Origin of the sequence: Treponema ruminis (genome assembly GCF_014201975.1) — a bacterium.
In the GTDB taxonomy this organism is placed as follows: Bacteria; Spirochaetota; Spirochaetia; order Treponematales; family Treponemataceae; genus Treponema_D; species Treponema_D ruminis.
Genome location: NZ_JACHFQ010000003.1, coordinates 173,015 through 288,357, shown reverse-complemented (window position 1 = coordinate 288,357; position 115,343 = coordinate 173,015). Strand labels below are relative to the sequence as shown.

General features: G+C 43.2%; 99 protein-coding genes (2 of these 99 running past the window's edge). 73 read left to right on the top strand and 26 right to left on the bottom strand.

All coding sequences use genetic code 11. The features are described from left to right. The 4 genes from HNP76_RS05700 to HNP76_RS05685 all read left to right on the top strand — a co-directional run. A protein-coding gene (locus HNP76_RS05700; protein ID WP_184658378.1) for a YggS family pyridoxal phosphate-dependent enzyme crosses the window boundary here: on the top strand, positions 1–573 show its 3' portion. 132 nt of this gene lie to the left of the window's left edge; only the last 573 of its 705 coding nucleotides appear in the window; its start codon lies beyond the left edge, outside the window; its stop codon occupies positions 571–573. A gap of 74 nt (positions 574–647) precedes the next feature. Continuing rightward, positions 648–3,854, top strand: coding sequence for an isoleucine--tRNA ligase (gene ileS, locus HNP76_RS05695; RefSeq protein WP_184658377.1), 3,207 nt, complete (start codon positions 648–650; stop codon positions 3,852–3,854). After that, entirely contained in the window at positions 3,841–4,710 is an 870-nt protein-coding gene (locus tag HNP76_RS05690) for a TP0453 family lipoprotein (RefSeq protein WP_184658375.1), read from the top strand. Before ileS ends, HNP76_RS05690 begins: the two co-directional genes overlap by 14 nt. A gap of 1 nt (position 4,711) precedes the next feature. Beyond that, the gene (locus HNP76_RS05685) at positions 4,712–5,323 is read left to right on the top strand and encodes a tetratricopeptide repeat protein (protein WP_184658373.1); all 612 of its coding nucleotides are present in this window, start codon (positions 4,712–4,714) and stop codon (positions 5,321–5,323) included. On the opposite strand, the gene HNP76_RS05680 is transcribed toward HNP76_RS05685, so the two are convergent. Genes HNP76_RS05680 through HNP76_RS05660 form a run of 5 tightly spaced genes read right to left on the bottom strand, consistent with a single transcriptional unit; the run spans position 5,320 to position 13,519 of the window. Continuing rightward, positions 5,320–6,759 (bottom strand): hypothetical protein, encoded by a 1,440-nt coding sequence (locus tag HNP76_RS05680; RefSeq protein ID WP_184658371.1) that lies wholly within the window; start codon positions 6,757–6,759, stop codon positions 5,320–5,322. The two genes, HNP76_RS05685 and HNP76_RS05680, sit on opposite strands and share 4 nt — an antisense overlap. A gap of 44 nt (positions 6,760–6,803) precedes the next feature. Beyond that, positions 6,804–8,279, bottom strand: coding sequence for a motility associated factor glycosyltransferase family protein (locus HNP76_RS05675; RefSeq protein ID WP_184658369.1), 1,476 nt, complete (start codon positions 8,277–8,279; stop codon positions 6,804–6,806). 19 nt (positions 8,280–8,298) lie between these two features. Continuing rightward, positions 8,299–9,804 (bottom strand): 6-hydroxymethylpterin diphosphokinase MptE-like protein, encoded by a 1,506-nt coding sequence (locus tag HNP76_RS05670; protein ID WP_184658367.1) that lies wholly within the window; start codon positions 9,802–9,804, stop codon positions 8,299–8,301. A gap of 8 nt (positions 9,805–9,812) precedes the next feature. After that, on the bottom strand, positions 9,813–10,700 hold the full coding sequence (locus HNP76_RS05665) for a hypothetical protein (protein ID WP_184658365.1): 888 nt from the start codon (positions 10,698–10,700) through the stop codon (positions 9,813–9,815). Further along, positions 10,700–13,519 carry a midas domain-containing protein gene (locus HNP76_RS05660; protein ID WP_184658363.1) on the bottom strand — a complete coding sequence of 940 codons (2,820 nt, stop codon included), beginning with the start codon at positions 13,517–13,519 and terminating at the stop codon, positions 10,700–10,702. Before HNP76_RS05660 ends, HNP76_RS05665 begins: the two co-directional genes overlap by 1 nt. 200 nt (positions 13,520–13,719) lie before the next feature. Between HNP76_RS05660 and HNP76_RS05655 the strand changes: the two genes are divergently transcribed. Further along, positions 13,720–14,217, top strand: coding sequence for an FtsB family cell division protein (locus HNP76_RS05655; RefSeq protein ID WP_184658361.1), 498 nt, complete (start codon positions 13,720–13,722; stop codon positions 14,215–14,217). Then, a complete protein-coding gene (locus tag HNP76_RS05650; protein WP_184658359.1) occupies positions 14,198–14,782 on the top strand; it encodes an L-threonylcarbamoyladenylate synthase in 585 nt (194 codons plus the stop codon). The genes HNP76_RS05655 and HNP76_RS05650 overlap by 20 nt, the downstream gene beginning before the upstream one ends. Here HNP76_RS05650 and HNP76_RS05645 read toward each other — a convergent pair. Together HNP76_RS05645 and smpB are read right to left on the bottom strand one after the other, a co-directional pair. Continuing rightward, positions 14,779–15,666, bottom strand: coding sequence for a TP0183 family DNA metabolism protein (locus HNP76_RS05645; RefSeq protein ID WP_184658357.1), 888 nt, complete (start codon positions 15,664–15,666; stop codon positions 14,779–14,781). The genes HNP76_RS05650 and HNP76_RS05645 overlap by 4 nt on opposite strands. A gap of 29 nt (positions 15,667–15,695) precedes the next feature. Continuing rightward, positions 15,696–16,157, bottom strand: a complete 462-nt coding sequence (smpB, locus tag HNP76_RS05640; RefSeq protein ID WP_184658355.1) for an SsrA-binding protein SmpB — start codon at positions 16,155–16,157, stop codon at positions 15,696–15,698. Between the two features lie 67 nt (positions 16,158–16,224). On the opposite strand from smpB, the gene lepB reads away from it, so the two are divergent. From lepB to HNP76_RS05535, 21 genes are all read left to right on the top strand, one after another. Beyond that, positions 16,225–16,923 (top strand): signal peptidase I, encoded by a 699-nt coding sequence (gene lepB, locus HNP76_RS05635; RefSeq protein ID WP_184658353.1) that lies wholly within the window; start codon positions 16,225–16,227, stop codon positions 16,921–16,923. A gap of 30 nt (positions 16,924–16,953) precedes the next feature. Next, complete coding sequence (gene hemW, locus HNP76_RS05630; protein ID WP_184658351.1) at positions 16,954–18,177, top strand: radical SAM family heme chaperone HemW; 1,224 nt, start codon at positions 16,954–16,956, stop codon at positions 18,175–18,177. Positions 18,178–18,312: 135 nt separating this feature from the next. Beyond that, the gene (locus HNP76_RS05625) at positions 18,313–18,510 is read left to right on the top strand and encodes a flagellar FlbD family protein (protein ID WP_184658349.1); all 198 of its coding nucleotides are present in this window, start codon (positions 18,313–18,315) and stop codon (positions 18,508–18,510) included. Positions 18,511–18,545: 35 nt separating this feature from the next. Continuing rightward, the gene (locus HNP76_RS05620; protein WP_184658347.1) at positions 18,546–19,328 is read left to right on the top strand and encodes a motility protein A; all 783 of its coding nucleotides are present in this window, start codon (positions 18,546–18,548) and stop codon (positions 19,326–19,328) included. Between the two features lie 23 nt (positions 19,329–19,351). Further along, entirely contained in the window at positions 19,352–20,092 is a 741-nt protein-coding gene (gene motB / locus HNP76_RS05615) for a flagellar motor protein MotB (protein WP_184658345.1), read from the top strand. 40 nt (positions 20,093–20,132) lie between these two features. Then, positions 20,133–20,684, top strand: coding sequence for a flagellar basal body-associated FliL family protein (locus HNP76_RS05610; RefSeq protein ID WP_184658343.1), 552 nt, complete (start codon positions 20,133–20,135; stop codon positions 20,682–20,684). Between the two features lie 51 nt (positions 20,685–20,735). After that, positions 20,736–21,770 carry a flagellar motor switch protein FliM gene (gene fliM, locus HNP76_RS05605; RefSeq protein WP_184658341.1) on the top strand — a complete coding sequence of 345 codons (1,035 nt, stop codon included), beginning with the start codon at positions 20,736–20,738 and terminating at the stop codon, positions 21,768–21,770. Further along, entirely contained in the window at positions 21,763–22,941 is a 1,179-nt protein-coding gene (gene fliN / locus HNP76_RS05600) for a flagellar motor switch protein FliN (RefSeq protein WP_184658339.1), read from the top strand. Before fliM ends, fliN begins: the two co-directional genes overlap by 8 nt. Positions 22,942–23,073: 132 nt before the next feature. Next, positions 23,074–23,769 (top strand): FliO/MopB family protein, encoded by a 696-nt coding sequence (locus HNP76_RS05595; protein WP_184658337.1) that lies wholly within the window; start codon positions 23,074–23,076, stop codon positions 23,767–23,769. Position 23,770: 1 nt separating this feature from the next. Further along, positions 23,771–24,649, top strand: a complete 879-nt coding sequence (gene fliP, locus HNP76_RS05590) for a flagellar type III secretion system pore protein FliP (RefSeq protein WP_184658335.1) — start codon at positions 23,771–23,773, stop codon at positions 24,647–24,649. Positions 24,650–24,658: 9 nt separating this feature from the next. After that, positions 24,659–24,928: a flagellar biosynthesis protein FliQ gene (gene fliQ, locus HNP76_RS05585; protein ID WP_184658333.1), complete on the top strand. Its 270-nt coding sequence runs from the start codon at positions 24,659–24,661 to the stop codon at positions 24,926–24,928. Positions 24,929–24,948: 20 nt separating this feature from the next. Next, the gene (gene fliR / locus HNP76_RS05580) at positions 24,949–25,752 is read left to right on the top strand and encodes a flagellar biosynthetic protein FliR (RefSeq protein ID WP_184658331.1); all 804 of its coding nucleotides are present in this window, start codon (positions 24,949–24,951) and stop codon (positions 25,750–25,752) included. Further along, a complete protein-coding gene (gene flhB / locus HNP76_RS05575; RefSeq protein ID WP_184658329.1) occupies positions 25,749–26,843 on the top strand; it encodes a flagellar biosynthesis protein FlhB in 1,095 nt (364 codons plus the stop codon). The genes fliR and flhB overlap by 4 nt, the downstream gene beginning before the upstream one ends. Before the next feature lie 22 nt (positions 26,844–26,865). Further along, positions 26,866–29,013, top strand: a complete 2,148-nt coding sequence (locus tag HNP76_RS05570; protein ID WP_184658327.1) for a flagellar biosynthesis protein FlhA — start codon at positions 26,866–26,868, stop codon at positions 29,011–29,013. Then, complete coding sequence (locus HNP76_RS05565) at positions 29,006–30,304, top strand: AAA family ATPase (protein ID WP_184658325.1); 1,299 nt, start codon at positions 29,006–29,008, stop codon at positions 30,302–30,304. The genes HNP76_RS05570 and HNP76_RS05565 overlap by 8 nt, the downstream gene beginning before the upstream one ends. A 1-nt stretch (position 30,305) precedes the next feature. Then, positions 30,306–31,151, top strand: a complete 846-nt coding sequence (locus HNP76_RS05560) for a MinD/ParA family protein (RefSeq protein WP_184658323.1) — start codon at positions 30,306–30,308, stop codon at positions 31,149–31,151. A gap of 116 nt (positions 31,152–31,267) precedes the next feature. Further along, on the top strand, positions 31,268–32,026 hold the full coding sequence (locus HNP76_RS05555) for a hypothetical protein (RefSeq protein WP_184658321.1): 759 nt from the start codon (positions 31,268–31,270) through the stop codon (positions 32,024–32,026). Between the two features lie 11 nt (positions 32,027–32,037). Next, the gene (gene whiG, locus HNP76_RS05550) at positions 32,038–32,835 is read left to right on the top strand and encodes an RNA polymerase sigma factor WhiG (protein ID WP_184658319.1); all 798 of its coding nucleotides are present in this window, start codon (positions 32,038–32,040) and stop codon (positions 32,833–32,835) included. Between the two features lie 3 nt (positions 32,836–32,838). Continuing rightward, positions 32,839–34,803 carry a FapA family protein gene (locus tag HNP76_RS05545; RefSeq protein WP_184658318.1) on the top strand — a complete coding sequence of 655 codons (1,965 nt, stop codon included), beginning with the start codon at positions 32,839–32,841 and terminating at the stop codon, positions 34,801–34,803. After that, on the top strand, positions 34,803–35,135 hold the full coding sequence (locus HNP76_RS05540) for a hypothetical protein (protein ID WP_184658316.1): 333 nt from the start codon (positions 34,803–34,805) through the stop codon (positions 35,133–35,135). The genes HNP76_RS05545 and HNP76_RS05540 overlap by 1 nt, the downstream gene beginning before the upstream one ends. Positions 35,136–35,140: 5 nt before the next feature. Beyond that, complete coding sequence (locus HNP76_RS05535; protein WP_184658314.1) at positions 35,141–35,902, top strand: hypothetical protein; 762 nt, start codon at positions 35,141–35,143, stop codon at positions 35,900–35,902. 1 nt (position 35,903) lies between these two features. Here the strand turns inward: HNP76_RS05535 and HNP76_RS05530 are convergent, their stop codons facing one another. Together HNP76_RS05530 and HNP76_RS05525 are read right to left on the bottom strand one after the other, a co-directional pair. Next, on the bottom strand, positions 35,904–36,323 hold the full coding sequence (locus HNP76_RS05530; RefSeq protein WP_184658312.1) for a J domain-containing protein: 420 nt from the start codon (positions 36,321–36,323) through the stop codon (positions 35,904–35,906). Between the two features lie 9 nt (positions 36,324–36,332). Continuing rightward, on the bottom strand, positions 36,333–37,640 hold the full coding sequence (locus HNP76_RS05525) for a glucose-1-phosphate adenylyltransferase (RefSeq protein WP_184658310.1): 1,308 nt from the start codon (positions 37,638–37,640) through the stop codon (positions 36,333–36,335). Between the two features lie 150 nt (positions 37,641–37,790). On the opposite strand from HNP76_RS05525, the gene HNP76_RS05520 reads away from it, so the two are divergent. The 9 genes from HNP76_RS05520 to HNP76_RS05480 all read left to right on the top strand — a co-directional run bounded on the left by HNP76_RS05520 (position 37,791) and on the right by HNP76_RS05480 (position 47,488). Further along, positions 37,791–38,570, top strand: a complete 780-nt coding sequence (locus HNP76_RS05520) for an ABC transporter permease (protein WP_246462603.1) — start codon at positions 37,791–37,793, stop codon at positions 38,568–38,570. A 10-nt stretch (positions 38,571–38,580) separates the two neighbouring features. Further along, the gene (locus tag HNP76_RS05515) at positions 38,581–39,243 is read left to right on the top strand and encodes an ATP-binding cassette domain-containing protein (protein WP_184658308.1); all 663 of its coding nucleotides are present in this window, start codon (positions 38,581–38,583) and stop codon (positions 39,241–39,243) included. A 24-nt stretch (positions 39,244–39,267) separates the two neighbouring features. Beyond that, positions 39,268–40,203, top strand: coding sequence for an MlaD family protein (locus HNP76_RS05510; protein WP_184658306.1), 936 nt, complete (start codon positions 39,268–39,270; stop codon positions 40,201–40,203). After that, positions 40,203–41,141, top strand: coding sequence for a hypothetical protein (locus HNP76_RS05505; protein WP_184658304.1), 939 nt, complete (start codon positions 40,203–40,205; stop codon positions 41,139–41,141). Before HNP76_RS05510 ends, HNP76_RS05505 begins: the two co-directional genes overlap by 1 nt. 54 nt (positions 41,142–41,195) lie before the next feature. Continuing rightward, positions 41,196–42,182: a PhoH family protein gene (locus HNP76_RS05500; RefSeq protein ID WP_184658302.1), complete on the top strand. Its 987-nt coding sequence runs from the start codon at positions 41,196–41,198 to the stop codon at positions 42,180–42,182. A gap of 47 nt (positions 42,183–42,229) precedes the next feature. After that, on the top strand, positions 42,230–43,987 hold the full coding sequence (locus tag HNP76_RS05495; protein WP_184658300.1) for an HDIG domain-containing metalloprotein: 1,758 nt from the start codon (positions 42,230–42,232) through the stop codon (positions 43,985–43,987). Then, positions 43,987–44,469 carry an rRNA maturation RNase YbeY gene (gene ybeY / locus HNP76_RS05490; protein WP_184658298.1) on the top strand — a complete coding sequence of 161 codons (483 nt, stop codon included), beginning with the start codon at positions 43,987–43,989 and terminating at the stop codon, positions 44,467–44,469. The genes HNP76_RS05495 and ybeY overlap by 1 nt, the downstream gene beginning before the upstream one ends. 73 nt (positions 44,470–44,542) lie before the next feature. Next, the gene (locus tag HNP76_RS05485) at positions 44,543–45,364 is read left to right on the top strand and encodes a hemolysin family protein (RefSeq protein WP_184658296.1); all 822 of its coding nucleotides are present in this window, start codon (positions 44,543–44,545) and stop codon (positions 45,362–45,364) included. Positions 45,365–45,370: 6 nt separating this feature from the next. Continuing rightward, positions 45,371–47,488: a tetratricopeptide repeat protein gene (locus HNP76_RS05480; RefSeq protein WP_184658294.1), complete on the top strand. Its 2,118-nt coding sequence runs from the start codon at positions 45,371–45,373 to the stop codon at positions 47,486–47,488. On the opposite strand, the gene HNP76_RS05475 is transcribed toward HNP76_RS05480, so the two are convergent. Further along, positions 47,466–48,413: a hypothetical protein gene (locus tag HNP76_RS05475; RefSeq protein WP_184658292.1), complete on the bottom strand. Its 948-nt coding sequence runs from the start codon at positions 48,411–48,413 to the stop codon at positions 47,466–47,468. The two genes, HNP76_RS05480 and HNP76_RS05475, sit on opposite strands and share 23 nt — an antisense overlap. A gap of 63 nt (positions 48,414–48,476) precedes the next feature. Between HNP76_RS05475 and HNP76_RS05470 the strand changes: the two genes are divergently transcribed. From HNP76_RS05470 to HNP76_RS05435, 8 genes are all read left to right on the top strand, one after another. Further along, entirely contained in the window at positions 48,477–48,758 is a 282-nt protein-coding gene (locus HNP76_RS05470; RefSeq protein ID WP_184658290.1) for a CRISPR-associated endonuclease Cas2, read from the top strand. Between the two features lie 16 nt (positions 48,759–48,774). After that, a protein-coding gene (prfB, locus tag HNP76_RS05465) for a peptide chain release factor 2 (protein WP_184658288.1) occupies positions 48,775–49,909 on the top strand; the annotation gives its coding sequence in 2 pieces (ribosomal slippage) (positions 48,775–48,843 and positions 48,845–49,909; 1,134 coding nt in all). Further along, positions 49,909–51,678: a DUF8525 domain-containing protein gene (locus HNP76_RS05460; RefSeq protein WP_184658286.1), complete on the top strand. Its 1,770-nt coding sequence runs from the start codon at positions 49,909–49,911 to the stop codon at positions 51,676–51,678. The genes prfB and HNP76_RS05460 overlap by 1 nt, the downstream gene beginning before the upstream one ends. A 15-nt stretch (positions 51,679–51,693) precedes the next feature. Next, positions 51,694–52,557 carry a signal recognition particle-docking protein FtsY gene (gene ftsY, locus HNP76_RS05455; RefSeq protein WP_184658284.1) on the top strand — a complete coding sequence of 288 codons (864 nt, stop codon included), beginning with the start codon at positions 51,694–51,696 and terminating at the stop codon, positions 52,555–52,557. A 24-nt stretch (positions 52,558–52,581) separates the two neighbouring features. Next, positions 52,582–54,102, top strand: coding sequence for a hypothetical protein (locus HNP76_RS05450; RefSeq protein WP_184658282.1), 1,521 nt, complete (start codon positions 52,582–52,584; stop codon positions 54,100–54,102). After that, the gene (locus HNP76_RS05445) at positions 54,092–55,402 is read left to right on the top strand and encodes an ABC transporter permease (protein ID WP_246462601.1); all 1,311 of its coding nucleotides are present in this window, start codon (positions 54,092–54,094) and stop codon (positions 55,400–55,402) included. The genes HNP76_RS05450 and HNP76_RS05445 overlap by 11 nt, the downstream gene beginning before the upstream one ends. Next, positions 55,395–56,075 (top strand): ABC transporter ATP-binding protein, encoded by a 681-nt coding sequence (locus tag HNP76_RS05440; protein ID WP_184658278.1) that lies wholly within the window; start codon positions 55,395–55,397, stop codon positions 56,073–56,075. The genes HNP76_RS05445 and HNP76_RS05440 overlap by 8 nt, the downstream gene beginning before the upstream one ends. Continuing rightward, complete coding sequence (locus HNP76_RS05435; protein ID WP_184658276.1) at positions 56,072–57,358, top strand: FtsX-like permease family protein; 1,287 nt, start codon at positions 56,072–56,074, stop codon at positions 57,356–57,358. Before HNP76_RS05440 ends, HNP76_RS05435 begins: the two co-directional genes overlap by 4 nt. Here the strand turns inward: HNP76_RS05435 and HNP76_RS05430 are convergent. After that, positions 57,355–57,669 (bottom strand): helix-turn-helix domain-containing protein, encoded by a 315-nt coding sequence (locus tag HNP76_RS05430; protein WP_184658274.1) that lies wholly within the window; start codon positions 57,667–57,669, stop codon positions 57,355–57,357. The genes HNP76_RS05435 and HNP76_RS05430 overlap by 4 nt on opposite strands. Before the next feature lie 104 nt (positions 57,670–57,773). On the opposite strand from HNP76_RS05430, the gene HNP76_RS05425 reads away from it, so the two are divergent. The 6 genes from HNP76_RS05425 to HNP76_RS05400 all read left to right on the top strand — a co-directional run bounded on the left by HNP76_RS05425 (position 57,774) and on the right by HNP76_RS05400 (position 64,669). Continuing rightward, positions 57,774–59,504 (top strand): InlB B-repeat-containing protein, encoded by a 1,731-nt coding sequence (locus HNP76_RS05425; RefSeq protein ID WP_184658272.1) that lies wholly within the window; start codon positions 57,774–57,776, stop codon positions 59,502–59,504. A gap of 12 nt (positions 59,505–59,516) precedes the next feature. After that, a complete protein-coding gene (locus HNP76_RS05420; protein ID WP_184658270.1) occupies positions 59,517–61,460 on the top strand; it encodes a leucine-rich repeat protein in 1,944 nt (647 codons plus the stop codon). A 31-nt stretch (positions 61,461–61,491) separates the two neighbouring features. Next, positions 61,492–62,034 carry a hypothetical protein gene (locus tag HNP76_RS05415; RefSeq protein ID WP_184658268.1) on the top strand — a complete coding sequence of 181 codons (543 nt, stop codon included), beginning with the start codon at positions 61,492–61,494 and terminating at the stop codon, positions 62,032–62,034. Between the two features lie 343 nt (positions 62,035–62,377). Further along, a complete protein-coding gene (locus tag HNP76_RS05410; RefSeq protein ID WP_184658266.1) occupies positions 62,378–62,851 on the top strand; it encodes a hypothetical protein in 474 nt (157 codons plus the stop codon). Positions 62,852–63,056: 205 nt separating this feature from the next. Further along, positions 63,057–63,572: a UvrB/UvrC motif-containing protein gene (locus tag HNP76_RS05405; RefSeq protein WP_184658264.1), complete on the top strand. Its 516-nt coding sequence runs from the start codon at positions 63,057–63,059 to the stop codon at positions 63,570–63,572. Then, on the top strand, positions 63,572–64,669 hold the full coding sequence (locus HNP76_RS05400; RefSeq protein WP_184658262.1) for a hypothetical protein: 1,098 nt from the start codon (positions 63,572–63,574) through the stop codon (positions 64,667–64,669). Before HNP76_RS05405 ends, HNP76_RS05400 begins: the two co-directional genes overlap by 1 nt. On the opposite strand, the gene HNP76_RS05395 is transcribed toward HNP76_RS05400, so the two are convergent. Further along, positions 64,666–65,727, bottom strand: coding sequence for a formylglycine-generating enzyme family protein (locus tag HNP76_RS05395; RefSeq protein WP_184658259.1), 1,062 nt, complete (start codon positions 65,725–65,727; stop codon positions 64,666–64,668). The two genes, HNP76_RS05400 and HNP76_RS05395, sit on opposite strands and share 4 nt — an antisense overlap. 109 nt (positions 65,728–65,836) lie before the next feature. Beyond that, positions 65,837–66,595, bottom strand: coding sequence for a DUF4469 domain-containing protein (locus HNP76_RS05390; protein ID WP_184658257.1), 759 nt, complete (start codon positions 66,593–66,595; stop codon positions 65,837–65,839). A gap of 422 nt (positions 66,596–67,017) precedes the next feature. Between HNP76_RS05390 and HNP76_RS05385 the strand changes: the two genes are divergently transcribed. The 10 genes from HNP76_RS05385 (at position 67,018) to tyrS (ending at position 81,065) form a co-directional block, all read left to right on the top strand. Beyond that, a complete protein-coding gene (locus HNP76_RS05385; protein WP_184658255.1) occupies positions 67,018–68,583 on the top strand; it encodes a type I restriction-modification system subunit M in 1,566 nt (521 codons plus the stop codon). Positions 68,584–68,592: 9 nt separating this feature from the next. Further along, entirely contained in the window at positions 68,593–69,708 is a 1,116-nt protein-coding gene (locus HNP76_RS05380) for a Fic family protein (RefSeq protein WP_206173032.1), read from the top strand. Then, a complete protein-coding gene (locus HNP76_RS05375) occupies positions 69,705–70,571 on the top strand; it encodes a BRO-N domain-containing protein (protein WP_184658253.1) in 867 nt (288 codons plus the stop codon). Before HNP76_RS05380 ends, HNP76_RS05375 begins: the two co-directional genes overlap by 4 nt. Beyond that, positions 70,572–71,726: a restriction endonuclease subunit S gene (locus tag HNP76_RS05370; RefSeq protein WP_184658251.1), complete on the top strand. Its 1,155-nt coding sequence runs from the start codon at positions 70,572–70,574 to the stop codon at positions 71,724–71,726. It abuts the gene before it with no gap. Positions 71,727–71,768: 42 nt separating this feature from the next. After that, the gene (locus tag HNP76_RS05365; RefSeq protein ID WP_184658249.1) at positions 71,769–72,494 is read left to right on the top strand and encodes a hypothetical protein; all 726 of its coding nucleotides are present in this window, start codon (positions 71,769–71,771) and stop codon (positions 72,492–72,494) included. Then, entirely contained in the window at positions 72,487–72,981 is a 495-nt protein-coding gene (locus HNP76_RS05360) for a hypothetical protein (RefSeq protein WP_184658247.1), read from the top strand. The genes HNP76_RS05365 and HNP76_RS05360 overlap by 8 nt, the downstream gene beginning before the upstream one ends. Positions 72,982–73,138: 157 nt before the next feature. Beyond that, positions 73,139–74,017, top strand: a complete 879-nt coding sequence (gene fic / locus HNP76_RS05355; protein WP_184658245.1) for a protein adenylyltransferase Fic — start codon at positions 73,139–73,141, stop codon at positions 74,015–74,017. Positions 74,018–74,021: 4 nt separating this feature from the next. Next, positions 74,022–77,135: a type I restriction endonuclease subunit R gene (locus HNP76_RS05350; RefSeq protein WP_206173031.1), complete on the top strand. Its 3,114-nt coding sequence runs from the start codon at positions 74,022–74,024 to the stop codon at positions 77,133–77,135. A 103-nt stretch (positions 77,136–77,238) separates the two neighbouring features. Beyond that, positions 77,239–79,776 (top strand): ATP-dependent Clp protease ATP-binding subunit, encoded by a 2,538-nt coding sequence (locus HNP76_RS05345; RefSeq protein WP_184658243.1) that lies wholly within the window; start codon positions 77,239–77,241, stop codon positions 79,774–79,776. A 44-nt stretch (positions 79,777–79,820) separates the two neighbouring features. After that, positions 79,821–81,065 carry a tyrosine--tRNA ligase gene (gene tyrS / locus HNP76_RS05340; protein ID WP_184658241.1) on the top strand — a complete coding sequence of 415 codons (1,245 nt, stop codon included), beginning with the start codon at positions 79,821–79,823 and terminating at the stop codon, positions 81,063–81,065. Positions 81,066–81,085: 20 nt separating this feature from the next. Here the strand turns inward: tyrS and HNP76_RS05335 are convergent, their stop codons facing one another. Further along, a complete protein-coding gene (locus tag HNP76_RS05335; RefSeq protein WP_184658239.1) occupies positions 81,086–83,233 on the bottom strand; it encodes a transglycosylase domain-containing protein in 2,148 nt (715 codons plus the stop codon). A 161-nt stretch (positions 83,234–83,394) separates the two neighbouring features. Here HNP76_RS05335 and HNP76_RS05330 point away from each other — a divergent pair, with 161 nt between their 5' ends. Beyond that, the gene (locus HNP76_RS05330) at positions 83,395–83,568 is read left to right on the top strand and encodes a DUF1653 domain-containing protein (RefSeq protein ID WP_184658237.1); all 174 of its coding nucleotides are present in this window, start codon (positions 83,395–83,397) and stop codon (positions 83,566–83,568) included. Between the two features lie 78 nt (positions 83,569–83,646). On the opposite strand, the gene HNP76_RS05325 is transcribed toward HNP76_RS05330, so the two are convergent. The 3 genes from HNP76_RS05325 to HNP76_RS05315 are packed head-to-tail and all read right to left on the bottom strand — an operon-like array spanning position 83,647 to position 87,500. Beyond that, on the bottom strand, positions 83,647–84,675 hold the full coding sequence (locus HNP76_RS05325) for a tyrosine-type recombinase/integrase (protein WP_184658235.1): 1,029 nt from the start codon (positions 84,673–84,675) through the stop codon (positions 83,647–83,649). Further along, positions 84,662–85,606, bottom strand: a complete 945-nt coding sequence (locus HNP76_RS05320) for a tyrosine-type recombinase/integrase (RefSeq protein ID WP_184658233.1) — start codon at positions 85,604–85,606, stop codon at positions 84,662–84,664. Before HNP76_RS05320 ends, HNP76_RS05325 begins: the two co-directional genes overlap by 14 nt. Positions 85,607–85,616: 10 nt before the next feature. Further along, a complete protein-coding gene (locus HNP76_RS05315) occupies positions 85,617–87,500 on the bottom strand; it encodes a tyrosine-type recombinase/integrase (protein WP_184658231.1) in 1,884 nt (627 codons plus the stop codon). 633 nt (positions 87,501–88,133) lie between these two features. On the opposite strand from HNP76_RS05315, the gene HNP76_RS05310 reads away from it, so the two are divergent. From HNP76_RS05310 to HNP76_RS05300, 3 genes are read left to right on the top strand one after another with little or no spacing between them, the layout of a single operon-like run. Then, positions 88,134–88,571, top strand: coding sequence for a radical SAM mobile pair system MarR family transcriptional regulator (locus HNP76_RS05310; protein WP_074932484.1), 438 nt, complete (start codon positions 88,134–88,136; stop codon positions 88,569–88,571). Beyond that, complete coding sequence (locus HNP76_RS05305) at positions 88,568–89,266, top strand: radical SAM mobile pair protein A (RefSeq protein WP_184658229.1); 699 nt, start codon at positions 88,568–88,570, stop codon at positions 89,264–89,266. Before HNP76_RS05310 ends, HNP76_RS05305 begins: the two co-directional genes overlap by 4 nt. Beyond that, a complete protein-coding gene (locus tag HNP76_RS05300) occupies positions 89,242–90,165 on the top strand; it encodes a radical SAM mobile pair protein B (protein ID WP_184658226.1) in 924 nt (307 codons plus the stop codon). The genes HNP76_RS05305 and HNP76_RS05300 overlap by 25 nt, the downstream gene beginning before the upstream one ends. Before the next feature lie 134 nt (positions 90,166–90,299). Here the strand turns inward: HNP76_RS05300 and HNP76_RS05295 are convergent, their stop codons facing one another. After that, positions 90,300–90,452 (bottom strand): DUF3737 family protein, encoded by a 153-nt coding sequence (locus HNP76_RS05295; protein WP_083425775.1) that lies wholly within the window; start codon positions 90,450–90,452, stop codon positions 90,300–90,302. Between the two features lie 412 nt (positions 90,453–90,864). Between HNP76_RS05295 and HNP76_RS05290 the strand changes: the two genes are divergently transcribed. Together HNP76_RS05290 and HNP76_RS05285 are read left to right on the top strand one after the other, a co-directional pair. Continuing rightward, on the top strand, positions 90,865–91,581 hold the full coding sequence (locus HNP76_RS05290) for a putative ABC transporter permease (RefSeq protein WP_184658224.1): 717 nt from the start codon (positions 90,865–90,867) through the stop codon (positions 91,579–91,581). Positions 91,582–91,656: 75 nt separating this feature from the next. Continuing rightward, the gene (locus HNP76_RS05285; RefSeq protein WP_184658222.1) at positions 91,657–93,096 is read left to right on the top strand and encodes a GGDEF domain-containing protein; all 1,440 of its coding nucleotides are present in this window, start codon (positions 91,657–91,659) and stop codon (positions 93,094–93,096) included. Between the two features lie 52 nt (positions 93,097–93,148). Here the strand turns inward: HNP76_RS05285 and HNP76_RS05280 are convergent, their stop codons facing one another. From HNP76_RS05280 to HNP76_RS05250, 7 genes are all read right to left on the bottom strand, one after another. Further along, a complete protein-coding gene (locus HNP76_RS05280; protein WP_184658220.1) occupies positions 93,149–98,905 on the bottom strand; it encodes an alpha-2-macroglobulin family protein in 5,757 nt (1,918 codons plus the stop codon). A gap of 78 nt (positions 98,906–98,983) precedes the next feature. Further along, complete coding sequence (locus HNP76_RS05275) at positions 98,984–99,691, bottom strand: queuosine precursor transporter (protein ID WP_206173030.1); 708 nt, start codon at positions 99,689–99,691, stop codon at positions 98,984–98,986. A gap of 24 nt (positions 99,692–99,715) precedes the next feature. Beyond that, on the bottom strand, positions 99,716–100,189 hold the full coding sequence (gene queF, locus HNP76_RS05270; protein ID WP_184658219.1) for a preQ(1) synthase: 474 nt from the start codon (positions 100,187–100,189) through the stop codon (positions 99,716–99,718). An 88-nt stretch (positions 100,190–100,277) separates the two neighbouring features. After that, complete coding sequence (locus tag HNP76_RS05265) at positions 100,278–101,174, bottom strand: 23S rRNA (adenine(2030)-N(6))-methyltransferase RlmJ (RefSeq protein WP_184658218.1); 897 nt, start codon at positions 101,172–101,174, stop codon at positions 100,278–100,280. A 62-nt stretch (positions 101,175–101,236) separates the two neighbouring features. Further along, positions 101,237–103,057 (bottom strand): hypothetical protein, encoded by a 1,821-nt coding sequence (locus HNP76_RS05260; protein WP_184658216.1) that lies wholly within the window; start codon positions 103,055–103,057, stop codon positions 101,237–101,239. A 41-nt stretch (positions 103,058–103,098) separates the two neighbouring features. Beyond that, positions 103,099–103,917: an outer membrane lipoprotein-sorting protein gene (locus tag HNP76_RS05255; protein ID WP_184658214.1), complete on the bottom strand. Its 819-nt coding sequence runs from the start codon at positions 103,915–103,917 to the stop codon at positions 103,099–103,101. Between the two features lie 59 nt (positions 103,918–103,976). Then, the gene (locus tag HNP76_RS05250) at positions 103,977–104,327 is read right to left on the bottom strand and encodes an ArsR/SmtB family transcription factor (RefSeq protein ID WP_184658212.1); all 351 of its coding nucleotides are present in this window, start codon (positions 104,325–104,327) and stop codon (positions 103,977–103,979) included. A 192-nt stretch (positions 104,328–104,519) separates the two neighbouring features. Here HNP76_RS05250 and HNP76_RS05245 point away from each other — a divergent pair, with 192 nt between their 5' ends. The 7 genes from HNP76_RS05245 (at position 104,520) to HNP76_RS05215 (ending at position 115,287) form a co-directional block, all read left to right on the top strand. Beyond that, on the top strand, positions 104,520–107,414 hold the full coding sequence (locus HNP76_RS05245; RefSeq protein ID WP_184658210.1) for an efflux RND transporter permease subunit: 2,895 nt from the start codon (positions 104,520–104,522) through the stop codon (positions 107,412–107,414). After that, positions 107,414–110,398, top strand: coding sequence for an efflux RND transporter permease subunit (locus HNP76_RS05240; RefSeq protein WP_184658208.1), 2,985 nt, complete (start codon positions 107,414–107,416; stop codon positions 110,396–110,398). The genes HNP76_RS05245 and HNP76_RS05240 overlap by 1 nt, the downstream gene beginning before the upstream one ends. A 136-nt stretch (positions 110,399–110,534) precedes the next feature. Beyond that, positions 110,535–111,326, top strand: coding sequence for an outer membrane lipoprotein-sorting protein (locus tag HNP76_RS05235; RefSeq protein WP_184658206.1), 792 nt, complete (start codon positions 110,535–110,537; stop codon positions 111,324–111,326). A gap of 159 nt (positions 111,327–111,485) precedes the next feature. Beyond that, positions 111,486–112,145 (top strand): HAD family hydrolase, encoded by a 660-nt coding sequence (locus tag HNP76_RS05230; protein WP_184658204.1) that lies wholly within the window; start codon positions 111,486–111,488, stop codon positions 112,143–112,145. Position 112,146: 1 nt separating this feature from the next. Further along, positions 112,147–114,471, top strand: a complete 2,325-nt coding sequence (locus HNP76_RS05225) for an N-acetylmuramoyl-L-alanine amidase (protein ID WP_184658202.1) — start codon at positions 112,147–112,149, stop codon at positions 114,469–114,471. A gap of 31 nt (positions 114,472–114,502) precedes the next feature. Continuing rightward, positions 114,503–114,913 (top strand): (deoxy)nucleoside triphosphate pyrophosphohydrolase, encoded by a 411-nt coding sequence (locus tag HNP76_RS05220; protein ID WP_184658200.1) that lies wholly within the window; start codon positions 114,503–114,505, stop codon positions 114,911–114,913. Next, complete coding sequence (locus HNP76_RS05215; protein WP_184658198.1) at positions 114,913–115,287, top strand: hypothetical protein; 375 nt, start codon at positions 114,913–114,915, stop codon at positions 115,285–115,287. The genes HNP76_RS05220 and HNP76_RS05215 overlap by 1 nt, the downstream gene beginning before the upstream one ends. On the opposite strand, the gene hisS is transcribed toward HNP76_RS05215, so the two are convergent. Then, positions 115,279–115,343 carry the final stretch of a histidine--tRNA ligase gene (hisS, locus tag HNP76_RS05210; RefSeq protein WP_184658196.1) on the bottom strand. The gene runs 1,237 nt beyond the window's last position, so the window shows 65 of its 1,302 coding nt (coding positions 1,238–1,302); the start codon falls outside the window, past its right edge — the gene reads right to left on this strand; its stop codon occupies positions 115,279–115,281. The genes HNP76_RS05215 and hisS overlap by 9 nt on opposite strands.

Below are 115,343 nucleotides of genomic sequence, written 5' to 3'. Positions count from 1 at the left end.
GAAGCCGCCAGCGCAGGGCAGAATCTTTTTGGTGAGAACCGTGTCCAGGAAGCCGCTGCAAAATTCGACGAAATCCGTGCCAAGGGCATAAATCTAGACCTTCACATAATCGGCTCTCTCCAGCGTAACAAAGTCAAAGAAGCCGTGCGCATCGCAAGCTGCATCGAAAGCGTTGACCGAATCGAATTGCTCGAAGAGATTGAAAAACAGGCCGCAAAAATCAACAAGAGCATCGAGGTCCTTTTTGAAGTCCACACTGGCGAAGACAGCAAGGCGGGCTTTACGAGCGAAGAAGATTTGACTCTTGCAATTGAACGTTGTGCCAAAGGCGACTTCCCGCACATTACTCCAAAAGGCTTTATGACGATGGCTCCCTTTACCGAGGACAAAGAACTGGTTCGAAAATCCTTCGTGACACTCAGAGAATTGCGTGAAAAGTTCCAGAAAACTTTCCCTGCTCTTGATTTGTGCGAGCTTTCGATGGGAATGAGCGGGGACTACGATATTGCGATTGAGGAAGGTTCTACAATCGTTAGGATCGGAACTGCGATTTTTGGCGAGAGAGTCTATTAATAGGCAACTATAGATTCTTCTATTAAAATTTATTATAATTATTCCCAAATATTTTCACTTTACGAGGAATAATTGTGTACAAGTCAGTTGATGCTAAGGTAGATTTTCCAAAGCAGGAAGAAGAAGTTTTAGAGTTCTGGAAGAAGAACGACACTTTCAAAAAATCGGTTTCACAGCGTGAAGGCTGTGAGGAGTTCATTTTCTTTGACGGACCACCTTTTGCTACAGGTCTGCCACACTTCGGTCACTTCATTCCATCAACAATTAAAGACATAATTCCGCGTTACCAGACAATGAAGGGCAAAAAAGTCGAGCGTCGCTTCGGCTGGGACTGCCACGGTTTGCCTGTAGAAAACCTTATCGAAAAAGAGCTTGGAATCAACTCTAAGCACGAGATTGAAGAATACGGTGTTGCAAATTTCAACGACAAATGCCGTGCTTCTGTTCTTAAATACACCGGCGAATGGCGAAAAACCATTACCCGCATGGGCCGCTGGGTCGATTTTGACAATGACTACAAAACCATGAACCCTGACTTCATGGAGACTATCTGGTGGGTTGCCAAGTCTTTGTGGGACAAGGGCATGATTTACGAGGGCAAGTACATTTTGCCTTACTGCCCTCGCTGTGCTACAGTCCTTTCAACTCACGAGCTTGCTCAGGGCTACAAAGAAAAGCAGGATCCTGCAATCACAATCCGTTTCAAGGTTACAAAGGCTCCGTCTGCATTCAAAGACGACGAAATGACCAACGGAAAGACATATTTCCTTGCATGGACAACAACTCCATGGACTTTGCCTTCAAACCTCGGCCTCTGTATGGGTCCTGAGATTGACTATGTAAAGATTTTGGACAAGTCTTCAGGCGACTACTACATTCTCGCTGAAGCCCGCCTTGCTTCTTACTACAAGAACGCAGAGGACTACGAAATCATTTACCGCCACAAGGGTGCTGAATTCCTTGGCGCAGAGTACGAGCCTCTTTTCCCATATTTTGCAAATCTCAAGGATGCTGCCGAGTGTGAAAAACAGAGCGGACAGAAGTGTGAGAAGGGTGCATTCCGCCTCATGAACGCAGATTATGTCTCAACCGAAGACGGTACTGGTATCGTTCATATCGCACCGGCATTTGGTGAGGACGACAGCAAAGTATTCGCTGGTAGCGGAGTTCCTTTTGTTGAGCCAATCGACGCTGAGTGCCGCTTTACAAAAGAAGTTTCTGACTATGCGGGCGTTTTCGTAAAGGATGCCGACAAGGACATCATGGACCGCCTCAAGAAAGAGGGCAAGCTCGTTAAGCGTGAGACTGTAAATCACCAGTACCCTCACTGCTGGCGCTGTGGTTCTCCTCTCATTTACCGCGGAATCGGCTCATGGTTCGTAAAAGTTGCTGACCAGCACGAACGCCTTCTCAAGGCAAACAGTCAGATTAAATGGCAGCCAGCCCACATCAAGGAAGGCCGCTTCGGAAAATGGCTCGCAGGAAGCCGTGACTGGGCAATCAGCCGAAACCGCTACTGGGGTAACCCGATCCCAATCTGGCGTTGTGACGACTGCGGCGAGAAAATCTGTATCGGAAGCCGTGCCGAGCTCAAGGAAAAGAGCGGAGTCGACCTGGACGACCTTCACAAGCAGTTCGTTGACAAAGTAACAATCAAATGTAAGTGCGGCGGAACAATGCACCGAATCCCGGAAGTCTTTGACTGTTGGTTCGAGTCTGGTTCTATGCCTTACGCTCAGCAGCACTATCCGTTTGAAAACAAAGAATATTTTGAAAAGCATTTCCCTGCTGACTTCATCTCAGAGGGCCTGGATCAGACACGAGGCTGGTTCTACACGCTTACAATTCTTGCCGCAGAGCTTTTCGATGCTCCTGCATTCAAGAACTGTATCGTAAACGGTCTTGTACTTGCAGAAGACGGCCGCAAGATGTCTAAGTCACTCCGAAACTACACTGACCCGGTTGAGGCAATCAATCAGTTTGGTGCCGACGCACTCCGCCTCTTCCTCACACACTCAGCTGTAGTTAAGGCAGACGACCTCCGCTACTCAGACAACGGAGTTCGCGAAGTCCTCAAGAATATCCTCATTCCTCTCTGGAGCGGATATTCATTCTTCGTAACTTACGCAAATATCGACAATTACACTGCAAAAGGAAGCGTTTTTGACGGTCTCAAGCCTTCAAATCCTCTTGATGCATGGATTGTCTCAATCACACAGAAAATGATTAAGGATGTCACCGAGGCTTTGGACGACTATGACCTGAGCTCGGCAATCGATCCTCTCATCAACTTCATCGACCAGCTCAATAACTGGTATATCCGCCGCTCTCGACGCCGCTTCTGGAAGAGCGAGAACGACAGCGACAAATCAGAGGCATACGAGTCACTTTACTATGCACTCAAATCATTCTCAATGGTTGCAGCTCCTTTCATTCCTTTCATCACAGAAAGCATGTGGCAGAACCTGCGCACTGAGAAAGACGCTGAGTCAGTTCACCTGGTTGACTTCCCGCTTTACAACGCTGCCCTCCGCGACGAAAAACTTGAGTTCCGCATGGACACTGTTCAGAAAGCCGTTTCAATGGGACGAAGCTTGCGCAATCAGTTCAACCTCAAAAACCGCCAGCCATTGGCTTCTACTCAGCTTGTTACACGCAACGCCGAGGAGCGCAAGGTTCTTGAGAGCATGATTGACACAATCCGCGAAGAACTTAACGTTAAGGATGTAATCTTCCATGAGCGCGAGGATGAACTTGTTGAATACAAGGCAAAGGCTAACTTCAAGGTTCTCGGAAAGGAACTTGGTGCAAAAATGAAGGCTGCCGCAGCAAAAATCGTCGAGCTTAAAAACGAGGCAATTGCTGACATCCTCAACGGCAAAAAAGTTTCAGTCGATGTTGACGGTCAGAGCGTTGACCTTAACACAGATAAAATCATCGTAGAGCGAATCGAAAAGGAAGACCTCAAGGTTGTAAATGACGGTACGCTCACTGTTGGTCTTGATACAAAAGTTACAGACGAGCTCAAAAAAGAGGGCTATGTCCGTGACCTTATCCGCGGAATCCAGAACCTCCGAAAGGAGAGCGGTTTCGAAGTCACTGACCGAATCAAGCTCTTCGTTTCAGGCGACTCTGATTTGAAGGACGCATTTGCAAAATTCAAGGATTTCGTAACAGGCGAAACTCTGGCTGTCGTCGAAGAATGGAAGGAAAAACTTGACAAGTCTTCTTCTGTTGAAGCTGACGACAAAACCTGGAGCATTTCTATTGAAAAGGCTTAATCTTACAAGGCTTGCGGCTGCTTTTTTGCTGGCCGCAGGCCTTTTTACATCTTGTAAATCTACTCCGGACCTTGCTCCCGTAGACCCTTTCGAACTTCTGGACGGAGACGCGGCCCTTTATCTTTCTCTTCCGGTTCAGGCTCATCAGGATTTTGTTCTTTCAGCGATTCAAAAAGTGGCCGGGGCAAATGAGGCCGACGCCCAGAAAATCGCCGAGCGGCTGAACACTGCCTATATTGCCCTTGGCATAAACGGAAATCTTCAGCTTTCATGCAGCGGAAAAATCCCCCAAAATTTTGTTGGAATGGCCCTCAATGAAAAAAAAGGCTGGAAGCCAGGCGTAATCGCCCAGCAGACCGTTTATACTCATCAGGAAAGCCTTTACCAGCTTTGTCTCCCTTCTTCTTCAAACGCCTTTCTTTCAAATAATATAGAGCCAATGGTCTTGCGCTTTAACAAAATCGCATATTCAGACCAGAGCATTTCCGAAAAACTCCTTTCTGAGTCCATGAATGAGGGCCTTTACCGCCTGCTTCATGACAATAACACTTCTGACATTGTAATGTATTCTCCGCTTCCCCAGGCTTTCATGAAGTCAATGCTGGGCTCTGCAGGCATCAATCTTCCGATTGAGTCATTCTTTGCCGTCCTCTCCCAGTACCGGGGGGTAAAAGAGCAGTTCAATGTCAAACTCATAATCAACATGTCCGATCCTAGAACAGTCAAGGCAACTAGTGCATTGCTCAAAACGGCCTTGTTCGGAGTTCCTGCAAAAATTTCGCAGACCGGACAAAAACAAATTACTATAACCGATTTGCCGGTTTCAAAAGCCCGGCTCCTGGGAATAATCCGCTAATATGAAAAAGTTTTATTGCTTTCAATCACTTTTGATTCTTTTTTCTGTCTTCTTTTTTTCCTGTGCTTCAACTGAGCTTAGGGTTCCTGGAGAGACAGAGCTTATTTTCAAAAATATTTCCACTGAGTATTACAATATCGCCGAAGGCTACATGGATATTAAAAAATACGACAAGGCGGCCGAGTATTATAAGCTTGCCATGCGCAACAAGGAACTGAATCTTCCTGCCTATTATAAGCTTGCCCGCTCTTATGCCCTTGCAAAAAACTGGGAAAAAGCCAGCCAGTGCTATGACGAGCTTTTAAAGCTTGACCCAGAAAACAGCATGCTGAAGGTGAGTATTGCCTACATTACGGCTATGAGCGGTAAAACTGATGAGGGAATCCTTCAATACAAGGAATTGCTCAAGGCAAATCCCTATGACCAGAATCTGCTTGAAAGTTACGTCGCCCTTCTCATAAGCGTGGGGCGGGGGGAAGACGCCGAGGAATCCTTCTTCGTGCTCAAAGAAAAATTCCCGGATAATAAGCAGCTTTCTACTTTTGCCCAGCAGCTTGATGAACTTGTAGATAACTTCAATGCTGATAAAAAAGCCGTGCAGCCGCAGTCTTAATTATTTTCCATGTATTCCTTGTATTTTTCTGGATTTGCCCTGAATGCGACGATTGGCGAATCCGGATCCTGACTAGCGTAATCAAGAGCCTGACCTGCTTCAAGAATGATTCTTTCGGCTTTGATGCTTCTTCCGCTGGCAGACGAAATTCCGATTGAAACTTCATTTACTGCATTGTTGTCTTTCAAGAAGTCTGCAATTTTATTGTAAATCACTTCGAAATTGTCTACACTGGTCTGCAAATCAGTCCTAACGATTGCGGCGTAAGAATCTGCCTTGTACTCAAAAAGCTCCGCATTGTCTGTCGCCTTTTTGATGATGGAGACGATATTTTTTGAAAGGGAATTGCCACGGTCCAGCCCTCTGATTTTGACAAGTGAAAGGGTTGTGTCTGCATCAGCGGCAATCGCCTGATCAAGGCTTTCTTCCAGAGATGACTGGAGTGACAGCTGGGTGACTTGAGAAAGAGGCTTGTCTTCGACCGGCAGAGGCTCACTCTTATTTTCCGGCTCAGACTTATCAGCAAAGAAATCTTCGTCTGAAAGGGCCAGGTTTTCCTGCTCCATCTGGTCGATTATATCGAGACCGCCTTCATCTTCCTCGCTATCTTTTTCATCAGCAAAAAGCTCGTCTGTGTTCCATTCCTGTTCATCTTCGTCCGTAAAAAGAGGATCTTCTTTTGGAAACTCAATTGATGCGATTTCTTCTTCTTTTTCTTCCTGCGGCTCTTCAAAAAGATCGTCTTCGGCTCTTTCTTCGATATTCTGCTCTGGATTAAAGAGGGGCTCTTCTTCTGCCTTTGCTTCTTCCTTGCTTTCTGCAGGCTCCTGGGCAGTCTGTTCATTTGATGGAGCCTGAACTTCTTCAGTTCTTTCGGCTATATTTTCCCCGGAAGTTTCTGCTTCTTCGCTTTCCTCATTTGAATTTGAAAGAGATTCCGGCTTTTTGAAGGTATTTTTGTTTTTTGGACGGATTTCGTAATAATCGTTTGTTGATGGTTCGCTTCCGCTTGTGAATACGATGAAAATTCCAACGACAAGGGTGCCGATTAAAATCAGGAGAAAGGCGAATCTTGAATGCTTGTAGATTGAGCCCGGCGTCATCAGGTAAATTGATGCCTTGAGGGTAAAATTTTTGCCTGCGACGTTTTCCGTGTCAGAGTAGGATTTTACAAGTTCTGGCGACGGGAGGGAGAAGCTTGTCGGCGGATATGAATAGACCAGAGAGCCGTTGACTTCAAGTTTGAGGGATGAAAAATCATTGATGTTGCCAATTGCCTGAATGAAGTTGATTGAAAAGGCTGAGCTTCCGTAAGGATTGTTTGCGAAAGTTTCTTTTGTCTGACTTAAAAGTTTTTCATAGCGGGCGTCAGCTCTGACAGTTCCATTCTTTTTGTCGATGTAAACACCTGATGCGAAAAAAACTATGGCTGTCAAAAATATAATGGAACATAATATAGAAATAAATGTAATCGGTCTTTTCATATTCTTTCAGTATATCTCAATATTTTAAGGTATGCAAGGAAAGCAGAGTCTTTTCCTAGTTTTGCCATGAGAGGAAGCAGGGTAGTGAAGGTGAATGAGTCTTCATCGATATCATCCTCTGACCTGAATGTATTGCGTAAGTCTTTACAATACTGTGATTTAAAATTTTTTAAGCTGAATCGTCCGTAAGGTATTTTTTCATTGCTGTCGTCCTCTTTTTTTGTCATGAAATCTGCGAGAGAATTTTTATAGGCCTCAAGAATTTCACTTGTGATTTTATTTTCTGAGATTTTTACGACCGGAGTGCGGTACATGAGGGAAGAATAGGCTTGCTCGGCAGGGCTCATCCTTGTCGCCTTTGAGTAAAACTGACTTTCCAGATAAGTTCCGCCTGCATAGGGTTTGCCGTCAATATAAGCAAAGTCAGCCCCGAAGAATTCAATTTGACTGAAGCCTAGTGATTTTGCAAGGCTGGCTGCCGCTATTGTGACGGTTCCGCTTCCTGAGTTGATATGGACAAAATTTCGTCTGCCCTCGAACATGGATGCGTACTGGGCAAGTGGATGTCCTGTTTCTGCAAAAAGAACCTTTCCTGATTTTTCGATGACTTTTCTTGCTGCAGAAGAATTTGCGCACAAATCAAAGACAAAAAGGGCTTTTTTGCTGATTTTTTCCATATAGTGCTGATGGGAAACCATCTGTCCGTCAATCGATACAACGGCATCGCTTTCGATTTTGTGCTTTGATAGGCTAGAAAAGGCTGTGTCTGTGGCGATTATGAAATACTTTTCGCGATTTTCCCTGAGGAAGCTTATTTTTTCGTTGAGGCTGGGCCCCGCTGCGATTATTGCCGCTGTTTTTTGCTCTGTGAGGGGTAGAATGGATTTTTTTACATCATTGAAGCTGCTTGTTTTTTCTGCCAGCGAGAGGTTTGAAAGTATGTTCTTCTGCCAGATTTTACCGAAGTGGCTCTGAACCGAAAAATCCGATGCAAGAAGTTTTATTGCCTTTGTGATTTTATTTCTGGCATCTTCCGCTTCATTTTGGAAAATATTTTCCCACTGACGGAGTGAAAGAATCGTTAGGTTTCCGTGAAGGGCCGGCTTGTATTTTGCCAGAAGCTTTTCCTCCAGATTTTCAAGGGAAGTAAGGGTAACGCGGGAATCGCCCTGCAAATTTTTGACGCAGGGGATTGCTGAAAGAAAATCGATTGCATTTTGAGAGATTTCAAGGACAAGAATTTTTGCCCTGGGGCATTTTGCGAGGACTTCCTGAATGTGATAGCCGCCTGCCAGTCCAAGAATTACGAAAAAAAGGCAGTCGCTTCCTACATTTGCCGCAAATCCCTGGGCTTCACGAGTCGGATTGTATTTTGAGTGCAAGGAAACTTCCTGACCCGACTGATTTTTGCAAAGCGGAATCAGGCTCTTGTCCTTAGCCTCGATTATCTGCGAATATGAATAATCCCCCATTTCCCCACCTGTCTATATTTTACAGCAATTTTTCACATTCTTTAAGTAGTTTTTCGATTTTTTCTTTGAGTTTTGACTTTAATTCTTCGCACTTTTCTCCGGGAAATTTCCTCTTGATAAGGATTGAATCCATGGGAAAAACTTCGTCTGCAAATTTCTGGCTCTGGGAAAGTTCCCTGAGTTTTGCTAGTATTTTTACCTTTCTTTCGCTTCCACTGACTTTGATTTTTGCGGCTTTGAAAAGAATCGGCTTTTTATTGGGTGCGCTCTTAGACAGAAGAGACTCTTGTGCCATGAATTCTTCCCAGTTGATTTCACTGATTTTTCCCAGGGAAAAGTCGTATTTAAAATTATCAGACAGCCTGAAAACTCTTTTTGAAAAATATTCCGAATTTGAAATGAACCAGTTGCGGTAAATCTCAAGAGAAGTCTGTGAATTGAATCTTGATGCCGTCATTCTTGTCTCAGCACTTTTGAGCCTGAAATCTTTTCTGGCATTGTCATTTTCAAGTGCATTGGGCTGAGTGTGCTGAAAAGAGGGGGCAGGGGCCTGGTCAAGTCCGCAAAGATAAATCCTTCCATCTGTGAGTGAGTGGGCAAAGCAAAGTGCCGTACCAGCCACGGTACCGTTCCGCTCGGAAAGCATGTAGGGGCTGCCTATTGAATCCAAAAATTCCCTTTCAAGACCGTCTTCGTAGCACAGGGGAAGAATCTCACCTTGGGTTAGCAGCTTTTTGGGAGCGGCGCTTTCTGCTTCAAGGGCAAAGACTGTTTCGACATTTTCTGAGCCCGAAAAATTCAGGTGCTTTTTTGCCCAGTAGCCGCCGTCACTTGAAATCACAAGGTCGGGCCGGATTCCCTTTTTTGCCAGAGGCATGAAGGCAGATGAAACTGCAATCAAAAAGAAGGAATTCCGGTATTTTTTGAGGAAGGGCAGGGATGTTTTTAAGCTTGGCCCTGAGGCTGCAATTATTACCGGGAGTGAGCCTTTTTCGAGCAGCAGAGTCTTTTGGATTTTAGATGCAAAAATCAGGGAATTTTTGAGCCATCTTTTTGAAAAATAAGCCCTTGTCGCAAGCACATCCCTTGCTTTTAAAATCGCCTTTTTGATTTCCTGCCATGCAAGCATTGATTCTTCGGGGAAGATGTTTTTTGATGCCGTCCAGTCAAAGGCCAGGCTTGAAATCAGCTTTTCTTCGCCCAAAGAATTGAAAAGGTCTTCACTAAGGGCAATTGGAGAGTCCTTAAGGTAAAAGACCTTGTCCCATTTGTCGTCGGCCTGTGAAAAATCTTTTGAAAAGCGTATTGCGCAAAGGAGCGCCCCCGGAAACTTTTTTTTGAGCGGAGAAGCGCAATAGGATAGGGCAGGTTCGAGTATAAAAACGCAAAGAGGGGAAAAATCTGCCTGAATGTTCTCGGCGAATCTTTCTCCCTCTGTCTGCGGGTTATATTTTGAATGTAAGTATTTTCCTTGAACCGAACAGGTAAGCTCTCCTGTCCGGCTAGGCTCGAAATTTACCGGCATCTGTCAAACTAACATTTGCAAAGGAACTCAATCGTTCCAGTTTTGTTTGCACAAAGACCAGCTGAAAGCAAGAGAATCTGCTTGGTTGCCTTTGTTCCCAAAAGCCCGATTAAGGTGCGGGCGATATGGTATGCAAGCAGCTGCTCGTCCTCTTCATCTTTTGCAAAAAGAACGACTTTAATTTCGCCCTTTGAGCCTGTCTGAGAGCAGTTTGGCGCACGGAAAAGCGGAGAGACGATTGTCTGCGCTGCATCCGTAATTGAGCGGGTTACCAGCTCCCTAAGTTCGTCACCCGGAAGTTCTACTGTTGAAAGTTCTTCTTCGATGCAAACTTTGAGGGAAAGAAGATAAAGCCTGCTCTGTGAAATGCCAAGGCCTGTATCGATGTTTTTGTCGAATTTTGCAAGAATCTTTTTGGTCTGATTCTTGAATTCAACGATATTTTTTAAGGTTACGGCGATTTCCGATGACTGAGGAAGATAAAGGTCGTCATCATCTTCCAGTTCAAGAAGAAGAAAAATCATCGGCCGCTCTTTGTTGCGGAATGGAAGGAAGAAAATCTTGCTGACTTGAGCCAAAACATCGTCGTCAAAGAGCCCGTCAAATTTGTCAAGCTCGTTGAAGTCCCTGGAGAAGCACTGCCATTCAAAAGCCTTTGAAAGAGTGCGCATCCAGAATTCCTGAGTTTCGGTGAGCAAAGCCATTTCTCTTGCCGAAAAACCTACTGCGTCCGTCGTGTAATAGAATTTACCCTCGGAAGTAGAGCAGGGGGAGAGAATTGCGGCTCTTGTGAAGCCAGAACGTTTTGCCCAATTTGCGAATGTCGGCGTAACATCTGCAAGAACAGTCTGTGCCCTTTGCAGAAGTCCGCTTTTTGATTTTTTTCCTATTTCCATTAGTCGAGACCAAGTTCCTTGAACAATTTTTTGTATGTTTCAAACTGTTCTGACTGTGCGAATTCAGCAATTTTCTCTTCTGGGAGATTTTCCAAAAGCTGATCCATATATGAAAGAACTGACTTGATTTCTTTTTGCAAGTCGCCAGGAATTGAAGACTGAACAGGTTCTGCCTTTTCTTCCTCTTCTGCAAGTTTGCGGTTCTGCTCGGCAAGGGCTGCCTCTGATGAAAGAAGGTTATCAAGCTCGCCTTCGGAAATTGAAATTCCGCTGCTTTCTTCCTCTTCTTCTGCCGGGCTGTCACCGAGAATGTCGCTTACAGAAGGAATAGAAGATTCTGCTTCTGCTTCGACTTCGTTTTCTTCTTCAAGAGGGCTTTCCTCGAACTCTTCTCCTGCTGCTTCCTCAACTTCGCTTGAATCGGCTGCAATGTTTGCAAGTTCGTCTGCAGAAAGGGTAGCGTCATTTTCGTCTTCATCAAGCTGGTTACTTGTGGCCTCTGCTTCGTCAAATACGAAAGGTTCGTCTACCAATGTTGAATCGCTTGCTTCGCTTGAAGCTGTATCTTCAATTTCAAATGGAGTGTCTTCCGTGCTCTCTTCGTCTACCAGTGAAATATTATCATCATCAGAGCTGATGTCTACAGAATCTTCTTCCTCTTCTTCGATAAGGTTGTCTGTGCTAGACTCAACGAGAATGTCATCTTCTGATTTTGGAAGGAGGATTTCTTCTGGGAGCTCTTCTTCGTCATCAGCAATGTTTGTGTCGATGTCGTCAAGAACAGGCTCTTCGATGCTTTCGTTAGAGAAATCAAGTGATTCTTCTGTGCCTTCACTGACTGTTTCTTCGGCGAAGTTTTCTGTTGGCTCTTCGCTTGCAAAGTCTTCGGCAGGCTCTTCAATTGATGCTGATGCTGACTCAGGAAGAGTTGGAGCTGCTTCCTCAACGATTTCAACAGTGTTGAGGATGTTGTCCATTTCATCGAGAGAGAGGGCGATTGTGTCGTCTTCATCATCTGCGCCAAAGAATCCGCCTGAAGACTCAGGCTCTGCCGGCTTCTCAGCAACTTCTTCTTCAGCGGCTGGAGCTGGGGCAGGTTCTTTATTTTTGAGCTCTTCAAATTCGCTCTTGAGGTTTGAAATTTCATCGCGGAGTGAAGAAAGCTCTGCTGCAATCTGATTAAGGATATTGTTTGCGGCAGAAGAGATTTCCTCGTCCTGTTTTACAGGTTCTGCAGGGCTTTCATCAAGGCTTTCGCTGACTGCCGGCTCTTCTTCTGCAATTGATTCTTCAAAAACAGGAGCTTCTTCTGTAACTGCTGGCTCTGCTGAGGCTGGCTGACCAAGGGCTTCGTCCAGAGTTTCTGCAATAACAGGTTCTTCTGCAGAAGCTGAGAATGCGTCATCTGGTGGAAGTGTGAATGGATTTTCTGCCTCAGTGATTTCGTCTGCAACATTTTCCGGAAGGTCAACTGCTGTTTCTTCAAATACAGGCTCGTCCATATCAACTACGTCATTTACGACAGGCTCTGTTTCATCGAGAGTTTCGCTGATTGCAGGCTCATCTTCGGTAGCTGCGTCTGAAATGACCGGCTCCTCTGTAAATGAATCTGCTGGTTCCTCGATTGCCGGCTCTTCTGCAAATGGTTCTGATGCAAGAGGCTCGTCAATGAGGGAAGATTTATTGCCGTTTTCGTCCTCAATTGAATCCATGATTGAGTCAAGGTCGAAATCATCGCTGTCCTGAGTTGTGAATTCCTGAGAAACTGCTTCCTCTTTTTCTTCCGGCTCTGTTGAAGCTGAAGTTGAATCAAGGGAAATTTCTCCGATATCATCCTCGTCGTCTGAACCGACTGGAACGTTGTCATTGATTGTAAGTGTGCGCTCGTCAGAATCAAGTGAAGGATTTTCTTCGGCAATGATTGTGCTTGTTGATTCTGATGAAACTTCTTCTGATTTTGGCTCGTCTGAATTGATGTCAAATCCGAATGAATCAAGGGAAACTTCTTCTGTTCCGTCGTCATTTACGACCGGCTGAGAAGGTGCTGCTTCTTCGGCTGGAGCTGATTCTGCTGATGAAGAATCTCCCTCTCCGAAATCAACTCCAAAGTCGCTCAAATCAACTTCTTCAGTGCCGTCGCTTGAAGGGGCAGGGCTTGCTGATGAAGAAGAATCATCGCTGCCAAAATCAACTCCAAAGTCACTTAAGTCAACTTCTTCTGAGCCTGCGACTTCTTTTACAGGTGCTGAAGAGCCGGCCGGGCTTCCCATTGAAGGAGTTGTGTCTGAGTCATCAAATGAAAGGTCGATGTCGATTGGTCCGTCATCAGATAAAGCTGCTACCTCTGAAACGCTTGGTGCGTCTGAAACAGTAATATCGCTTGATTCCAGGAATTCGTCGGCAGAAACTGATTCTTCTGCCTGAGGTGCCTGGCTTGGGGAAGACTCGGAAGCTGCAGGGGCTGAGTTATCGTCGCCCTCAAAAACACCGCCCTCGATAAATTCGTCAAGGGAGATTTCTTCGGTTTCGCCTGATCCTGATGATGAAGCTTCTCCGCCTTCCTGAACAGGTGCTCCTTCTTCCAGTGAGCCTGTGATGTTGGCAAGTTCGTCAGCAGAAAGGGTAGCGTCCTCCGAATCAGGATCTGTTCCGTCGAGAGGGCTGTCTACTACGTCAATGCTGTCAAAACTTGGCAAGTCGTTATCTATAGAGAGTGTGTCTGTGTTTTCTTCTCCAAGTTCAGATGAAACGGTGCGAGGCGGCTTTTTTACCCAAACGCCGTAGTTATCAAGTTCGTTTGTTTTATCTGAATCACTCATATTGTTCCCCTTCAAAAGTGAATTTTGGAATGCTTTAAGGCTTCCTTAAGAAAATCTTTGATATAGTATCGGTAGTTTTTCTTCAAAAAATTACACTTTATCCATTTATTGTATCATATATATTAAGTAAAAGTCCAATTTTTTTTTCAGACTTAAAAATATTTTAGAATTTCAGAACTTCAGCCGATATTCAAAAGGCTATGATAAAAATGTTTAGGATTCTTGTGGCTGCTTTGGCTGGTACTGCAATCTATGTCCTCGTCTCGTTTACATGCGGAAGGGACGGAATTTGGGCAGATGGCCAGCTCCGTGAGCAAAAGAGAATCCTCAGTGCCCGTGCGGACGAAATTCAGAAAATTAATGATTCTCTTTCGCTGGAGTATACTGCTCTTGAAAAAGACCCGGACGTAATTGCGGGTTTTGCGCGAAAAATGGGATATGTCCGTGATGGTGAGAAAGTCGTTAAAATCAACGGTCTCATCAACATCGATGAATATCACTTTGAAACCGGTACTCCAATAAAGTCAATTGAACCTTATTCCCTGCCGGAATGGTTCTGTAAGGTTTCAGGACTTTTGATGTTCTTCGTGACCTATCTTTATTTGATGCTTAAGGATTTCAGGGTCAAAGATGCCGCTGTCAAAAAAAATAAAGTAAAAATAAAGGGGATTCCAGTCTATGATTTGCCGCAAGTGTGATACTGAATCAGCACAAATTGCAATTAATTATCTCAGAAGGGGTAAAGTCGTCGTCCTCCCGACAGATACCGTATACGGATTTTCAGGAATTGTTGACGGAAGACATTATTCTTTCCATACATTTGAAAAAATTTGTTCTATTAAAAACCGCGCTGAAGGAAAAAACTTCATTCAGCTGATTGCAAAACCTGAAGATGTAAAAAAATACACCCGTGATGTAATTCCTGACTACCTTCTTGAAAAATGGCCTGGCCCTCTCTCGATTATCGTGCATACTTTTGCCGAGGACGGAAATTTTGAGACTACGGCTTTCCGCTGCCCTGGTGACGAATGGCTTAGAAAGGTGATCGAAGGCTGCGGCGCGCCGATTTATTCAACAAGCGTAAACCGAAGCGGAAACGCCGTCCTGGACAATATTCAGCAGATAAAAGATGAATTCGGAAAAGAAGTAGAGCTGATTATTGATGACGGAGACAAAAAAGGCGGTCTTCCATCGACAATCGTAGCTATTGAAGAAAATGGTGAAGTAAAAGTAATAAGACAGGGAGCCGTAGAAATCAACTAACGTCTGGTCCAGCTTGAGTTTACTGTGCCTTGTTCCGTACCGTCATTCGTTGGGATGACGGTATTTTTTATGCCCTCGAGGGTATCTGCTGAGGTGAGGGCGAAATTCCATGTGATTGGGGCTGCTTTTGCCGCACATGCAAGGGCCTGCTCGCGTGAAAGCTCAGGGAAGAATGAAGCGTTTGACTTTCCGACCTGGGCAATCTCAAGATTTGTACTCCTGCCGTCGATTACAGCTTTTTTGACTGAAATCTTGATGTTCATTGTTGCTCCGTTCTTAAAGATGACGAAGCCTCTTCCGCCGCGCAGGATGATTATTTTGTCTGCGAAAGGCTCTCCGCTCCATGTTCCTGCCAGGGATTCTATGTCAACGCCGGTTTTGAAATCAGCCGCAATATTGTCTTTGTCGGCGGATGCAAATTGAGGATCCGGCTCTTTTAAATCTGAAAGAACTTTTTCGATTGCGTTTTTGGCGCCAACCAGAATTTTGTAGTAGGACTCGTAATTTTCGGTGGCTGTGTGAGTTATTCCGTCTGAAGAAGTGACGGCGTTAAAGCGGCAGTTCCAGAGAGTCTGACCTGCATCTGTTTTTTCATCGGAAATTTCGGCGTAGAAGTAGATTTTGGCGTTTGTCTTGATAAAAAGGGGAACTTCTGAAGCGGCCTTGCTGATGTCGGGGCGCTTGTCGTCTACGATAATGCCGTCGATTGACTTGAGCTGGGTGTAGAAAACGTCTTGGGCCATTTTGAGCATGTTTGTGTCGGAAGACGCTGAGACCACGCCGTAATAGTCAACCAGAAGGTCTTCGGCGTGCAAAGCTGAAAGAGGAGAAAGAATCAAAATGCTGAGGGCTAAAAGCCAACTTTTAAAATGCAGATTCTTCAAATTTTGTTCCCGACTGAAATCCGAGCTGATTAAGACAAATCTTTTCGGAAATCCCTGGCCATGTCCCTGTCCAGGTCACGCTGCTTGATTGTTTCCCGCTTGTCATAAAGTTTTTTACCCTTACAGACTCCGAGGGTGAGCTTGACCCGGCCGTTTTTTAAATAGAAATCCAGCGGAACGAGGGTGAATCCCTTTTCATCGACCTTCCGCTGAAGCCGCTTGATTTCTTCCTTGTGGAGAAGAAGCCGTTTTTTTCTGTCCGGATCGTGATTGAAGACGGAAGAAAATTTATACTCTGAGATGTGGAAGTTTCGCATCCACACTTCGCCATTTATAATTTCGGCAAAAGAATCGGCAAAGGACACATTGCCTGCCTTTACGGATTTGACCTCTGTGCCTTCCAGCTCAAGGCCGCATTCGTAAGATTCTTCGATAAAATAATTGAAGCGAGCTTTTTTATTCTGTGCAATAATTTTTACATTTTCGCCCATATCTTTACTATTATAATCATAAAAACTTTGATTTGCAACGGTTTCATAAATCTGCTATTCTATCTATATGGAAAAAAATATTTACGCAATTTCATACAAGATGAGGCGGGAGCTTTATCACAAGATTTTTTCTGTTGCCGGAATCGTTCTTCTTTTCTTTGTTCTGGTTTCTCTTTTCATGACTTTTATTATTTTCCCGGTTGCGAATAAATCTGATTCCATGTCGCCTGATATTCCGGCCGGCAGCTATGAATTTGTCAGTCCGCTTTTAAAAAATCCTGAGAGGGGAGACGTAATCCTCCTTCAGAATTACAAAGACGGCAAAATGTCTCCCGTAAAGCGTATTTTGCGTACTATTTCACTTTTCGTCACCGTCCACAAGTGGCAGCCCTTTGAGGAAAATCCTGTTTCAGGCACACGTCCTGTCCTACGCCGTGTCGTCGGTCTTCCGGGTGACACTATTTATATTGACCGCTACGTCGTTTTCATTAAGCCTGCCGGTCAGAATCATTTCCTTACAGAGTTTGAGCTTACAAATTCCCGCTACAATGCGAAAATCCTGGTTCCGCCAGCCCTTTGGGATTCTGATTTGGGCGCTAGGGCTTCAATTTCTCAGATTAAGCTTGCTGATGACGAATATTTCGTTCTTGGCGATGACCGTCTTTCTTCTGCGGACTCACGCATCTGGGGGCCGGTTAAGCACAGTTCAATCCTGGGAAAGGCTCTAGTGCTTTATTTTCCTTTCAATAAATTCTCTTTTCTGTAGAAGTTCTGCTTTCTCCGGAGAGATTATCTTATGAATTCTTCCCTTTACATTCATATTCCCTTTTGCAAAAAAAAGTGCGACTACTGTGATTTTTTCAGCATAGGCGAGAGGGACCGCGTGGGGAAGAGCAACAACCTTTCTGATTCCTACATTTCTGCCCTCATAAAAGAATCAAAAATTTACGCTGATTTCTACGGGATAAAAAAATGGCGTACGGTCTATGTCGGAGGCGGAACTCCAAGCCTTTTGTCTCCACTTCAGATTTCAAAGCTCTTTTCCGGAATAAAGGATTCTGCCGGCCTTGAAAATGATGCCGAAGTCACCCTTGAAATGAATCCTGATGATGTTAGCAGGGAATTTCTTGAGGCCTGCCGGAAATCCGGGGTCAACAGGCTTTCAATGGGAGTCCAGGCCCTTGACGACAGGGCTTTGCAGGCAGTTAACCGTGGATCCAGCCTTGAAATCATTGAAAGGGCCCTTGAAAATTTAAAAAATTACTGGGATGGCAGGCTTTCCGTGGATTTTATCGCAGGACTTCCCCGTCATACTTATAAATCCTTTGAAAAGCAGTTTGAAATCCTCACAAAATATCCAAAAATCGACCATGTTTCCCTTTACACTCTTACCATCGAAGAAAATACGCCATTATGGAAGAAGATCGAAGATGGAAAAATAAAATTCTCATACGAAAAAGCTGACCGGATGTGGCTTAAGGGGCGGAATATCCTTGAAAAACTTGGCTTTTGCCAGTATGAAGTCTCAAATTTTGCCAGAAAGGGCTTTGAGGCAAGACACAATTCCGCCTACTGGAAGCAGGAAAATTACGTTGGCATAGGTTCCGGGGCCAGCGGTACGATTTATGATTTTGATGAAAAATCTGCCATAAGGTGGACTAACAGCCTTTCGATTCCCGCCTATATTAAGGGTGTGGAGGAAGAAACCGCTTCATCAGCAAAAAATCTTTCTTTTTTAAAGCGCAATATCGAAAATCTTGACCAGGAGACCCTTGAATTTGAATTCATGATGCTGGGTTTCCGTCAGCTTGGCGGGCTTTTGTCTTCGGACTATAAAAAACGGTTCGGAAAGTCCCTTGCTGAGCGGCTGGGTGCCGATGATGGGACCGGCATTTTTGCACGCTGGAAGAAGAATCGCCTTGCTGCTGAAAAGTCCCTTCCGGGCGGCGATAAATGCTATTTCCTGAACCGCCGGGGAATTCTTTTGTTAAACCGTTTTCTTGAAGAACTTTTAGACTAATAAAAAAAAATAGTTTTCCGATAATTATAACGATAGAGAATAGGTGCGAAGTGCACTGAAAAAAATACTTTAAATATTCTGCTGTTTGTTGTAAAATAAATAATATTTAAAGTGTTTTTCTTACGGGGTGGGGGAATGATTCCTGTAACAAAACTAGATGGAACAACTTACTGGATTAATCCGCACATGATTGAGAGCATGGAGCAGAATCCTGACCTTACGGTTACATTCTTTTCTGGCAAAAAAATCGTGATAAAGGACAAACCTCAGGAAGTTATTGACCGGATTGTCTCATACCGCAGGCAAATCGGCGTCAATGCCCTTGAAATATAAAAAGCATATAAATAGAAAATTGTAGGAGCAAGAATATGGATATAGCTACAATAATTGGTCTTATCGGTGGTACGGTTGCTATCGGCCTCGGTGTCGTTACATCAGGTGGTTCAATCGGTGGTATCATTGATATTCCGTCAGTCTTCGTAACGGTCGGTGGTTCGTACATGGCTTTGTTCATCGTCGCCCCGCTCAAACAGGCTCTTGGTTTGTTCAAAATCATGGGACGAGCGCTTAAAACCCATGATTATGGTGAAAAAACGCTGATTCAGAACATGGTCGCGCTTTCCGAGAAGGCCCGCCGCGAAGGTATTCTTGCTCTTGAAGAAGGTCTTGATGATTTGGACAGTGCCTTTATGAAGGAAGGCCTGCGAATGGTAGTCGATGGTACGGACGGCAACGTTATCCGTACGATTATGGAAAACGAAATGAGTGCCGCCGAAGCCCGGCACATGAGCTGGATCGGAGTCATCAACGCATGGGCTGGTTACGGTCCGGGTTTTGGTATGTTGGGTACGGTTATTGGTTTGATTGGTATGTTGAACAACTTGGAAGATAAAAGCTCCCTCGGTCCTAACATGGCTGTCGCTTTGATTACAACACTTTACGGTTCTATGCTTGCAAACTGGCTCGTTGCTCCTTTTGCCAACAAGCTTGCCGCACAGAACTCAGACGAAATGTCAACAATGGAAATGATTATTGAGGGCGTCCTTTCAATTCAGGCTGGTGACAACCCTCGAATCCTTGCTTTGAAGCTCCTCACATATCTTGATCCGAAAACTCGTAAGATTATTGAGCCGGATGTTCTCAAGGATTAGTATTTGCAATTAAGGACTGAATAATGGCAAAGAAAGAAAAAAAGGAACCTGCCAAACCGTCAACCGCCTGGCAAGGTACTTATGGTGATATGATTACTCTCATGCTCTGCTTCTTCGTCATGTTGTATGACCCTTCAGAGGTCGATACGGCTGCTCTGGCGCAGATTCAGGAGTCATTGCAAATCACTACCGAGTCTATCGAGGCACCGGTCACTTCTGGTGGTCAGTCCCTCGCTGCCGGTAAGCTGGCTGACCTGGGCAACAATATTTCAGCCCTTCCTTCAGCAGAAAAAGGCAAGTCACTTTCAATCGCAAAGAAAAAGGCAGTCAGCCTCTTTGCTCCGGAAGTAAAATCAGCAAAAATCACGATTTCAAGTGATGAGCGCGGTGTCGTCATCTCGCTGGCTTCTGATGTTTTCTTTGAGCAGGGCAGTGCGGTCTTAAATATCGATGAAACCCGCGATATTCTTCTAAAATTATCGAAATTTTTTCAAGATTCGGAGCTAAAAAACCGAAGATTTAGAATAGAGGGACATACGGATTCAACGCCTGTCGATAATGAGCTTTATCCTTCAAACTGGGAGCTTTCTTCGGCACGTTCCGCAAATGTTCTTCATTATCTGTCAGATTTCGGAGTTGATGAACAGAAGTTTTCAATTGCCGGATATGCAGATACAAGGCCTATGTTCTCCAACGAGACAAAAGAGGGCCAGGCGTACAACCGCCGCGTGGACATCATCATTCTTGATGAAGGCCATTTTTAATGCTACCATTTTTTGATGGGAATAGGATAAGGAGTTTTTTATGGCAGACGAAGATGAAGGATTAGGATTAGACGAAGGCGGAGACGGCGGAGCTGCTCCTGCAAAAGGCGGAAAGGGCCTCCTTATTCCAGGTCTTTTAAAATGGGTTGCTATCGGTCTTGCTGCAATTATTCTTATCGTTACAGTCGTTGTCATCACAATGAAGATTGTCGGCGGCAACAACACTGGAACAACTGCCGCTATTCCAATGACAGAAGAATATACTGCATCTAAGGAAATCCTTGACTGGTACACATCTCTTGGATTGATTCAGACACGCACAATGGAAGCAAATCCTGCTTCTGTACGCGTTGATGTAGTTCTTGGCTACAAAAAGGAAGACAAGGCAACTTCTACTGAAATTACTCAGAGAACTGTTGAACTTAAAGACTTTTTACGCCGATACTTTACACAGAAGACAGCAGAGGAACTCCGGCCTCAAAATGAGGAAAACCTCAAGATTGAAATCCGCAATGCTATCAATGACAGCATTTTGAGTTCTTCAAAGATTAAGGATGTTCGCTTCATGCAGATGGACGTAATTCAGCAATAGTTGAATCCAAAAGCATAGGTGATTTAATAATAAAAAGGTGGAAGGATAGACATGAACGAGGTTCTGTCACAGGATGAAATTGACCAATTGCTTCAAGCCATCAGCTCTGGTGATTCCGGGGCAGATGATTTCAAGCCGGTCAGTGACACGCGCAAAATCAAGATTTACGACTTCAAGCGTCCGGATAAATTCTCAAAGGAACAAATCCGTACAGTGCAGATTATGCACGAAACTTTTGCGCGACTTACAACAACAAGTCTCTCAGCGCAGCTGCGTTCATTGGTTCATGTCCATGTAGCTTCGGTCGATCAGCTTACTTACGAAGAGTTCGTCCGATCTATACCTACGCCAACAACGCTTGCTGTAATCAACATGGATCCTCTCAAAGGAAACGCTGTCCTTGAGATTGATCCGGCAATTACATTCAGCGTAATCGACCGTCTGTTCGGTGGTACAGGTCAGGGTGCAAAAGTAAGCCGTGATTTGACTGATATCGAGCAGTCTGTAATGGAAGGAATCATTGTTCGAATCCTTGCAAACATGCGCGAGGCCTGGACACAGGTAATCGACTTGCGTCCTCGACTTGGTCAGATTGAAACCAACCCACAGTTCGCTTCAATCGTTCCTCCTTCAGAAATGGTCGTCCTTGTAACTTTGGAAACAAAAATCGGTGAGGAAGAGGGTATGATGAACTTCTGTATTCCTTACCTCACGATTGAGCCTATTGTTTCAAAACTTTCTTCACAGTTCTGGTTCAGTTCTGTACGAAGAAGTTCTACAACGCAGTATCTCGGCACCCTCAAGGAAAAACTTTCCGATGTCAACATGGATGTCGTTGCAGAAATCGGTACAATCAATCTTCCAATCCGCGAAGTTCTTGCTTTGCGTGCGGGCGATGTTGTGCGGCTTTCTACAGTAAGGGTAGGCGATCCGCTCACTCTCAGCGTTGGAAACGAAAAGAAATTTTACTGTCAGCCAGGTGTCGTCGGCAAAAAGATGGCTGTTCAGGTTATTGGAAAAATAGATCAGAGTGAATCTGATGAATTCGAAGAATTGTCAGTAGAAGGAGATGAATCTTATGAGTGATGGAACAATATCACAGAGCGAAATTGACGCATTGTTGTCTGGCGTTGATGTTGGAGGTCTCTCATCAGGTCCATCTTCCAATGTTAATGTAGATACCGCAACGCTCGGAAAATTTGCAGACGGCCTCAAAGACAAGGTTGCCTCAAATTTAAACGGCATGACGGGAGGCACTTTTGAAATCGGAGAGCCGACTGTCGAGGCAATGGACCGGGATCAGCTTCTTGCTAAGCTTCCTGAAATGGTCGTTGCCGTTATGGCTGACTTCAATGCAGGACTTAAAGGCGATCACCTCGTTTTGCTCGCTCCTGAGTTCGCACAGAAGGTAACAAGCCTTGTAAACAAAGAAGAAAATGCAGAGCTTGACGATATGGCTCTTTCTGTAATCGGTGAGTTCATTTCAACACACACAGGTTCAGAAATTACTGATTTGAGTTCAATCGCAGGACTTGCTTCAAATCCTCCAGAGGCAGTACATGTGCCAAAAGCAATGGTTCGAATCCCACAGGGAACATTCGCCTTGTTCAGCTATCCGTTGACACTTGAAGGTCAAACATATACATTGTGGGAAGCTGTATCAAGTGATGTTGCCGAGGGAATTGCTAAAGCTCTTGGCGGCGGTACTCCTGATCCAGCTCCAGCTACTGGTGGTGCCCTCAACGCAGCCGATATGGCTTCAATGGCAAACCTTGCCGGTGGTGCTCCTCAGATGGGTGGTATGGGAGCTGCCATGGGTGGAATGCAGATGGGTGGATTCCAGCAGCAGCCTATGATGGGAGGTATGCCGATGGGTGGTATGCAAATGCCTATGGGCGGTGGAATGCAGATGGGCGGAATGCCAATGGGTATGTCAATGCCAAATGTTCAGGCCGTTCAGTATCCGAATCTTGCAGGCGGCCCGACTTCACAGGAGCAGGGCAATATCGGTCTTATCATGGACGTAAACATGGAAATGACCGTAGAGCTCGGACGTACTAAAAAACAGATCAAGGACATCCTTGGTATGGGTGAAGGTACAATCATCGAGCTTGATAAACTCGCCGGTGAGCCTGTTGACATCCTTGTAAACCACAAGCCAATCGCAAAGGGTGAGGTTGTAGTCATCGATGAAAACTTCGGTGTCCGTGTTACCGAAATCCTCTCACCAATGGAACGCGTAAGCGATTTGAGATAGTATTTTTTTGCTAAAATACAAAAAAATCTTAAAAATAATGGCATCTGTTGAAAAAAAATGTTCGACAGATGCCTTTTTTTATGGTATAATTAAAGGAAAATAAAATAGTTTTGTCAAAAAGTGGGTGGGGTTATGACAAAAAATTCTCATGGAAGCATTGCGCCAAAGGCGTTTAAAGCAATTTGCTGTGCTTTAATGCTTTCTATTTCTCAAATTCCTGTTTTCGCAGATGAATCTTCAAATAAATCAGCACAGGCTCCTTCTTCAGAAAAACAGTCTGAACAGCAGCAGGTTTTGCAATCTTTGCCACAGTCAAAGACTGAGCCACAGGCTGCTCAAAACTGGAACTGGAACAGCGGTGATTACGAGCAATCCCAGCAATCTTCCTCTACATTCGGTCTTTTTGTAAAAATGGTGCTTTCTCTTGGAGTTGTGCTTGGCCTCGCTTATCTTGCTATGCGAGTCTTAAGGCGTGGAACAAAAATCCGAACATCCGACGATCCGTTTTTGCGTCATGTTTCGCACCTTCCTCTGAGCTCAAACCGTTCTGTTGATGTGGTTACCATTTTAAATCATGCCTACATCCTCGGAGTTTCTGACAATGCGGTCAATTTAATCGGTCAGATTGAGGACGAGGAACTGGTCAATTCCATGAATCTTTATGCTGACAAAAACGACAATACCAAGCGCCCGCGTTCTTTTGATGACATCCTTTCTATTTTCATGCCGGGTGGTGCTGGCAAAAATCAGAATATTTACGGTTCAAGCGCACAGAATGCCGCAGAAAGCCTGCAGCGCCAGAGAAGCCGTTTGAATGAGGAAGAGTAAAATGAAGAACATGATTTCAGCATCTTTCCATAAATGGCTTCCGCGTATCGTTATCGCGACTTTTATTTCAATTTTCTGCCTTTTTCCGGTCGCTTCTCAGTCACGCCAGAACCGCAACTTTCCTCAGGGCTCAACTCAGGGGCGTACTGAAATGGGCGGCAATGTCCGTGGAATCGATTTTCCTAACATTGACGTAAATATTTCCCGTCCACAGGGCGGCGAGCAGGTTGCTTTTTCTGTTCAGCTTCTGCTTTTGCTCACAGTCCTTACGATTGCTCCGAGTCTTTTGATTCTTACGACATGCTTTCTCCGCTTTTCAATCGTTCTTGACTTCATTAAGCGAGCCCTTTCCCTGCAGCAGGTTCCGCCGACCTCTGTTCTTAACGGAATCGCGCTTTTTATGACGATTTTCATCATGTTCCCAACTTTGCAGAACGTTTACAATAATGCGCTAAAGCCCCTTTCCAACGGAGAGCTTACTATTGAGCAGGCTTACCGCGAGGCTGAGGCTCCGCTCCGCACCTTTATGCTCAACCAGACTGTTACGGTTCAGAGCGACGGCTCACTTGGTTCAAGATACATTTCTTCATTCCTGGGAATGGCAAACCTTCCGTCTCCAAAAGGGCCTGAGGATATTCCGACTTACGTTATTATCCCGGCCTACATCCTTCATGAACTTACGGTGGCTTTTAAAATCGGTGTCTTCCTTTATATTCCTTTCATCGTAATCGACATGGTTGTAGCCTCAATCCTCATGAGTATGGGTATGATGATGCTTCCTCCGGTTCAGATTTCTATGCCATTTAAGCTCATGCTTTTCGTCATGGTAGACGGATGGGGGCTTTTGACCCAGCAGCTTTTCCAGAGCATCATTAAATAGGAGTGAATTATGTCAGTAGGAATGATTGTTAATTTAATGCGTGGCGCTGTTTTTCAGGTTTTTATCCTCTGCGCTCCGGTTCTTGGCGCGGCTTTGATTGTCGGCCTTATTGTTGCGATTTTTCAGGCGACTACTTCGATTCAGGAGCAGACACTTACTTTTCTGCCTAAGATGCTTGTAATCCTCGTGGTTCTGGCTCTTTTAGGCGGCTGGATGTTCAGCATGATGGGTAATTACACCGTCAACCTGTTCTCGCAGATTAAAAATCTCGCAAGGTAAATTGCAGGCGGGGCAGGGCGATGCTAGACCGGATTCTTTTTAATGCACCAGTTTTTCTCTTGATTGCGGTCCGATGCTTCGCCCTTATCATGACCCTTCCTCTTTTTTCAATCCGTAACGTTTCAAGGATTGCAAAAGTTGCCTTTACCGGCTATCTTGCCTATCTCGTTTTCCCTCATGTAAATTTTTCTTTCTATACGCCCTATATCGGTTCTGACGGAAACTTTTCCATTGAATACATAATGCTTTTGATTGGTGAGGGTGTAATTGGAATCATCACTGGATTTTACGTTACTCTGATTTTTGCAGCCTTCAGTTCGGCAGGTCAGTTTTTCGCATTCCAGATGGGCTTTTCTGCTTCCGAAGTTTACGATGCTCTGAGTCAGGTTGAAAACCCCCTCATGGGTCAGTTCTTTAACCTTGTTGCGATGCTTATTTTCCTGCAGAGTGACTGGGCTTTGTACCTCTTTACCAAGGCCCTTCTTTCAAGCTTTGATTCCCTCAACGCCCTTTCCCTTGTCTTACAGCGGGAGAATATGATTCATTTCCTTTTGGGCGGGCTTACCAAGCTTTTTGCCGATGCCTTCGTGATTTCTCTTCCGATTATGGGAACCCTGCTTTTGATTTCCGTTACCATGGGCATTCTTTCAAAGGCAGCTCCGCAGATGAACCTTATGAGCGAAGGTTTCCCGATTATGATTCTGGTTTCCTTCTTTATTATTACTCTGATTTTTCCGCAAATCTGTGAATTCTTCACTCATTCCTTCGTCCGGGGATTTTCTTCTCTTGAACGGCTTTTTACTATCGTAGGAGGCGGCTCATGAGCTTTGAAGAAATAGACTTGCAGTGGTTTTCTGCTGAGGAAGAAGGGCGGACCGAGGATCCTTCCGAGTACAAACTCCGTAAGGCCCGTGAAGAAGGCCGTGTTGCCAAAAGTCAGGAATTGAACAGTGCAATCGTAATGCTTGTGACTGTGATTGTCCTGATTATTGCGGCTCCCTATTTCTGGTCTTTGTGCGAGGAAACTCTTGTCTTCTATTTTACGCATGTGACTGAAACGGAAATGCTTCAGAAGAGGTTTTTCTTCCATTTCGTGATTTCACTTGCGAAGACCGTGCTTCCTCTGGCTCTTTTTGGTGCGGCGGCAGGAGTTCTTGCCAACCTTATCCAGAACCGGGGCTTTATTTTTTCGCTCAAGCCGATTGAGCCCCAGTTTTCGAAAATTACTCCGCGAATCGGTCAGTACCTTAAAAAGACTCTTTTTTCTTTTGAGGGCGGATTCAATGTCGCGAAGTCTTTTATAAAAGTTGGTGTCGTCGGATTTGTTTCCTTTTTGCTGATCCGTTTGAATCTTCCTGTGATTCTGGAATTTATCAATGCTTCAAGACTGAATGCGGCGATCGGCAAAATTGCATGGACGGCGGCCCAGATTCTTGCGACTTGTGCGGTTGTTTTTCTTGCGATTGCGATTCCTGACTATCTGGTTCAGAAAAAGCAGTTCATTGAAAGCATGAAGATGACCAAGCAGGAAGTTAAGCAGGAATACAAGGAAATGGAAGGTGATCCTGAGGTTAAGGCTCATCTTCAGGCGGCCCAGCGCGAGCTTTTGCAGAGGAATATGCCTCAGCAGGTCGCTAAATCAGACGTCGTAATCACGAACCCGACCCATTTTGCGGTCGCGCTCATGTACGATCAGGCTGTATCGGACGCACCACAGGTCATGGCTAAGGGCAGTGACAATCTGGCGCTTAGAATCCGTACAATTGCTAAAGAGCATGACGTTCCAATCGTAGAAAACAGACCTTTGGCACGTTCTCTCTATGCAGAAACGGAAATTGGTGATATAATTCCAAGTGACTATTTTGCCGCAATAGCGACTATTTATAGTCATCTTGAAAAATTTAATAAAAAGTGAGCTATTTCGGGTGGGGATTTGAATGGCGAACCGGTTTAATTTAAAAAATGTTTTGGGGAACATTGAGAATCATGCTGTAGCGGCAGCGGCAATTGCTGTCATTCTCATGCTTTTGATTCCTGTGCCTGGAGTCCTTTTGGACTTCCTCATGATTGTAAACATCTCAATTTCAGTAATTGTTCTTCTCGTTGTACTTTACACTCCAAAATCTTCTGATTTTACCTCATTCCCCCGCGTTCTGCTTTTTTCCACACTTTACGGGCTTGCACTGAACGTTTGTTCCACCCGCTTGATTCTTACAAAGGCCAGCGTTACAGGTTACCGGAACTTCCCGGGCAACATGCTCAAGGCTTTTTCTTCTATTGTAACAGGTGATAATCCGCTGAATCCATCGACCACAGGTCTGGTCATCGGTATGGTTATCTTTATCATCCTCATCATCATTCAGGTTATCGTAATCACAAAAGGTGCCACCCGAGTTTCTGAGGTTGCAGCCCGATTCAGCTTGGACGCAATGAACCAGAAATTCTTCGCGGTTGATTCTGAGCTCAATTCCGGCTATATCACGGACGAGCAGGCCCGCGACAAAAAGGCCGCCATCCAGCGCGACATCGACTTCTACTCAAGCATGGACGGTGCCTCAAAGTTCGTCAGCGGTAACGTAAAGGCCGGTATCTTCATCACGGCCATCGACTTGATTGCAGGTATCATTGCCGGTGTCGCAATCGGCAAAATGCAGTTCGGTGACGCTGCAAGCACATATTCACGACTCACTATTGGTGACGGTCTTTTGGGACAGCTTCCTTCTCTTTTGCTTTCATTTGCTACAGGTCTTATTGTAACCGGCAATTCAAGCGAGGAAGTTCTTGGCGACCAGCTCAAAAAACAGTTTACGACAAGCGGCTATGTCTATATCATCACAGGAATTACCCTGGCTCTCATGAGCCTTATCCCCAATTTCCCCTGGTATCTTCTGCTTCCTGTCGGAGCCCTGTTCGTATTTACAGGCTACAACCTTCTTCGAAAGCAAAAGGCTTCATTTGCCAAAAAACTTGAGGAAGAGCAGAACGCCCAGAATAAAAAGGCTGCCGGCGAGAACGGTGAAGTCAGTCCTGTCGTTCCTCTTGATCCCCTCTGTCTCGAACTCGGCTATGCCCTTATTCCACTCGTTGACAAGGAAAAGGGTGCGGAACTGCTTGAGCGCGTAACGAGAATCCGCCGTGAGGCTGGCCTTGACCTTGGCCTTGTGGTTCCAAAAATCCGCATCATCGACAACATGACCCTTGCTCCTGATGAATACTGCTTCAAAATCAAGGGAATCGAAGCCGGACGCAGCAAAATCAAGCTGGGCTACTACATGTGCATGAACACAGGCGCTGCCACTGAGGAAATCAAGGGCGAAAAGACAGTTGACCCTGCTTTCGGCGTGCCTGCCGTCTGGGTAAGCGAAGACATGCGTGAGGATGCGGAGAGAGCCGGCTATGCCGTAGTTGATCCGCCAACAATTATCGCAACCCACATTACTGAGATTATCCGTTCTCATGCGGCTGAAATCCTCGGCCGTCTTGAGACCAAGGCCATCATCGACAAAATCAAGGAAACTAACTCCGTTGTCGTCGATGAAGTCCTCAATACATACAAATACACTTACGGTGAGATTGAGCGGGTTCTTCAGGGCTTGCTTCGTGAGCAGGTTTCAATCCGCAATATCGTCGCCATCCTTGAGACCCTTGCAAACTACGGCAACATGCCTCACAACAACTGGCTGCTTGTCGAAAAAGTCCGCGAGGCTTTGGGCCTGCAGATTTGTCTGCAATATGTAGACCCTCACGATCCGAGCCGAAAACTGAGCGTCCTGCAGGTTTCGCAGTCCGTCTCAGAAAAAATAATTCAGCATTGCGTGATTCCGAACGACGGCGGACAGCCTTTCCTCGCCTTCGATCCTGTGGATAACCGCAAGTGGATTAGTGAAGTCAGTTCATCAATTGCTGCAACCCGAGAGCGAAATTACTTCCCGATTTTGCTTTGTTCGACCCCGGAAGTAAGACAGCTGGTTCATAATTCAATCAGCAATGAATTGCCGGAGAAAATCCCTGTGCTTTCTGTAAACGAAGTTGTTGCAGCTGGGAAAAATGTTAACTTGGAGATTATTGGAGAAATAAATGTATAACGAAGGTTTTGGTCTGTCTGCTGATAAAAATCCGCGTTCTTCTACTGCTTATCCTGTCGCAAATCCAGTTGCTTCAGGTTACGGAAGGGCAGAGGATGAAATCCAGACTATCATTGGAAAAGATTTTGAGGACTGCAAGCAGAAACTCTTCAAGACTTACGGACATAACTACGATATCCGTGGTCAGCGTCCTGTTCTCAAACCGGGTTTTTTTGGCTTTGGTCAAAAGGAACTTTACGAAGTTCGATTTACCATCGGTCAGAAAAAAGCAGTCACTCCTCAGGAAGCATTTCAGAAGAGCCGTGATGAAATTCTGAACAAAAACTCTGCTACTGTCACTCAGACTATTCAGATTGCGAGCCTCGACAAAAAACTTGAGGAATACCAGAAAACTCTGGCAAAAAAACTTGAGGAAATTGCCACTGCTACAAACGCAGGTGACAAGCCCCTCTCAATTCAAAAAATCGAAGACCTTCTCCAGGAAAACGAATTTACTTTCTCCTATATCAATAAAATTACCACACGCCTCCGTTCTGAGCTTTCAGTTGAGGAACTTGAAGATTTTGACCTCGTTCAGAGCAAGGTAGTGGACTGGATTGGCGAGTCAATTAAGATTGCTCCAAAGGTAATGCACAAATATCCCCATGTAATCATTCTCGTAGGTCCGACAGGAGTTGGAAAAACTACGACAATCGCAAAAATTGCCGGAACAATGATTCTTGAGGCAAGAAATGCCGAGGAAATTGAGCCGAAAATCCGCATGATTACGATTGACCACACCCGAGTCGGTGCGGAAGAGCAGCTTCGCCGTTACGGAGACCTACTTGGCACAAACGTTGACAAGGCTGAGTCTGCCGAGGACGTAAAAAAGATTTTGGATTCATACAAGGATTCAATCGACGTGCTCTTTATCGACACTCCTGGCTACAGCCCGAATGATTCTGAAAATATCGGAAAAATGCGTAAAATTCTCGAAGTCAAGGGCATGCATCCTGATGTTTACCTCACCTTTACGGCATCTGCAAAGGCCCGTGACATGATTTCGATTATTCAGAACTATGAGCCCTTTAATTTCTCTTCTGTCATCATCACAAAATGGGACGAGACTTCTGCAATCGGCAACGTAATCAGCGTCTTGTCAGAAAAGGGAAAGGCTGTCTCATACATTACGGACGGTCAGCAGGTACCGAGACGAATTGAGCGGGCTTCAACTTTAAAATTCTTGCTGAATTTAAATGACTTTTCAATAAATCGCGAACATATCGACGAAAAATTTGCGGAGGAAAACTAATATGGAAGATCAGGCACAGGAACTCAAAAAAATGATGTCAAATAATAAAAAGACCCGGATTATCGCAATCACAAGCGGTAAGGGCGGTGTCGGAAAGTCGAATCTTTCAGTCAATATGGCAATCGCTTATGCACAGCAGGGCAAAAAAGTCACTTTGATTGACGGTGACTTGGGCATGGCAAACGTAAACGTTCTTATGAATGTCGTTCCTCAGTACAACCTCATGCATGTAATCAACAAACAGAAGACCATGCAGGAAATCATCAATGAGACGGAATTCGGAATCAAATTTATCGCTGGTGCAAACGGATTTTCAAAAATCGCCAATCTGACCGTTGATGAGCTTGATTACTTCGCAAAACAGTTCGCCATGCTGGGAAATTCTGACATCATCATCATTGATACAGGTGCGGGAATTGCAAATAACGTCCTTCAGTTCGTTGCTGCGGCTGATGAAGTTTATGTCGTTACAACTCCTGAGCCAACCGCAATCACTGATGCATACGGCATCATCAAAATCATTACGACTGAGCTCGTTGACCGCGAAATGAACATAAAACTGCTTGTAAACCGTGTTCACTCAGCGGACGAGGGCAAGAGAATTTCTGACCGCATCATCAACATTGCCGGCCAGTTCCTCAACAAGAAAGTTGACTACATCGGCTTCGTCTATGATGACCCTGTAGTTCAGGCTTCGGTTATCCGCCAGAAGCCATTCATCATCGTAAATCCTACTTCAAAGCCAGCCCAGTGCATCAAGCACATCGTAGGCCGGATTGAAAAGAGTGATATTGGTTCTTCGGAAGGAGTTTCTAGCTTCCTCAAAAAATTCTTGCGCAAAAATTAAACTTGACCGAATGAATTTTCTGATTTAAACTTATATTTAGGGAGGAGATTATGATAAACCCGAAAAATATATGCATCTCGGCTTGTATCGGGTTTTTTATATCCTTTTTAATAGGATTGTTTTCTGACGTTCATTTCTCTGTTGTTATATTGCGGGCCTTCCTTTGCGCTTTAGGCTTCGCTCTTCTTTGCGTCGGAATTACTTTCCTCTATCAGAAATTCCTTTCTATAGATACCGGTGGTTTTGCCGCAGAGTCTGACCCTGTGGCCGCAAAAGCTCAATCCGGCGGAGTCGTTAACATCGTTGTCGGCGATTCCAGTCTCCCTGATGAAGAGCTTGCCCCAAAATTTACCGTGCTGAACAATCATTCAGATTTAAATAAAAATAGTGAAAGTCTGTCTGCCGCTTCAAATACTTTTTCCGAGGAAGAGCCTTCTTCTGCTTCTCCTGGTCAGCCTGAACCTCTTGCTGCTGGTCCGGCCCCTCATGCGGAAAGAGCTCAAGATAATCCGGCCCCTCATGCGGAAAGAGCTCAAGATAATCCGGCCCCTTCTGTGGCTGCTGATAATTCCTTCAAGCCTGTCAGTCTGGGTCAGGTCAGCCATAATCCCGAGCCTGATGCGCCTTCGGCAAGGGCTGCTGCAGCTTCTTCTGACGGAAATTCCACGGAGCAGCTCGATGAACTTCCTGATATTTCAGATATGCAGACTGATTCCTCGGATGTTGCTTCTGAATTGGATTCACCGGGCACTGATGAAATCGTTAGTGATACGGAATTTGCAACGGGCGGGTCAAAAATGAAGGAACAGCCGATCAGCGGTGACACGACAGTCATGGCCAAGGCTATCCAGACTTTATTGGCAAAAGATAATTAAAAGGTGTGAATATGGATAATACAAAAACGCAATTTATTAATGATGAAGAAGAAGACGCACTCTGGGAAGAATTCAAAAAGACTAAATCCGACTCCTTGCGCGACAAGATTATTCGTAAATACATGCCTTTGGTAAAATATGTTGCGGGCAAAGTTTCTGTCGGACTTCCTGCCAGCATGGAATTCGACGATCTGGTCGGTTTCGGTCAGTTCGGTCTTCTTGACGCAATCAGTAAATATGATTTGGACAAAAAAGTAAAATTCAAAACATACGCTGTAACCCGAATCCGCGGTGCTATTTTTGACGAAATGCGCCAGCTTGACTGGGTTCCGCGCTCTGTACGCCAGAAATCCCGTGAAATCGAAGACGTAATCTCAGGCCTTGAATCAAAGCTTTCACGTCCTGCCACAGACGAAGAAATCGCAAAGGAAATGAACCTCTCTGTCGAAGAATACCAGCACACTGTCATGAAAATCAGCGGCACTTCGGTTCTTTCCCTCAATGACGTCTGGTATTCCGGAGACGACAGCGATCATCTTTCAATCGGTGACTCAATCGAATCTCCGCAGAGCCTCAATCCTGACGTTCAGGTTGAGCGTGAGGAAATCCGAAAGGTTATCATTCAGGCAATCAATGAGCTTCCCGAAAAAGAAAAGATGGTAATCGTTTTGTACTATCATGAAGATTTGACTTTCAAGGAAATCGGTCAGGTTCTTGACGTATCTGAATCCCGAATTTCCCAGCTTCATTCAAACGCTAACTTGCACTTGCGGGCAAAACTCACCAACTTCAGAAAAGGAATTTTCTAAAACATGGTAACACTTGAAACAATTCGTAAGGACATGGCCGGACTTCTCAGCAAAGACAAGGACATTCACTTTATAGAAGTGCGTGCCGACACTCTTGATGAGGCTCTTGCTGATGCGGCCGTTCAGTTTGACACGCGGGTCGTGAATCTTGAATATGAGGTTGTTGAGCGTGGTTTTGACGGTTTTATGGGAATCGCCAAAAAGCCCTGGTTTTTAAAAGTTTATCAAAATCCCGATACAATCAAAAAGACAGTCATTGGAAAGAATGGCGAAACTGTCGATGCCGAAGACGAAGAATTCGAAGAAAAGATTGTTTCCAAAAACGGCGAATACTTCCTGCATCATTTTGGCCTCGACATCATGCTCAAGGTTACAATGCCGATCGGCGACGGTCTGCCAGTTGATCCTGATGTAGTTCTCGAAGATTTGAACCGCCCTGATACTAAAACTTTTGATGCTGATTTGGTCCGCTCAATCGTAAAGAATGGTTCTGACGGCGAATACAAGACAATCGGTGAATACAATCACGAGCCTTCCGCTGATGCAATTTTCGTTATTGATATTTCCAGTGATGAAATGAAGGCCACCGCAACAATAAATCCTCCTTCAATCGGTGGTGCTGACGTAACTGTCGAGCAGATTAAAAAAGCCCTTACCCAGCAGGGAGTTGTTGCAGGCATTTCCGATGAAAAAATTCAGGCCCTTGTTGATAAGCCAAATTATAATGAGCCGGTAGTTGTAGCCGAAGCTGTCCTTCCAGTTGACGGAAAAGACGCCTATATCACCTACAACTTTGAAACTGACCGCTCTAAAATCCGGGCAAAACAAGCCGCTAACGGTCAGGTTGACTTTAAGGAGCTCAACCTCATTCAGAACGTCGTTGAAGGCCAGCCGCTTGCTCAGAAAATCCTTGCGGAGCAGGGCAAGGCCGGCAAAACCCTTTACGGACGATATCTTGAAGCTAAAAATGGCCGTGACATCCAGCTTCCTCTGGGCAAAAACGTTCGTGTTGATAAGGACGGACGCACCATTCTTGCAGATGCAAACGGTCAGGTTCTCCTTATTAATGACAAAATCTGTGTTGAGCCTATCATGGAAGTCGAGGGAGTCAACATTAAAACCGGAAACATTACCTTCCTTGGAACGGTCATCGTCAAGGGAGCTGTCGAGGACGGATTCAACGTCAAGGCTTCTGGCAATATCGAAGTTTCCGGCACTGTCGGCAAATGTTCTCTTGAATCAGACGGCGACATCATCGTTTCTTCCGGAATCATCGGCCGTGACGAAGGAAAAATCGTCTGCGGCGGCTCACTTTGGGCAAAATTCATTCAGAATACAACGGTTCAGGTCGAAGAAAATATCATCGTAACCGACTCAATCATGAACAGCGAAGTTTCCGCTCAAAAGAAAATCATCCTCAACGGCAAGCGTGCCCAGATTACAGGTGGAAATGTATTCGCAACCGAGTGCGTTCTTGCCAAGAATATCGGTTCAGAGGGCGGCGGTACCGAAACAGTTATTTCCGTCGGCTTCGATCCACGCGCCAAAAAGCGACTGGAAGAGCTTCTTGACATGCAGAACAGCAACATCAAGACTCTCGATGAACTTGAACTCAACATTTCAACCCTTGAGAACATGAAAAAGGTTCGAAAAAGCCTTCCGAAAGAAAAGGAAGAAAACCTTGTCAGTCTCCTGGAACAGAAAAACGAAATCATCGAAGAAAACATCCAGTACAACGAAGAAATCGAAAAGATTCAGGGCCGCCTGCGTGAGCTCAAGAATATCGGAAAAGTCTATGTTTCCGGCACGGTTTATTCCGGCGTCAAAATCTTCGTTCGTGACGAAAAGGATGAGGTTAGGGCAGACGCAAAATCCGTCACATTCTACTACGAGGGTGGCTTCGTAAGGCGCGGCAAGTTTGAGCAGCCAAACATGGATGACATTAAGGGACCGGAGGGCTATAGTTAATGGGTGTTTCTCCTCTTGATTTGCAGACAATGTATGCGAACATGAATAACGTTGCTCGTACTGTTTCTCACCAGCAGCAGGGAGCTGTTCTCGCACAGCAGCTTCAGGAGTCCAAGATTATTCAGCAGAACGCCGAAAAGGCTTCGCAGGTTCGTAAGGCAGCAGACAATGAGGCGAAATCAACCGGAATTAACGACGAAGGTCATCAGAATTCTTCGGCTTACGGTCAGGGCGGCAGAAGAAAAGGTCAAAAACAGGAAGATACTGAGAAAAAAATAGAGTCTGAAATCCGCGAGACTTATCTTGGTATTCATATAAATATAGAAAGGTAGATTTAATGATAGTTGTTTTTATCGCGGCTTTTTTCTGTGTATTAAATATTGCACTTTGGATTACTTTCTTCATCAAATTTAAGAAAATCTTCTCAACTGACGACATAATTGCTTCTACCCGCGAAGAAATGGACAGAATGATTGCCGACATAAATCACAATGCCGGCCGTAATATCGAGCTTATCGAAGACAGAATCAAGCAGCTCAAGAGCATCGTTGCTGAGGCTGACCGCCACGTTGAGCATTCCCGCAAGGAACTTGCAGCCCAGAAGGCTTCCATTTCCTATCAGCAGAAAATTGATTCAGCCCTTCAAGCCCGCAAGCAGCCTGTCCAGCCATTTGCCTCAGGCAACAGCGGCAGGGCAGCCCAGCAGTATCTGAGAAATCAGAACATGAATATTTCAGCAGGCCTCCAGTCAGGCAACCGCTACGAGCTCACCGACGAAGGAAACCGTCACGCTCATGTCCAGCAAGGGGATTTGTTTGATCAGGCTGAGGCAGAAGATTCTGGAATGCTTTCAAGCCAGATTGTTTCCGCTGCGGGAACAACTTTCACGGTTGAAAGCGACGGCTCTTCTTATGCTTCTGTTCCTGTGATTGGCGGCAACGTGAGCTATGCTGACGAGCCTATCCAGCCCCAGCAGAGCATTCAATCTTTGGTCCGCAATCTGTATGCGGCAGGTCACTCTGTCGAAGAAATCGCCCGTGAGGTTAACCGCTCCACGACTGAAGTTCAGATGGTTCTCGACATGAACATGGGCTTTTAATTTATTGCCCCTGATACCATTTTTCGATAATTTCCCACTCTTTTAAAAGCCGGGCAGTCTTTTCCTTTGCGACTTTTTGTAAAAATGGATTGTCGTTCCTGCGGTCCGGATGATAGTACATTAATTTTTCCCGGTAGATTTTTTTTGCGGCCTCGAAATCTGCTTCTTCAGGAATCTGAATGAAAGCCAGTGCTGATTTTACATGAGCCGGGATTTTGGGCAGAGGGCGTTTTTTGACTTCTTCCTTTGGGACATTCGGGATTGAATTAGCCCCCTTTTGCATGAAGAAAAAATCTGAGAAAGTTTGCTGGATTGTTTCGCTTTTTTGTGAAGAAGGGGAAGACTCTTCGGAACTTGCGGCCTTTGGAATCTCCCCCTTTTCAAGTGCTTCGCTGAGCAGGTCGCCCAGCTTGTCAAACATTGATGGCAATTAGATTACTGTTCCGTCTGGAATTACTGAGCCTTTTCGGATTACGATGATTCCGTCTGAGCTGTAGAAGTATGCTCCGTTTGGAAGCTTGTTCTCTCCGTCAGGATATTTGTTGCCGTCTACATTGATGCGGCAGTTTTCGCCGATTGCAGCGTTTTTGTCGATGATGGTTTTGGCAATCTTGCTGTTTTTACCGATTCCGATATTCGGGCGTTTTGAAGTTTTGTTTTCTGCCTTACGCTCTTCGTTTTCGTAGTAATCGGCACCCATTGAGATTACACCGTTAAGCTCAACGCCGTCATTGATGATTGTTCGTACACCTATAACAGATTTTTTGATTGATTTTCCGTTAATGATACAACCCTCGGAAAGGAGGCTGTTTTCGATATGCGGTGTTCCGTTGATTTTTGGTGGCGGAAGGTTACGCATGTGGGTGTAGATTGGTGCGTCTGCATCGTAGAAGTTGAATGCAGGAATGTCTGCAGTGAGGTCAAGGGTAGCGTTGTAGAAGCTTGAGATTGTACCGATGTCTTCCCAGTAGCCGTTGAATACGTAAGAATTTACCTTTTTGTTTTTGATTGCGCGCGGAATGATTTCCTTACCGAAGTCGGTCAGGTCGTTGTCCAGGGTTTCTTCCATTGTATTGGCATTGAAGATGTAGATACCCATTGAAGCCAGGTATTTTTTGTCTTTTGGAAGGTCTCCGCGTGCGTTTGCAGGGATTTCCCATTTGCCGCTTTTGAGGACGTCTACTGAAGGCTTTTCGATGAATTCTGTGATGGCCTGCTTGCTGTCAATCTTCATGATGCCGAAGCCTGTTGCGTCGTGCTCGTTTACGGCTGTAGTTGCGATTGTGATGTCGGCACCGCTCTTGATGTGGCTGTCCATGAAAGCCTTGAGGTCCATGCGGTAGAGCTGGTCGCCGGAAAGGATGATATAGTGGGTCGGATTCTGGGTCTTGAAGTGGATGAAGTTCTTGCGGACGGCGTCTGCAGTGCCTTCAAACCAGCCTGAGTGCTCCAGAGTCTGCTCTGCTGCCAGGATTTCAACAAAGCCCTTTGAGAAGCGGTCGAAGCTGTATGAGTTTGTAATATGATGATGCAATGAAGCAGAGTTGAACTGTGTCAAAAGATAGATTTTGCGATAGCCTGAGTTGATACAGTTTGAAATTGGAATATCGACGATTCGGTATTTGCCACCGAATGGAACTGCTGGTTTAGATCTTTCTTTTGTGAGCGGGTAAAGACGAGTTCCCTTACCACCACCCAAAATAATTGCCAGTACACGTGGTTCTGTTGAATTAGTCATAGATTTTTTGCTCCTAGTGTGTTTATTTTTAGCTTATTTAAACATCATAAACCTAAAAAAATCAGATTGCAAATTTTTTCTATAAATTCTATGAAATTCTAGTTTTTAGGACTGACTTGTGCTATTCTAATTGTAGCAGGCTCGGTTACTGTGTTATTTAAAAAAGTTGGTTCCACTGTATTATCATATTTCTCGGCCCTCCCGTACCTTCTTGGCTATATCGGGCGTATTTTTGAGTCTTCGATAATTTTCTTCCATCGTGATAAAAGTGCCCACAAGGTCCTTATCATGCAGCTGCTTTTTACTTTTATCGAAGCCCTTCCCATTATTGCGATTCTTTCAGTTTCCCTGGGCTCTGCCGTCTACATAATCGGTCATTCTTTTTTGGTTTCAATCGGTCAGGGCAATTTGATTTACGGCCTTCTCGCGATTTTTATTGTAAGGGAGCTGGGGCCTCTTTTGGTCGCTTTCGTTGTAACGGCCCGTTCTGCCACGGCTATTGCGACTGAACTTGGCGGAATGGTCACTTCCCATCAGATTGAAAGTCTCGTCGCCTGCGGAATAGATCCAATCGATTATCTGGTTGTTCCCCGCTTTATTGGTGTCACTCTGTCAGTTTTCTTCCTTAATCTTTATTTTTCCCTCTGCGGACTTTTGAGCCCGGCCCTTATAGCCTGGTTCGTCAATCCTGCCGCAAGTTACGGCTATCTTTCAAATCTCCTGAAGGCAATTCCAGTCTTCATGATAGTCACTTCGCTGATAAAGAGCCTTGTTTTTGGAATGCTGATTTCAATTACGGCTACTTACTATGGATTTAATGTCGAGCGGGCTTCCACGGAAATTCCTATTGCGGGAATTCAGGCTGTAACCAAGTCTTTTTTTGGAATCATCATCGCTGATGTCGTCATAATCGTTTTGTCGTCTTTATAGGAAGGTTGGAATGGCTTTGTTTACGCTAGAAGATGTAAAATTCTCTTCCCGGGGCAAGGAAATTATCAAGGGAATCAGCTTGAAAATCGAGCCCAAAACCGTGACCTGCCTTGCCGGAAAGTCTGGCTGCGGAAAGTCCACCCTGCTCAAGCTTATTTCAGGCATTCTTGTTCCCAGCGGGGGCAGGGTCCTTTACAAAAAAAACGACATACAGATGATGAGCAATGCAAGAAACCGGGTTTTCAGAAGGGAGTGCGGCTTTGTTTTTCAGGATTCGGCCCTCTGGTCAAACCAGGACATTATGCAGAACCTTAACCTGCCCCTGCAGACTGCAAATCCTTCCATGTCCTTGGAAAAGCGCATGAAGAGGATTCATGATGTCTGTGCCCTTGTAAAATATGAGAGGGCCATGAATTTGAGGCCGGTTGACCTTTCAATGGGTGAGCAGAAAAAAATCGCTTTTGCCCGCGCCCTCATAAATAAGCCTTCCGTGCTTTTTCTGGACGAGTGCACTGAGTCCCTGGACAGAAAGAGCGGTGCGATAATCGTTGATTTGATTCAGGATTTTATCGCAAAGGGAAACACTGTAATTTATGTAAGTCACAGCTCAAATTTCGTCAATGCCATGGGGGGAAGCTCTCTGGTTATTGAAGAAGGTTTGCTAAGTGAATAAAATAGAATAAAAGTAAAAAAAAGTATGAAATTTAAAATTCGTTACGCTGATCAAATTGTCGGTGTCTTCTCTTTGTTTGCCCTGGCAGCCTTGTTTGCCTTGATTTTTGCAATCGGTGCGAGCCAGAACTGGTTTGTCAAAAAAAATCATTACTATTCTTACTTTAACTCAGGTTCAGGTCTGACTGTCGGAATGGACGTCACCTACAAGGGCTTTGCAATTGGTAAAATCAAAAACGTTAAGCTCGAAGGTTCCATGGCCCGCGTTGAATTCTATATCCTTGGTGAATACGCGGACTATGCAAAGGAATATTCTTTCGTTGAGCTTATAACAAGCCCGATTGGCCTTGGCTCTTCATTTGTCTTTTATCCCGGTGTAGGCTCGGAACTTCTTGCTCCCGGCTCTGAAATCTACCGTATTGATTCGGTCATTGCAAAGGAAATAATCGCTTCCCGCCAGATAAGGCTTGAGGGCCAGGAAGACTCAATCGGCGTCCTCATGAAGAAAATTTCTTCGATTATGGACAATGTGAATTCCCTGCTGGCAAATATAAATTCCGCTCTTTCTGATAATGATGAGGCTTCAACTCCTATCAAGCAGATTGTAAAAAATGTGGATGAAATCACGAAGAATCTTTCACTTTTTACGAACTCGATAAATTCCGAGGACGGGGCGGTTCCTTCGCTTTTGGGCGGAGAGCTCAGTTCAGATGTTTCCGACGTCTTGAAAAATATTTCGGTTGTTTCCGAGGAACTTTCTTCAATCGCCGGAAGTGCCGACACGATTATTGATACAGCCTTGCCGGAAGTCGACCAAATCCTTATCAAACTGAATTCAACTCTGGTTGAGGCTCAGGATGTCCTTACAGGCGTAAAGAACAATCCACTTATCCGTGGCGGTGTCCCGGACAGGTCAAAGGGAAAATCTTCGACCAGCCAGCTCAGGAGCGATGATTTCTGATGACTTGCAGGAAAATTTATTTCAAAAAAACAGCTATTCTCTTCTTTTTGATTGCATTCGTCTTTTTGTCATGTTCTTCTGCTCCAAAAAGGGCCATGATTGTGACCGATGTTTCAAATCTTGCCTGCGCCCAGCTTGAGGAAGCCAACAGCCGCATTGCCGAAGAAAACTATATCCGTGCCTTTAATTTGATTTCCAGCGCCTACAAACTCGCCCTTTCAATCGACAACACTGAGCTTTTGTGCAAAATCCTTCTTTCGGGCCTCATATTGAAGATTGACTGCCCGGAGTTTCAGGACGAGCTTTTTGCGGCTGAAGTCAGTGATTCTGCTTCTGCCAAAAGCTTTCTCGTAATCAGCAAGGAAGAAATTCTTGAGCTGGCAAAAAATACTGTCCGCTTTTCCAATGAAAAGGAGAAAAAGCTTCTTTACAGCCTCTGCACGATCTATGAAGTCAAAATGCTGCTTGAGGACGAAAAATCAGCTTCGGGAGAGGAGGGGCTTTTAAAAAATGCTCCTGCTTTGCTTGCAAAACTGGATTCAGCAAAGCCCTATATCTCAAAAGAGCCTTATTACCATGGATATTTCTGGCGCACGCGGGGCGAAATCTGCATGGCTTCAAAAAATTACGATGAAGCTCGAAAATGCTTTGTCTCTGCCGAAAAGATTCACAATTCCGAGCGCTATCTGATTGAGACTGCCCTTGACTGGTACTGCATTGCCCGTGCCTGTTCTATGGCCGGCAGAAAAGCCGAGGCCGTGGACGCCATTCTGACTGCCCTCAAATACGACAAGGACGCAGAAAATACCAACGGAATCGCTTCGGATTACAAGGCCTACTCAAGAATCCTCTTGAAGGGAAATCCAAGTGAGGAAGAGAAAAAACTTGCCGGGGATATTGCTGAATGGGCTCAGATGATTCTAAAGGCAAAAAGCTAGCAATAGAAAAGGTGAACCTTGCACGAATCAGATTTTAAGGTTAGAATTAAAGAAGTGAATTCTGAATATACAATCGTGCTTGCCGACGGCGACTTGCTTTCGCGTGTTTGCGGCACCAATGACAGCAATTTAAAACTCATCGAAAAGCATATTGGCGTGCCTGTTTTTACAAGAGGGAACGAAATTTCCATCGACGAAGAAGATCCTCACATTCAGCAGGAATTCAAATTCATCATTGACCGCATCGTTGATGAAATTTCAGACACAGGTGATTCGTCTTCCGATTTGATTCATTCGATTTTAAATACGGGCTTTGTTCACGGAGTTGCGGATACTGATTTTGATGCGGGCCGCTACGCCATTTCAATTCCCGGCAGCACCCGTAAAATTTATCCCAAGACAAAAAATCAGGCTGAGCTGGTAAAAGCCTTCCGCAAAAATGATCTTGTCTTTGCAGAAGGTCCGGCTGGCAGCGGAAAGACTTTTCTGGCTGTTGCAGAAGCCCTCAATCTTGTTCTTTCCAAAAAGGTTTCTTCAATTGTCCTTACCCGCCCGATTGTAGAGGCTGGTGAAAGCCTGGGCTTTTTGCCGGGTGACCTGGAAGATAAAATCAATCCTTATCTGCGGCCCCTTTATGATTCAATGAATGCCTGCCTGCCGCGCGAAATAGTGCATAAGCTCACAGAAAATGGTATAATAGAAGTTGCGCCACTTGCCTATATGAGGGGGCGCACTCTAAATAACTGTGCCGTAATCCTTGATGAGGCTCAGAATACAACGACGGAACAGATGAAAATGTTCCTTACACGCATGGGAGAGAATGCGAAAGTTTTTATTACAGGAGACACAAGTCAAATTGACCTTCCGAAGCGCTTTACTTCCGGTTTGGTTCATGCAATGCGGATTCTTTCAGACATCCCGGAAATCAGCATGATTCATCTTTCAGGTTCGGATGTAGTCCGTTCTTCACTGGTCAAGAAAATTGTTCAGGCGTTTGCAGAGAACGATTCGCTTACGGGGCAAAAACCGCGCGAATATTAGCGGCTCTGCTGGAATCTTAGTTTCCGGCGCGTAACAAGAGGTTTAAAATGAATAAAAAAGAAAAAAGTGATAAAAACGGAATTTCGATTTTCTTCGATTCTATTGGTCATTTCATTTCAAAAAACTGGGGCTTTATCCTTGCCTTTTTCCTTACCTTTGTCGTCAGCATGGCAATTGTCTGGTATGACGCAAATACAACCGAAACCCTTGCTTCATTTGCAATTGAGGAATACGAAATCGGACAGGTTGCCGATAAAACGATTTATGCCACAAAATCCCTGCCGGAGGACATGCGTTATCCTGTGGCAATAGAGAAGGGTGAAAAGGTTATCCGAAAGGGCTTCCCAATCACAGAAGAAGAATTCTTTAAGCTGCAGAAGATGGCTGATTCGCCTCTTTATGTGGATTACCGGGCTTTCTGTGACAAAATCCTCTATTTACTATTGCTTTCGGTTCTTTGGATTGTTCTTTTCAATCCGGTTCTGCTGCGTAAAAAAGTCGAGTTAAAGGAAGTCATACTTGAGTGCGTGCTTTTCGTAATTGTCTTCTTCCTCACTTCTTTCGGCATGAAGAATGCAATTTTCCAGAATCCATACACCCTGCCGGTCATGATTCCTTCAGTCTTCTCAGGCTTTTTGGTTGCAATCCTTTTTGGTCAGACTTCAGCCTTATTTTTCGGGGCCCTGCTTGCACTTGGAGTCCTTGGAGCTTCGTCATTCCAGATTGTCCCGACTTTGTATACACTGGCAGTTTGTGTTTCTTCGGCAAGAATCGTAATGAAGATTGAGCGCCGCATTGATATGGTTTTTGCCTCAATCATGCAGGCCATTTTGAGCGTTGTCTTCATCGTCTTCTTTAAAGTCATGTTCAATTCTGATTTTAACGATGCCGTCTTTATTTTCCCGGGTCTTGCCTTCAACTCCTTCATTTCAGGAATTCTTGTTTTGGGCTTCCTTACCCCTCTTGAGTCAATCATGAATACGGCTTCGGTTTTCCGCCTCATGGATTTGAGCGACCAGAACACTCCTGTCTTGCGTAAACTTTTGCTTACAGCCAGCGGAACCCACCAGCACTGTATGATGGTTGCCCAGCTTGCGGAAAATGCCTGCAAGGAAATCGGAGCAAATGCCCTTCTGGCCCGGGTTGGAGCCTACTATCACGACATAGGCAAAATGGAGCACCCGGAATACTTCACCGAAAACAATATCGATTCAGCAAACAAGCACACTGACTTGAATCCTTCGCTTTCGGTTTCTGTAATTAAGAGCCACATCAAGCTTGGCGTTGAAAAAGCTCACCAGCTGCGCCTGCCAAAGCAGATTATCGACATCATTGCCGAGCATCACGGCAATTCCGTAATCACTTATTTCTATAATAAGGCAAAAGATAAAGACACCAACGTAATCCCAGAGGATTATTCTTACCCTGGAAATCCGCCGACCACCAAGGAAAGCGCCGTCGTGATGCTTGCTGACGTTTGTGAGGCTGCCTGTAAGTCTCTTGAAAAGCCGACGGCCCAGCGCCTCGAAAAATTCATTCAGGAACTCATCAACAAAAAAATCGAAAGCAACCAGCTTGATAATTCTGCCCTTACTTTCGGTGAACTCACAAAAATCCGTGATACCTTCGTTCGAATTCTTGCGGCCTACTATCACGGAAGAATCAAATACCAGAATCAAAAGGATCCTGATGCTACAGGCGATTCTGAGTCTAGCGAAAAGGACAAGTCATTCACAAGTGATGAAGATAAGTCTTTTTCATCAGAAGCAAAGTCTGATTCAATTTCAAAAGACGGGGACAAGTAATGGCAAATAGAATTTTTATTTCCCTTATGGAAGATTTTACTCCGCCGGAATGGTTTAATGAGCAAAAAGTTGAATCTTACTGTCTTTCTGTACTCGAAAAATTAGGATATGATGGAGAGGAAATTTCTGTTTTGTTCTGCAATGATGAATACATTCAGGAGCTTAACAAAAATTACCGCGACATCGATTCTCCTACTGATATTCTTTCATTTGAAAACGGTGAAGAATACAGCGATGATGAAGGCAAGTGGCTTCAGGCCGGGGATATTGCGATTTCTCTGGAAACCCTGCCCAAAAACGCGGAATATTTTTCTGTAAGCCAGAACGAGGAATTCAAGCGCCTTTTGATTCACGGCATTCTGCATCTGAACGGCTACGACCACGGCGAAGAGCACATTGAAAGCGGTGTCGCTCCCACGGACGAAATGCTTGTCCTGCAGGAAAAAACGCTCAAGGAATTTGGGGATATAAATTTGATATAAACCACAGATTAAATGGATTAAAAGCAATAAAAAAAATCCGTGTCCATCTGTGGTAAAAAATAAAGGAAAATATATGGGACTATTTAAATTCAGAAAAAAGAAAGACGAGGACTATCACTCCAGTAACGCCGCCAGGTCGGAGAAAAATTCTGACTTGGATCGGGCACAAGAAGAAATTCTCATTGAAGAGAAAAAAGACATGATTAAGGGCATAGAGGATTTGTCTGAGACTACCGTAAAGGAAGTCATGATTCCTCGAATTGACGTCGATTTTATTTCAATCGACACCCCCGAAGAAGAACTTTTGGAAAAAATCACCGCAAGCGGGCACTCACGTTTTCCTGTTTACAGCGAATCAATCGACAATGTCACAGGAATCCTTTACGTTAAGGACATAATCAAGGCTATAGCCCGCAAAGAAAACGTCGATTTACAGAAAATCACCAAAAAAGCATATTTTGTTCCTGAATCAAAGAAGATTGACGGACTTTTGCGCGAATTCAAGCGCCGCCACCAGCACATTGCGATTGCTATTGACGAGTACGGCGGAATTTCCGGCATCGTCTGTATGGAAGACATCATCGAGGAAATCGTCGGCGACATTCAGGACGAGTTCGACAACGAAAAGGAAGACATCGTTTCACTGGGCGAAAATGTCTGGCTCTGTGACGCCCGCGTTGACCTTGACGACCTCAACGAAATCCTTGAATCAGACTTTCCTACGGAAAATTTCGACACCCTGGGCGGCTATGTTCTTGATTTGTTCGGAAGAATCCCTGCAAAATACGAAAAGGCTGAGGCTCAAAATTTTGATTTCATCGTTCAGGACATGGAAGGCCACCGCGTAAATTTGATTAAGGTGGTTAAAAAACAGAGCGAAAATTCCGATAATTGAAAAGATATGAAATCGATTCGAAAATGTTTATCAGTTCTTGTTTTTTCTCTTTCAGTCTTTGCTTATTCTGAGAGTTTGAGTGCGCTTAAGTTGTTTGAGCGTGGCGTGCAGAAGCAGAATCTTGAAGATTATTACGGTGCTTCCGAAGATTTTCAGCAGGCTTTACAGGCAAACAAGTCTTATGGCGAGGCATGGTTCCATCTTTCACAGGTGACTTATGCCATCGGTGACTACACGCTTGCCCTCACATATCTGGAGGAAGCTGACAAATACGCCAAAAACAGAACCGACATTCAGAACTTAAAGGGAATGATTCTGATTGCCCTGGGACGGCTCGATGACGCCCGTAAGGTATTCAATGAAATCCTCAAAAAATATCCCAATGATATTGATTCCCGCTTCGGACTTGCGGAACTTGATTTGTTCACAGGAAGTTTTATCGGGGCAAAAAATCAGTACGAGGATGCCCTTAAAAGACAGGGCAACAACCGCAAGGCTCTCCTTTCACTTGCCTTAATCAGCTCGGAGCTTGGAAATCAGGATACTGCGCGAAAGTACATCGAGCAGGCCCTGCGCTATCATTCAGGTGAGAGTGAGGTTCATTATCTTGCGGCCTATCTTGAGGCAAAGCGGGGCAATTTTGCTGAGGCTGAAAAGAGAACCCGTGCTGCCGTTCAGATAAATCCTGAATATACAAAGGCTTACGTCCTTCTTTCATCGATTCTCTATGCCCAGAAAAAGTACGATGACGTAATCGACATGTGCGACTACCTCATCTCAAAAAAACGAAGCACAAATGAGGCCTGGTATTTGAAAGGTCTGGCTCAGAACCGCAAGGGAGACTGGAAGGCTTGCGTTGAAACCTGGAACATGGCCCTTGCAATCAATCCTTACGATGAAGTTATGAGAAGCGGACTTGAGCTTATCATAATGAAAAAACTTCCTGTTGAGGATGACCGTCGTGCGGCCTGGGCAGATTTCCATGTTCAGAAGGCCCGCGAATACACCAAGTCATATTTTGGCGAAAAAGCCCGCTATGAATATCAGCGTGCCCTCAAAATCAATCCTTTTGATGATGCAGCCCGCTCGGAATTTGCCCAGCTTCTGGGAAATACCGGCCTTAACGAAAACTATCTCAACCAGCTTAAATTCATCAAGCAGAATCAGGAAAGGGCTTTTGATGAAAGCGATGAAAAGGCTAAGCTCACTCCTGAGCAGAAAAAGGTCAATGATACGATTGAGGCTTACGAGTCACTCATGAAGTATTCTCTGGCGGCAAAGTGGAATGTAGATCCCTTCTACCTTGATAAAACCCGCTGGCATATCGGCCTTTACTATACTAAGTCTCCTGTCCAGCTCTTGCATTGTGATGCCGAGGAAATTGCAGCCGGAATGTGCGCTGATATTTTCTCAGGAATTGCGTCAACTTCCGTTGCCCTTGAAAATCGTGCTGTCTCTGGCTACGGCGAGGCTTACCGCCTGGCCCGCAAGAACAACCTTGATTATTTCGTGATTCTCAATATCGATGAAACTGAGCGCGAAATCACTCTGGGAGCAACAGTTTACTCTGCAAGAACCGGCACTGAGACAACAAAATTCTCTTCATTCAGAACTGGAAACGATAAATTCTCTTCAGTTTTGCGTGCTTTCCGCCGTGACTTACTGGCAATGCTTCCTGTCCGGGGTAAAATCCTTCAGCGGAGTGTCAACGACATTCTCGTGGACTTGGGAACTGTCGAGGGCATGAAAAAGGACGTCGTTCTCGATGTAATCAAAGCCGGAAAAATCACGACTAGTGACAAGGGACTTGGCGTAACCTACGAAGAGAAAAATCATCTTGGCACGATTAAAATCAACCGAAGCGGAGAGGAAATTTCTCAGGGAACTTTGGAGCAGAACGGCTTCTATGACCGGGTAAATGTCGGTGATGAAGTTCTTGTTAAATTCCGTCCGGACGAAAAGAGTGAGGAAGATGCACAGATTGCTGACAGCTCACCTGCAGCCGGTGAAAACGGAAAGAGAATCCTGCCTGAAGATGAAAAGCAGAAGAAACTTGATGCCCGTGAGATGGGACTGGTTAAAACACCTGCGATTATTGAACTTATCCGCGGCTTGAAGAACTGATAATCTTTTCTTCCTGGGGAATCTGATAAAAATCAAGCGTGGAATCAATCCACTTTTTGGAAAGCTCTGGCAGCTCGTCCTCTACGAAAAGGAAGAGTTCCAGGGCTTTTCTGTAATTACGGCAGTAATACTGGGACTGGGCCAGATAGAAAACAGCCCTTGTGGTGACGTATGGATCCCGGGTGATGCCGAGAAAACTTCTTAAATCATTGACCGAGCCCTTGTAGTCTTTTTTGATGAAATATTTTTTGAGTGACTCAAAGAGAAAAAAATCATCGCCTTCCGGGGAAAGAACCATGTCTTCCTCAAAAACATAGGGATTAAGCTGTTTGGGCTTTTTGACAGCGTATTTTCCTGCAAGCTCGCGGCCTGCCTTTTTAGCCTTTGCCGTCATGGGCGTGGCCTTTATGTCCAGGTCAGAGATTAAATCGAGATAGGGAAGAGGAAGTTCCCGTAAAAAGCCCGGAACATACTGTTCATCGGCCTCTGTGGAAGCGATTTCGTAATAATCATCCGGCGGAAGAAGGGAAACCGGCTTTACGGTGGCGTTTACCGTGGGCAAAAGCATATTGAAAAGGTTGCCGTTTCTGTCGCGGGCTATGAGGGCATAAAAATAATCGCCGAAGTGCTTGAGGTTGTCCGTGTAGCTTGTTGTGTGGGCCGGAACTTCTGCAACCGGCTTTTCGGCTGAAATAAAGGACTTTTGCTGAATCTGGCTGGTTGAGCGGAAAATTGCTATGCTTGCGGCGTTGAAATCAGAAGGAAGGTTCCATGAAAGCTGGATTTTATTGACTCCGGCCTTTTGAGCTGTGATTGCCGTGCAGACCGGATGGTTGGTGATTCTCTGGGCCCGGGCAAAAGTGCCGCAAATCATGAGGAAAGTGAGAAAAAATAGCCTGACCTGCCTGATTGAGAATAATCTCATATCATTATTTTGCAACAAAAAGGGCGGTTTGACAAGATAAAGGCGATGTTTTATTCTATATAAATGTTTGTATCCGTAGTTCTAGATCCGGGTGGAATTGACAGTGCCAAGGCAATTGCAGAGATTCTTGCCCGATTCAGTTTTAAAAAAATTCAAAAAGCCTGCTGGGAGAGTATGCAGATTAACGAAGCTCAGCTTGCAAGTCTCAAAAGAGAGATTGATTCCGTTACCGATTATTATGATACCCTGAGGATTTATCAGTTCCCGGTTAATTCCAATTTTGCGGTCACGGAACTTCGTCACAAGCAGTGGAAGCGAAGCATTTACGGAGCAAAACAAAGCTAAATTTTAGGAGCAAAGAATGTTAGAAGAACTCAAAGAACCGATCTCAACCCTCGAAGAAGATATTAAAAATGTCTGGGGGCGTCTTTGACGCGCCTGCAATCGATAAAAAAATAAAGGAAACCGAAGCACTTACTGCCGCAGAAGATTTCTGGAATGATGCCGACAAGGCTCAGAAGGTCATGAACGACCTAAAGCTTTTGAAAGGCCGGGTTGAGCCCTGGCGCGAACTCATGCAGCAGATTGATGACATAAAAACCCTCTACGAACTTGGAAGCGAGGGCGGTGATGATTCTGTTGAAGAAGAAATCCGTGAAGAACTTGCTGCCTGCCAGAAAAAATTTGAGGAACAGAGCATTTTGAACCTGCTTTCAGGCGAAGTCGATAAAAACGGCTGCTTCCTTACGATTCATGCAGGTGCCGGTGGAACTGAGGCTTGTGACTGGGCCTACATGCTTTCCCGCATGTACATCCGCTGGGCAGAGCGCCACGGCTACAAGCTTGAGACAGTTGACCTTCAGGAAGACGAGGGCGGAATCAAGTCCACCACGATTCAGATTACCGGCGACTATGTTTACGGCCACCTCAAGGGAGAGGCCGGCGTTCACCGACTGGTCCGAATCAGTCCTTTTGACGCGAATGCCCGACGCCACACATCTTTCAGCTCGGTCTTCATTTTCCCGATTCTTGACGACACAATCAAAGTCGACATTCGTCCGGAAGACCTGCGCGTAGACACTTACCGTTCAGGCGGAAAGGGTGGTCAGCACGTAAACAAGACTGACTCAGCAGTCCGCTTTACCCATATTCCGACAGGCATCGTCGTTCAGTGTGACAGCGAGCGAAGCCAGATTATGAACCGTGCCACCTGTATGAACCTTTTGAGGGCAAAACTTTACGCCCACTACGAGGAAGAGCGTGCTAAGGAGACTGCAAAATTCGGTGCAGAAAAAAAGGACATTTCCTGGGGCAACCAGATCCGTTCCTATGTTTTCCAGCCATACACAATGGTAAAAGACCACCGAACAAAGTTCTCCGTTGGTGACATTCAGGCCGTAATGGACGGTGACATCGACCAGTTCATCGATTCCTTCCTTCAGGCTCAGTGGAAAGGCCTGCCTGTTGGCGGTGACGACGAAGACGACGACCTGTAATGAAAAAACGTCTCTGGATTCTTATTTTTCTGATTTTTTCTCTTTCAGCCTTTGCCGACAACTGGACTCTCGGCGTGATGGAATTTTCCTTCAAGCAAAAGCAGAAGCTGGGTGAAAGTTCGGCTAAGGCGGCTCAGGTCCTGCCCCAGCTGATTGTCGAGCAGTTTTCGAGCGAAAACATCCGAACAATCCCCCAGAAGGAAAGGCTGGACCGTAAGCTCAAGGAACTTCAAACCCAGCGCATTTCGCTTTTCCTTCAGCTTTCAAAAGAATATAAAAGCCGTGATTCCCTGGTGCTTTCAACCTACAGTCCCAAAAAGCTGGAAAAAGAAATAAAAAAGCAGATGGAAAAAATCAGGGACATAGAAATCAAAATTAATGAAAATCTTGATGAAGTTAAAAAAGAGATAGACAAGGCGGCACCAAAAATCAGCCATGATGAAAATGCCCATTCGGATTTAAAAAATAAAGATGATAAAAAAAATCTTCCTGTCTTTCCGATTAAACTTCCATTTTCTTTTTTTCAGCATGATGAAAAAGATGAGGTAATTACAGAAAATGTAGTTCTTTACCGCAGCGACTCAACGGCTCTCTTTGCCCCTTCAGAAAAATCTCTTGAGGCTGGCTTTACTTCCTGGGATTTTGAACAGGAGGTCACTTCTGCCAAAATCAACGGACTTATTACCGGCGAGATTACCTGCTATGGCGATTATTGCTCGGTAACGACCCATTTGCGTATTTATCCGGGCGGAGAGATTTTCGGAAGCGTTCAGGAAGTCGGTCTTCTTACTGATTTAATGCCCCTTGCAGACTCAATAGCGCGAAATCTCGATTCAAAAATTGCAAATGCCCTTCCAGTCATGCTTGATTTTGACATTAATCCCAAGGAAATTGCTAAAGATACAAAAATCATGATTGACGGAATTGTCTTTTCGCTTACAAAAACAGACGGCTCCTTTGATAATAAAATCATCAAGGATGCGGGAATCCATCACATAAACATTGAGGCACCCGGTTATGAGAATCTTGCTTTTACATATTCCTTTACCGATGACAATATGTTTTTCGTTCATGCAAATTTAGTGCCCAAGGTTCACGGCCAGGCCCACATTAAGCTTAAAAAATACCGGGACGGCGTTTTCCACACCTATGGCCTGAATCAGGCTCCGGTCAGTCAGGAAGAGCCTTCTGCAAAACTTGACGTAAACGGAAAATCAGTTCTGGGTGTCTTTTCCGTTCCCAAAAAGAGCCAAGAGGACTCTGATTCCAGCAATATTGCTTTCTTCCGCATTCCTGAAAATCAGGCCTTTGACGGAGCCTATCTTCTGGTCAATGCCAAGCCTTTCGACCGCCAGGCTAACATCGACAAACGCAGGCGATGGATGTATACTGCTTATACAGCCTTGATTTGTTCCCTGCCTTTTACCTTCTATTATAAAGGTGAATTTACTGCCGAAAATTTTGCCAATTCCCAGGGGCGGGGTGATTATGACCGCCTTCGTGACTTGCAGAACCGCTCCAACATTTGCGCGGGAATTTCGGCTGCCTGTGGTGCCTGGACTGTCATTGAGCTTGTCCGCTATTTGTGGGCTGCTGACAGGGTTCTTCCTGCTAAAACCAAAATCGATAAAAAGTCGATGAAAGAGGCGGCCCAGCTTTCAAAGCCCCAGATTGAAGTCATTGAGGATGAGGCGGCTGAAAGTCAGGAAAGTCCAGAGCCTGAAAGCAAAGAATCAGTCATTCAAAATAATGAAATTATGGTAAATTAAACAATTGGAGAAAATATGAAAATTTCATTCGCACAGAAATTCAAAAATCTTTTCAGTTCAAAAAAAATCGACGAAGAATTTTTTGAAGATTTAACAGATGCCCTTGTTGAAGGTGACATGGGGGCAAAACTTGCTTATGAAATAACAGAAGAACTTGAGTCAATCTGCCGTGAGAAAAAAATATCCGATGAAGCTGACATAAAAAATGAATTGAAGAATATGCTTTTGTCTTACGTTAAGTCTTATGATTTAGTTCCGGAGCAGGGTAAAGTCAATCTTTTTATGATGCTGGGTGTAAACGGCGTCGGAAAGACTACAAGTGCTGCCAAAATCGCAAAACTTTTCAAGGATAGGGGCGAAAAGGTAATCATGGCGGCGAGCGATACCTTCCGTGCTGCTGCAGAAGAACAACTTGAAATGCACGGCGAGCGACTTGGAATCCGCGTGATTGCCCATCAGCATGGAAGTGACCCGAGCGCAGTTGTTTTTGACGCTGCAGAAAGCTCAAGGGCAAACGGCGGCGGAGTAATCATCGCTGATACAGCGGGCCGCCTCCACAACAAGGAAAATCTGGTGCGCGAGCTTCAGAAAATCGACAGGATTGCGTCTCAAAAGGCTGATGCAGGCTGCTATAAAAAACTCCTTGTGATTGACGGAACGACCGGTCAGAATGCCCTCAGACAGGCGGAAGTCTTTTCTGAGAGCGTGGGCGTGGATGCAATCGTCATCACAAAATACGATTCGACTGCCCGGGGCGGTTGTGCCTTTACAATCGGAAAGCAGCTGGGGCTTCCAGTTGCCTTTGTCTGCACCGGTGAAAAATACGAGAATATTCAGGCCTTTGATCCTGAAAAATACGTCGAGGAATTCTTGGGCTAGTAAAGTTAAAAATTAGGAATTTGAATGTTCAGGCTTCGTAAAGTTTTTTTACCCCTCATTTTGATTTTTTCTCTTACCCTGAGCCGGGCTTTCAGCCAGGAAATTCCTGATGACGACAAAAAAACACTTTATTCCATCCGTGAGTTTTTCTTTGAGATTACCCGCTACAAGACTACGGGGCTTCTCCTTTATCCTGAGTGTCAGGCCCTGGCTTCGATTTCTGAAATTCCTGCCAGATTAATGACCCAGAGAAAATGCATTTCTTCGCCTTTGGATTCAGTTTATCTTTGCGAGTATTATAATCTCCAGAAAAGGGGAATAATCGACAGTTCCTTCTGCCCGGAAGATTTGTTCAGCGTGGCAGAAAGTTATGAAGTCGTAAGTGAAGGTTCTGAAGTTGAGGCCGGAAAGCCTGAAAGTGAAGCCGAAAGTGCTGAGAGTGAAGCAGAAAATCTTGAAGGTGAGGCTGAAAGTGCTGAGAGTGAAGCAGAAAATCTTGAAGGTGAGGCTGAAAGTGCTGAAAATGTGTCTGAGACTGAATCAGAAAGTACTGAGGACAAGGTTGAAGAGACTGAAACTAAGCCTGAAAATGCTGGCCCTGCGCCTGACTGGATTGACTATATCCTTCAGAGCTTTGAGTCTTATTCTCCTTCAAAGTCCGGGACTTTTGACGTAACCGACGGTTCCAGAATCCTTGAAATGCTTGAGGGCGGTGATGACCGGGGAATTGACGGCCTTGAGGAGTCAAAAATCGAATCGGCTCTGCCCCAGGAATTTACCTACACAAAAAAGAACGGAAATTTACGGCGTTTTTCATATGACGGCGAGCAGTTTACGGCCTGGAAAGAGGGCGAAAACACGGTTCTGGTCAATTTTTATGGCGAAAAACTGATACGCAAGAAATTTGATCCCCTTTACAGGCTGGTAAAAAGCGAGAGATTTAAAATTACGACAGCCGCAAAGAATATAAGTCTTGAATCTTCACTTGATTATACTTACTTGGGTGAAAATACCCTGCCTTCCCAGTCGGTTGAGGAGCAGTTTGACAGCAAAAAAAGGCTGGTAAATAAATTTGATGAGAGCGGAAGGAGCATTTCCCTTCTTGAAAGCCATTATGAAGAAAGGGAAGTGAAGTCAAAGGGCAAGAAAAAATCCGAAAAGGCTGAGACTGAGACCGTCCTTCTCGACGACAAGAAAACTACCAACAGCTATGACGAAAAAGGAAGGACTCTGCTGCAGGAAGTCGTTACATGGACTTACAAAAAGACTTTTTCGGGCAAATTCAACCGCAATGAGCGTTCTGTCAAAAGCGAGTTTGATTATTCTTCGGTCACTGATGAAAATAATCTTCCTCCCAACCTCAAATTTTACGAGAACGGAGAGCTGCATCTTGAGAGGAACTACAAAAATCAGAATTCATATTCAGAAAAATTATATTTTGAGGACGGATTTTCTGTTGAGGTCGTCTATGAGGGCGGCGTGAAAAAGACTGAAATCATTTACATCAATGGAAAAGAGCAGAGGAGGCGGGAATTTGAGCATTAAAAAAGGGCTTTCCTGGATTTTCTTTGTCTCACGCAGGTTTGCAAAGGTTGACCGAAAGGGCTCTTCCGCAGTTACGACGACCCTGGCCACTTTAGGAATCTGCTTCGGCGTAATGACTTTGATTACCGTAATCAGCGTGATGAACGGATTTCAGCACAGTTTTATCGATGTAATCATGGAAATAAGTTCCTATCACATCCGGGTGGAATCTTCTGCTGACGGTCTTGAAAATGGCCGCAAGAACGAAAAATTTGAATCTTTCTGTGCCGCAGAAAAATCCCTGCGCTCAGTGACGCCTTTTTATGAGGCCCAGGCTCTTGTCCTCGGAACTTCCGGCAAGGAAGCGGCTGCCATGATAAAGGCCCTGCCGTCTTCGATTTACAGCGATGATCCTGCTTTTAAAAAGCATGTTCAGATTTATGCCGGAACTTTTGACATTTCTGAAGCAGACGACATTGTGATCGGCTCGGAACTTGCCCGCCGCACTGGAAGCAGGCCCGGCAGCAAAATCAATCTTTATGCCCTTTCAGGCGGAAACGACGTTGACCTCTTTTCAAGCGACCGACTTTTTACGGTCCGGGGAATTTTTCACACAGGCTATGCTGACATCAACGCTTCCTTTGCCTTTATCAATCTGGAAGCCGGGCAAAAATATTTCGGAAAGGATGCGAAGCTCATTTACGGAGTAAAGCTTTTTGATGAAAACGAAGACTCAAAAATGATTGGCAAAATCGCCTCGAAATTTCCAGATCTAAAAAGTGAATCATGGAAAAGCTACAACCGCTCTTTCTTCGGGGCTCTTCGGGTCGAAAAGAATATGCTCATGATGCTGGTCTTTTTGATTTTCGTGGTAGTCGCAATCAACATCTTCAACGGAATGAGGCGAATGGTCTACGAAAGGCGGGAAGAAATCAGTGTCCTCACTGCATTCGGAGGCAGGCCTTCTTCCATTCAGTCAATTTTTGTAATGCAGGGATTTTTGACAGGCCTTACCGGTTCTGTCCTCGGCGTGATTCTGGGACTTTTCCTATCAATCAATATGGAAACTGTTTTTATTCTTCTTTCAAAGATTTCATATTATGCCACTCTTTTTGCAGTGATGATTGTAAATCCTGCCAACGGAGATTTCGTGCGTGAAAACCCAATGTTCATGCTCTATGCCAGCATACCGCCGAAAATCTTTATGAATGAAGTTTTTATGATTGCCTTGTTTGGAATATATTCTTCTCTGCTTGCTTCTTTTTGGGCCAGCAGGGCAGTTCTTAAAATGACTGTTGTTGAGGTGATGAGGGATGAGTGAGATTATTGTAAGCGTAAAGGAACTTGAAAAGACATATAAAACCGAGAGCGAAAACCTTACGATTTTAAAAGACCTGAACCTTGAAATCGAAAGGGGCAAGAAAATCACGATTGTAGGCGAGAGCGGAAGCGGAAAAAGCACTTTCCTCAACATAATCGGCGGCCTCGATAATCCGACAAGGGGGTCTGTCCGCTGCGGCTCCTACGACCTTATCAATCTTGATGAAAAAAAACTTTCTGATTACAGAACTCATTTTCTGGGCCTGATTTTTCAGTTCCACTATCTGCTCAAGGATTTTACGGCCTTGGAGAACACCTTTTTGCCTTCGATAATGGCTGGTCTTCCCAAAAAAGAGGCGGCGGAAAAGGCAAGGCAGCTTCTTTGTGACGTTGGGCTTGAAAAGCGCGTTGACCATCTTCCAAGCCAGCTTTCAGGCGGTGAGAGGCAGAGGGTCGCCGTTGCCAGATCCCTCATGAACAATCCTGAGCTTGTGCTTGCTGACGAGCCGACCGGAAACCTTGACCCTGAAAATGCGAAAATGATCGGCGAGCTGCTTTTTTCAGTCGTTGATAAATACAAAAAAACTCTCCTCCTGGTCACTCATGACATGAATCTTGCCCGGCGCGGAGACTTGTGCTATTCAATCAAAAAGGGAAAGCTGGAGCTGGTATGACTTTTTCTTCTTCCCTTCTTTTTGCTTCAAGGCTTCTCTTTCCCCGAACAGGCAAAAAATCCAATGCCCGCCGCAGCCTTTTCTGGGCCTTGCTCTGCATAGGAATGAGTCTTGTTCCCCTTATCATGGTTCTGACTGTTTCAAACGGCATGATTAAGGGAATCACCGACCGCATGATAGGCCTTTCAAGCTCTCACCTGCAGCTGGTTCTCTACACGAATTCTGAATATGCAAAAAGTGCCCAAAGCCTCAGCCAGCTTTCTGATGCAATCAGGATGTATGAACCTTCAGTAAAAAATATTTATCCTGAGCTTCAGGGAATAGCCCTTGCTTCTTCGTCAAAGGGGCGTTTCGGTGCTTCTGTCCGGGCTATGGAAAAAGACGTCTTTGAAAAAAATGCCGCCTTTAAAAAACTCTTTGAGATTGTCGAGGGAAATACTGACCTGTCGAAAGAAAATTCCTGCGTCCTCGGAAAAAAACTCGCCACTGATTTGAACCTGCACGCCGGGGATTCCTTGAGGATTATTACCACAAAGGAAAATTCTTCGGGCAAGACCATGCCTAAAATCACCCTGCTTAAGGTGAGCGGAATCGTCTCTTCAGGCTATCAGGAACTGGATTCCCTCTGGCTTTTTATTTCACTGGAAAATGGATTTAAAATCCTTTCATCTAACTCTTCGATTGCCCAGCTGGGAATTGAAACTGAGGACGCTTTTTCAATGAATCTTGAGAAAAGTTTCCGTTCCCTCAGTCCCTTCCTTGCCTCAGCCGGAAAAGTCTACCGCTGGAATGATTTGAATTCCGCCCAGTACGAAAATTTTGCCTCAACCCAGATTATGCTGATTTTCATCATGATGCTGATTGTGCTTGTCGCTTCGGTCAATATTTCAAGCGCCCTCGTAATGCTGGTAATGGAGCGCAAAAAGGAAATCGCGATTTTGAAAAGTCTGGGCGGAACAAAAAATGGAATTGCTCTCTCATTCATTATCACGGGTGGTGTGATCGGATTCTTCGGTGTTCTTTTGGGGCTTCCGCTTGGACTTATTGCCTCTGTTCATTTCAGTCAGATTATGGATGCAATTGAAAAGGTCGTGAATCTTTTTGCAAATGACGTGCATATCCTCGACCCTCAGTTTTATTTACAGAACATCCCCCTTGTAATTCCGGTTCCACAGGTCATTTTGATTGGAGTTGGAACTATTGTGCTTTCGCTTTTAGTGAGCGTAATTCCCGCACTCAGGGCCGGCAAAGAAAAACCGATTGAAACATTGAGAAAAATTTAACTGAGTTCTTCAAAAGCCCGCCCGATGCTTTTTAATATTGCATTTTCAAGTTGAGCTTTTATGGTTTTTGTATCTGTACGCGAGGAATCCTTGATTGGTGGTTCTTCTTTGTTAAAAAGCTGCATTGGGTCGATTTGCAAGATGTGTGCGATTTGCTCAATTGTTTCTGGGGAAGGAAAATATTTGCTGTTCTCGATGCTGTTGATGTAGTTCGGATTTTTATCAAGTTCAATAGCTAAATCAATTTGCCGTAATCTTTTTTGCTTTCTATAGTATTTTAAATTCCGAATAAAAACATCTCTCAAATTCATAATATCCATAGTATGACAATGTTTGAAAATCATATGTAACCAAATTAGTTGTATAAAATATTGAAATTTCTTGAAAAGTAACTTATTTAGTTTTATAATGTGTAATGAAAATGACTGTATTCAGCCTTGATTTCTATAATTTGTGGGGTATTACTATGAAAAATACGGTTAAATTGGTTATTTTTCTATTTCTTATTTTTGCTGGTTTTAATTCGTGCAAAGACAATTCCGATAGTGATGAAAGTAGTCTCGCAAATATAGAAAATACTACTAAAAAAACATCAGATGAAAAAAATGATACAGATAAGCAGAACGACTCTAAAAATGATAATAATAATACTGAAGATGCTAAAGGTGTAGAAAATGAAACTTATGATTCAAAGTCAAAAGACCCCTCAAAAACTAATATAGATGATGAAAGTCAGAATAATGAAAACTCTAATGAATCAGAGAGTGTTGTAAATGATTCGAATGATAAAAATAAATCGGAAGTTGGTCTAGATGAAAAAAAGGAGTCTGAGAATAAAACTGCCGAAAGTGATAATAAAAATACCGGAGATTCCAAGGATGTAGAAAATCCAACAGATGATTCAAAGCTAAAAAATACATCTGAAACGACTATAGATGATAAAACTAAGAATAATGAAAAAACTGATGAATTAGAAAGTGTTGAGAATGACTCAAATGATAAAAACAAATCTGAAGTTGATGTAGATGAAAAAAAGGAATCTGATACTAAAGCTGACGAAAGTGATAATAAAAATAGCGAAGATTCCAAAGTAGTAGAAAATCCAACAGATGATTCAAAGTCAAAAGAAACATCTAAAACTGATATGGATGATGAAAGTAAGAATAATGAGTCATCTGAAGAAATAAATCAAAAGGAAACAGACACCAACAATATTAAATTGGAAGCCAATCAACGCCTTATTGAATTTGAGACAGCTGGAGGCACAGAAATTCCTTTTCAAATAGTTGCTGTCGGGGCTATGGCCTTTAAGCCTCTAAATCCCACTAAAACTGGTTATACATTTATGGGCTGGTTTATAGATAAAGGTTTTACGACACCTTTTGATTTCGATAAACCTGTTTCAGTAAATATGACAATTTATGCTAAGTGGGAAATCAATATTTATACGGTTACTTTTAAATATAAGAAATATTTCGATTCTGATAGTGAGGTAACAATTACAAAAGATGTTGAATACAATTCTACTGTAGAACAACCGGATGAACCAGAACGAGAAGGTTATACATTTACCGGTTGGTATTCAGAAGATTCCAAACTTTTTGATTTTAAGACCCAAATTGTAAATAATATAATCTTAACTGCAGGTTGGAAAATCAATAGCTATACCGTGAAATTTGATACACGAGGTGGTTCGGAATTTGAGCCTCAAACTGTCGATTATGGTTCAAGGCCAGATTATTCGACAATTCCTGCGAAGGAGTTTTCAAAATTTATAGGTTGGGAAGATGAAAACGGAAAAAGATATTATCCGATTTCAAGCAGTGATTCCGATCAGTCTAAAATTCATTCTGATATTACGCTTTATGCAATTTGGAAGCCTGTTAGTAAAAACTTAATTTCGATTACAGTTTCTCCTCAATCCGATATAGAAGTATCAAGACGGGATAATGACAATAAAATTACCTTCTCAGTTGATGATAGTTACACGATACTTGGATGGTATTTTGAAAATCAACGTGTGAAAACAGAACACGAATATTCTCTTGATATATCAAGCTTGAAAAAAGGCTCGTATATTCTTGAATTGGAAGCTCAAAAAAATGGAAAGTATTTTTCGTATACAGCACAGATTACAATAGAGTAAGGTGTAGAAATTATGAAATTCAATAAGATAGCTTCTGTATTTTTTTCGATTTGTGCTTTTTTGTTGTTTTCTTGCAACAATTTAACAGAAAAGGAAAACCTATCTGACGATGGGGAACGCCTGGCGACTCTAAAAATATCTCTGGCTGATTCTAGCCGAACCGTTTTACCACAATTAGGAAATTTGGAAGATTTAAGTAATTTTTATCTTCGTGGAATAATCAGCGAAAATGATTATTATAAAAATTGGGAATATAATTCAAATTCTTATTATCGATACGAAAATTATGAAAATACTTTAGGATATTACACTTCTTTTTCTGATTTGCAAAAGGCCAAAATTAATCTGAATGTCGGAGAATGGACTTTTACGCTAACAGCCCAAAAAGGCGGTTCGACATACAAAGCCACAAAAACTCAGAGCATTGTTCAGGGTGAAAATACAATATCATTTGAGCTGGAACTTTTTGATTCTGGTACATCCAAAGGCTCTTTTTCTCTTTCTTTGGATTTTTCTGAGGCAGAGAATGCGGACAAAGTAACATCTGCAAAGGCTGTTTTGCAAAATATAAATGGAAATTCTGTAGACGGATTTGAAACAAGAAATCTTTCTATTAGTGATGGAAAAGTATGTTATTCAGAAAATGCACTTCCAGTAGGCTCTTATCGAGCATTGATTACTCTTTATTCTGATGATTTAGAGCTTTTGACTTGGCGGGAAATTGTCGTTATTGCGAGTGATTTGGTGAGTGAGGCTGAGCGCATTATAGATAGTCTGAATGAGGTTTATCATATTACCTATGTATTGAATGATAATGAAGATAATAAGGCAAGTTTTTCGGATATACCAGTTGAATCATTCAATCATTTAACCCAATATTTTGACCTTCAAGAGCCAAATCGAGAGTATTATTATGGATTTGATGGTTGGTATGAAGATGAAGATTTTTCCGGCGAACCAATAACAAAAATCGATACTTCAAGGACGGAAAATATAACACTTTATGCAAAATGGAAAGAGCTTTCTCATGCTGCAACATTGGCGGAATTATCGATATCAGACCAATATAGTTACTCTATATATGATAATGCCCAGGACAGAAATAGAATTACATTTTCACCAGACATCCATGAATATTATATAGAGTATTATTGTAGAACGGTGAGAAAATATTCTGGTGGTAAAAGAATAGAAACTGTTCATGGTTTTTCGCTTGACGGTCGGCTTATAGATTCTAACGCTACAGTTACTGCATCAAGCAATACTGAAATATCAAGTAATAATGATGAATTTTGCTTAAAAGAATATTCTCTTGATAGTACAATACAAGATGTTCTTCTTACAATAACGGCACAAGATGGAATAACTCGAAATACATATATCTTTCATACAAAACGGATGTTCCATTGCAATGAAAATCTTTTATCTAATACAGTTGTTGCAACTGACGATTATATTGATTTTAGTTTTAATGAATATGGAAATAGAATTTATCATTGTGAACTAGCAGAAAAATTGAAAGATTTAACAGGCATAACACTGGAGTTACGAAATGTTAAGAAGTCTGCTGATAATAAATGTATAGTTAATAAGTGGGCATTTAAAGATTGTGTTGCGCTTGTAGGTATCGCGCTTCCTGTGTATGTCACGACTATCTATGATTCTGCATTTGAAAACTGTATAAATTTAAAGAGTGTTATAATGCCACGAAACCTAACCAGCATACAACCTCATGCTTTTACGGGAGCAAGTAGTTTGGAATGTATATATTTATATGATAAGTTAGAGTCTTTGTGTGGAGAAGCTTTTTCTGATACTCCAAAATTAATTTCGATTTATTACACTGGAACAAAAGAACAATGGGAAAAAATACAAAGTGTTTCTGCCCTGAATTGGTTAGGAAACTCTCATAATCCTGTAACGGTCTATTGTTCAGATGGTGAAATCGTTTATTAATAAAAAATTAAATTCTTTAGGAAAGTTTAACATGAGAAGAAACAAATTATTTTACTTTAGTATTTGGGTATCAAGCTTGACGATTTTTGTTTTCATTCTTGCACTATTCATATATGCAATGTTAAATAATTGTAAATATGTGCTTGATATTCTAGGTTTTCTCTTTGGTGGACTTCTAAGCAGTTTTATAATCACTCTATTATTTTATTTGATAGCTGAAAATAAATACTTTAGATTTTTGAATAAAACAGACCTTGCTTATAAAATCGCAGAATCAATTGGTTCTTGTATTGGAAGTGATAGCGACAGATTAAGAGATGATTTAGAAAAGAAAAGAATTCGAAGAGATTTGTTGATAGAATTATTTCCGAATACTGCAGAGTTCGTTGATAATTATTTTGCCAAGTATGGTGAGTTGATGAAAAAAATCCCAGAATTAAATTCTTTTTCAGCATTTTGTAAACGAGACAGCGAAATTGGTCATCATTTATCAGATGAGCAAAAAGCTCGTGCGCTAAAATTACGAAATGAGTTTTTTGAAGAATTAGAAGATTTATTTAAGAAAGATTTGTAAACAATATATATTTCCGGGGCGTTGCGGGGCGAGATGTTAGTTGAACTGCCCCGCAGAGGGGGTAGCGGAAAACGCCGTAGGCGGTTGGAGCGAGGGGGAGACTTCCCCCTTTTGTATGTAAAGAATATTAGGCTTTTGAACTTTTTCTTGTCGGATGGCATAAAATTCACTATATTTAACTTGTAAAGCATATCGCACTGAAAATATTTCCAACGAAATCACATCTCTTTTTGTAAGTGCGATTTATTGTGTTGCCTTTTTAGTTTTTTATTTTCTTTACCATAATTCGGGCTTGAGGTTGGACTGGCGCTGAAAATCTAATGATTTTTGAAAATAATAGACTATGGACAATTTTTTTGAGCCTGTACAGCATGATGGTGAATATGTTTTAACCAAAAAAGGAAGCAGGGATTTTGGAGAGATAACTCCTGAAATTGCAAAATCCATCAAACGGCAGGCTGGGAAAATACGGCTGAGAATCGGCATTGAGGAAAAAGACAATAAAGGTAACTTCGGTGAAAAACACATAGAACGACCTGCACGACTTGAACAAATGCGGGCTGCTGGTTTTGAGTGTGCACGTGATTTGGTTGAAGCTGTTTGCGGAGATTTTGATGAAATATATGAGAATGGTATGGACTTGTTGTTGTATAAATACGGCAAGAATGATGTCATGGCGTATGTGGAACTAACTCCAATGCCTGACGGTGAATTTTATGATGTAAAAACGGCTTTACCGACGAGACGAACCTTTATTAAGAATAAAAATCCTGTTTGGAAAAAAATCCCTGTAAAAAATAACGCCGCCTTGACATAAGCCAAAGGCGGCATTTGATGTTGGAATTAGGCAAGGCGCCGACAAGCCAATCCTTTCGGAACTCCCTAGCGCGGTCTCGGGTCTCCAACTTGTTAAATAATAGCACATTCTGTTAAAAAGTCAATTGTTACTATTGCGATAATTGGACAAAACATTTTTCCTAAAAAATGACGACAAACCCCTGCCTTTATGGTATAATTAATTTATGCTCTGCGATTTATGTGGTGAAAACGAGGCTGTTCTTTTTATAGAGCAGTCCAATGAAAATACAAAACGAAAACTCAATCTCTGCTTTGAATGTGCCCGCGAACACGGCATTTCTCCGGATTCAAAGACAATCGGCCGTTCCCTTGCAGTTCTTTTTGATTCAATCCTTGGACGTGCAAAAAATCGCCAGAAGGAAGCCGATAACCGTCTCTGTCCTGTCTGCGGAATCTCAATCAATGAAATCACCATGACGAAAACCGCCGGCTGCCCGGAATGCTATTCAATCTTCAAGAAGGAAATCAACGATGTCTTTACAAAAATCGGCGTCCTTCCTCCTTACAAGGGAACCCTTCCAAAGCGCCTCAAAAATTTCCGTTCAGTCCTCACAGACCGCATCGTAATTCAGGCAAAGCTCGAAGAGTCATTGAAGCGTGAAGATTATGAAAAGGCAGCCGTTTACCGCGACTATCTCAAGGCACTCGAAAAATCCCCGGTTGCAGGCGGAGAATCTTAATGTCTGTATCAGAAACAAATATCTCAAGCGACGCATGGTACGCCTTTAACGGCCCGGAAAACGACGTCGTCCTTTCTACGCGAGTCCGTTTTGCCAGAAACCTTGCAAATTTTCCCTTTCCCGGCAAATTCAAGGAAGACGATGCTTTCCGCGTCCAGACCCTTGTTTTCGATTCATTTTCTCACTGTAAGGAGCCGGACAGGTATCAGGGCGTGATTGCAAGCGAGCTTGACGATCTGGGAGCTACAATTCTTGAAGAAAGGGGAGTGCTCGATTCTTCTTCTGCAAAGGAAAACGGCAGGGGCATAATAGTCCGCACAGACGGAAAGGTCGCATGCGAGGTCAACAACAAGGATCACTTGAGGCTTGCTTCATTCGTGCCCGGTCTTGACGGAAAAGGCGCCTTTGACCAGCTTGCCTGCCTTGACGACGAGCTTCAGAACACCCTTCAGTTTGCCGCCGACTACGAAATCGGCTACCTTACTTCAAACATTTCTGACTGCGGAAGCGGAATGAAGGTCTCTTGCCGGGTTCACCTTCCTTCACTTTCATTCTCTGGGAAAATCCTCGACCTTTTCAGTTCATTTAACTCAAAGGAAATACTCATAAGCGACTGCTTCGGTGCGGGAAATCTTCCTTCATCTTCACTTGGTTTTTACTATCAAATTTCAACAAAGACTGCCGGAAACGGAACAGAGCTCGATCAGATTGCATCCCTCGTGTCAGCAGTAAAATATCTTGCCGAAAACGAGAGGCGAGAAAGAAACGTAGTGCTCAGGACAAGGCAGACGGAGCTTCGAAACAGGATTTACCGCTCATATTCAAAAGAAAAGTTCGCCTCACTGATTGATGCCCGCGAGGCAATCGAAATAATCTCCGACATAAAGTGGGGCAAGAATCTTGGCTTTTTCAGCGGAATAAGCGACTCAGAACTCTGCGCCCTTCTTTACAGAGTCCAGGACGGTCACCTTCAGTTCGTTCTCAAAAGCAAGAAATTCAATTTCCCGGCAGACATAGCCGAAAACAAAAGCCTCAAAACCAACTACCTTCGCGCATTAATTTTGCAGGAAGCCTTCGACGGAATCAAGGTTAATTAGGGCCGCCTTACCAGCCTGATTCCTGCCGTTGTCTGCGGAGTGCTGGTGTTTTTGGCGCTCTGGTACTGATAGGAAAAATAGCGGTTGTCATTTGCAACGTATGCCGCTGTGGAAGAGTAATTTCCGCCCCGGACGACCCTTGAAGCGTACTGGGATTTATCGACGACAGGATCCGTAAAAGTTCCCGCGTGCTCAACCGGATTTATGTAGCTGTAAGTGTCACCCTTTGGAATTGTAGATTCATAGCCGGGCTGCTTGCACTTCCAGTAGTCCTGGCACCATTCTCCTGCGTTTCCTGCCATGTCGTAAAGGCCGAGCGCATTAGGCTGCTTTAAGCCGACTTCGTGAGTCCTTAGCAGGACGTCATCATCGCTGTAGCCGGAAGAATTCATGATTGACCAGGCGACTTTCTTGTGGTTGTCAGAGCCCGGATACTTGTAGTTCCAGTCCGTGCTTGTTTTGCCTGCTCCCCTTGCGGCAAATTCCCATTCAGCTTCTGTCGGCAGTCGGAATCCGTTTTTGGAAAAATCACAGGTGACGTTTGCTGACTGGATGTAGGAGTTCTTGTTTTTGCGGCTGATTTTGGTCATGGTGTAAACGCATTCGTATCCGCAGAGGCTGCTGAGCTTGTTGCAGAATTCTACGGCGTCAAACCAGCTCATTCCGGTGACAGGCCTGTATTTCTGAACTTCATTTTTGTAGCGGCTGTCGCTGTCGTCGTGGGGCAGGCTTCCCATTACGTATTCATAGAGATCCTGAGTCACTTCGAATCTTGAAATTTCATAGCTGTTTATTGTAACGGTTCTGTCCCAGATGAAGACGTTGCCTGTGCGGGGATATTTTTCTGAAGGAATAGTTACGGAAGAACCCTTTTCAATCACGGTGGCGAATGAGGTCTTAAGAAAAGTCTTTCCGTCGATTGTGATGTTCTTTCCTAAGTTACCGCTTGGAATGAAGGGAACCTCTGAAGCTTCATCAGATGAGCTGCCACAGCCAGAAAATACTAAAAATACAGAGCAAAGAATGATTGTAATAGAAGGAAACTTTACTGTCGGCAAGGCGGGCCTCCGGAAAATGATATCGGAATATTTTAGCATTTAAGGAAAAGAAACGCCATAAAAAAGAAAGCAGGGCAGGAGTGAAAATTGCACTCCCGCCCGCATAATTTTATTCTTCTACAGTAACAGGAATTCTGCTGAAACCTGTAATCGGGGTCTTCAGTTCCGTTTTACCGCGGATTGAAGTCCTTACGGCAATGAAATAGCTTTTCCCGGTCGGAATCGTTCGCGGAAGATAGAATTCAAGGCATGTGCCTGTATTCTTAGTCACGAAGTCATCCGGGACTTTTATCCATGATGTTTCGTCCTGATTAGCACTACCATCTTCTTCAAGCGGAATAAAATAGATTCCGCCAGATTCTCCACCAACCTTAAGCTTCTTTCCCCTGAGCCTTGCGCTGAAGGTTGCCCTAAGCTTTCCGTCAGAAGAGCCGTCCACAGGATTTTCAATCTGTGAAATCTGCGGAGCTGAGTCAACGACAGCCGTTACCGAAGCTGTGACAGTCTTGAGCTTTTCCTTGAGACCGTCATTTGCGGCAAATCTAGCCTCAAATCCAGTAACGCTTTCCGCTTCCGGCGTGAGCGACTTCACTGAAGAAATCGGCGCGATGTAGAGCTTGCAGATTTCCATGATGTCTACCGCAAAGCCCAGTTCCGCCTGCTCAAGAATTTCCTTTTTGAGCAGCTCCATCGCGTGCCCGACCTGATAGCGGTCGATTCCCTGGTTGTGTGTCGCCACAAGGTCAAGAATCTGGTCTGTAGTGACCGTCTTTCTAGGCACATGAGCGATGTAAGTGTTCTTCTTGAAATTGCACGGTGTTAGTGTCACCGCGAAGTTTGTCTCGCGTTTTGTTGCAATATTTACCATAAAATGTCCTTCCGTCATTTTTAAGGGTGACGGTTCCCTGGGTGGGATTTATTTCAGGGCAACGCCCCGATGTCACTAAAGATAACAGAAAAAAATCCTGTCAAATGTAGAAGTTTGTCTACAAATCTCCCTGCTGACATAAATCAAGATAGCAGAAAAAAACGCTCCCAAAACTAGTAGTTTAGTGAGTCTGTTGGTGGAAATTCTTGCAAAATGGGGCTTGTTAGAGTCAGTTATGGGAGCTTATTGGTTTTGGACGGGGAGACTTGCTGGTTTTTGGGGGAAAACTTTACAGGTTTTATGTGTGAAACTTTACTGGTTTCATGGGGAAAACTATGCAAGTTTCGCGAGTGAAACTAAGCAAGTTTTGAGAGTGAAATTTTGTGAAAGTCGTGGTATAATAGAGTGTAAGGAATTGAAAATTGGCAAAAAATAAAAAACAGGTCAGCTTTGAAGACGCTCTTTGGGGAGCTTGTGATAAATTACGCGGTACTGTAGAACCTGCAGAATATAAACACGTTGTATTAAGTCTTATCTTCTTAAAATTCGTTAATGATAAATTTGATACCCGCCGTCAGGAACTAAAGGATGAAGGCAAAAAAAAATATATCGATGTTCAGTCATTCTACACAATGAAGAATGTTTTCTTTGTGCCGGAAGAAAGCCGCTGGTCGTTCATCATGCAAAATGCAAAACAGAATGATATTGCCCTTAAAATTGACACGGCATTAAACACAATAGAAAAACAGAATCCGTCTCTAAAAGGCGCGCTTCCTGACAACTATTATTCCAGACTTGGAATTGATGTTTCAAAACTTGCGGCTCTGCTTGATGAAATCAACAATATTCAGACAAATGCAGACAAAGAAAACGACATTATGGGGCGTGTGTACGAATATTTCCTTACAAAATTTGCTCTTCAGGAAGGTAAAGGAAAGGGAGAATTCTATACACCAAAATCTGTAGTAAATCTGATTGCAGAAATGATTGAACCTTACAAGGGAAAAATCTATGACCCATGTTGCGGCTCTGGTGGTATGTTTGTTCAGTCGCTTAAGTTTGTAGAAAATCATGCAGGAAACTCAAAAGACATTTCTGTATATGGTCAGGAAGGAACAACTACAACCTATAAGCTTGCAAAGATGAATCTTGCAATCCGTGGTATTCCTTGTGACCTTGGTGAGAAAGCTGCAAACACTTTTACAAACGATCTTCATAAAGATTTACGAGCTGATTACATTATGGCAAATCCACCATTTAATCAGAAAGACTGGCGTGCAGAAAATGAGTTTGTAAACGATGCCCGCTGGAACGGCTATACAGTTCCTCCAACAAGCAATGCAAATTACGGCTGGATTTTGCACATGGTTTCAAAACTCAGCACTAACGGAACCGCAGGCTTCCTTCTTGCAAACGGAGCATTAAGCGGTGAAGGACAGGAATTAGAAATCCGTAAGCAGCTCATAGAAAACAATCTTGTAGAAGCAATTGTAATTCTTCCTAGAAACCTTTTTTATACAACTGATATTTCCGTAACGCTTTGGATTTTGAACAAAAACAAAAAGAGCCGAACTGTTGAACAGAATGGAAAAATCAAAACTTACCGCAACCGTGAAGATGAAGTTCTCTTTATGGATCTTCGCCAGATGGGAAGTCCTTTTGAAAAGAAGTATATCGAACTTACTCAGGAAGACCGCGACAAAGTAACATCAACTTTCCACGCATGGCAGCAGGCCGGAGCAAGCGAAACTTACATAGACATTCCTGAATTCTGCTACAGCGCAAATAAAAAGGAAATTGTAGAAAAAGGCTACAATCTTGTTCCAAGCCGCTACATTGAATTTGTAAACCGCGATGAAACACAGGACTATGATTCAGCAATGAAGGCTCTTCAATCAGAATTGACAGACCTTCTCAAACAGGAAGAAGAAGGCAAAAAAGAACTGCTTGGTGTTTTCAAAGATTTGGGCTACGAGATTAAACTGTAGGAGCAAATAGTGAAAAAAGAAAATCCTTTTGAAATAGATTTTGAATCCTACATTCGCGAAGGCGAGCCTGATAAAAAAGAAAAAAGCATCGCATGGTCAATTGCGACTGGCTTGCAGCAGGTTGATGGACTTACGCCGTCTCCTTATTTGTATGAAACTGCAAAGCGGAACATTGAAGGCGAGATTTCTATTGAAGAAGCAAAAAAAATTATAGACTCTTATTACGAATCAAAAACATCCCGCACTGAAGATGATGATGACACAGAAGAAGCGGATAAAGTCTCAACTAGAATTACAGAACTGCTTTCTGAAAAATCTTTTAGTTTTACTCCTAATCAATTATTATCGATTCACGAGCGTTTATTCAAAGGTGTATTTTATAAAGTAAAAGCCGGAAAATTTCGTGACTACAACATCACAAAAAAAGAATGGGTTTTGAATGGTGACACAGTTTTGTATGCCAATGCCGATCTTATTAACGAAACTCTGAAATATGATTTTGAAACAGAAAAAAACTTTGACTATTCCAAATTGTCAAAGGAAGATGCTGTAAAGCATATTACACGATTTGTTGCGAACATGTGGCAGATTCATCCATTTGGAGAGGGGAACACACGAACAACAGCCGTTTTTACAATCAAATATCTTCGTTCGCTAGGTTTTAATGTGAACAATGAACCTTTTGAAAAACACAGCTGGTACTTCCGAAATGCCTTGGTACGCGCGAATTATACAAACATGCAGAAAGGCATTTATATGAATACGGAATATCTGGAAAAGTTTTTCAGAAATATCCTGCTTGGCGAAAACAACGAACTCAAAAAACGCTTTACCCATATTGATTATGATGAATACATCGAAAAGTTCGGAGATAATCAAAAAAGTTCGGTGCAAAATCTGCCTGTAAATGATAAAAACCTGCCTGTAAATCTGCCTGTAAATAAAGTACAAGCTAAGTTGATAAGTTTTCTAAAAGAAAACCCATCTTATACCTATGATGATTTAGCAGAAAAGATAAACCGGACACGAGAAACAGTCAGAGTAAATCTTAGAAAACTTGAAAAAATGAATTTACTCAAACGAGTAGGCGCAGATAAAAACGGCCACTGGGAAGTGATTGAATGACAGAAAACACACAGATAAAACTATTTGAAGACAAAAAAGTCCGCACCCTTTGGGATAAAGAAAGCGAAGAATGGTATTTTTCGGTTGTGGATGTAGTTGCCGTTTTGACGGAAAGTCCGAATCCACGAAAATACTGGAGTGTATTAAAAACTCGTCTTAAAGCAGAAGGAAGTGAGTTGACTACAAATTGTAGTCAACTGAAAATGCCATCTTCCGACGGAAAAATGTACAAGACCGACTGCATGAATACCGAGCAGCTTTTCCGCCTGATTCAATCAATTCCTTCTCCAAAGGCCGAGCCATTTAAACTCTGGATGGCCCAGGTTGCAAAAGAACGACTTGATGAAATGCAGGACCCAGAGCAGGGAATTCAGCGGGCTTTGACAGAATACAGGGCCTTGGGATACTCGGAAAATTGGATAAACCAGCGGCTCAAATCTATAGAAATCCGCAAAGACCTTACTGACGAATGGAAAAAGCACGGCTTAAAAGAAGGCGTTCAGTTTGCGACACTTACGGACATAATCTATAAAACATGGGCAGGCAAAACTGCAAAAGAGTACAAGGAATACAAAGGTCTTAAAAAAGAGAACTTGCGCGATAACATGACAAACAAGGAACTTGTTTTGAATATGCTGGCAGAGCTTTCCACAAAAGAAATCTCTGAATCCAACGACCCTAAAAATTTTAGTGACCATGTAAATAATGCTGTAGACGGTGCAAGCATCGCCAAAAATGCTCGCATTGAACTTGAGTTGAAAACAGGAAAGAAAGTCGTTACGCCACTCAATGCAAGAGACGGCATCGGGCTTACAGAAGATACAAAAGCTTCTGTCTTTTTGGAAGATGAGGAAGAAAAGTAGATGAGTGCGAATTATAAAAAGCTTGGAGAAATTGTAGAACTCATTGATGAACGAAATAAAGATGGTAAAGTTCAGAATTTGATTGGAGTTAGTATTGATAAATGTTTTATCAAATCTGTAGCTAATACAATCGGAACAGATCTTACAAAGTATCAAGTAATCAGAAAAAATGATTTTGCATGTTCTCTTATGCAGGTGAGTCGTGATGGCAAAATCCCAATTGCTTGTCTTAAGGATTATGATGAAGCAATAATGTCACCTGCTTATTATATTTTTAGAATAAAAAATACAAACGAAGTTTTACCAGATTATCTTGCAATGTGGTTTATGCGAACTGAGTTTGATAGAGAAGCCTCATATATTGCAGTAGGTGGTGTTCGCGGAAGTATGCCATGGGAAGATTTTTGTGATATGAAACTTCCAGTTCCCGACCTAAAAGAACAAGAAAAAATCGTAAACACCTACAACGCCATCACAAAACGCATCCAGCTTAAGCAGAAGATAAATGAAAATCTGGAAAAGACGGCACAATGTTTATTTGAGAAATCGTGTAATAATGAAAATACAGAGATTACATTAGGTGAAATAGCAAAATTTATAGATGGTGACAGAGGTTCAAATTATCCGACTCTTTCAGATTTTTATGATGACGAGTATTGTCTTTTTCTTAATGCATCAAATGTAACTGAAAAAGGTTTCAATTTCGATAAATGTCAATTTATAACGGAAGAAAAGGATAAATCTTTAAGGAAAGGTCATTTGTCATATAATGATATTGTTTTAACTTCACGAGGTACGGTTGGTAATGTTGCACTTTATACAGAGATGATACAATATAAAAATGTTAGAATAAATTCAGGAATGTTAATTATTCGTCCAAATGAAAATAAAATTTCAGTTTTTGTTCTTTATGCTTTATTACGTAGCATATTTATGAAAAAAGAAATTGAGCGATTTAGAAGTGGCTCTGCACAACCACAATTACCAGTTCGTGATTTGGAGAAAATGATATTTAGGATTCCAAATAAAGAAAACTGTTCAATGCTGAATCAACAATTTAAAATAATATATGAATCTATTACGACAAATTTTAATGAAATTGCTAAACTGCAAGAATTAAAGCAGTTGGTAATTTCTCGTATAACTGGAATGTAGAAAAATTAACAAGAAATTATTATATTTTAAACGAGGTATAAAATGATTACAGAACTTGAATCAAGTAAAGTCGGATATGTTGTAGGAATTCGTTACAGGAAAACTTTTACAATAGCAGATAATTTAGGAGCAATTGTAGATAATATTTTGCAATCGAAAAATTCAAAATTTAAGGCAAAAGTTTTTCCATATATTCAGCATACAAATAGAGAGGAGGATGTTCTTTGGAGTTTTGATAATAAAAATGGAGCTCAAAACAAATTAACAATCAATACCTCTAATTTTGTATTAGATATTCAAAATTTAGAGACTCTACCATTTAAGGATGGTGTTGATGCTTTTAATAATACTATTTTAAAAACAATAATGCGTGATTATTCAATAGGACATATTGATAGATTAGGATTTGTAAATAGGTATATATTAAAAGATAAAGACATAATTGAAAAATTTGTTTCTGGAACGGTAGGGCGAGGATTTTCAGAAGTTAATGATATTAATTTACAGTTTTCAAAACGAATTCCAATAATTACATCATTAGTAAAAGAAAATGTAAATGATTATGACAATGTTATTGTCAATATAATAAAAAAGAATAATATTGATGAATTGTTTTTATCTATAGACTATCAGCATTATTATTCTCCTATGTTAGAGAAAGCTAGTCAGATAGAATATAATAGTTTTATCGATAATGCTGAAAAATATATTAATAACCATATTATTGGATTTTTGAATAATACATATGGAGATATAAAAAGTGTCTGATAGAAATTCACATTCAGGAAAATCTAAACCACAAAGAGATTTTTATCAAAGATCGGTAGCTCGTTCAGAATATGAAGAGACAACTAATGAAAGTTTAGATTTTGATAAATCTGATTCAACAAGAATTCTTGATAATCCAAATGATGATACTGTTCAAAAAGCTCCATTTACTAGCAAAGTTGGAGATTTTTGTAAGGAGCATGTTGCTGGAATCGTTGCAACTATAATAAGTGCAATTGTTATTGGCATTTTTTCATTGCTTACTATAAATCTAAATAGAGAAAGTGGAGAACATTCACGAGATATATCAAATATAAAAGAAACAGTTTCCGAACTTAAAGAGGATTTATCTTCTACTTCTGCGACAGTTAATAATATGCAAGTTCAAAATGCAGAACAGGCAAAAGATATAGAGTTCATACAAAAATCAATAGAAAAGATGGATAAAGAAATAGATAAAATACAGGATTCAATAATAAAGAAGTAGATTTATTTTTCTTAAAATAAATATTTTGATGTTAGATTTTTATTGATGTCGGTGGGGGCGTTGCGGGGTATCCCCGCTAGAAGGGGTAGCGTAAGATCGCTGTGCGGGCTGGAGCGAGGGGAAGGCTTTCCCCTCTTGTAAGAAGGAGGTTCAACCGATGAGCAAGATTTCTATTCGCTTTTTTAATGACAGGGAAGTTCGCGCTGTTTGGGATGAGGAGAATTCTAAATGGTGGTTTTCTGCGATTGATATTATAAGGGCAATAAACAATGAAGAAGATTATGTAAAGGCTGGAAACTACTGGCGATGGCTAAAAAAGAAATTTAGCTCAGAAGGAGTTCAACTCGTGAGTATCACTCACGACTTCAAATTTACAGCTCCAGACGGTAAAAAGCGTGCGGCAGATGCCCTTGATTATGACTGTGTTCAGATTCTTGCAAAGCATTTTCCTAATAACAATGCCGTCAAATTTCTTGATTGGTTCAATTACAGCGACAACACGATTGACGGACAAAGCAAGAAAAAAGCCTATACATTTTTAAATAGTGATTTGGTTTCGGATGAAGATGTTGGAACTACAAAGGCTTTACAACAGATTCATGCGTATATTTTTGGCGGTCTTTATGATTTTGCAGGAAAAATAAGAACAAAAACTATAAGCAAAGGGGATTTTACTTTTTGCGTTGCTCAGTATCTGAATGAGGCATTGGCGAATATAGACAATATGAGCGAAAACTCTTTTGATGAAATTGTAGATAAATATGTAGAAATGAATGTGGCTCATCCTTTTATGGAAGGAAATGGTCGCAGCACTCGAATATGGCTTGATTTGATTTTGAAAAAACGCCTTAAAAAGTGCGTAGACTGGAGTAAAATTGGCAAGAATGAATATTTACAGGCTATGATGGAAAGTCATTCTGACAGTACAAAGATTCGTGACCTTTTAAAAACCGCTTTGACCGATAAAATTGATGACCGCGAAATGTTTATGAAAGGCATTGATTATTCATATTATTATGAGGAAGTGGAGGAGTAAAATCATGCAATTCACCGAACACAGTCTTGAACTTTCAGTAATGGAGCTCTTTGAAAACGAAGGATATACTCACCAGACCGGGCAGGATATTCACCGTGAAAAGACTGATGTTCTTCTGCCTGAATTGCTTGCGACATTTTTGCGCCATAGATATGCTGCAGATTTTCTGTCTGAAAGTGAAATCTCTTCCATTATTATTCAGCTCAAAAACATAAGCGGCTCTGATTATGATGCAAACAAGCGGATGCTGGATTTAATCTGCAACGGCTTTACCTTCCGCCGGGAAGACAAAAGCCAAAAAGACCTTTTTATTCAGCTGATTGATTTTGAAGAACCAGAACGAAATTTTTTTGAAATTGTAAATCAGGTTGAGATTCAGGGGCGGGAACAGCTTCGTATTCCAGACGGAATTATTTATGTAAACGGCCTTCCTCTTGTTGTCCTTGAGTTTAAGTCGGCAATCAAAGAAAACACAACAATTGAAGATGCTTATAAACAGCTTACAATCCGCTATCGCCGCGATATTCCTGAGCTTTTCAAATACAATGCTTTTGTTGTAATCAGCGACGGGGTAAATAATAAGATTGGTTCGCTCTTTAGCCCTTACGAATATTTTTATGCATGGCGTAAGATTAAAAGTACAGACAAAAAAGTTGATGGAATCTCTTCTCTTATTACAATGGTAAAAGGTCTTTTCCGTAAAGACAGGCTTGTAAAAGTTATAAAAGACTTTGTTTACTTTCCTGATTCCAGCGATAAAGAAACAAAGATTGTTTGTCGTTATCCTCAGTTTTTTGCAGCTGAATCTTTGTATAAAAGTATTGGTTCTGCAATCCGTCCAAACGGAAATGGTAAAGGCGGTATTTACTTTGGTGCTACTGGCTGCGGTAAAAGCTATACAATGGTTTTCTTGAGCAGGCTTTTGATGAAGTCCCGCGAATTGAACAGCCCGACAATTGTTGTAATTACCGACCGAACAGACCTGGATGCTCAGCTAAGCAAAATCTTTATTGAAAGTAAAAACTATATTGGCGATGAAAATGTTGAATGTATAGAAAGCCGCGCACTTTTGAAAGAAAAACTTGAAGACAGAAAAAGTGGAGGCGTCTTCCTTACTACAATTCAGAAATTCTGTGAGGATATAAAACTGCTTTCTGAGCGTTCAAATATTATTTGTATAAGTGATGAGGCTCATCGCAGTCAGCATAACCTTGAAGAAAAAACTGTAATTACTGATAACGGCGTTGAACATAAATATGGTTTTGCAAAGTATCTGCATGACTCGCTCCCTAACGCAACTTATGTTGGCTTTACAGGAACTCCTATAGACGAGATGGCACAAGTATTCGGTAATGTTGTAGAAGCTTACACAATGAAAGAATCTGTAGCCGATGGAATTACTGTAAATCTTGTTTATGAAGGTCGTGCCGCAAAGGTAATTCTTGACCAGAAGAAAGTCCGCGAGATTGAAGAGTATTATGCTCAGTGCGAGGATGAAGGTGCAAACGAAGCTCAGATTGCTGCAAGCAAAAAGGCCGTCGCAAACCTTGATGCAATTATTGGTGATGATGATGTAGTAGCTAGCGTTGCACAGGACTTTATTGATCATTATGAAACTCGTGTACGTGAAGGCGCAACAGTTGAAGGTAAAGCAATGTTTGTCTGCTCAAATCGCGAGATTGCTTACAAACTCTGGCAAAAGATTGTAGAACTCCGCCCTGAATGGAATGAGAAAAAAGACTTCGGCGATAAAGATTATAAACCAATTGAAAAAATTAAAATGGTAATGACTGAGAACAAAGCAAAAGATACAAAAGGGCTTTTTGAACTTCTTGGTAATCATGAATACAGAAGAGAACTGGATCGACAGTTTAAGAATGTCAAATCAAACTTTAAGATTGCGATTGTCGTTGATATGTGGATTACAGGCTTTGATGTTCCGTCTCTTGATACAATCTACATCTACAAGCCACTGCAGAAACATACTTTGATTCAGACAATTAGCCGTGTAAACAGAACTTACAAAGGAAAAGACCGCGGTTTGATTGTAGACTACATTGGTATTAAGCGAGCAATGAATGAAGCCTTGAAGAAATATACCGGTGACGAAAACGAAGAGTTTGAAGATACAGACAAAGCTGTCGTAATTGTAAAAGACCAGATAAGTGTTCTTGATGCAATGTTTAATGATTTTGATACTTCTGATTATTACAATGGAAGTCCCCTTAAACAGCTTGAATGTTTGAACCGCGCAGTTGAGTTTGTACAGACTACAGAAGAACTTGAAAAAAGATTTATGGAAGCTGTTAGAAGGATGAAGAAAGCATTTAATCTTTGTTCTTCTAGTGAGAAAATCTCTAAGAGCGAAAAGGATAAAATCAATTTCTACGTTGCAATACGTTCTATACTCTTTAAGCTTACAAAAGGTGATGCGCCAGATATTACAACAATGAATCATCACGTTGCTCAGATGATTAGCGAAGCCATTAAATCTGATGGTGTTGAAGAATTGTTCCAGGTTGGAAAGAATATCAACTTTGATATCTTTACTTCTGAATATCTTGAAAAGATTAACGCCATCAAATTGCCTAATACAAAAATCAAAATCCTTCAGCAGCTTTTACAGCAAGTCATTGCCGACTATAAAAAGACAAACAAGATTAAAGCAATGGAATTTTCTGAGCGAATGAAGAAACTTGTTGAAGCATATAACAACCGTCATCTTGATGACTTTACAGCACAGGTTCTTGATGAAGTTACAAAGCAGTTGAATGATTTGCTTAACGATATAAAAGTTGATAAAGAGAAATTTAAAGAGCTTGGAATCAGTTTTGAGGAAAAAGCTTTCTACGATATTCTTGTAAGTTGTGCAAAGAAGTTCAATTTTGAAAATCAATATTCTGATTCAAAGATGAAAGATTTAGCAAAGAAAGTTAAAGCGCTTGTTGATGATAAAACCCGTTACACCGACTGGGACCAGCGAATTGACGTAAAGGCAGAAATGGAAGCAGACTTAATGATTCTTCTTGATGAAAACGGCTATCCACCGGTTCCAAGAAATGAAGTCTACAATGAAGTCTTTGAGCAGGCTGAAAATTTTAAGAAATATACAGAGTAATGTAGCGAAACCTCATCTGGGGTACAATTCGTACCCCTACATAAAATCCCATCCCCGCTTGTACCCTTGCTCTTTCCTCGAAAAAATCTTATCCTTATACTGTATGAAAGGTCTCTCAACAAAGGCTCAAAAATTGCTTACACAGGATGCCCAGGTCGAAGGGCGTAATTCCGGGCTTACTGAGCTTCTTCCGGAGCATGTGATTCTTGCCATGCTCAAAACTGCTGACAGTATGGGCTTCAATGCCCTTAAAACCCTCAATATAAATGTGCTTTCTTTCCAGCTTATGCTTGAACAGAGTCTGTCTGCTCAGCCTCGCGTTCAGAATCCTCCTTCTTTTTCAGCACTTCCTCCTTCACGCCGCCTCAGGACTATGCTTGATGTTGCCGTGATTGAGTCCCGCTCTCTTAGAAGTGAATATGTCGGCTCGGAGCACATTCTTCTTGCCGCTGTCCGTGAGGAAAATTCTGCTAGCTACAGGTTTTTCCAGAGGTGCGGTATTGCCCTTGAAACAGTGCGAAACGTTATCCGCGACCTTATGAATGAAAACGGTGGTGAGGATCAGAATCCTGAAAATTCCCAGAATTCCCGCGAAATTGAATATGCCAACGCACGAAACAACGATCAGCCTGGTCAGAAGAAAAAGTCTTTCCTTGCTGAGTTCAGCCGTGATTTGACCGACCTTGCAAAAAAGGGCGAACTTGATCCTGTAATCGGCCGTTCAACTGAAATCGAGCGCGTCGTTCAGATTTTGAGCCGCCGCACTAAGAACAATCCTATCCTTGTCGGTGAGCCTGGTGTCGGTAAGACTTCCGTTGCAGAGGGCTTAGCCCAGCGTGTTGCAAGCGGGGAAGTTCCCTACAATCTTTTGCAGAAGCGGGTCCTTCTTCTTGACATCACGGCAATGGTCGCCGGTACGAAATACCGCGGTGACTTTGAGGAACGCATGAAGCGCATGATGAAGGAAGTCAAGGAATCAGGAGACATCATCCTTTTCATCGACGAGCTTCACATGATTATCGGGGCGGGAAGTCCTGACGGCACGATGGATGCAAGCAATATCTTAAAGCCGGCTCTTTCACGCGGTGAACTTCAGCTTTTGGGAGCCACGACTTACAAGGAATACCGCAAGCATATTGAAAAGGATTCGGCTCTTGCCCGAAGATTCCAGCTTGTTAAGATTGACGAGCCTTCAAACGACGAGACAATTCAGATTCTCAACGGTCTCAAGCCAAAATACGAAGAATTCCACAATGTCATTTATGATGACGGTGCGATTGAGTCCATCGTCAAGCTTTCTTCACGCTATATCCCTGAAAAATTTCAGCCGGACAAGGCGATTGACCTTCTTGACGAGGCGGGAAGTGCAAAGAAAATTGCCTCTGAGTCACGTCCTGCAGAGCTTGCCGAGCTTGAAAAGTCCATCGAAGACTTGAGTCACGAAAAGGATGCCCTGGTTGCAAATCAGGATTACGAGCGGGCTGCCCAGATTCGAGACAAAGTCCGCGATTTAAAGCAGAAGCTTGATGACTTCAATAATTACTGGAAGAACAATGCGGTCACCGTACGAAAGCATGTCACTGTGGCTGACGTTGCAAAAATCATCTCCGACATGACTGGAATTCCTGCCCAGCAGCTTGATGCAAACGAGGCAGGCCGGCTTCTGGACATGGAAAAGGAAATCCACAGGGATGTAATCGGTCAGGACGAGGCTGTAAAATATCTTTCAAGCGCAATCCGTCGAAGCCGGGCTGGCGTTTCAAGTCCAAACCGTCCGATGGGCTCGTTCATCTTCCTTGGTCCTACTGGTGTTGGTAAGACTCAGCTTGCAAAGGCGATGGCAAAATTCCTTTTTGGAACGGAAGATGCCTTGATCCGAATCGACATGTCTGACTTCATGGAAAAGCACACTTCAAGCCGTCTGGTAGGCTCGGCTCCGGGCTATGTCGGCTACGAAGAGGGCGGCATGCTCACAAACAAGGTCCTGCAGAAGCCATATTCTGTCGTTCTTTTTGACGAAATCGAAAAGGCCCACAACGAAGTTTTCAATCTTCTTCTTCAGATTCTTGAGGAAGGCGAGCTTTCCGACAACCTGGGGCACACGGTCAATTTCAGGAATACTGTAATCATCATGACGAGTAACGCTGGAGCTCGCAGCATCACCGCCGATAAAAAACTCGGCTTTGCCCAGCTCGACGACGGTTTCCTTCCGCCTGCAGAAATCAAGGCAAACGCAATGGAAGAACTCAAGCGGATTATGGCTCCTGAGCTTATCAACCGAATCGATGACATTGTTGTCTTCGATCCGCTCAAGCGTGATGAAATCTCAAAAATCCTCGACATCCAGATTGCCGAGCTTGAAAAACGCCTTTCAGAAAAGAACATTCACCTTGCAATCAAGCCAAAGGCACGCGACTATCTTCTCGACCACGGATATGAGCCGAGCATGGGTGCGCGCCCGATGAGAAGGCTGATTCAGAACGAAATCGAAGACCAGCTTGCAAACCTTATTCTTGCCGGAAAAATCGGTGAGAGCGGGGAAGTTGACGTCACTTTCGAAAAGGATAAGCTTGTAGTCAAGGCGGCAAAGGTAAAGAAAGAGAAAACTGCTCTGATTGAACAGAACTCGAATCTAGGGTAAAATATCTTGCTATCTAAAAAATAAAGGCATTTAAGGAAATTAAAATGAATAAGGCACTTGAAATACTTAAAGAGCGCGGTTTTTACGCACAGTGTACTGACGAGCAGGGGCTTTCAGATCTTATGGACAAAGGTCCTGTCACTTTCTATGTAGGTTGTGACCCGACAGGCCCTTCCCTCCACATCGGACACATGGTTCCATTCTTCGCTCTCCGCCATTTGAGAAAGGCTGGTCACATCGGTATCGCATTGATTGGCGGCGGCACTGCACGAATCGGCGATCCTTCTGGCAAAACTGAAATGCGCAAGATGATTACATACGAGCAGATTGACCAGAACGTAGAGACAATCAAGGCTCAGCTCGACAAATTCATCGGCTTTGACGGCAAGACTGCCTACTCAGAGAACAACAAGGACTGGCTGGCTGACCTCAATTACATCGACTTCCTGCGTGACATCGGCTCATGCTTCTCTGTAAACAAAATGCTTTCTTACGAGGCATACAAGCAGCGACTTGAGCGCGGTCTTTCATTCATCGAATTCAACTACCAGCTTTTGCAGAGCTACGACTTCCTTCGCCTGCACGAAAAGCACAATGTTCAGCTTCAGATTGGTGGCGACGACCAGTGGGGCAACATCACTGCGGGCGTTGACCTTATCCGCCGAAAGCTCGGAGGAACTGAGGAACTCAACGCACAGCACAACGTATTCGGCCTCACATTCCCGCTCATCACACGAAGCGACGGCAAAAAAATGGGTAAAACTGAGAAGGGCGCAATCTTCCTCAACGAGGAAATGACAAGCGTTTACGACTTCTTCCAGTACTGGCGAAATGTCGCTGACCCGGATGTAGAAAAATTCTTCAAGCTCTTCACATTCCTTGAAATCGATGAAATCAAGCAGATTTGTGCAGGAAACATCAACGAGGCAAAAGAGCGCCTCGCATACGAAGTTACAAAAGAAATCCACGGCAAGGAAAAGGCTGATTCAGCTCTCGCCGGAGCAAAGGCAGCTTTCAGCGGTGAGGGTGATAAAACCCAGATGCCGACTGTAGAGGTCGCAAAGGCAGAGCTTGACGCAGGATTGGGCGTTCTCGCTCTCTTCGTAAAGGCTGGCCTCTGTGCTTCAAACGGTGACGCACGCCGCCTCATTCAGGGTAACGGTGCAAGCCTCAACGGCGAGTCTCTTTCTGACCCAACTCTAAAAGTCACGGCCGCAAACCTCGACAAAGACGGTGAAATGGTTCTCCGCGCAGGAAAGAAAAAGTTCTGCCGAGTTGTGTTTAAATAGAAAAATCATCGCAGAAAAATCTATTTCACGTTAATTTCAATCTCCGTGCTTTCATTTCCGCATTGCACGGAGATTTTTTTTCTTCCCCGAGTCAAGGGCACCTGCTGAACGAATGGTCTTGCTGTCTTTCCAAGCAGCTTTCCGTCAACAAAAAATTCTGCCTCGTCTTCGCTTCCGCCTGTGACTTCGACAACGAGTTTCTGGCGGAAAGGCGGAACTGAGTCGTCGTAGTAGAATACACTTCCGTTACGGGGCGAGACGATTTTTAGCGGCGTGCCTTTTTCGCTTACCTGACCGCTCCTGTTTTTGAGGCGGAACCAGGTCGCGTACTGGGCGGGGTAGTTCGTTCCATTTTGCGTGTGCCAGCTGCATTTTTCAATCTTTTCTGAGACCGGGACAAATTCCTTTACAGTGTCAGGGCAGTTTTCGCCTGCCTTTAGTCCTGAAAGCGCGCAGACTCTTTCTTTTTTGAACTGAGCTGGCTTCTTGAAGTCTTTTCCGCTGTTTCCCTGGAGACCGACCAGAATCTCGCGAGCGATTTTTGCCGGAATCGAGCTTCCTGTCTTTCCGATGACCGTTTCGCCAGAGAAATTTCCCATCCAGACACCGACCGTGTAGTGGGGAGTCGAGCACAAGGCGGTGATGTTCTGATACTGGTTTGCCGTTCCTGTCTTGAACATAGCCGGGAAAGGAGTCTGAAAAGTCTGACTGTAGCCGAAACCGAGGGCGCGGGCATCCTTGTCCGAAAGAATGTCCGAAATGATTCGCGCCGTGTTCACGTCAAAGACCTGCTTTCCTTCCGCCACATCCTGCTCAGTCCAGCATCTATCATCATCAATCGCCCAAAGTGGAATAAAAATGCCGTCACGAGCGAAAACCGAAAATGCCTGAGTCATCTCGAAGATTGAAACTTCCGCGCTGCCAAGTGCCACCGAAAGTCCCGGATCGGCATCTTCGAGCGACTTAAAGCCCAGTGAGGAAAGTTTTTTGAGGTATGAATCAAGCCCGATTTCGTTCAGAAGGTAAACCGCCGGAATGTTTAGGCTTGAGGCGAGTGCAACCCGGAATCTCACAGGACCGTTGAAGCGGTTGTTGAAATTCTGGGGAACGTAAAGATTTTCAAAGCCGAATTCCATGGGAATGTCAGGAAGAACCGAAGTGGGCAGAAATCCTGATTCTAGGGCAAGGGCGTAAAGGAATGGCTTCATGCTTGAACCCGGCTGGCGGAAAGAAAGGACACCGTCAACCTGACCATTGTGAGCCTCGTCAAAAAAGTCCGCGCTTCCGACCCATGCAAGGATGGCTCCAGTCTGCGTGTCACAGACAAGAATCGCGCCGTTAGAAAGCCTGTTTTCGCCGTACTGGGCGACTGCACTCGAAAGAAGGTCTTCTGCGTGATGCTGGATGGAAAGGTCAGCCGTGGTGCGCACTTCGGAAAGCCTTCCAATCGGAGAATCGGGAATATTTGAAAGATAGCGGACAAAATGCGGCATCTCAAAAGGATATGAAAAAGCCCTTGCAGTCTCAGAAACTTCAAATGGATTATAAAGGGCAGGGCGGCGGACGCTAACCGAAAGGCAGCGGGCCTCATCCTCGGTCAGCTCTGAAAGATTCTTGCTGAAAAAAGTTCGGGCTGCACTGGCGACTCCCTCGGCATTAAATCCAAAGGGCACGTTGTTCAGGTAAGCTTCCAGAATCTCCTTTTTGGAAAGGCGGGCTTCAAGCCTGAGCGCATCAAAGGCCTCACGCATTTTAACTAAAATCGTGCGATTCTTGTTCGGACGGATCATTCTCGCAAGCTGCATGGTGATTGTGGAAGCCCCGCTTACGGTTCGAAGCTCCTTTGTATTCTGAAAAGCAGCCCTGACGATGGCGGCAAAGTCAATTCCGTGGTGAGAATAAAAATGCCTGTCCTCGCCCTCGGTAAAAGCCTGGGCGACAAAAACCGGAATCTCATCAAGCGGCACGAATTCCCGCCTGACACCGTTTTCAAGCGCATGAATCTGAATCAAATTTCCCCGGCAGTCAAAAATCCGCGTAGAAACAGGATGCTTTCGGAATTCCTTCAAAGCCGGATAAGGCGAAAAGCGCAAAATGAGAAGAAAAACCGCGGAGAGGATAAAAAGTGCGGAAAGAATTTTTAAGGCAAGCTGGAGGTGTTTTTTCATTGAAGAAATTATAGCACGAAGCGGAAAAATAATCCCCAAAAATGCGGGGAAAGCGATTCTTCCCCTCGTTCCAACCGCTTTGCGTTTTGCGCTACCCCTTCTACGGGGGAAAATCTCCCGTAACGCCCCCTAAAAATACAAGAACATGCTATAATATCTCCATGAACACATTAAAAATCCACGGAATCTACAAGCACTTTAAAGGAAATCTCTACATCGTCGAGGATGTAGCCCTTCACTCAGAAACTCAAGAAGAATATGTCGTTTACCGCCGTCTTTACGGAGACTGTTCGCTCTGGATCCGCCCGAAAGACATGTTCCTGTCCTTATCCTAATAAATTTATTATCCTCATATTTTTCAATATCTGCTTATAGTATAAACAAATAAGAATGAAAATATGAGGATAAAATTATTATGGTCTTAAACCACACATCTCTATAATATCATTTTCTGTTAAGTTATCAAATTCATCTTTATTGGTAGAATCGTATTCTGAAAACGGATTTGCTCGATCCATAATTTCTTTTAACATAGCCATAGATGGTTGTGCGTATATTCTTGTTGTTACAGTAGAGGAATGGCCCATATATCTCGAAATCAGCTCTAAATCAACTCCATCCTGATATAAATTAGTTGCTCTGGTTCTTCGAAACATATGTGGATAAACACTTTCAGGTAATTCTGGATGTAGCTCTTTTAGTAACTCTGCATATTTATTTACAATGCGCTCAACATTTCCTAAAGACATTTGATATTTAACTCCTTTTATTTTTGTGAAAAATAAATAATCATCAGGATTCATGTTTTTATGGTCTGTTTTAAGGAATGCCTTTAAGTGTAAAGCTGCTACTTCATCATAAGTTACAATTCTTTCCTTATCCCCTTTCCCATGAAAAAGAATAATTCTTTCTGACAGTATAATATCTTTTATTTTAATTGCAGTTATCTCACTTGCTCTTCCAGCAGTCTGATACAGCAGCATAAGCATTAATTGATCTCTTTTACTTTTTGATGTATGAGAAAAAACACCCGAAAGAAAATCGGTCATAATTTCAGGTGAGATTATAGGTCTTATCAATTTGGGTTCCTTTAATAAAGGAATTCTTGAAGCCATAATTGCTATTGGTTGCAATTCTACATCTTCGTCAGAACAATACCATAAATAAGCACGTATGCCTGCCAATTTGTTGTTGATTGTGCTTACTGCGGCTCTGCCATTTCTTAAATATTCAATAAACTTAAGCAATACATCACGCTTGCAATCTGAAAATTTAAATGTCTTGATTGAAATATTTTCAACCTCACCAATAAATCTTCTGAATATTGTTAATGTGTCTTTATATGACTTAACCGTATGAACACTCTTATTACATTGTTTAACTAAATACACAGTTAAAAAATTTTTTGTCTTAGAAAAAAATAATTCACTATTCTTCTTCATATTTAATACCTTCCATAATTTTTTTTCCTGTAACATCCTTTGTAGACATTATTTTTAAGGAATCCTTAATGAGGTGATAGTAATAATAAGTTTCATTTGGACTTGCATGCCCCAGATGTTTCGATAGATAAAGAATCATTGAATTAATAGAGATTCCCTCGGAAGCCCATAAATTGATTCTTTTAATTACAAAATAATGTCTTAGAGAATGAACAGTTGGATTTTTCCCTGTATTCGTATAAAATTTAGTTTGCATCCATCTTTTTCTAAAAGTTTTACTCACAACTCCATAAGTATGTGGTTTATTTATATCATTTCCATAGAATATGAATGGTGACCTTCTCTTCCTGCTGTTCAAATAAGTTCTTAGCAACTGATTCATATCATCTGCCAGATAAATAATTCTATCCTTGTTTCCTTTTGCATGTATGACAGTCAAACTTTTATTAATTTCGTCATAATCATTAATTCGTAACTTAAGAGCCTCGTTTACTCTTAATCCTGTTGTACATAGCAGTCTGAAAAACACAGAATAATTAAAATTTCTCTTTGGTGGATTCTTATCAACACTAGAAATAAATGCCTCTACCTGCTCATCAGTCATTAAAAAAGGAACTGGCTTAGATTTTGAAATTGAAATATTAGGTATAGAAACATGAATCCCCCGTGCATTCATATAAATCAAAAATTGTCGAATTAAACAGAATCGTGCATAAAACGAATTTTTTGATTCAGTTTCTTTTATAGTCAAATAGTCTCTCAGGTTTTCTTTTGTTATAGAATCAGCAGTAATATTCTTTTTTAAACAATATTTATCAAAATTTTTTAGTCGAGAAATTTGCTCCTCGTAACTAAAACCTTCATTTTGTTTCTGCCGTATAAACCCTTCGAACAAATATCCAAGTGAACTTGAAAATATAGTATTCTTCATCAGTATCCTCTCATATATGTAAATCCGATAAGGAAAGAGTACATTCTTCCATCATCTTTTTCGAAATGTTCACATACTTGCCAACACTTGTTTCTCCCGTATGCCCAAGACAATTGATAACTGTATTCAATGATTTTGATGTTTCATGAATATTTGAAGCAAATGTTCTTCGTAAAATATGAAAATTAATCCTGTTTTTTAGAACTCCTTTAATCATGTATTTACCGCTTTGATAACCAATTTTCTTAAAAGGAGGATTGTCTTCTAAGAATATGTAAGGGCTATTAGCTTTGGGTCTTCCTTTTTTTATATATAGAACTAGGGCTTCATATACAGGATTTGGAATCGGAAGGTTTAATTGAACTTTTGTTTTGGTCTGAATTAAATGTAGAATTTTACTTTTCCAATCTATATCAGTAAATTTCAGATTAGCGACATCACAAGCTCTTAAGCCCATAAAAAGCCCCAACAGGACTCCAGCTGCATTTTTATACTCAGAAGCAGATTTACAATTTTTCCGATAATTATCAATCTGCAATAATTCATTTTTATTTAATACTGTAACATTTTTTTCTTTTGAAGCTGTTTTTACAGGAACACATTCAGACAAGTCTGTACTCATTAATTGTGTCTCATACAGAAAATATAAAAACATCCTTATTTTCACTAGTTTTCCAGGAAAATCGTTGAAATCTGATGAGATAAAGTCAGATAAAACATCTCTTGTTAAATCTTTTATGTTTAGAATATTTCTAGAAATCAAATACAAAGTAAACTTTTGAAGGGCATACTGATAATTTTTTACGGTCTTTTCGCATCTGCCTTCTAGTTGTTTATATTTTTGGAAAGCTTTGATTAAGGATTGATAATATGGTGTTAATTTATTAAAAATAGATTCCCTTTTTACCGTTTTTCTTCTATATAAATATTCTATTTGTGGAATAAATAAACGACGCTTAGGAATAAAGGTCGAAGATGTTGATATTTCATCTTGAAAGAACAATTCAATAATATTGACTGTTCTTTTGAACCAGTTTCTGTCTGTTTTAAGTTTTTTTTCTATCTCATTAAACCAAATCCATGAATATTCAATGGAATAGTCCATATCATTCATATCAAAAAAGGCATATAGTAATTCAATTGTCCGTTTTAGTCCTGCATAATTTTTTTTTGCATAACCGCAATTCTCAAAGATAATTTTCAAAGAATCTATTGAATCCCACAATTCCGATCGTGTTTTAAAATGGAATTTTCTAATAGAAGAAAGTTCTTCTTTTGACTCACGGCTTAATTTTTCAACCGAAAACAAATATGGCGGATTCCAATGATTAAATACAATCCAAAGTTTTCGCTCGTTTATACCAATATCTGAAATGTAATGCAGAAAACCTCGAACATGTTGATCAAAATTATCTCTTCCTAGAACAGATAAAGGTAAGTCCAATTCCTTATAAACACGCATACAATCGATGTAATTTATATCACTAACCTTAATCTGTTCATGTTGTAAGGTCTCAAAAAAAGGAACTATCATATTCCTGATAGAGTTGCGATATTTTTTATTAGAAAACGTATTTGTCAGGTAATTGTCCAAATACAATAAATAATAAGTATCCAATTTCAATAATGGCCGTAGTTGTTTATGCTTTACAAAACCAGTAGCATTGAATATTGCTAATTCTCTTAATATTCTGCAGTAGATTTTTTTTACTCTTACAGAATAATTTTTTGTAAACTTTTGAATACTTTCTTCAGTTATATACACACCATTACGACTGAAAAACGAAGTTGCTGCAGCTAATAGATTATAGTATGAGCTGCAAAGTGAATTTGAATACCCATTTTGAGAGTATTTTTCGATAAAAGTTTTGAATATTGCTTCATAATTTTCCATGAAGACCTCCTAAATACATTTAGTTATATTCATTATCGAAAAAAATTATTATCTACTATCAAACTTAACGGCCTGAATTCAAAAGACTATCTCAGGAATGTTTTTGAATAAGCACTTTTCTGTGAGACAAAAGAGGACTGGAAAAAACTTCTTCCATGGAATATTGAAATTACGCCTTATAAAATTCGTGGAGAATGGATTTAATGTGTGCTATAATTAGCTAAACTTAAATTTAATTTGCGGATACGTTAGAAAAGAAGACGGATATGAATGGTATACTCTTTTAGATGAAGTCTGGCGGGTTACATACAGTCACATTTTCCCAAAAGAGGTCTTTGACGGCCGCTTTCAATCTAGCCTCATCGGAAATTATAAGATTAAAGAGATGAAGTTTATTGATGAATGGATCAGAGGTCAGTCCGTTTTCACAATTCATGATAATAAGGACAGATGTTTTCAAAATGTCCGTCCTTCATTCTAAATTGGAGCCGGAACATTGCTGATGGTTCTGTGATACAAATTCCTGTTTGTCGTGATGAATGCTGGAACACAAAATTGGAAGTTATGATATGTGTGCTTGATACAAATACTCCTATATGGTAGTATAAAACTACGATATAGGAGTATTTAATTATGAAGACAAATGGTGGATTTCTTGTTACAAAAATAAAACAGCTGGGTGATCGTATATTTGAAAGGATACTGGCAGAAAAAAACATTGATGCATTTAACGGAGCTCAGGGAAGGATTCTGTATGTCTTATGGCAGGAAGATGGCGTTCCTATTAAAATTATTTCCGAGAAAAGCGGACTTGCAATTACTTCACTTACGACCATGCTTGAGCGGATGGAAAAAAACGGACTGATAAGCCGCAAAACGGATGAAGCTGATAAGAGAAAAACTCTTCTGTTCCTCACAGATAAAACCAAAGAACTTAAAGAAGCTTATGACTCCGTATCCAATGAGATGGGGAATATTTATTATCGTGATTTTACGGATAAAGAGATTCTTCAGTTTGAAGAGTATCTTAACCGCATCAGGGTAAACCTTGAGGAATGGAGTGACAAATGAGTATCTGTATTAAAGATCAAATTCAGAACATGAATCTTGTTATAGGGTGCACTGTTGGATGTCCGTACTGCTATGCCAGAAACAATACGAGGCGTTATCACATCATAGATGATTTTGAAAAGCCACAGTTTTTTCAAGGCAAGCTTCGTATGATGGAAAAGAAAAAGCCGCAGAATTTTCTGCTGACCGGCATGAGCGATCTCTCGGGCTGGCATGAGGAATGGCGAGAGGAAGTCTTTAAAAAGATAGCAGAGAATCCTCAGCACCAGTTTCTTTTTCTTACCAAACGACCGGATCTTCTGTCTTTTGAAACAAATCTTGATAATGCATGGTTTGGCGTTACAGTTACGAGAAAGTCTGAGTTATGGCGTATTGATGCACTACGGAGCAATGTGAAGGCAAAAAAATATCATGTTACCTTTGAGCCTTTGTTCGATGATCCGGGTAAGGTTGATCTTACAGGCATTGACTGGATTGTGGTGGGAACCATGACAGGTGCAAAGAGCAGGACTGTTAAAACAGATCCCGGGTGGGTTTATTCATTGACAGAACAGGCTCATGAACTGAACATTCCTGTATTCTGGAAAGAAGATCTTGTTCCGATTATGGGAGAAGAAATGATACAGGAAATGCCGGATGCTTTTAACAAAGTGCTGGAGGAACAGAGGATATGGAACAACCAGAAATCAAAGTAAATCATATAGAAACAAAAAGTGTAATGACAAAATCGAATACTCCTATTGGAGGATATTCGGTGAATCCCTATGTGGGGTGTCCCCATGCCTGTAAATACTGCTACGCATCTTTTATGAAACGCTTTACAGGGCATACGGAGGAATGGGGAACTTTCATGGATGTGAAAGACTGGCCTGAAGTAAAGAATCCAAAGAAGTATGCCGGCCAGAAGGTAATCATTGGAACAGTTACGGATGGTTATAATCCGCTAGAGGAAACATATAAAAATACAAGAAGACTTCTGGAAGAACTAAAGAACAGTGGTGCGGACATACTTATCTGCACAAAGTCAGACCTTGTACTAAGAGATCTGGATCTGCTAAGAGAGATCAATGAAAATAGCAGACTTACAGTATCATGGTCAATCAATACTCTCGATGAAGAGTTTAAAGATGATATGGATGCGGCAGTAAGCATAGAAAGAAGGCTTGCTGCAATGAAAGAGGTATATGCGGCAGGCATTCGTACAATTTGCTTCATTTCACCCGTGTTCCCGGGGATTACGGATATAGAAGCAATCATAGACAGGACAAAAGATCAGTGTGACCTTGTATGGCTTGAGAATCTGAATCTTCGCGGAGGTTTTAAAGCAGATATCATGAAATATATTTCCGATAAATATCCGGATCTGGTGCCGTTGTATGACGAAATCTATAACAAAAAGAACCGCAGCTATTTTGAAGCGCTGGAAAAGAAAGCAGAAGAGCTGGCTAAAAAGTATGATTGCAGGTTTGTTGATAATGAAACTCCGTATGAGAGAGTAGAGAAAGGACATCCAACAATCGTAAATTACTTTTACCACGAAGAAGTAAGAGGAACTGCCAATAGTGGAAAGAGAAATGTAATACATAATCCTTGATGGAAGAATAAACCGGAAGATAATCGCACAAAGGAGCTTCAGCCCAAGTAGGACTGAAGCTCATATTTTTATTCTGGAAGTCTTCCTGTGTAACGAAGATTTACTGTAATTGCCATTTTATTTCTCCTGATATTTTATTCTTTGCAGATAATTTGCGTTTTTGATTTATCGCAGATTTCTTCTTCCATAATTATCTGACCGATTGAATCTGCTGTGATTTTTCCTGCAAGAGGATTTTTTACGCTGTCGATTTTTCCGCATACTTTAGTGTGGCGGTTACACTGCATTTTTTTTAAGATCAAAAAGACTTGCCAGATGTGACAAGTCTTTTTGATTGATTTTAACTGATAATTTTTATTTATTGGCAATACGCACAACACGGAAACCTCAGTTTTCTCTTGTGAGGTAAGGGCCAAAATTATCTTCTAATGGTTTGACTCTTGTATATTTTATCCTCATATTTTCATTTTTATTTGTTTATACTATAAGCAGATAGTGGAAATTATGAGGATAATAAATTTGCTAGGATAACATCGGTTATCCGAATATTAGGATAATTGAGCGAAGTCGACCATGTAAAATACCCGGAAGTAAAGCAGAAATACCGCTTTGAGTTGCAGGAGATTGAGGCGAAGTAAGGATAGAGTAGCCCCTCCCCAAGCAGTTGACATAATCCCCCAATGCCGTATATTTAAACCTATGAAATTCTTTCTTGTAATCACGTTTTTATTTTTTACAGGCAGTTTGATTGGCTGGGGGATTGAGCTGATTTTCCGACGTTTTTTTTCTAAGAACAATCCTGAGCGCAAGTGGATTAATCCAGGCTTTTTGACAGGGCCTTATCTTCCGCTTTATGGATTCAGCCTTGTGATTCTCTTTTTGCTTTCTTACATTGATGTCAGTTTTATTTCAAATCCCCATTTGCAGAAGGCCGTTTTGTTCGCGCTCATGGCTCTCTGCATCACTTTTTTCGAATTCATTGCAGGGATGATTTTTATTGTCGGCATGAAAATCAGGCTTTGGGACTATTCTAAAAACTGGGGCAACATCAAGGGCATCGTCTGTCCCCAGTTCACCTTTTACTGGTGGCTTTTGAGCGCCATTTATTACTTTTTGATTCATCCGAAGATTTTGGAATGGCTTTTCTGGTTCACAAATCATATTGAATTCAGTTTTGTCGTCGGATTTTTCTACGGACTTCTCTGTGCGGACCTCACTTATTCCCTTCATATTATGACCCGGATCCGTCGTTTTGCCCGGGAAAATAAAGTCATCGTCCAGCTTGCAGAGCTTCAGCAGAATATCCGTCTCAAGAACGAGGAAAACAAGGAAAAACTTCACTTCTGGCTCACGATGAAGTCAGAAAAAATCCCTCTGCTGGAGTATTTGCGCGAGAATATGATAAAACAATTTTAATAATATTTTAAAAAATCTTTCTTTTTCTGAATTTCCGTGTTATAATATGGGTAGTTTGTCAATTCGGGGGACTTTATGGAAGCAGAGGTTCAGAAAAAGAGGGTAGCCAAGCCTTTGGGTCGTAGCATTACAATCAGCTGTGTTTCTTTTATCGTAATTTTGGGGATTGCCCTTACTGTCATCAGCTATTTCAATTACCGCCGCTCTCTTTACCGCAGATACGAAGCCTACATCACGGATATCCTGTGCTATGTTGAGCGTCACATTGATGACGACGACCTTGCCGAATGTGCTGTTTCCTTACAGCGAAGTGAAAAGTTCAACGAGCTTGAAAAGTTCATGGACGGCATCAAGGAAGACTTCAAAATCCACTATCTTTACATTTTAAAGCCCATGTTCAAGGACGGAAAGCACTGCATCATGAGCATTATTTCTGCCGAAAACTACTACGACCGCTACATCGACACCGAAGGGAACCTCTATCTGGGCTGGACTTCTGATGATGAATATGACGAAGAAACCGTAAAAAATCTCATTTCCATAATGAGGCAGACGGAAATCGTTTATACAGAAGAAAATACGGAGTGGGGAATTGACTACACCGGCTCCCTTCCGCTTCTTGATTCAAACAAAAAGCCTTACGCCCTTCTTTGTGTTGATGTCAACATTTCTGAAATCTCAAGACTGATCCGTGTTCACATGATTGAAACCCTGGTCATCATTTTTATCCTCGGTTTCTTCTTTACTTTCAATTTCCTCATGTGGACCCGCATTTCAGTTACCAATCCTCTCAAGCTGCTTGAAATGGCGGTCGGCCTTTTTGCAAAGACCAGTCACGGCCAGCGGGATATTTCCATGCTTAAATTCAATCCGCCTGAGCTTAACTCAAAGAACGAAGTCTACTATCTTTCAAAAGCCGTCACTCAGATGACCCAGGACATCCGCGACTATGTTTCTGAGATTGTCTTCGCCGAAAAGAAGGCTGCTGAAATGCAGAAGCAGGCGGCCCAGATGAACGAGCTTGCCAACAAGGATGCCTTGACCGGAATCCGCAACAAGACTGCCTATGACAAGGAAATCAAAAAGCTGGAATATGACCTCAGCACCAATAAGATTTCAGCTTTCGGCATCGGCATGATTGACCTGAACTTCCTCAAAAAGATAAACGACACTTACGGCCACGAGCAGGGCAACGTCGCAATCAAAAAACTCTGCTTCCTTGTCTGTACCACTTTCGAGCATTCGCCTGTATTCCGAATCGGAGGCGATGAATTTGTAGTCGTCCTCAAAGGCGCTGACCTTGAAAACATCAACAGCCTTGTCGATTCCTTCAACAAAAAACTCGCGGAACTTGCAGGAGACGACAAGCTTGAGCCATGGGAAAAGGTTTCCGCCGCAATCGGAATTGCATTCTACGACAAATCAATCGATACGAATGTACTCAACGTATTCAAGCGGGCCGACCAGAACATGTATGAGTGCAAAAAAGCCATGAAGGCTACCCGCGAAGATTAAAAATCTCAATAAAAAGCAAAGCCGCTCTTTTTTGAAGGGCGGCTTATTTTTTCTATTTAATCGTATAAAGGATTCCGCCTGTGCGTCCGAATGTTTCCGGCTCGTACATGCATTCTGCGTTAGCCGGCGGTGTTGGAAATACGCCCCTTCGAACGGCACGGAACTTGAATTCTGCGGTCGTTTTTCCCATCTTGAATGAGTCCCAGAAGAAGTGGATTTCTGAGTTATAAATCACCTGATTGCTCATGAAGTGGTCTCCGCCCCAGTATCCTGAATCTCCGTCACCGTCATCTGAGTAAACTTCCTTTCCGCTTGCATTTTCGGCTGCATCCGCTCTTGTTACAAAAGTCGCGTCCAGAATCTCGGCTCCGCTTGGAACTGGCGCCCTCAGTGCCAGATAGTCCCTGTCGTAATTTGAAGAAAGGGTGATTTTGACCTTGTAGGTCTTTCCGCTTTCAAGCTCTGTAACCGGATTCTCCTTGCTTATCTTGATTTCTTCTCCTGTCGCGTTATCAAAGAGCTGCATTACAAGTCCGATTCCCTTGTCCTTAGCCTCCTGAAGCTCCTGTGGAATTGCATAGCGCATCGAAGCCGTGTAGTAGAGTGAGCCTTTTCCCTTTTTGCTGAAGTCAAGATCAAGCTCCCTGTCCTTTTTAAGCGAGCAGATTTTTTCGTCCCTAAAAGGAAGTGTCACTGTCACAGGCCTTGCCGCCGCTCCCTTGAAGGTACCCGAAGCGAACTGCTTTCCTTGGAATAGGGCTGTCGCGTTCAGGTTGGTCTTGTCGAGGTTGTTGGTCTTAATTACATGATAAATAGCCTCAAGAACCCTTGCAGTTGTAGCGGTGTTTTTCCAGTAACCCGCGCGCTGCTTGCTCATGAGTGAGTAGATGAGCCTTGTGTTGGTCTCGTCATCCTTGTCCAGCTGGGTGAAAAGCTGCAAAATCAGGGCAATTTTTTCTGATTCGTCGCCGTAATATGCGTATCTGCCAGAGCTTGAAGCTTTAATTGCAAGGTCTACTCCGCGTGAAGCCGGCCTCATCAAAGTCCGGATTTCAGAAGCTGCTTCCTTTGCAAGAAGTGAGTCTTTCCCGTCTTTTTCCAGTGAGCAAAGTCCTGCGAGTGCCAGGGCATCAAGTTCCTGCTTTTCCTTTCTGATGATTTTTTCGAGCTTTTCGTCTGAAACCGTTTTTCCGTTGAGGGCGAGGACATAGTAATTGTAGGCCCTGCTGTAGTCATCGCTAGAATTTTCACTGATGTATTTGCAGAGCTTTTCAATGTCGATGGCAAGGTCTTTTTCCTTGTAGCCACGCTGGATTGCAAGTGCGTAGATGTGGGCGATTCTTGCTGAGACAAAGGCGTTTGAAGCATATGAGGTCGGCCAGTAACCGAAGCCGCCGTCTGAGTGCTGGTAGTTTTTCCAGCTGGCAAAGCATGATTTTACCACTTTGCGGATGTCAGTGACCTGGCTTTCGAGATTGAAGGTGTCGATGTAGTCCTCAAAAATTACGAGCGGAAGGAGTCGGGAAGACTGCTGTTCAAGGCAGCCGAATGGATATTCAAAAAGATACTGAACTGAGTTTCCCAAAAGTCCCAGTCTTGTAGCGTCGAGCGTGACCGAGAGGCTGCCATTCATGTCTTCCGTGTAAGAAGGAATTGTGATTTTCTCACTAGCTGATTCTTCGCTTTCTGAAAGCTGACCTGTCTTTGTCACTGTCTCAAAAATGTATGGCTTTTCAATCTTTAGCGGGCAGACCAGTTTTTCGTTGAGAATATCGCTTTTGACTGTAAATTCCGTGCTGACCATGCCTGCTTTCTTTGCCGCAATGTCAAAGAATACGCTTGCGTTTGCTCCGCTCGGAACCTTAATCTTGTGCTCGCTCTTTCCGTCGACAAAGGCCTGTCCCGCTTTGCTTGTGATTCCCTTTTCCTCTGCCTTAGCCGCATCGATTTCTCCGACTGCAAGTGAAACCGTAATCTCATGCTCCCTGTCGTCAAGATTTGAAATGAGGACTCCGACTTCTGATGTGTCCCTCTCCCTGAGTTGGCGCGGAAGAATCTGCTGGATGTTTATCGGATTCTGAACTGCGATTTCGTCTTCCTGCAGGGCAAGAAGTTCTCCGTTTACGCCGAATGCCGTCAGCCTGTAGGTCGTAAGATTATCCGGCAGCTTAAAGCTTACCGTAGCTCTGCCGTTTTCGTCGGTTTTGAGCATAGGCTCGAATACTGCCGTCGGATTAAAGTCACTTCTTTCGTTAATTTTTTCGTCATCACCATTGTCGCCGCCCTTGAGGTTTTTGACTTCGTAAGTGACCGGATCCATGAGGTAGGCTCTTGAGTCGCCGCCCTTTACGCGGAGAGGGAAGTTGGCCTTGCTGTAGAAGAAGGAAATCGGGTCTGGAACATGATAGTTAATCAGGTCGAGTACGCCCCGGTCTACTGCCATGAGGGTGATTTCTGAATTTGCCAGAGGCTTTCCGCCCTTTGTCGCGTATACTGTGACTTCTGCCATTTCTCCCGGCCTGTAAGATGGTTTTTTGCTTTCAAGCTTTACCGAGAATGACTTTACCCTAGGATTTACGAAAACTTCCGTGGCTCCGTAAAATCCCTTTGGCTTGTCCAAATCCGCCTCGCCGTATTCGTGTTTCGGTTCTCCCTGCCTTACTGAATAAGAAGAAATTGAAACATAGAAGACCGGAACATAATTTCGGGCGACAGAAATGTCAATTACGTTGACTGATCCTTCAAGATGGCGGACTTCCTCAGTGAAAATACCTTCCCGCTCAACCGTAATCAGGTAGTTTCCTTCTGGGAGAGTGCTTTCAAGAAGAAGATGGGCTGTTTCGCCCGGATTATACTGATTTTTGTCTGGAGTCAGTCGCAGGGAAGTTGCGTCATCCTGATACCATGAGCATCTTCCGCTTCCTGTGACGAAGAATTCGTATTCCGTGATGACGGGCCGCCCCTGGCTGTCCATTGCGCTAAGCTGAATCTTGTGGTTGCCGGCCTCCAGGGCTGTGACCGAAATTTTTCCGCTTTCATCGAGAGCGACGGTCTGACAGCTTTCCTCAATTTCAGTCTTTTCGTAGCGGCTGTAAATGTCGTAGATTCCCTGCTGCTGGACCAGGTTCCATTCGTCGCGGGTAAGCTTGACTTCGATTTTTCTGTCTTTTCCTGCCAGGGCACCCAGACTTTTTGATGAGACAAGGGCTTTTCCGTCCGGCAGGGCCAGCTTGTATGTGAAGGTGATTTTTTCGCCTTTTTTTGCGAATGCCGAAGACATTTCAGGCTTTGAAAGACCGATATAGAATGAAGCCGGATGAACGACTGTAGCTGCTGAGGCTGAAATCTGCTGGTTTGAAATGTCTGTTATGTCGGCGCTGACTCTGTAGCGGTAGGGGGCTCCCTTGATGCTGTTTCCGCTTGTCTCGCATGAGACTGTGGCGCTTCCGTTTGAGTCCAGGCTTCCTGAATCTTCGCGGATATGGCTTCTTCCTTCCTGAGAATTTACCGGGCCGAATTTATATTGCCTGAATTCCGCCTCATCGCTGGTAAAATACCATGGCTCACGGAACCAGTTTGTCTCGAATTTTGCGCTTGAAAGGGCACCGCCTGCAAGATAGCTGGCTCCGATTCCAGCCTGAATCTTTTCGCCTGCGATTACAGGTGTTTTTGGCATTGATACTTCGCTCTGGAATTTGACTTTTTCAAAGAAGGCTACGTTAATCCTCAATTCCTGACTTTTTTCGTCTCCATCCCTCTGATAGCGGATTTTGTAGATTCCCGGCTCTATGTCCTCTGGAATTTCAAAGCTGCCGTAGAAGCCGCCGGATTCGCTTGCCTTTCCTGTAAGCTTTCCGTATTCCTTTGAATCCCGCCATTTGTCTTCCATCAAAGTGACCGTATAATTTCCGCTGTAGGGGATAAAGCTTCCGAGAACCTGGTCGCGGTCGATTCCCCTGAATGAAGCCCTTTCGCCCGGTTTGTAAAGTCCCCGGTCGCTGAACATGAAGGTTCTTTGCTCGGCTTCGATTTTATTTGGAACTTTTGAATATGAATAGATTCCGCTTCGCCAAGGAGAATGGTCGTCCGGCTGGAAAATCACCCTGTCATCGTCCTTTACGACATAAATGACCGGAGCATCCCACCAGCCGCCTGAAATTACCTTTGGTGAATCTTCCTGGCTGAGATTTATCAGGGCAAGACCATTTTTGTCCGTTACTGCAAGAGGGGCATTGTTTATGATTTCTTTTGTGCTTGCATTTTTGTCGGCATAGGCGAAAACCCTTGCTCCTTCGACTGCCCGGCCGTCAGAAAGCTGTGTGACCAGCACGCAGACCTTGTTCATGGCATAGCGAACCGTAACTCCAAGATTTGTGACCTGAATTGATGTCGCGTTTGTTGACCAGTAGAAAGTCTCCGGATCCCACTTTGTCGGCTTTTTGGGAAGCTTGATTGCCGAGTAGATTTCAGTCCAGCCCTTGCCGCCGGAAAGTTTTTCATCGAGATTGATGATTTTAAAAATTCTTTCATCTTTGGGATATGACTCAAGATTTATGCGCAGGCTTTCATTTTTTTCGTCATATACGCTTGCCTTGATTTTGGACCAGTCCGTAACCGCAAATGGATTTTCAGTCCGGTTCAGGACATAGGCTCCTTCAAAAATATTCTGATACTCGAAAACCATCCTGTGGGGGAAATTGCTTTCAAGCATCCTTACTCCAGAGTCAGTGAATGAAACCTTGCTTTCTGCTCCCGGAACCTCAATCTCAAGCTCAATGTCTTTTTCGCCGTCACTTGAAAGTTTTCTTCCATATATATCCTTCAGATTTTTTGAGATTTGGACAGAATATTTTGAATGAAATGAAAGGGGCAGGGCGAAGATTTTAAGGCAGCCGCCCCTCACTTCGATATTTTCCTTTGTCAAAGAAAGTTCTTCACCGGAAGCCTTTTTTGCCGAGACCGAAGTCAAAACTGACTCATAATCTACCGGATGTGAAAAATAAAGGCAGAGGGGATTGGTGTATTTTCCGTAAGAACGGCCGGAACTTTTATCTTCATAGATAAAGGGCGAGAGTGTGCTGAAATTTGCCCTTGCTGTAATCTTTTTGCCATCGAGATTCTGTTCGACCGTGAGAATGACCTTTGACTCAAATGGAATATTTTTTTCCCAGAAGTAGGTGATTGTGTCGATGCTCTCTTGTTTTAGTTTAAACTGAATTGGACTGCCGTTTTTTTCGTCACCTTTGTAGAATTCGATTTTTGAAATGTCCTTGATTTCGTCACTTGTGACCGGATAATTGAACTGAACCCGAAGCTCATGTGAAAATTCAGGAGCAACTTCATTGCTGTCTATCCATTTGTTTTTTGAGTAGCCGGGCGCGCTCCATATGATTTTTAGAGGCTGGGTTTTAATCGGGGATTTTTCCGCTGAATCCTGCTCCCCGAACATTTTTGCAAGTTCGCTCAGGTTCAAATCGCTTTTTCTTGTTTTGTAGGAAGTCTGATAGTCAGAAAGTTTACGCAGGCCTGGTACGATGCTTTCGGCCTTGCTGCCTGCTTTTGGTGAAAAGAGCTTGATTTTACCGGCCTTTGATTCCGGCTCAGCTTCGTAGGGCGTGTAGTCCGGCGTAAAGAAATTCCCGGCGTCAAATACCCGGTCGCTTGTGGAATCCAGAGAAAGGACTTTGGGCGAAATGTCGCTTGATTTGTCTGAATCAGCAGTCAGCGCATTTTTTTTGCAAGAAGCAATTCCAAAAAGAACAAGAATTGAAGCAAAAAGCAGGGTAAGGATAAGAAAAAACTTCTTCATAAAAAAAAAGCCCTCTCAAAAAAATTGATAGGGCCATTATAATAGAAAAAAGTTTTTCTGTCAGTTGATTTTAAGAATCTACTTGCTGAGTAATTCCGGGTGCTTTTCGGCGATTCTTCTTGCAAGATAAAGGAATGGAGTGTCCAGAATCGAAGTTGCAAGGAAAATCAAGTATCCGAAAATCAGAATCTGAATAAGTACTCTGGTTGGGAAAACGCCTGCGAATGCAAGCAGGTTGAAAACAAGGACGTTAATCAGCTGGCTGACCATTGTTGAGCCGTTGTTGCGCAGCCACAAAAATCCCTTTCTGTTTCCGAACTTCTTCTCGCTCCACTTCCAGATGTGGTGATAAGCCCAGACGTCGTAGATTTCACATACGGCGTAGGCAAAAAGACTTGAGAGCATGACACGTGGAGTGTTTGCAAAAACCGTGCGGATTGGGCTTGCCATCGTGTCAGCCTCAGCGGGAACATACAGGAACCAGCTCTGTGAAATCAGAATGAAGGTGATGTTAGCCGCAATTCCGATTTTGACACATTTGTTTGCTTCTTCCTTGCCGTAAATCTCGCTCATGATGTCTGTTGCGAGGAAAGACGAGGCAAAAATTACGTTTCCCAGGGTTGTGTCCATGCCGTAAGCGTGAACCAAAATCAAAACTTCAATGTTAGCCGCAATAGTGCAGATAACAGTCCATGCAAAAATTCCGTTTTTACCGAAAATCCTGAAAAAAGCAACGAGTCCGCCAAAAAAGACAAAGACCGATGCCGCCATTAAAATCTCATTCATAATTAACTCCTGATTTTTACTTTCCTATCGTCTGTCGATAGCCGCGAAAAGGCGTGTTTTGGCGATGTTTTCGTAATCCGTGCCCGGCTTGCCGTAGTTTGCAAAAGGGTAGATTGAGATTCCGCCGCGTGGAGTGAAGATACCTTCGACCTCAAGGTACTTCGGCTCCAAAAGCTTTACGAGGTCCTTCATGATGATGTTCACGCAGTCCTCATGGAAATCGCCGTGGTTACGGAAACTGAAGAGATAAAGCTTGAGTGATTTTGATTCGACAAGAAATCCGTCTGGAATGTAGTTGATTTTGATTTCTGCGAAGTCCGGCTGCCCTGTTTTCGGGCAAAGTGAAGTGAATTCCGGGCAGTTGAATGTGACCATGTAGTCGTTGCCCGGGTGCTTGTTTGGAAATTTCTCTAAGATTTCCGGTGCGTAGTCGTTTGGATACTTTGTGGCCGTGTTGCCGAGCAAAGTAACGCCCGCAAGTTCAGAATCTGAACGCATTGAAATGTCCCCCTAGTTTTGTTTTAAGTCAGGATGGTCTCGAACTGACTGTTGCAATATTAGACAAAAAAGAGTTTTTACGCAATATCTAGAGCGCTTCAACGCTCCAAACAGCTGCTGTTTCGCCTAGGATTTTGCTTAGTTCTGGCATGATTTCCTTCAGCTCTTCATCAAGCTGGTAGGGGAAGTTTACGATGAACATGCCGCTGCCGTAGAGCGAGGCCAGGCCTGTCATGTCTTCCTTGCGCTTGATTTCCATCTGCACGTCGAGGATTTTTGGCTCTGTGGCTTCTACGCTTGCCGCAATCTGTTCCTTCATCATCGAGATTTCTGCGCTTCTGTGGGCGACCAGCGGATACCAGAGGGCGATTATTCCCGCACTCCATTTTTTGTGGACCCGCGAAATTACCTGGCCGCACTTTTCAAAGTCGCTTGCATCCTCAAAAGAAGGATCGATAACGCAAAGGCCGCGCTTGATTTTTGGCGGCGTTAGGGCTTTTAAAAGCTCGTAGCCGTCGCGTTTGTGAAGGGCAGGCTCAATGAAATTCAAGCCATTTTCGTCGCAAAACTTTCTTCTATTATAATAGCAGTTTTTCAGTTCTTCAAAGGCGGTAGGGTGGAGCTCCGAAAGAATCTGTTCGTCACCCGGCCGTAAAAAGAAGTTCTCAATCAAAGGTGAACCCGGATATTCTCCGCGTGCATAATATTCTTGAATCAAAGAAAAAAAACTTTTTCCTGCCTGACTTTCAAAGGATGATTTTTCTGCGTTTATTTGTGCCAGAATCTTTTTGACCCCGGAATCCGCTTCCCCGGTCTTTTGCGCGCGCTCGTCGTCAAGGCGGTAAAGTCCGCTTCCTGCATGAGTGTCGATGACACAGAAGGGCTTGTCCTTTTTGCAAAGGTGCTCAAGAATCAGCGAAAGTGTAAGGTGCTTTAAGATGTCAGCATGATTGCCCGCATGATAGGCATGAATATAAGACAGCATATTTCTATTATATCAAAAAAAATGCCCTGCTAAAAGCAGGGCCTAATCAGCTAATCAATTAACTAGAATTGATATTTTGCTGTCAACTGCAGAAATGCTTTGTCGTTATTCTCTGTGTCGGCAGTGAAGTTGTAGAACTCGCCGTTTTCATTGTCACAGTGGAGGTAAACGCCGCGGAGACCGAATGTGAGTCCTTCAGAAACATTGTACTCGATTTTTGGAGCTACCATGTAGCCCTTGTCTTCGATACAGTAGATTCCCTGAACTTCTGTTGTGAGCTTTTCGTTCAACCATTTGTCAGAAATAAGGGCGATGATTTTGTTGTTGATGTATTTGTCATCGCTGTTGTAGTCTGTGTCAAGGTTGCCGAGAGTTTCCCAGCCGACTCTTCCAACTCCGTCGATATCAATGCCACCGTCTTTGATTTTATCGTTCTTAAGGATGTATTTACCTGTTTCCTGAACGTTCAAGTTGAGGTTGTGGATTGGAAGGTCAATATCAAATCCTACAAGCCATGAGACTGAGTTGTTCTTAATCCATGGATTGTCACCGGCAGTATCTTCTGTGAGGTTGTAGGCAACTTCCCATCGTGTGTTGAGCTTCCAGAGAACGAATGCTGCTTCAAGACCGAATACCTGCAACTGGTCGTAGTTGAGGGAAATAAGTTCCGAAGGATCTTTTGCCAGAGATGCCTTTGCAAGTGCTCCAAGAGTTTGAGCTGTTGCTGCTGCCTGTTCAGCCTGAGCCTGATATTCAAGTGCTTTTGCCTGAGCAGCCTGTGCATTTACAGTATCTCCAGCAGTAGCATACTGTTTAGCAGCGTTAGCATATTGTTCAGCGGCATTTTTTGCTTTAGTTGCACCGTCAGCGTACTTCTGTGCTGCATTTGCATAGTAGGTCATTGATGTTGCACCAAGCAATTTTGCAGACGGCTGTTTGTAGTGACCGTAGTAGTAGCTTGCACCCCAGTCAATTCCGCCCAAAGTTCCTGTCATTCGAAGACCTGCCTGACCGTATTTAATGGTTTTGATATTATCCTCGTAAAGACTGTCAGCAGAAAAACTTGAAAGACCCATAAGACCTGTGATAAGACCGTCACTGTTCAATTTGATTTTGTATGGATCGTCTGTAGTTCCTGTGCCTGCAAGTCCGATATAGCCTTCAAGCTGACTTGCTGCCTGAGTTTTTACAAGTTTTGTAACTTCATTTGTAAGTTTTTTCTGAGCAGCTGGAACCAAGAATCCCTCGCTTGCAAAGCGGTCTGCTGTCATCCATGGAGTAAAGATTCCTTCCAATTTGAGGTTGTAGTCCCATGAAAGGTTTGCAGTTGCCTTGAACATTACCTCACCGATTCGGCGGTCAATGTAGTCAGGGAAGATGAAATCTGAGTAGTCGTTTGCGTTGAAGTTGTCGAGGACGTGAACTTTGTCGCCTTTGCCCCAGACTTCCTTCATTTTACCGGCTTTGAGCTGGAATTTTCCCTCTTTGAATGAACCGCTTGCATACAATTCATCGATAACGTCTTCATGATGCTCTGTGAGTGAAGTTGAGTCGAGTTTGAGCTTGAGGTTGGCTCCAGTGTAGTCGCCCTCGTAGTTGAGCTCGAGGTTTGCGTAAGCGCCTGCGTCCATCTGAGTTTTGCTCAAATCATAGGCACCCTTATAGTTTTTAGTGTCGAACTTGCCTGTGTCTTTGTTTGTAGTTCCGAGCCAGGCACGAGTTTCTGCACCGACTTCGCCAGAGACAGTTACTGCAGGAGCAGAAGACTCTTCGAAGCTTGAGCCTCCGAAGTCGTCACCTGAGTCTCCGCCGAAATCAAAGTCATCAGCAAATGAGAATGCGGCAAAAGAAAGTGCTGCTAATGTAAATATAATCTTTTTCATAAATTACTCCTTTATAAGCCAGTTTTAACGGGCTCCAAATATTACTTAGCTTTTCCTGTTGAAAGGTACTGCTGTGTAAAGTAGCTGTCTGGCATTGGTCCGTCCATGATTGGTTCTTTAATCTCGAGGACAGTTTCACGGCCGGTCTTGTTGTTTGAGATGCGGGCTTTCATACGCATTGTGTATTTTTTGCCTGTTTTTGATGTGAGGTAAATCCAGTCTTCAGTAGTGTATGTCTTCATGATCTGATTCTGGTTCTTTTTGTCGAAATATTCGATTTTTGCAGGCAGATATGTCTCTTTGTCGATGTACTGAATGCGGTATGAATATTCAACTTCGCTCTTTTTGTATGGAACTGACTTGATTTTCCAGCAAGTGTAGTTTCTTCCACCAGGAACAGTAATCTTTACTTCTTTTTCGAGCATTTCGTGCTTGTCGTCGTCAACGTGGCGGACTGCCATGTCGTTGTATGTGAATTCACAGCCGACGAACTGCTTGTAGCGCTCGCCCATAGGAATTCGGCGTACCTGCTTGAGTTTTGGCATGTAAATCCAGCGGTCATCTTCGCGTTTGTTGCGCTCCATCTGGAGAACGCGGGTGTCTTTTTTGCCGGCTGGTCCACGGATGTCGAATACAGTGTCGATGAGTCCGTTTTTATTTGTACGTCCGTACTGTTTCATTGGCATTTCTTCGGTTTGACCGCTTTTTTCGATGTTGTGAAGCATCATTGTTGCTGTAGAGGTGTCCGGAGCTTTCAATGTCGATGATTTTTGAATGATATCATAAGCTTCATCTGCGAAAGCGGCTGTAGAGAGTGCAAATGCAAGTGAAGCCAATGCAAGTTTTTTTAGAATTTTCATAGATACTCCTTGAATTCAAAAGTGATATTGTTTGATTATAGCATATGGTTAAGTATATTTCAACTTTCTTCTTCAGAAAGAATTTCTTCTACTGTTTCCATAAGGGCTTTCATTGGTATAAAGGCATCTTTCAGCCGCAGTTTATAGAAAATCTGCGTGCCCCTTTTGACCGGTTCTACGATTCCTGCATCCTTTAGAACCTTGAGGTGATGGGAAATTGCCGGTCGTGAGAGAATCGTCTTCCCTGAGAGGTCAGCGACATTTATTCCGTTCAGGCCGGCCTCGGCAAGATCCAGACAGATTTTTTGCCGGGTGCTGTCACCGAGGGCGAGAAAGATTTTTGAACACGCCTTGAAGTCAACAAGAGCCTGTTCGATTTTTTTCGGGTCAATCATATTTGAATCCCCCATAGATTTTGACTCCACAAAAAAGGCTTTATTTATTCTTGAAAATAATTTATAATTTCCTTTAAGAATTTACTTGACACTTTTTTGTCTTGTCATTATATTTGGTTTATCGGTTTAATTACTTGAACCAATATAAACGATTCTACACTGAATTTCAAGTGGTTCAACAAAAAATTCTTTAAATAGGAGTACGAAATGATTAAAAAGATGCTTAAATGCTCCTGGCTCATTATTTTCCTGAGTCTCGCTATTACTGCATTTTTCGGCTGGCAGCTTCGAAAAATCTCTATTGAGAATACAGTTCGAATGTACATGCCGCAAAGTTCTGAGTCTTATCAGCGTATGTTGAAGGCTGAGGAAGATTACGGAAGCATGATGGTCCTTGGAATCTCCATGGAGACTAGCGGTGAGACAATCCTCACTCCTGAGTACCTTAAGATTGTTCAGGACGTTACAGAACAGATTGCCAATGTTGATTATGTAGAAAGCATTGACTCAATCACAAATATGGACTTCATCGTGGGCGAGGACGGAAGCCTCAAGGCATCAAGCATGCTTGGCGAGGACTACAGCGGAACGCCTGAGGATATGGCCGCAATTAAGCAGCGGCTTGTTGACTGGCAGGAAATGTACAACCGCGTAATCATCACTGATGACGGTCGAACAACCCAGCTCATGATTACTCTGCAGCCAAAAGACGAAAACGGCGACATGCTCAACTCAAAGCGCCAGATGGCAGCCCTTCACGACATTCAGAAAATCTGTGAGACTGCCCTCGAAGGCTCAGATCTTGAAGTCCGCTACTTCGGTGACCCGGTTTTGAGTGACAACGGCTATACTTTCATGGTTTCAGACCTTTTGATTTTGATTCCTTTCGTAGCTCTTGTAGTCCTCCTTTCACTTTATTTCTCATTCCACACATGGAGCGGCACTCTTCTTCCTTTGATTACCGTCCTTATGGCTACAGTATGGTCAGTCGGCATCATGTGTATGCTCAACGTTACATTCACAATCATCGGAAGCGTAATTCCGGTTTGTCTCGTTGCCTGTGGTTCAGCTTACGGTATTCACGTTCTTACCCACTATTACATCGGTCTTGATAAAATCGAGGGTGAGATTACAAAAGAAAATCATGCGGGTGCAATCGAGTACGGCCTTAAGGATGTCTGGATTGCAGTCGTTCTTGCAGGCGTTACAACCGTCGCAGGCTTCATTTCCAACATCACAAGCCCGATCATGCCACTCAAATCATTCTCTGTATTTGCGGCAGCCGGCGTTGTCTTCTCTTTGATTCTTTCAATGACTTTCATCCCGGCAATGCTTTATATCACACCAATCAGCAAGGTTGGAAAACATTGGCGCAATAAGAATCGTATTTCTGCAAAACTTAAGATGAAGCTTGAAAAACAGCTCAAGCGTCAGGGTGGAAAAACTTCCGCAGAGGCTACGACAAACACTCTTTACATGGTCTATCACTTCTTCTCTGGAACAAAACCACGCCTTATCGTTTCAACGGCAATCCTTCTTCTGGTTGCAATAATCGGATTCAAGATGCTTATCGTTGACACAGCCCTGGTAAATTACTTCCCTAAGGATTCAAAATTCCGCCAGGACATCACTTATGTAGACGAAAATCTTGCCGGTTCAAACACTCTTTACCTTATCGTAAGCGGCGAGGAAAAAGAGGCTGAGGAAGCGCCTGCTGAAAGTGCAGGGGAGTCTGTAGCTGATTCAGTTGCAAGTGAGTTTGACTTCGGAACTGCTGAAAACAATGTGGCTGATTCTGTCGCAAGTGACTTCGACTTCGGAACTGCTGAGCCTGGTACGGCTGATGACTTTGGATTTGGAGAAGCTTCAAACGCTGCTACAGATGACTTCGTATTCGCTGATGCCTCAAACACAGGCGCTGATTTCGGATTTGGTGACATGGCTGATTCTTCTGAGGCTGCCGAGGCTCCGAAACAGTATTACATGCTTACAAACCCGGAAATCCTCAAGGCTGTTGACGGAATGCAGGAATATCTTCTTGCACGCCATGACGGAATCGGAAAGATGGTTTCATTCACAACATTCATCAAGCGAATGAACCAGGTTATGAACGCTCCTGTCAATGATGATAAACTTTCTTCTATTATAACTGTTCAGCAGGGCTTGGAAATGCTCCACAAGGCTTACACTCTTGCCGGCGGAGACAAGTCAAATGTCGCTGATATTGTCGCTGAACTTGAAAAGCAGCTCAACTTCAACGGAATTGACTATTATGAGATTCCTTATGATGTTGCAAAATATCCTGTCTCAACACGCTCAGAGCTTGGGGACTTGGTAACTCAGTACCTTTACCTTCTTTCGAGCCAGCAGATTCAGCGTTTTGCAAACAACATGACCATGCCGACTGCAATCCGAACTCAGGTTCAGCTCCGTACTCACTCAACTGCCGACACTGCTGCAATCATTGCCGACGCTCAGGCTTATGCTGAAAAGCATTTCCCGAAAGGCTACAAGATTGATGCAACTGGTAACGGTGAAATGGAGTACACAATGACTAAAATGGTCGTTGACAGCCAGACAACCAGCATCCTGCTTTCGCTCGCAATGGTATTCATCATCATTTCCCTTTCATTCAAGTCGCCATGGGCAGGCATCATCGGTGCAATCCCTCTCGGACTCACGATTCTGCTCAACTTCATGGTAATGGGATATGCCGGAATCGCACTTGACCTTTGTACAAGCATCATCGCATCGGTCGCAATCGGTGTCGGCATTGACTACACGATTCACTTCATGGAAACATACCGCACTCAGCGTGCATTGACGGACGACCTTGAGGAAGTAACTAAAAATACATTCAAGACAAGTGGCCGCGGAATCCTTACGAACGCAATCGCAGTCGGACTCGGATTCTGTGTGCTCCTGTTCAGCCGGTTCATCATTTTGAGGTATATCGGAGCTTTGGTAGCAGTCGTAATGTTCACAAGCTCAACCCTCGCAATGACTGTAATCCCTGGCCTTCTCAATGCCTTCGATCCTAAGTTCATGTGGTCAAAAGAGCAGAAAGAAGCGTATAAGAAGCAGCTCCAAGAGGAGAATTAATGATTAAGAGAATGCTTAAATGTTCCTGGCTCGTCATTGCCATCTGTGCGGCTATCACAGTTTTCTTTGGCTGGCAGCTCAAGAACATTAAGATTGAGAACACCAGCCGCACTTTCATGCCGAAGGATGACGAGTCTTATCAGTTCATGCTTAAGACGGAAAAAGATTTCGGAAGCATGCTCGCGCTCGGAATTCTTCTGGAGACGAGGGGAGATTCAATTCTTTCGCCTGAGTATATCGGAATCATTCAGAAGATTACCGATAGAATCACGGAAATTGAATTCGTTGAAAGCGTGGATTCACTTACAAACATCGATTATATTTTCGGTGAGGTGAGTGAGGACGGCGAGGGTACGCTTAGGGCAAACAGCCTTCTCGGTGAGGACGGTGAATATACCGGCTCCCAGGAAGACATGCGCATGATTAAGCGGAAAATCATCGACTGGGAGGAAATGTACAACCGCGTCGTTGTAAATGACAGTTTTACTGCCGCCCAGCTTGTGGTTTCACTCACGGCTTCTGATGAGACTGGCGAGGAGCTTTCTTCTGCAGTTCAGAATTCAATTCTTGCTGCGATTCAGAAGGTTTGTGATGAGGAACTTGAGGGCAGTTCGCTTGCCGTCCGTTACTATGGTGACCCGGTAATGTCGCATGATGCCCGTGATTTCCTTATTTCGGACCTTGTAAAGCTCATTCCGTTCGTCGCAATCATTGTCCTGCTTTCACTGTATTTCTCATTCCATACATGGAGCGGAACACTTCTGCCACTCGTTACGGTTCTGGTTTCTACAGTCTGGTCTGTGGGCATTCTTTCTTTCCTTAAACTTCCTTTTACAATCATCGGCAGCATGATTCCTGTCTGTTTGATTGCATGTGGCTCTGCCTACGGAATTCATGTCATGACTCATTACTACATCGGTCTTGACAGGATTCAGGGTGAGGTCACAAAAGAAAATCATGCCGGTGCGATTGAATTTGCGCTGAAGGATGTCTGGATTGCAGTCCTTCTCGCTTCGATTACGACAATCGCCGGCTTCATTTCGAATGTATCAAGCCCGCTGCGGCCGCTCCGCTCATTCTCTGTCTTTGCGGCAAGTGGTGTTGCATTCTCCCTGATTCTTTCGATCACTCTTATTCCGGCAATTCTTTACATTACGCCGCTTAAGACTGTCGGAAAGCACTGGAAGAACAAAAATCACCTGACTGCAAAAATTAAGATGAGGCTTGAAAAAGAGCTTCTTCGCCGGGGTGGAAAATCTGCAACGGAAGCGCAGGGACATACCCTGTACTCGATTTATCATTTCTTTGCAGGCACAAGGCCACGACTCATTGTCTTCATGATGATGATTGTCCTTCTTTCGGTTGTCGGGCTTAAAAAACTTCTTGTTGATACCGCAATGGTCAACTACTTCCCGGAAACGAGCAAATTCCGGCAGGATCTGGCTTATGTTGATGACAGGCTTGCAGGAACGAACAGCATGTTCCTCGTTGTTCAGGGAAATGAATTTACCGAGGAAGAACTTCTTGCTTATGAGCAGTCTTCTTCTTCTGGTTCTGATTCTGCTTCGTCGGATTTTGATTTCGGCGGAAGTGATTTTGACTTCGGTGAAGGCTCGGCTTCTGCTGCCAGTGATTTCGACTTTGGAGGCGCTTCTGATTCTTCTGGAGGTGACTTTGATTTCGGAGAATCTGCGGAAACTGAAAAGCCTAAGAAGTATCATTCACTTACGAATCCTGAGATTCTTAAGGCTGTGGATGACATGCAGAACTACCTTGAACTTCATCATTCTGATGAAATCGGTAAAATCATTTCGTTCACTACTTTCATCAAGCGCATGAATCAGGTAATGCATGTACCTGTCGGAAATGAGGCAGGAACTTATGCTGCTGCCCTCAACAAGAATGTTTCAATGCAGGAACTTCTTTCAATGCTCAGCGATGCCTATGCGGCTGCCGGTGGTGAAGGTTCCAATGCAAACGAAGTTGTCTACGAGCTTGAAAAACGACTCAACTACGCTGGACTCGGATATTATGAAATTCCTTATGATGTTTCAAAATATCCTGTTGCGAGCCGGGAAGAGCTTTCTGATTTGGTAACTCAGTACCTTTATCTTCTTTCGAGCGACAAAATCACGAATTTTGCCGACGATATGACGAATCCAAAGGCAATCCGAATTCAGATTCAGCTCAAAAGCCATTCAACGGTTGAAACAGGCAAGCTGATTGATGAAATCGATGACTATGTGAAGAAGTATTTCCCGAAAGGATATACCGTAACGCCGACAGGAGCCGCAACTCTTGAGAATACGATGAGCCACCTTGTAATTAACAGCCAGATGGTTTCAATCGCGTTCTCTCTGGTCATGGTCTTCATTATTATCGCGCTTTCCTTCAAAAGCGGATGGGCCGGCCTTATCGGTGCAATTCCGCTCGGTCTTGTAATCCTTCTGAACTTCATGGTCATGGGATTTGCAGGAATCCGCCTTGATTTGTGCACGAGCATCGTTTCTTCAATCGCAATCGGTGTCGGAATTGACTACACGATTCACTTTATGGAGACTTACCGCACTGAGCGCCAGAGGATCTACAAAGTGGAGCTTGAGCTGAACGCCGAGCGGGTAAAGGAACTCAGCGGAGATGGAACGGTTCCATTGAGTGATGAAAAGGCAGCTTTGCTTATAAAGAAAATGAGCGGTGGAATGGCAGCCGACCTTGAGGAAGTTGCCCGCCGTACATTCAACACAAGCGGAAAGGGAATTGTCACAAATGCCCTTGCAGTAGGATTAGGTTTCTTCGTGCTGATTCTCAGCCGGTTCATAATCCTCCGCTACATCGGAATTCTTGTGGCGGTCGTCATGTTCACAAGCTCAATGCTTTCAATGACGATAATTCCAGGTCTTCTTAATGCCTTTGACCCGAAATTCATGTGGTCAAAAGAAGAAAAAGAAGCATACAAGGCAAAAATCGCTGAAAAAAGCGAATAAATCTTGTAACCAGATATTGGTTTAACGGTTTAATTTATTGAACCAATTAGATAGGAGGATGTGCTGAATTTAATCAGTCATCCTCAAAAAAAATACCCCGGACCGGGGACGAAAAAAACTTTAGGAGGCATTCTTTATGAAACTTTCAAAAAAATTTACAGCTTTGGCTCTTGCTCTCACAGTGGGAACATCTGCATTCGCAATCGACGGAACAGAAATCATGACTAAGGTTTTCGACCGCCAGAAGCCGGATTTCTCAAAGGCAGCAGTCCAGCTTACACTTGCAAAGAACGGAAAAGTTGAGGAAACACGCAATGTCGGTGAATACGGACGATGCAAAAACAATCTTTCAGATGTCGTTATGATTTTCTTGTCACCGGCTTCTGTAAAAGATACACGCTTCCTTCAGAAAGAGAACGACGGCAAGGATGATGACAAATGGATTTATCTTCCATCACTAAAATCAACACGCCGTGTAGCAGCATCTGACGGCTCAAAATCATTCGTCGGAACAGATTTTTCTTACGACGACATGAGCACTCGCGAAGTTGCTGACGATACACACGAGCTTATCAAGGAGAGCGAGGACAAGGGTAACTTCAAGGACTTGTATGTTGTAAAATCAACTCCAAAAGATCCTAAATCAAGCCAGTATCAGTACAGAATATCTTACATCACAAAAGATGCATGGATTCCGACTTACATCGAGCTTTACGACAAAAAAGGCAAGCTCATGAAAGTAAACGAAATCAAAAGAATCGACAAAATGCCAGGCGCAAACGGCCGCGTTTACAACGTTCCGATGGAGAACGTAATGACAAACGTTCAGACTGGACATTCTTCAACAATCAAGATGGTCAACGTTGAGTTGGACAAACCACTTTCAGACCGCTACTTCACAACAGACTTCTTGAGCTCAGGCAAATAAGCCTTAAAATACGAGATACAAAAAAAGGTGGTCTCCCATCGGGAACCTGCCCCAAACATCGCAGTGAGCATAGCTCAGGCGATTTTGTGTCAGAACCCCGATTCCAACCACCTTTTTTTGTTTTTGCATTTTAAGGACTGTTTATGATATAATTCCCATATGAAAAAAATTCGTGCGATTCTTTTTGATATGGATGGCGTTCTGCTTGATACTGAGACGGTCTGTGAGGTCTGCTGGGCCAAGGCCGCTGATGAAATCGGGCTTTCAAATATTCATGAGATTTTTATGCAGTGTGTCGGACGAAGCAGAAGTGACACGGAAAAGCTTCTTGAAAAATATCTTCCTGACGAAGGAGCTGCCGTAAAATTCCGTAACAGGACCAGCGAGCTTTTTACTGTTGTCGAAAATGAAGAAGGACTTAATAAAATGCCTTTCGTTCTTGACTGTCTTGAATCGCTCAAAAAGGCGGGCTTCCGTCTGGCGGTGGCAAGTTCAACCAGGGCGGCAAAGGTTCATCCCCAGCTGACCAATGCCGGAATCCACGATTACTTTGAGACTTTTACTACAGGCGATACCGTGACCCATTCAAAGCCTGACCCGGAGATTTACCTCAAGGCAGCGGCTTCCTTAAATTTGCAGCCGGAAGAATGTGTCGCCATTGAGGACAGTCCTAACGGAGTCCGTTCCGCTACAAATGCCGGAATAAAATGCATTATGGTCCCGGATTTAATTCAGCCTGATTCAGAGATGAAGGAAAAAGCCTGGAAGATTTTTTCAAACCTCAAGGAAGCTGCGGATTTTTTGTGCTCGGTGGATTAACGTGAAGATAAATAAAAGTTTTCCTGCTGCTTTCAATTTCCGCTCTGCGATTTTCACGCTTTTCTGTGCCATTGCGGGCCTTTTTTGCTCAGCGCCCCTCTGGTCTTCTTCCTCAGAATCTGATTCTTCTGTCGTTCGTCTTGCAAGCGATGTCTCTCCAGAGATGCTCAATTCTTCTTTCTGGATTTCCCGGTCAAAAAAGCCATTTAAAGTCAAAATGAGCCGGGAGGAAATCGCAAGATGGAACCGGGAAAATCAAAAAATCAGTCTTTCAGCAAACTGCTTCTATATTTCAAGTGACTTACGGAAATTCGATTCCCTTATATCAGCTGAAGAGCTTAGGAGTGAAATCTTACGTTACAAGGGCAGGGTAAAATGGTTCAAAAAAATCGTTACGAAAAACGTCGAGAGCCAGCGTGAGTTAGGTCTTAAGGACTGGCATGAAATCTACGACGCCATGAATTATTCCCAGCTGGGCTCTTTCTCTTATTTCTCAGGCGGAAGCTTAAATCCTGAAGAATACGAAAATGACTTTCCCGTTCGAAAGGCGGTCTGCATAAAGCGGACTGACATGCGTCTGGTTCCTGACTCAACCTTTTACACTGATGATTCAAATTACTGGTACGATGACATTGCCCAGAATTCCGGTATTTTAATGAACGAGCCGGTTCTTGTCTTGTGGGAAAGCAAGGGAAGCGACTGGCTTTTCGTAAAATCTTCTTTTTGTACGGGCTGGGTCAGGGCTTGTGACCTTGCTTTCTGCTCAGACGAGGAATTTGAGCGCTATTTTGACTATGCCGAAAAATCTCCCCAGTCTTTTGTGACTATTACCGAAGAACGCTTCACCCTGCCTGCTGATTATACTCTTGCCTGCCCGGACGAGGATTTTACAGGTTTCCCGGAACTTTTTATGGGAACCTTCCTTTTTATAGCAGATCAAAATCAGCCGGGATTTGACGCAGCCTTTTCGGAAAGGGAGCCTCATTCAAGTTTCCTTGTTGAAATTCCCTACCGAAAAAAAAACGGCTCTCTGGCCTTTGCTTATGCTTCAATTCCTTCTGGAAAGTGCAGTCTTGGCCTTCTTGATTATACTGTCGCCAATGTCCTCAATCTGGCATTTAAGTCTCTAGGACTTCGCTACGGATGGGGCGGAATGGCGGATTCAAGGGACTGCTCGGAATACCTCAAGGATATTTTCCGCTGTTTCGGTTTTAATTTTGCCCGCAACAGCCGATCTCAACTTGCCATGGCCGGAAAATCTGTCAACTTTGAAAAAAAATCCCTGTCGTCAAAAAAATCAGCCCTTTCGTCTCTTGAACCCGGCACCCTCATGGGCTTTCCGGGGCATGTCTTCATGTATTTGGGAAAGGTTAACGGGAAAAATTATGTAATCAGCGCGCTGGGTGCATATTATAGAGAAAATGAGCAGAAAACTGATGCCAAGGACAGGCTTTCTAAAATCAATGCCAATTCTGTCAGCATAAACACAATTGATGAAGTGCGTAAAAACGGCAGGACCTGGCTTGAAATGCTGACTCAGGCAAAGACTTTCACTGACGACGGCTCATGGGAAGAAGAAAGAATTACCCTCAATCCCAAATGGAAATTCGCTTCCTTTTCAAAAATCAATTCAGGTCACTCAATTCTTTATCGGGCCTCTTACAATCGAAAGAATATCGTTGTCGCGGTAAATGCAGGACATGGAACTAAAGGCGGTGCCTTTCAAAAAACTTTCTCCCATCCCGATAAATCCCCAAAAGTGACGGGCGGAACAAATGCGGCGGGGGCGGTCGAATCGATTGCTGTAAGTGACGGAATGTCCTTCAACGACGGAAAGACCGAGGCCCAGGTGACTTTAAGGACGGCCCGGCTTCTAAAAAGCATTCTTTTAAAAGATGGCTACGATGTGCTCATGATCCGCGATTCTGAGGACACCCAGCTTGATAACATTGCCCGCACGGTAATTGCTAACAACAATGCAAAAATCCATGTGGCAATTCACTTTGACAAGGACAATAAAGAAGAGGACAAGGGATCCTTTTTCTGCTCTGTTCCCGACGGAATCAAATATCTTCCGAACGTAAAAAAACACTGGCAGAAAAGCGACCAGCTTGGAGACTGTCTGATTGAGGCCATCAGGGATAAGGAATTGCCTGTTTACGAGGATGGCAGGATGGACATTGACCTTACCCAGACTTCATTCAGCACGATTCCAACGGTGGACATAGAAATTGGAAATCAATTTACCGTCACAAGCCGGGCGGAACTCAAAAAAAGAGCCCAGGCCCTGGCCCAAGGAATTGAAAACTTCTTGAAGTCTATGTAAGATTGTAGAGATATATTACGGAGAATTTTTTATGGCAAAGACATCAATCGCCTGCATTGCTTTTGACGGCGAAAAAATATTAATTGCTCACAGAAATCCCACAGGTCAGATGGGCGACCGCTGGGAATTCCCTGGCGGAAAGGTTGAGGATGGCGAGAGTGACCAGACTGCAATCGTGCGCGAGTTCGAGGAAGAATTCGGCGTAAAGGTCAGCGTGGGCGAAAAAATCACCGAAACTTTTTTTATGCACAACGGTAAGCAGATTGCCCTTCATGCCTACGAAATCAAAGTTCCCCACGACGGAATTGCTCAAAAGTACGTCCTCACCGAGCACACAGAATACAAATGGGCTTTCCCTGCAGAAATCCCCACATTAAATTTCGTTGATTCTGACATGCTGATTTATCCTGATGTCATGAAATGGGTCGCAGGCAAAAAATAATGAAAAAACGTTTTTTTGAAGCTCTTTTTGCTTTTCTTTTAATTTCCTTTCTTGCAACGGCCATGTCATGCAAAAAAAACAACGGCCAGCTTCAAATGCAGGAGCTTTCTCCCCAGGATTTGTCGCCGCGTATTGAATGGGCACTTATTTCTGATCCCTATGTCGCCTGCCATGAAGAAGCAAGCTATGACTCAGCTGTAATCGCTTCCTTCCGCAAGGGGGAAATTTACGAAATCAAGGGTAACTGCACGATTATTGTTGATGAAGCAAAGGAAAAATGGTATGCGATAGAAGAGGGCTGGATCCCTTCCTCAGCCGTTAAAGTGTTCTCAAACAAATTAAAGGCTGAGAAAGCAAGGGATAGCCTACGCTAAAATCTTTGCGGCAGCTTCTTCTACAGAAATTTCTGCGAACTGCTCGCGGGTTTCAA

Excerpts from the sequence above, each read along its gene's own strand:
- HNP76_RS05685 (WP_184658373.1), top strand. The coding sequence starts at position 4,712 with ATGAAAAAGTTTTATTGCTTTCAATCACTTTTGATTCTTTTTTCTGTC.
- HNP76_RS05675 (WP_184658369.1), bottom strand. The coding sequence starts at position 8,279 with ATGGGGGATTATTCATATTCGCAGATAATCGAGGCTAAGGACAAGAGC.
- HNP76_RS05670 (WP_184658367.1), bottom strand. The coding sequence starts at position 9,804 with ATGCCGGTAAATTTCGAGCCTAGCCGGACAGGAGAGCTTACCTGTTCG.
- HNP76_RS05665 (WP_184658365.1), bottom strand. The coding sequence starts at position 10,700 with ATGGAAATAGGAAAAAAATCAAAAAGCGGACTTCTGCAAAGGGCACAG.
- HNP76_RS05660 (WP_184658363.1), bottom strand. The coding sequence starts at position 13,519 with ATGAGTGATTCAGATAAAACAAACGAACTTGATAACTACGGCGTTTGG.
- HNP76_RS05655 (WP_184658361.1), top strand. The coding sequence starts at position 13,720 with ATGATAAAAATGTTTAGGATTCTTGTGGCTGCTTTGGCTGGTACTGCA.
- HNP76_RS05650 (WP_184658359.1), top strand. The coding sequence starts at position 14,198 with ATGATTTGCCGCAAGTGTGATACTGAATCAGCACAAATTGCAATTAAT.
- smpB (WP_184658355.1), bottom strand. The coding sequence starts at position 16,157 with ATGGGCGAAAATGTAAAAATTATTGCACAGAATAAAAAAGCTCGCTTC.
- lepB (WP_184658353.1), top strand. The coding sequence starts at position 16,225 with ATGGAAAAAAATATTTACGCAATTTCATACAAGATGAGGCGGGAGCTT.
- hemW (WP_184658351.1), top strand. The coding sequence starts at position 16,954 with ATGAATTCTTCCCTTTACATTCATATTCCCTTTTGCAAAAAAAAGTGC.
- HNP76_RS05625 (WP_184658349.1), top strand. The coding sequence starts at position 18,313 with ATGATTCCTGTAACAAAACTAGATGGAACAACTTACTGGATTAATCCG.
- HNP76_RS05620 (WP_184658347.1), top strand. The coding sequence starts at position 18,546 with ATGGATATAGCTACAATAATTGGTCTTATCGGTGGTACGGTTGCTATC.
- motB (WP_184658345.1), top strand. The coding sequence starts at position 19,352 with ATGGCAAAGAAAGAAAAAAAGGAACCTGCCAAACCGTCAACCGCCTGG.
- HNP76_RS05610 (WP_184658343.1), top strand. The coding sequence starts at position 20,133 with ATGGCAGACGAAGATGAAGGATTAGGATTAGACGAAGGCGGAGACGGC.
- fliM (WP_184658341.1), top strand. The coding sequence starts at position 20,736 with ATGAACGAGGTTCTGTCACAGGATGAAATTGACCAATTGCTTCAAGCC.
- fliN (WP_184658339.1), top strand. The coding sequence starts at position 21,763 with ATGAGTGATGGAACAATATCACAGAGCGAAATTGACGCATTGTTGTCT.
- HNP76_RS05595 (WP_184658337.1), top strand. The coding sequence starts at position 23,074 with ATGACAAAAAATTCTCATGGAAGCATTGCGCCAAAGGCGTTTAAAGCA.
- fliP (WP_184658335.1), top strand. The coding sequence starts at position 23,771 with ATGAAGAACATGATTTCAGCATCTTTCCATAAATGGCTTCCGCGTATC.
- fliQ (WP_184658333.1), top strand. The coding sequence starts at position 24,659 with ATGTCAGTAGGAATGATTGTTAATTTAATGCGTGGCGCTGTTTTTCAG.
- fliR (WP_184658331.1), top strand. The coding sequence starts at position 24,949 with ATGCTAGACCGGATTCTTTTTAATGCACCAGTTTTTCTCTTGATTGCG.
- flhB (WP_184658329.1), top strand. The coding sequence starts at position 25,749 with ATGAGCTTTGAAGAAATAGACTTGCAGTGGTTTTCTGCTGAGGAAGAA.
- HNP76_RS05570 (WP_184658327.1), top strand. The coding sequence starts at position 26,866 with ATGGCGAACCGGTTTAATTTAAAAAATGTTTTGGGGAACATTGAGAAT.
- HNP76_RS05565 (WP_184658325.1), top strand. The coding sequence starts at position 29,006 with ATGTATAACGAAGGTTTTGGTCTGTCTGCTGATAAAAATCCGCGTTCT.
- HNP76_RS05560 (WP_184658323.1), top strand. The coding sequence starts at position 30,306 with ATGGAAGATCAGGCACAGGAACTCAAAAAAATGATGTCAAATAATAAA.
- whiG (WP_184658319.1), top strand. The coding sequence starts at position 32,038 with ATGGATAATACAAAAACGCAATTTATTAATGATGAAGAAGAAGACGCA.
- HNP76_RS05545 (WP_184658318.1), top strand. The coding sequence starts at position 32,839 with ATGGTAACACTTGAAACAATTCGTAAGGACATGGCCGGACTTCTCAGC.
- HNP76_RS05540 (WP_184658316.1), top strand. The coding sequence starts at position 34,803 with ATGGGTGTTTCTCCTCTTGATTTGCAGACAATGTATGCGAACATGAAT.
- HNP76_RS05535 (WP_184658314.1), top strand. The coding sequence starts at position 35,141 with ATGATAGTTGTTTTTATCGCGGCTTTTTTCTGTGTATTAAATATTGCA.
- HNP76_RS05530 (WP_184658312.1), bottom strand. The coding sequence starts at position 36,323 with ATGTTTGACAAGCTGGGCGACCTGCTCAGCGAAGCACTTGAAAAGGGG.
- HNP76_RS05525 (WP_184658310.1), bottom strand. The coding sequence starts at position 37,640 with ATGACTAATTCAACAGAACCACGTGTACTGGCAATTATTTTGGGTGGT.
- HNP76_RS05515 (WP_184658308.1), top strand. The coding sequence starts at position 38,581 with ATGGCTTTGTTTACGCTAGAAGATGTAAAATTCTCTTCCCGGGGCAAG.
- HNP76_RS05510 (WP_184658306.1), top strand. The coding sequence starts at position 39,268 with ATGAAATTTAAAATTCGTTACGCTGATCAAATTGTCGGTGTCTTCTCT.
- HNP76_RS05505 (WP_184658304.1), top strand. The coding sequence starts at position 40,203 with ATGACTTGCAGGAAAATTTATTTCAAAAAAACAGCTATTCTCTTCTTT.
- HNP76_RS05495 (WP_184658300.1), top strand. The coding sequence starts at position 42,230 with ATGAATAAAAAAGAAAAAAGTGATAAAAACGGAATTTCGATTTTCTTC.
- ybeY (WP_184658298.1), top strand. The coding sequence starts at position 43,987 with ATGGCAAATAGAATTTTTATTTCCCTTATGGAAGATTTTACTCCGCCG.
- HNP76_RS05485 (WP_184658296.1), top strand. The coding sequence starts at position 44,543 with ATGGGACTATTTAAATTCAGAAAAAAGAAAGACGAGGACTATCACTCC.
- HNP76_RS05480 (WP_184658294.1), top strand. The coding sequence starts at position 45,371 with ATGAAATCGATTCGAAAATGTTTATCAGTTCTTGTTTTTTCTCTTTCA.
- HNP76_RS05475 (WP_184658292.1), bottom strand. The coding sequence starts at position 48,413 with ATGAGATTATTCTCAATCAGGCAGGTCAGGCTATTTTTTCTCACTTTC.
- HNP76_RS05470 (WP_184658290.1), top strand. The coding sequence starts at position 48,477 with ATGTTTGTATCCGTAGTTCTAGATCCGGGTGGAATTGACAGTGCCAAG.
- HNP76_RS05460 (WP_184658286.1), top strand. The coding sequence starts at position 49,909 with ATGAAAAAACGTCTCTGGATTCTTATTTTTCTGATTTTTTCTCTTTCA.
- ftsY (WP_184658284.1), top strand. The coding sequence starts at position 51,694 with ATGAAAATTTCATTCGCACAGAAATTCAAAAATCTTTTCAGTTCAAAA.
- HNP76_RS05450 (WP_184658282.1), top strand. The coding sequence starts at position 52,582 with ATGTTCAGGCTTCGTAAAGTTTTTTTACCCCTCATTTTGATTTTTTCT.
- HNP76_RS05440 (WP_184658278.1), top strand. The coding sequence starts at position 55,395 with ATGAGTGAGATTATTGTAAGCGTAAAGGAACTTGAAAAGACATATAAA.
- HNP76_RS05435 (WP_184658276.1), top strand. The coding sequence starts at position 56,072 with ATGACTTTTTCTTCTTCCCTTCTTTTTGCTTCAAGGCTTCTCTTTCCC.
- HNP76_RS05430 (WP_184658274.1), bottom strand. The coding sequence starts at position 57,669 with ATGAATTTGAGAGATGTTTTTATTCGGAATTTAAAATACTATAGAAAG.
- HNP76_RS05425 (WP_184658272.1), top strand. The coding sequence starts at position 57,774 with ATGAAAATGACTGTATTCAGCCTTGATTTCTATAATTTGTGGGGTATT.
- HNP76_RS05420 (WP_184658270.1), top strand. The coding sequence starts at position 59,517 with ATGAAATTCAATAAGATAGCTTCTGTATTTTTTTCGATTTGTGCTTTT.
- HNP76_RS05415 (WP_184658268.1), top strand. The coding sequence starts at position 61,492 with ATGAGAAGAAACAAATTATTTTACTTTAGTATTTGGGTATCAAGCTTG.
- HNP76_RS05410 (WP_184658266.1), top strand. The coding sequence starts at position 62,378 with ATGGACAATTTTTTTGAGCCTGTACAGCATGATGGTGAATATGTTTTA.
- HNP76_RS05405 (WP_184658264.1), top strand. The coding sequence starts at position 63,057 with ATGCTCTGCGATTTATGTGGTGAAAACGAGGCTGTTCTTTTTATAGAG.
- HNP76_RS05400 (WP_184658262.1), top strand. The coding sequence starts at position 63,572 with ATGTCTGTATCAGAAACAAATATCTCAAGCGACGCATGGTACGCCTTT.
- HNP76_RS05390 (WP_184658257.1), bottom strand. The coding sequence starts at position 66,595 with ATGGTAAATATTGCAACAAAACGCGAGACAAACTTCGCGGTGACACTA.
- HNP76_RS05375 (WP_184658253.1), top strand. The coding sequence starts at position 69,705 with ATGACAGAAAACACACAGATAAAACTATTTGAAGACAAAAAAGTCCGC.
- HNP76_RS05370 (WP_184658251.1), top strand. The coding sequence starts at position 70,572 with ATGAGTGCGAATTATAAAAAGCTTGGAGAAATTGTAGAACTCATTGAT.
- HNP76_RS05365 (WP_184658249.1), top strand. The coding sequence starts at position 71,769 with ATGATTACAGAACTTGAATCAAGTAAAGTCGGATATGTTGTAGGAATT.
- fic (WP_184658245.1), top strand. The coding sequence starts at position 73,139 with ATGAGCAAGATTTCTATTCGCTTTTTTAATGACAGGGAAGTTCGCGCT.
- HNP76_RS05350 (WP_206173031.1), top strand. The coding sequence starts at position 74,022 with ATGCAATTCACCGAACACAGTCTTGAACTTTCAGTAATGGAGCTCTTT.
- HNP76_RS05345 (WP_184658243.1), top strand. The coding sequence starts at position 77,239 with ATGAAAGGTCTCTCAACAAAGGCTCAAAAATTGCTTACACAGGATGCC.
- tyrS (WP_184658241.1), top strand. The coding sequence starts at position 79,821 with ATGAATAAGGCACTTGAAATACTTAAAGAGCGCGGTTTTTACGCACAG.
- HNP76_RS05335 (WP_184658239.1), bottom strand. The coding sequence starts at position 83,233 with ATGAAAAAACACCTCCAGCTTGCCTTAAAAATTCTTTCCGCACTTTTT.
- HNP76_RS05330 (WP_184658237.1), top strand. The coding sequence starts at position 83,395 with ATGAACACATTAAAAATCCACGGAATCTACAAGCACTTTAAAGGAAAT.
- HNP76_RS05325 (WP_184658235.1), bottom strand. The coding sequence starts at position 84,675 with ATGAAGAAGAATAGTGAATTATTTTTTTCTAAGACAAAAAATTTTTTA.
- HNP76_RS05320 (WP_184658233.1), bottom strand. The coding sequence starts at position 85,606 with ATGAAGAATACTATATTTTCAAGTTCACTTGGATATTTGTTCGAAGGG.
- HNP76_RS05315 (WP_184658231.1), bottom strand. The coding sequence starts at position 87,500 with ATGGAAAATTATGAAGCAATATTCAAAACTTTTATCGAAAAATACTCT.
- HNP76_RS05310 (WP_074932484.1), top strand. The coding sequence starts at position 88,134 with ATGAAGACAAATGGTGGATTTCTTGTTACAAAAATAAAACAGCTGGGT.
- HNP76_RS05305 (WP_184658229.1), top strand. The coding sequence starts at position 88,568 with ATGAGTATCTGTATTAAAGATCAAATTCAGAACATGAATCTTGTTATA.
- HNP76_RS05300 (WP_184658226.1), top strand. The coding sequence starts at position 89,242 with ATGGAACAACCAGAAATCAAAGTAAATCATATAGAAACAAAAAGTGTA.
- HNP76_RS05295 (WP_083425775.1), bottom strand. The coding sequence starts at position 90,452 with ATGCAGTGTAACCGCCACACTAAAGTATGCGGAAAAATCGACAGCGTA.
- HNP76_RS05290 (WP_184658224.1), top strand. The coding sequence starts at position 90,865 with ATGAAATTCTTTCTTGTAATCACGTTTTTATTTTTTACAGGCAGTTTG.
- HNP76_RS05285 (WP_184658222.1), top strand. The coding sequence starts at position 91,657 with ATGGAAGCAGAGGTTCAGAAAAAGAGGGTAGCCAAGCCTTTGGGTCGT.
- HNP76_RS05280 (WP_184658220.1), bottom strand. The coding sequence starts at position 98,905 with ATGAAGAAGTTTTTTCTTATCCTTACCCTGCTTTTTGCTTCAATTCTT.
- HNP76_RS05275 (WP_206173030.1), bottom strand. The coding sequence starts at position 99,691 with ATGAATGAGATTTTAATGGCGGCATCGGTCTTTGTCTTTTTTGGCGGA.
- queF (WP_184658219.1), bottom strand. The coding sequence starts at position 100,189 with ATGCGTTCAGATTCTGAACTTGCGGGCGTTACTTTGCTCGGCAACACG.
- HNP76_RS05265 (WP_184658218.1), bottom strand. The coding sequence starts at position 101,174 with ATGCTGTCTTATATTCATGCCTATCATGCGGGCAATCATGCTGACATC.
- HNP76_RS05260 (WP_184658216.1), bottom strand. The coding sequence starts at position 103,057 with ATGAAAAAGATTATATTTACATTAGCAGCACTTTCTTTTGCCGCATTC.
- HNP76_RS05255 (WP_184658214.1), bottom strand. The coding sequence starts at position 103,917 with ATGAAAATTCTAAAAAAACTTGCATTGGCTTCACTTGCATTTGCACTC.
- HNP76_RS05250 (WP_184658212.1), bottom strand. The coding sequence starts at position 104,327 with ATGGGGGATTCAAATATGATTGACCCGAAAAAAATCGAACAGGCTCTT.
- HNP76_RS05245 (WP_184658210.1), top strand. The coding sequence starts at position 104,520 with ATGATTAAAAAGATGCTTAAATGCTCCTGGCTCATTATTTTCCTGAGT.
- HNP76_RS05240 (WP_184658208.1), top strand. The coding sequence starts at position 107,414 with ATGATTAAGAGAATGCTTAAATGTTCCTGGCTCGTCATTGCCATCTGT.
- HNP76_RS05235 (WP_184658206.1), top strand. The coding sequence starts at position 110,535 with ATGAAACTTTCAAAAAAATTTACAGCTTTGGCTCTTGCTCTCACAGTG.
- HNP76_RS05230 (WP_184658204.1), top strand. The coding sequence starts at position 111,486 with ATGAAAAAAATTCGTGCGATTCTTTTTGATATGGATGGCGTTCTGCTT.
- HNP76_RS05220 (WP_184658200.1), top strand. The coding sequence starts at position 114,503 with ATGGCAAAGACATCAATCGCCTGCATTGCTTTTGACGGCGAAAAAATA.
- HNP76_RS05215 (WP_184658198.1), top strand. The coding sequence starts at position 114,913 with ATGAAAAAACGTTTTTTTGAAGCTCTTTTTGCTTTTCTTTTAATTTCC.